General features: G+C 40.2%; 108 protein-coding genes (2 of these 108 running past the window's edge). 21 read left to right on the forward strand and 87 right to left on the reverse strand.

The genetic code is table 11. From position 1 onward, the window contains the following. From lepA to H8796_RS19810, 3 genes are all read right to left on the reverse strand, one after another. Positions 1-707: the 5' end (the start) of a translation elongation factor 4 gene (lepA, locus tag H8796_RS19800; protein WP_004295604.1), read on the reverse strand. The gene continues 1,075 nt to the left of window position 1, outside the view; only the first 707 of its 1,782 coding nucleotides appear in the window; its start codon is at positions 705-707; its stop codon lies beyond the left edge, outside the window. A 128-nt stretch (positions 708-835) separates the two neighbouring features. Next, positions 836-1,036 carry a winged helix-turn-helix domain-containing protein gene (locus H8796_RS19805; protein ID WP_004295603.1) on the reverse strand — a complete coding sequence of 67 codons (201 nt, stop codon included), beginning with the start codon at positions 1,034-1,036 and terminating at the stop codon, positions 836-838. 153 nt (positions 1,037-1,189) lie between these two features. Continuing rightward, positions 1,190-1,648 (reverse strand): C-GCAxxG-C-C family protein, encoded by a 459-nt coding sequence (locus H8796_RS19810; protein ID WP_004295601.1) that lies wholly within the window; start codon positions 1,646-1,648, stop codon positions 1,190-1,192. A gap of 92 nt (positions 1,649-1,740) precedes the next feature. Between H8796_RS19810 and H8796_RS19815 the strand changes: the two genes are divergently transcribed. After that, positions 1,741-2,007, forward strand: a complete 267-nt coding sequence (locus H8796_RS19815; RefSeq protein ID WP_004295600.1) for a hypothetical protein — start codon at positions 1,741-1,743, stop codon at positions 2,005-2,007. Between the two features lie 11 nt (positions 2,008-2,018). Then, positions 2,019-2,426: a secondary thiamine-phosphate synthase enzyme YjbQ gene (locus tag H8796_RS19820; RefSeq protein WP_004317958.1), complete on the forward strand. Its 408-nt coding sequence runs from the start codon at positions 2,019-2,021 to the stop codon at positions 2,424-2,426. Here H8796_RS19820 and H8796_RS19825 read toward each other — a convergent pair. From H8796_RS19825 to dnaB, 6 genes are all read right to left on the reverse strand, one after another. Continuing rightward, a complete protein-coding gene (locus H8796_RS19825) occupies positions 2,421-3,182 on the reverse strand; it encodes an exodeoxyribonuclease III (RefSeq protein ID WP_004303567.1) in 762 nt (253 codons plus the stop codon). The genes H8796_RS19820 and H8796_RS19825 overlap by 6 nt on opposite strands. 29 nt (positions 3,183-3,211) lie before the next feature. Beyond that, complete coding sequence (locus tag H8796_RS19830; RefSeq protein ID WP_004295597.1) at positions 3,212-4,465, reverse strand: Nramp family divalent metal transporter; 1,254 nt, start codon at positions 4,463-4,465, stop codon at positions 3,212-3,214. A gap of 201 nt (positions 4,466-4,666) precedes the next feature. Beyond that, positions 4,667-4,912, reverse strand: a complete 246-nt coding sequence (locus H8796_RS19835) for a TIGR03905 family TSCPD domain-containing protein (protein WP_004295596.1) — start codon at positions 4,910-4,912, stop codon at positions 4,667-4,669. Positions 4,913-4,921: 9 nt separating this feature from the next. Next, positions 4,922-5,656, reverse strand: coding sequence for a YebC/PmpR family DNA-binding transcriptional regulator (locus H8796_RS19840; protein WP_004295595.1), 735 nt, complete (start codon positions 5,654-5,656; stop codon positions 4,922-4,924). Between the two features lie 31 nt (positions 5,657-5,687). Beyond that, on the reverse strand, positions 5,688-8,150 hold the full coding sequence (pheT, locus tag H8796_RS19845; protein WP_117937216.1) for a phenylalanine--tRNA ligase subunit beta: 2,463 nt from the start codon (positions 8,148-8,150) through the stop codon (positions 5,688-5,690). A gap of 178 nt (positions 8,151-8,328) precedes the next feature. Next, a complete protein-coding gene (gene dnaB, locus H8796_RS19850) occupies positions 8,329-9,888 on the reverse strand; it encodes a replicative DNA helicase (protein ID WP_004295592.1) in 1,560 nt (519 codons plus the stop codon). A 238-nt stretch (positions 9,889-10,126) separates the two neighbouring features. Between dnaB and ispE the strand changes: the two genes are divergently transcribed. After that, positions 10,127-10,957, forward strand: a complete 831-nt coding sequence (gene ispE, locus H8796_RS19855) for a 4-(cytidine 5'-diphospho)-2-C-methyl-D-erythritol kinase (protein WP_004325756.1) — start codon at positions 10,127-10,129, stop codon at positions 10,955-10,957. Between the two features lie 32 nt (positions 10,958-10,989). On the opposite strand, the gene H8796_RS19860 is transcribed toward ispE, so the two are convergent. From H8796_RS19860 to H8796_RS19910, 11 genes are all read right to left on the reverse strand, one after another. Beyond that, complete coding sequence (locus H8796_RS19860) at positions 10,990-11,352, reverse strand: type II toxin-antitoxin system HigA family antitoxin (protein ID WP_004295590.1); 363 nt, start codon at positions 11,350-11,352, stop codon at positions 10,990-10,992. 10 nt (positions 11,353-11,362) lie between these two features. After that, the gene (locus tag H8796_RS19865; protein ID WP_004295589.1) at positions 11,363-11,662 is read right to left on the reverse strand and encodes a type II toxin-antitoxin system HigB family toxin; all 300 of its coding nucleotides are present in this window, start codon (positions 11,660-11,662) and stop codon (positions 11,363-11,365) included. Positions 11,663-11,985: 323 nt separating this feature from the next. Continuing rightward, on the reverse strand, positions 11,986-13,020 hold the full coding sequence (gene galE / locus H8796_RS19870; protein WP_004295588.1) for a UDP-glucose 4-epimerase GalE: 1,035 nt from the start codon (positions 13,018-13,020) through the stop codon (positions 11,986-11,988). Positions 13,021-13,244: 224 nt separating this feature from the next. Further along, positions 13,245-13,817, reverse strand: coding sequence for an electron transport complex subunit RsxA (gene rsxA / locus H8796_RS19875; RefSeq protein WP_004295587.1), 573 nt, complete (start codon positions 13,815-13,817; stop codon positions 13,245-13,247). Between the two features lie 96 nt (positions 13,818-13,913). Beyond that, positions 13,914-14,501 carry an RnfABCDGE type electron transport complex subunit E gene (locus tag H8796_RS19880; protein ID WP_008998541.1) on the reverse strand — a complete coding sequence of 196 codons (588 nt, stop codon included), beginning with the start codon at positions 14,499-14,501 and terminating at the stop codon, positions 13,914-13,916. A 14-nt stretch (positions 14,502-14,515) separates the two neighbouring features. Next, a complete protein-coding gene (locus tag H8796_RS19885; protein ID WP_004309218.1) occupies positions 14,516-15,262 on the reverse strand; it encodes an RnfABCDGE type electron transport complex subunit G in 747 nt (248 codons plus the stop codon). Continuing rightward, positions 15,259-16,251, reverse strand: coding sequence for an RnfABCDGE type electron transport complex subunit D (locus H8796_RS19890; RefSeq protein ID WP_004303572.1), 993 nt, complete (start codon positions 16,249-16,251; stop codon positions 15,259-15,261). Before H8796_RS19890 ends, H8796_RS19885 begins: the two co-directional genes overlap by 4 nt. A gap of 5 nt (positions 16,252-16,256) precedes the next feature. After that, positions 16,257-17,594, reverse strand: a complete 1,338-nt coding sequence (gene rsxC, locus H8796_RS19895; RefSeq protein ID WP_004295583.1) for an electron transport complex subunit RsxC — start codon at positions 17,592-17,594, stop codon at positions 16,257-16,259. A 24-nt stretch (positions 17,595-17,618) separates the two neighbouring features. Further along, positions 17,619-18,572, reverse strand: a complete 954-nt coding sequence (locus H8796_RS19900; RefSeq protein ID WP_004295582.1) for a Fe-S cluster domain-containing protein — start codon at positions 18,570-18,572, stop codon at positions 17,619-17,621. Positions 18,573-18,579: 7 nt separating this feature from the next. Then, the gene (locus tag H8796_RS19905) at positions 18,580-19,005 is read right to left on the reverse strand and encodes a SoxR reducing system RseC family protein (protein ID WP_117513073.1); all 426 of its coding nucleotides are present in this window, start codon (positions 19,003-19,005) and stop codon (positions 18,580-18,582) included. 372 nt (positions 19,006-19,377) lie between these two features. Beyond that, positions 19,378-19,518 carry a hypothetical protein gene (locus H8796_RS19910; protein WP_004295577.1) on the reverse strand — a complete coding sequence of 47 codons (141 nt, stop codon included), beginning with the start codon at positions 19,516-19,518 and terminating at the stop codon, positions 19,378-19,380. 170 nt (positions 19,519-19,688) lie between these two features. On the opposite strand from H8796_RS19910, the gene H8796_RS19915 reads away from it, so the two are divergent. Continuing rightward, complete coding sequence (locus tag H8796_RS19915) at positions 19,689-20,312, forward strand: BT4734/BF3469 family protein (protein WP_004303574.1); 624 nt, start codon at positions 19,689-19,691, stop codon at positions 20,310-20,312. A 38-nt stretch (positions 20,313-20,350) separates the two neighbouring features. Further along, positions 20,351-22,192 (forward strand): DUF3987 domain-containing protein, encoded by a 1,842-nt coding sequence (locus tag H8796_RS19920; protein WP_117937214.1) that lies wholly within the window; start codon positions 20,351-20,353, stop codon positions 22,190-22,192. Between the two features lie 181 nt (positions 22,193-22,373). On the opposite strand, the gene H8796_RS19925 is transcribed toward H8796_RS19920, so the two are convergent. After that, complete coding sequence (locus H8796_RS19925) at positions 22,374-22,592, reverse strand: DUF4248 domain-containing protein (RefSeq protein ID WP_004295574.1); 219 nt, start codon at positions 22,590-22,592, stop codon at positions 22,374-22,376. 219 nt (positions 22,593-22,811) lie between these two features. On the opposite strand from H8796_RS19925, the gene H8796_RS19930 reads away from it, so the two are divergent. The 3 genes from H8796_RS19930 to H8796_RS19940 all read left to right on the forward strand — a co-directional run bounded on the left by H8796_RS19930 (position 22,812) and on the right by H8796_RS19940 (position 24,011). Then, positions 22,812-23,300 (forward strand): DNA-binding protein, encoded by a 489-nt coding sequence (locus H8796_RS19930; protein ID WP_004303576.1) that lies wholly within the window; start codon positions 22,812-22,814, stop codon positions 23,298-23,300. Positions 23,301-23,476: 176 nt separating this feature from the next. Beyond that, positions 23,477-23,584: a smalltalk protein gene (locus tag H8796_RS19935; protein ID WP_158577288.1), complete on the forward strand. Its 108-nt coding sequence runs from the start codon at positions 23,477-23,479 to the stop codon at positions 23,582-23,584. A 4-nt stretch (positions 23,585-23,588) separates the two neighbouring features. Beyond that, complete coding sequence (locus H8796_RS19940; protein WP_117937212.1) at positions 23,589-24,011, forward strand: N-acetylmuramoyl-L-alanine amidase; 423 nt, start codon at positions 23,589-23,591, stop codon at positions 24,009-24,011. A gap of 273 nt (positions 24,012-24,284) precedes the next feature. Here H8796_RS19940 and H8796_RS19945 read toward each other — a convergent pair whose 3' ends face one another. The 21 genes from H8796_RS19945 to H8796_RS20045 all read right to left on the reverse strand — a co-directional run bounded on the left by H8796_RS19945 (position 24,285) and on the right by H8796_RS20045 (position 49,222). Beyond that, positions 24,285-24,722 carry a WbuC family cupin fold metalloprotein gene (locus H8796_RS19945; protein ID WP_117937226.1) on the reverse strand — a complete coding sequence of 146 codons (438 nt, stop codon included), beginning with the start codon at positions 24,720-24,722 and terminating at the stop codon, positions 24,285-24,287. Between the two features lie 100 nt (positions 24,723-24,822). Continuing rightward, positions 24,823-25,500 (reverse strand): PIG-L deacetylase family protein, encoded by a 678-nt coding sequence (locus H8796_RS19950; protein ID WP_117937211.1) that lies wholly within the window; start codon positions 25,498-25,500, stop codon positions 24,823-24,825. A 742-nt stretch (positions 25,501-26,242) separates the two neighbouring features. Then, a complete protein-coding gene (locus H8796_RS19955) occupies positions 26,243-27,106 on the reverse strand; it encodes an NAD-dependent epimerase/dehydratase family protein (protein WP_117937209.1) in 864 nt (287 codons plus the stop codon). A gap of 8 nt (positions 27,107-27,114) precedes the next feature. Next, complete coding sequence (locus tag H8796_RS19960) at positions 27,115-28,260, reverse strand: biotin carboxylase (protein ID WP_117937207.1); 1,146 nt, start codon at positions 28,258-28,260, stop codon at positions 27,115-27,117. Continuing rightward, a complete protein-coding gene (locus H8796_RS19965; RefSeq protein WP_117937224.1) occupies positions 28,253-28,858 on the reverse strand; it encodes a sugar transferase in 606 nt (201 codons plus the stop codon). The genes H8796_RS19960 and H8796_RS19965 overlap by 8 nt, the downstream gene beginning before the upstream one ends. A 366-nt stretch (positions 28,859-29,224) precedes the next feature. Next, entirely contained in the window at positions 29,225-30,382 is a 1,158-nt protein-coding gene (locus H8796_RS19970; RefSeq protein ID WP_117937206.1) for a glycosyltransferase, read from the reverse strand. A gap of 5 nt (positions 30,383-30,387) precedes the next feature. Further along, on the reverse strand, positions 30,388-31,374 hold the full coding sequence (locus H8796_RS19975; protein ID WP_117937204.1) for a glycosyltransferase family A protein: 987 nt from the start codon (positions 31,372-31,374) through the stop codon (positions 30,388-30,390). Continuing rightward, the gene (locus tag H8796_RS19980) at positions 31,371-32,081 is read right to left on the reverse strand and encodes a DapH/DapD/GlmU-related protein (protein WP_117937202.1); all 711 of its coding nucleotides are present in this window, start codon (positions 32,079-32,081) and stop codon (positions 31,371-31,373) included. The genes H8796_RS19975 and H8796_RS19980 overlap by 4 nt, the downstream gene beginning before the upstream one ends. A 3-nt stretch (positions 32,082-32,084) precedes the next feature. Next, a complete protein-coding gene (locus H8796_RS19985) occupies positions 32,085-32,900 on the reverse strand; it encodes a glycosyltransferase family 2 protein (protein ID WP_117937200.1) in 816 nt (271 codons plus the stop codon). Beyond that, positions 32,890-33,582 (reverse strand): CatB-related O-acetyltransferase, encoded by a 693-nt coding sequence (locus H8796_RS25560; RefSeq protein WP_117937198.1) that lies wholly within the window; start codon positions 33,580-33,582, stop codon positions 32,890-32,892. Before H8796_RS25560 ends, H8796_RS19985 begins: the two co-directional genes overlap by 11 nt. Before the next feature lie 11 nt (positions 33,583-33,593). Further along, complete coding sequence (locus H8796_RS19995; protein WP_117937196.1) at positions 33,594-34,733, reverse strand: glycosyltransferase; 1,140 nt, start codon at positions 34,731-34,733, stop codon at positions 33,594-33,596. A 10-nt stretch (positions 34,734-34,743) separates the two neighbouring features. Further along, a complete protein-coding gene (locus H8796_RS20000; RefSeq protein ID WP_117937195.1) occupies positions 34,744-35,817 on the reverse strand; it encodes a polysaccharide pyruvyl transferase family protein in 1,074 nt (357 codons plus the stop codon). Continuing rightward, entirely contained in the window at positions 35,814-36,779 is a 966-nt protein-coding gene (locus H8796_RS20005; protein WP_117937193.1) for a capsular polysaccharide synthesis protein, read from the reverse strand. The genes H8796_RS20000 and H8796_RS20005 overlap by 4 nt, the downstream gene beginning before the upstream one ends. Further along, positions 36,776-38,305, reverse strand: a complete 1,530-nt coding sequence (locus H8796_RS20010; protein ID WP_117937191.1) for an oligosaccharide flippase family protein — start codon at positions 38,303-38,305, stop codon at positions 36,776-36,778. The genes H8796_RS20005 and H8796_RS20010 overlap by 4 nt, the downstream gene beginning before the upstream one ends. Then, entirely contained in the window at positions 38,295-39,536 is a 1,242-nt protein-coding gene (locus H8796_RS20015) for an O-antigen ligase (RefSeq protein WP_158577287.1), read from the reverse strand. The genes H8796_RS20010 and H8796_RS20015 overlap by 11 nt, the downstream gene beginning before the upstream one ends. A 399-nt stretch (positions 39,537-39,935) precedes the next feature. After that, the gene (locus H8796_RS20020) at positions 39,936-41,258 is read right to left on the reverse strand and encodes a UDP binding domain-containing protein (RefSeq protein WP_117937187.1); all 1,323 of its coding nucleotides are present in this window, start codon (positions 41,256-41,258) and stop codon (positions 39,936-39,938) included. Between the two features lie 32 nt (positions 41,259-41,290). After that, positions 41,291-43,717, reverse strand: coding sequence for a polysaccharide biosynthesis tyrosine autokinase (locus H8796_RS20025; protein WP_004303598.1), 2,427 nt, complete (start codon positions 43,715-43,717; stop codon positions 41,291-41,293). Between the two features lie 10 nt (positions 43,718-43,727). Next, positions 43,728-44,561 carry a polysaccharide biosynthesis/export family protein gene (locus H8796_RS20030; RefSeq protein WP_004303599.1) on the reverse strand — a complete coding sequence of 278 codons (834 nt, stop codon included), beginning with the start codon at positions 44,559-44,561 and terminating at the stop codon, positions 43,728-43,730. Between the two features lie 47 nt (positions 44,562-44,608). Continuing rightward, entirely contained in the window at positions 44,609-46,537 is a 1,929-nt protein-coding gene (locus H8796_RS20035) for a nucleoside-diphosphate sugar epimerase/dehydratase (protein ID WP_117937185.1), read from the reverse strand. A 326-nt stretch (positions 46,538-46,863) separates the two neighbouring features. Then, positions 46,864-47,454: a UpxY family transcription antiterminator gene (locus H8796_RS20040; RefSeq protein ID WP_004299971.1), complete on the reverse strand. Its 591-nt coding sequence runs from the start codon at positions 47,452-47,454 to the stop codon at positions 46,864-46,866. A 259-nt stretch (positions 47,455-47,713) separates the two neighbouring features. Then, a complete protein-coding gene (locus H8796_RS20045; protein WP_117937183.1) occupies positions 47,714-49,222 on the reverse strand; it encodes a DUF3078 domain-containing protein in 1,509 nt (502 codons plus the stop codon). A gap of 189 nt (positions 49,223-49,411) precedes the next feature. On the opposite strand from H8796_RS20045, the gene H8796_RS20050 reads away from it, so the two are divergent. From H8796_RS20050 to H8796_RS20065, 4 genes are all read left to right on the forward strand, one after another. Continuing rightward, the gene (locus tag H8796_RS20050) at positions 49,412-51,037 is read left to right on the forward strand and encodes a CTP synthase (RefSeq protein ID WP_008998573.1); all 1,626 of its coding nucleotides are present in this window, start codon (positions 49,412-49,414) and stop codon (positions 51,035-51,037) included. A gap of 58 nt (positions 51,038-51,095) precedes the next feature. After that, complete coding sequence (gene yidC, locus H8796_RS20055) at positions 51,096-52,949, forward strand: membrane protein insertase YidC (RefSeq protein ID WP_117937181.1); 1,854 nt, start codon at positions 51,096-51,098, stop codon at positions 52,947-52,949. An 83-nt stretch (positions 52,950-53,032) separates the two neighbouring features. Then, positions 53,033-54,364, forward strand: coding sequence for a multidrug efflux MATE transporter BexA (gene bexA, locus H8796_RS20060; protein ID WP_117937179.1), 1,332 nt, complete (start codon positions 53,033-53,035; stop codon positions 54,362-54,364). Between the two features lie 48 nt (positions 54,365-54,412). Next, positions 54,413-56,515, forward strand: coding sequence for a S9 family peptidase (locus H8796_RS20065; RefSeq protein ID WP_117937177.1), 2,103 nt, complete (start codon positions 54,413-54,415; stop codon positions 56,513-56,515). A gap of 97 nt (positions 56,516-56,612) precedes the next feature. On the opposite strand, the gene H8796_RS20070 is transcribed toward H8796_RS20065, so the two are convergent. The 4 genes from H8796_RS20070 to H8796_RS20085 form a co-directional block, all read right to left on the reverse strand. Beyond that, on the reverse strand, positions 56,613-57,119 hold the full coding sequence (locus H8796_RS20070; RefSeq protein WP_117937176.1) for a flavin reductase family protein: 507 nt from the start codon (positions 57,117-57,119) through the stop codon (positions 56,613-56,615). A 24-nt stretch (positions 57,120-57,143) separates the two neighbouring features. Next, on the reverse strand, positions 57,144-58,142 hold the full coding sequence (locus tag H8796_RS20075; protein WP_117937174.1) for an MBL fold metallo-hydrolase: 999 nt from the start codon (positions 58,140-58,142) through the stop codon (positions 57,144-57,146). 154 nt (positions 58,143-58,296) lie between these two features. Next, complete coding sequence (locus H8796_RS20080) at positions 58,297-59,394, reverse strand: PspC domain-containing protein (protein WP_008998578.1); 1,098 nt, start codon at positions 59,392-59,394, stop codon at positions 58,297-58,299. A gap of 21 nt (positions 59,395-59,415) precedes the next feature. Further along, on the reverse strand, positions 59,416-59,742 hold the full coding sequence (locus H8796_RS20085) for a PadR family transcriptional regulator (protein WP_004299980.1): 327 nt from the start codon (positions 59,740-59,742) through the stop codon (positions 59,416-59,418). A 164-nt stretch (positions 59,743-59,906) separates the two neighbouring features. Here H8796_RS20085 and H8796_RS20090 point away from each other — a divergent pair, with 164 nt between their 5' ends. After that, on the forward strand, positions 59,907-60,404 hold the full coding sequence (locus H8796_RS20090) for a GNAT family N-acetyltransferase (protein ID WP_004325725.1): 498 nt from the start codon (positions 59,907-59,909) through the stop codon (positions 60,402-60,404). A 73-nt stretch (positions 60,405-60,477) separates the two neighbouring features. On the opposite strand, the gene H8796_RS20095 is transcribed toward H8796_RS20090, so the two are convergent. From H8796_RS20095 to uvrA, 3 genes are all read right to left on the reverse strand, one after another. Beyond that, positions 60,478-61,992 (reverse strand): peptide MFS transporter, encoded by a 1,515-nt coding sequence (locus H8796_RS20095; protein WP_004299982.1) that lies wholly within the window; start codon positions 61,990-61,992, stop codon positions 60,478-60,480. Positions 61,993-62,090: 98 nt separating this feature from the next. Continuing rightward, positions 62,091-62,570, reverse strand: coding sequence for a Cys-tRNA(Pro) deacylase (gene ybaK, locus H8796_RS20100; RefSeq protein WP_004309260.1), 480 nt, complete (start codon positions 62,568-62,570; stop codon positions 62,091-62,093). A 104-nt stretch (positions 62,571-62,674) separates the two neighbouring features. After that, the gene (uvrA, locus tag H8796_RS20105) at positions 62,675-65,500 is read right to left on the reverse strand and encodes an excinuclease ABC subunit UvrA (RefSeq protein WP_117937222.1); all 2,826 of its coding nucleotides are present in this window, start codon (positions 65,498-65,500) and stop codon (positions 62,675-62,677) included. A gap of 158 nt (positions 65,501-65,658) precedes the next feature. Here uvrA and H8796_RS20110 point away from each other — a divergent pair, with 158 nt between their 5' ends. Continuing rightward, complete coding sequence (locus H8796_RS20110) at positions 65,659-67,425, forward strand: LysM peptidoglycan-binding domain-containing protein (protein ID WP_117937172.1); 1,767 nt, start codon at positions 65,659-65,661, stop codon at positions 67,423-67,425. A 7-nt stretch (positions 67,426-67,432) separates the two neighbouring features. Continuing rightward, entirely contained in the window at positions 67,433-68,167 is a 735-nt protein-coding gene (locus H8796_RS20115) for a porin family protein (RefSeq protein ID WP_117937220.1), read from the forward strand. Between the two features lie 132 nt (positions 68,168-68,299). Here the strand turns inward: H8796_RS20115 and H8796_RS20120 are convergent, their stop codons facing one another. The 5 genes from H8796_RS20120 to H8796_RS20140 all read right to left on the reverse strand — a co-directional run bounded on the left by H8796_RS20120 (position 68,300) and on the right by H8796_RS20140 (position 72,190). Beyond that, complete coding sequence (locus tag H8796_RS20120; RefSeq protein WP_004299988.1) at positions 68,300-68,743, reverse strand: DUF4293 domain-containing protein; 444 nt, start codon at positions 68,741-68,743, stop codon at positions 68,300-68,302. Positions 68,744-68,851: 108 nt separating this feature from the next. Further along, positions 68,852-69,187 (reverse strand): DNA-directed RNA polymerase subunit omega, encoded by a 336-nt coding sequence (locus H8796_RS20125; protein WP_004299989.1) that lies wholly within the window; start codon positions 69,185-69,187, stop codon positions 68,852-68,854. A 14-nt stretch (positions 69,188-69,201) separates the two neighbouring features. Continuing rightward, entirely contained in the window at positions 69,202-70,005 is an 804-nt protein-coding gene (locus H8796_RS20130; protein WP_004299990.1) for an outer membrane protein assembly factor BamD, read from the reverse strand. A 330-nt stretch (positions 70,006-70,335) separates the two neighbouring features. Further along, on the reverse strand, positions 70,336-70,761 hold the full coding sequence (locus tag H8796_RS20135; protein WP_004299992.1) for an amino acid-binding protein: 426 nt from the start codon (positions 70,759-70,761) through the stop codon (positions 70,336-70,338). A gap of 130 nt (positions 70,762-70,891) precedes the next feature. Continuing rightward, on the reverse strand, positions 70,892-72,190 hold the full coding sequence (locus H8796_RS20140) for a phenylacetate--CoA ligase family protein (RefSeq protein WP_117937170.1): 1,299 nt from the start codon (positions 72,188-72,190) through the stop codon (positions 70,892-70,894). A gap of 135 nt (positions 72,191-72,325) precedes the next feature. Between H8796_RS20140 and uvrB the strand changes: the two genes are divergently transcribed. Beyond that, on the forward strand, positions 72,326-74,356 hold the full coding sequence (gene uvrB / locus H8796_RS20145; protein ID WP_004303633.1) for an excinuclease ABC subunit UvrB: 2,031 nt from the start codon (positions 72,326-72,328) through the stop codon (positions 74,354-74,356). Between the two features lie 399 nt (positions 74,357-74,755). Here the strand turns inward: uvrB and H8796_RS20150 are convergent, their stop codons facing one another. Next, on the reverse strand, positions 74,756-75,460 hold the full coding sequence (locus H8796_RS20150) for an SGNH/GDSL hydrolase family protein (protein ID WP_004303634.1): 705 nt from the start codon (positions 75,458-75,460) through the stop codon (positions 74,756-74,758). Positions 75,461-76,402: 942 nt separating this feature from the next. Here H8796_RS20150 and H8796_RS20155 point away from each other — a divergent pair. From H8796_RS20155 to H8796_RS20170, 4 genes are all read left to right on the forward strand, one after another. Continuing rightward, a complete protein-coding gene (locus tag H8796_RS20155) occupies positions 76,403-77,047 on the forward strand; it encodes a vancomycin high temperature exclusion protein (protein WP_117938049.1) in 645 nt (214 codons plus the stop codon). 42 nt (positions 77,048-77,089) lie between these two features. Beyond that, positions 77,090-77,722 (forward strand): hypothetical protein, encoded by a 633-nt coding sequence (locus H8796_RS20160; RefSeq protein WP_004309265.1) that lies wholly within the window; start codon positions 77,090-77,092, stop codon positions 77,720-77,722. Positions 77,723-77,725: 3 nt separating this feature from the next. Further along, the gene (locus tag H8796_RS20165) at positions 77,726-78,202 is read left to right on the forward strand and encodes a hypothetical protein (RefSeq protein WP_004303639.1); all 477 of its coding nucleotides are present in this window, start codon (positions 77,726-77,728) and stop codon (positions 78,200-78,202) included. A 271-nt stretch (positions 78,203-78,473) separates the two neighbouring features. Continuing rightward, a complete protein-coding gene (locus H8796_RS20170) occupies positions 78,474-78,902 on the forward strand; it encodes an Hsp20/alpha crystallin family protein (protein WP_117938047.1) in 429 nt (142 codons plus the stop codon). Positions 78,903-79,067: 165 nt separating this feature from the next. Here H8796_RS20170 and H8796_RS20175 read toward each other — a convergent pair whose 3' ends face one another. The 5 genes from H8796_RS20175 to H8796_RS20195 all read right to left on the reverse strand — a co-directional run bounded on the left by H8796_RS20175 (position 79,068) and on the right by H8796_RS20195 (position 85,042). Continuing rightward, positions 79,068-80,183: an ABC transporter permease gene (locus H8796_RS20175; RefSeq protein WP_117938046.1), complete on the reverse strand. Its 1,116-nt coding sequence runs from the start codon at positions 80,181-80,183 to the stop codon at positions 79,068-79,070. A 71-nt stretch (positions 80,184-80,254) separates the two neighbouring features. Further along, positions 80,255-81,358, reverse strand: a complete 1,104-nt coding sequence (locus H8796_RS20180) for an ABC transporter permease (protein ID WP_117938044.1) — start codon at positions 81,356-81,358, stop codon at positions 80,255-80,257. 2 nt (positions 81,359-81,360) lie between these two features. After that, positions 81,361-82,830: an ATP-binding cassette domain-containing protein gene (locus H8796_RS20185; protein WP_117938055.1), complete on the reverse strand. Its 1,470-nt coding sequence runs from the start codon at positions 82,828-82,830 to the stop codon at positions 81,361-81,363. Between the two features lie 24 nt (positions 82,831-82,854). Then, positions 82,855-83,766 carry an HlyD family secretion protein gene (locus H8796_RS20190; protein ID WP_117938051.1) on the reverse strand — a complete coding sequence of 304 codons (912 nt, stop codon included), beginning with the start codon at positions 83,764-83,766 and terminating at the stop codon, positions 82,855-82,857. A gap of 16 nt (positions 83,767-83,782) precedes the next feature. Further along, positions 83,783-85,042: a TolC family protein gene (locus tag H8796_RS20195; protein ID WP_117938042.1), complete on the reverse strand. Its 1,260-nt coding sequence runs from the start codon at positions 85,040-85,042 to the stop codon at positions 83,783-83,785. A 161-nt stretch (positions 85,043-85,203) separates the two neighbouring features. On the opposite strand from H8796_RS20195, the gene H8796_RS20200 reads away from it, so the two are divergent. Then, entirely contained in the window at positions 85,204-86,100 is an 897-nt protein-coding gene (locus H8796_RS20200) for a helix-turn-helix domain-containing protein (protein ID WP_117938053.1), read from the forward strand. Positions 86,101-86,103: 3 nt separating this feature from the next. Here the strand turns inward: H8796_RS20200 and H8796_RS20205 are convergent, their stop codons facing one another. The 27 genes from H8796_RS20205 to carB all read right to left on the reverse strand — a co-directional run. Beyond that, positions 86,104-87,150: a mannose-1-phosphate guanylyltransferase gene (locus tag H8796_RS20205; protein WP_117938040.1), complete on the reverse strand. Its 1,047-nt coding sequence runs from the start codon at positions 87,148-87,150 to the stop codon at positions 86,104-86,106. 493 nt (positions 87,151-87,643) lie between these two features. Continuing rightward, a complete protein-coding gene (locus H8796_RS20210) occupies positions 87,644-90,079 on the reverse strand; it encodes a polysaccharide biosynthesis tyrosine autokinase (RefSeq protein ID WP_117938038.1) in 2,436 nt (811 codons plus the stop codon). Positions 90,080-90,090: 11 nt separating this feature from the next. Then, positions 90,091-90,894 carry a polysaccharide biosynthesis/export family protein gene (locus tag H8796_RS20215; RefSeq protein WP_004303663.1) on the reverse strand — a complete coding sequence of 268 codons (804 nt, stop codon included), beginning with the start codon at positions 90,892-90,894 and terminating at the stop codon, positions 90,091-90,093. Positions 90,895-90,939: 45 nt separating this feature from the next. Next, the gene (locus H8796_RS20220; RefSeq protein WP_117938036.1) at positions 90,940-92,346 is read right to left on the reverse strand and encodes an undecaprenyl-phosphate glucose phosphotransferase; all 1,407 of its coding nucleotides are present in this window, start codon (positions 92,344-92,346) and stop codon (positions 90,940-90,942) included. 126 nt (positions 92,347-92,472) lie between these two features. After that, entirely contained in the window at positions 92,473-93,558 is a 1,086-nt protein-coding gene (gene gmd / locus H8796_RS20225) for a GDP-mannose 4,6-dehydratase (RefSeq protein WP_117938034.1), read from the reverse strand. Positions 93,559-93,571: 13 nt separating this feature from the next. After that, on the reverse strand, positions 93,572-94,309 hold the full coding sequence (locus H8796_RS20230; protein ID WP_117938032.1) for a WecB/TagA/CpsF family glycosyltransferase: 738 nt from the start codon (positions 94,307-94,309) through the stop codon (positions 93,572-93,574). A gap of 106 nt (positions 94,310-94,415) precedes the next feature. Beyond that, entirely contained in the window at positions 94,416-95,729 is a 1,314-nt protein-coding gene (locus H8796_RS20235) for a UDP-glucose/GDP-mannose dehydrogenase family protein (RefSeq protein WP_004314912.1), read from the reverse strand. A 25-nt stretch (positions 95,730-95,754) separates the two neighbouring features. Continuing rightward, the gene (locus H8796_RS20240; RefSeq protein ID WP_117938030.1) at positions 95,755-96,789 is read right to left on the reverse strand and encodes an NAD-dependent epimerase; all 1,035 of its coding nucleotides are present in this window, start codon (positions 96,787-96,789) and stop codon (positions 95,755-95,757) included. A gap of 204 nt (positions 96,790-96,993) precedes the next feature. Continuing rightward, positions 96,994-98,121 carry a glycosyltransferase family 4 protein gene (locus H8796_RS20245; protein ID WP_004303669.1) on the reverse strand — a complete coding sequence of 376 codons (1,128 nt, stop codon included), beginning with the start codon at positions 98,119-98,121 and terminating at the stop codon, positions 96,994-96,996. 11 nt (positions 98,122-98,132) lie between these two features. Beyond that, positions 98,133-98,678, reverse strand: coding sequence for a serine O-acetyltransferase (locus tag H8796_RS20250; RefSeq protein ID WP_004303670.1), 546 nt, complete (start codon positions 98,676-98,678; stop codon positions 98,133-98,135). Continuing rightward, positions 98,665-99,762, reverse strand: coding sequence for a glycosyltransferase (locus H8796_RS20255; RefSeq protein ID WP_117938028.1), 1,098 nt, complete (start codon positions 99,760-99,762; stop codon positions 98,665-98,667). The genes H8796_RS20250 and H8796_RS20255 overlap by 14 nt, the downstream gene beginning before the upstream one ends. A gap of 94 nt (positions 99,763-99,856) precedes the next feature. Beyond that, the gene (locus H8796_RS20260; protein WP_117938026.1) at positions 99,857-100,960 is read right to left on the reverse strand and encodes a glycoside hydrolase family 99-like domain-containing protein; all 1,104 of its coding nucleotides are present in this window, start codon (positions 100,958-100,960) and stop codon (positions 99,857-99,859) included. Positions 100,961-101,041: 81 nt separating this feature from the next. Next, positions 101,042-102,340 carry a hypothetical protein gene (locus tag H8796_RS20265; protein WP_187343865.1) on the reverse strand — a complete coding sequence of 433 codons (1,299 nt, stop codon included), beginning with the start codon at positions 102,338-102,340 and terminating at the stop codon, positions 101,042-101,044. 28 nt (positions 102,341-102,368) lie between these two features. Continuing rightward, entirely contained in the window at positions 102,369-103,505 is a 1,137-nt protein-coding gene (locus tag H8796_RS20270; RefSeq protein ID WP_187343858.1) for a polysaccharide pyruvyl transferase family protein, read from the reverse strand. Positions 103,506-103,512: 7 nt separating this feature from the next. Then, positions 103,513-104,481, reverse strand: coding sequence for a Coenzyme F420 hydrogenase/dehydrogenase, beta subunit C-terminal domain (locus tag H8796_RS20275; protein WP_187343859.1), 969 nt, complete (start codon positions 104,479-104,481; stop codon positions 103,513-103,515). Then, complete coding sequence (locus H8796_RS20280) at positions 104,465-106,015, reverse strand: oligosaccharide flippase family protein (protein WP_117971896.1); 1,551 nt, start codon at positions 106,013-106,015, stop codon at positions 104,465-104,467. The genes H8796_RS20275 and H8796_RS20280 overlap by 17 nt, the downstream gene beginning before the upstream one ends. A 78-nt stretch (positions 106,016-106,093) precedes the next feature. Further along, positions 106,094-107,167 (reverse strand): dTDP-glucose 4,6-dehydratase, encoded by a 1,074-nt coding sequence (gene rfbB / locus H8796_RS20285; RefSeq protein WP_117971894.1) that lies wholly within the window; start codon positions 107,165-107,167, stop codon positions 106,094-106,096. A gap of 7 nt (positions 107,168-107,174) precedes the next feature. After that, a complete protein-coding gene (rfbD, locus tag H8796_RS20290; RefSeq protein WP_117971893.1) occupies positions 107,175-108,041 on the reverse strand; it encodes a dTDP-4-dehydrorhamnose reductase in 867 nt (288 codons plus the stop codon). Between the two features lie 5 nt (positions 108,042-108,046). Next, the gene (rfbC, locus tag H8796_RS20295) at positions 108,047-108,616 is read right to left on the reverse strand and encodes a dTDP-4-dehydrorhamnose 3,5-epimerase (RefSeq protein ID WP_087321251.1); all 570 of its coding nucleotides are present in this window, start codon (positions 108,614-108,616) and stop codon (positions 108,047-108,049) included. A 49-nt stretch (positions 108,617-108,665) separates the two neighbouring features. Continuing rightward, positions 108,666-109,553, reverse strand: coding sequence for a glucose-1-phosphate thymidylyltransferase RfbA (rfbA, locus tag H8796_RS20300; RefSeq protein WP_004325813.1), 888 nt, complete (start codon positions 109,551-109,553; stop codon positions 108,666-108,668). A gap of 72 nt (positions 109,554-109,625) precedes the next feature. After that, positions 109,626-110,192 carry a UpxY family transcription antiterminator gene (locus H8796_RS20305; RefSeq protein ID WP_187343866.1) on the reverse strand — a complete coding sequence of 189 codons (567 nt, stop codon included), beginning with the start codon at positions 110,190-110,192 and terminating at the stop codon, positions 109,626-109,628. 351 nt (positions 110,193-110,543) lie between these two features. Beyond that, positions 110,544-111,491, reverse strand: coding sequence for a site-specific integrase (locus H8796_RS20310; RefSeq protein ID WP_004309289.1), 948 nt, complete (start codon positions 111,489-111,491; stop codon positions 110,544-110,546). A 144-nt stretch (positions 111,492-111,635) separates the two neighbouring features. Continuing rightward, positions 111,636-112,733 (reverse strand): metallophosphoesterase, encoded by a 1,098-nt coding sequence (locus H8796_RS20315; RefSeq protein ID WP_117935719.1) that lies wholly within the window; start codon positions 112,731-112,733, stop codon positions 111,636-111,638. 17 nt (positions 112,734-112,750) lie between these two features. Further along, positions 112,751-113,758, reverse strand: a complete 1,008-nt coding sequence (locus tag H8796_RS20320; RefSeq protein ID WP_233530420.1) for a lamin tail domain-containing protein — start codon at positions 113,756-113,758, stop codon at positions 112,751-112,753. Positions 113,759-113,793: 35 nt separating this feature from the next. Beyond that, a complete protein-coding gene (locus tag H8796_RS25505) occupies positions 113,794-114,195 on the reverse strand; it encodes a porin (protein WP_333493697.1) in 402 nt (133 codons plus the stop codon). Positions 114,196-114,263: 68 nt separating this feature from the next. Continuing rightward, complete coding sequence (locus tag H8796_RS25510; RefSeq protein WP_255421823.1) at positions 114,264-115,163, reverse strand: OprO/OprP family phosphate-selective porin; 900 nt, start codon at positions 115,161-115,163, stop codon at positions 114,264-114,266. A 171-nt stretch (positions 115,164-115,334) separates the two neighbouring features. Beyond that, a protein-coding gene (gene carB, locus H8796_RS20330; protein ID WP_117935723.1) for a carbamoyl-phosphate synthase (glutamine-hydrolyzing) large subunit crosses the window boundary here: on the reverse strand, positions 115,335-115,343 show its 3' end. Its footprint extends 3,219 nt past the window's final position; 9 of the gene's 3,228 nt are visible here — the last part of the coding sequence; the start codon falls outside the window, past its right edge — the gene reads right to left on this strand; its stop codon occupies positions 115,335-115,337.

The raw sequence follows: 115,343 nt of genomic DNA on the forward strand, positions 1-115,343 counted from the left end.
ACCCCTATTTCATCGGCATCATACTCTTTTCCCGTATTGAAAAACTTCACCTTGTCGCCCTTGCGAATCGTGCCGTTTTCAATCTTGAAATAAGCTATAATTCCACGGAAAGAGTTGAATACAGAGTCGAAAATCAAAGCCTGCAACGGCGCCTCTTCATTCCCTTCGGGATGAGGAATACGTTCAATCACAGCAGCCAGTATCTCTTCCACTCCCATACCCGTTTTACCGGATGCACGAATTACCTCCTCGCGCTTGCAACCCAACAGTTCAACGATTTCGTCCTCCACTTCTTCGGGATTGGCGCTCGCCATATCGCATTTATTGATAACCGGAATAATCTCAAGGTCGTGTTCAATGGCCATATACAGATTCGAGATCGTCTGCGCCTGCACTCCCTGCGAAGCATCGACAATCAGCAATGCCCCTTCACATGCAGCGATAGAACGTGACACCTCATACGAAAAGTCCACGTGTCCCGGAGTATCAATCAGGTTAAGGACATACTTCTCCCCCTGATAAGTATATTCCATCTGGATCGCATGGCTCTTGATAGTGATCCCTCTTTCTTTTTCCAGATCCATATTATCAAGCATCTGCCCTGAAGTCACCTGAATGGTGTTAGTAAACTCCAACAGACGGTCGGCCAACGTTGACTTACCGTGGTCAATATGAGCAATAATGCAAAAGTTGCGAATATTCTTCATTCTGAATTCTTATTATTTTAGCTTTTTGGTGTGCAAAGATACGTAAATGGCGGAATAAAAAAAAATGCGTTGATAACATTATGATCATGTACCAACGCATTTTTTTATTGCTTAAGTGAGTTACTCGCTTAGATCAATTTGATGAAGAGTTCACCTTCAACTTCTTCCACAGAGACTTTGTCTTCTCTCAATAACCAGCCAAGGCCGAGGAACAGATCTTTGTCAACCAATTTAGTTGCTTTTTTAAGCTGCTTGGCAGTCATTCCTTCTGTTTCGTTCAGTGCATTCCAGATAGTACCTGCAATTACACCAGCTTTTTCTTTCAACATTTGCTTTGCAATTTTAGTTAGACATGCTTAAAATCATCCGGTCAAAAAGACTTTCAGATTTTATTTCGGGGACAAAGATAGTTATTTTTATGTTATATAACACTTTATTGAGCACTTTTTTATCGTTTTTGTAATAAAAAAGCATTTTTTCTTTCATTTAGGATGCTTTTCGAGATATTCAGACCAAATTCTTGCCGCTTCTTCCACCATTTTTGCACAGGGACGCTTGCTATAATATTGAGCAGTACGCTCTTCCGGAATCGTTGAAACGGGATCTTTTTTCTTTAATCCCAACAATTCGCCACAAATCAGCGAGCCGTTACGCTTCTTAAATTCAGCCGCCAGTTCTTGCACCACCGCATAATTAGCAGCTTTTCCTTCCCGGTCTGTCGCTTCCGTAGCGCCGGTTTCCAAGCCCGCCACCAAAAACATGCCGCAGGCAGCTCCACACGTTTCACGCATTCGTCCTATCCCCCCGCCAAAGGAAGCACCCATACGCAACGCCTGTTCCTGTGTAAATCCATACATATCCGCAAAGGCCGCTACTACCGACTGTGAGCAGTTGTATCCGCTCTTAAAAAGCTCCACTGCTTTCTGTATTCTATCTTCCATAAACTATTTTGCATTTTTATTTCGCACAAAAATATAAAAAAGTATCTTTGCATCAGATAGGGCGTAAAGATTAAAATCAAAAAAAAGAAAATATGAACAAAACTATTTCATATAAAGAATCGACAGCCATTGCCATTCAAGCTATGATAAGCGCAGCCAGAAAGGATGAATATGCTGACAGGAAAAGAAAAAGTGGTTTTCCCCAAAACAGAAAGAAACGTGATGTCACTCTCAAAGATGTACGTGAATGGAACAAGAGAAGAAATTATAAAGAGGATGCAGGAATTGCCGTCAATGCAATGATGGCGTCAGCTATCAACGACCCCTATGTGGACCTGAATCCACCCTCCAAATTCTAAGAGATAAAACAATGGCTACAACATTCGATATTCAACTCCCTCATTACTCGCGTGGATTTCATTTAATCACGCGTGATATCATTTCACAACTACCAGCACTTCCCGAAAGTGGCCTACTGGTAATCTTTATCAAACACACCTCTGCCGGACTAACTATCAACGAAAATGCAGACCCGGACGTACGGCATGACTTCCAGACATTCTTTAATAAACTGGTTCCCGACGGTGCCCCCTATTTCATCCATACCCTCGAAGGCCCCGACGATATGAGCGCCCATATAAAAGCCTCCCTGATAGGAAGCTCGGTCACTATCCCCATCAAGAATCACCGCCTGAACCTGGGAACATGGCAAGGTGTCTACCTCTGCGAATTTCGCGACGGAGGAGACACCCGTAAATTGAGTATTACTATCCTATAATATTTCCAACGCCATCGGACAATGATCGGAATGTACGGCCTCATTCAGGATATACGCACGTTTCAACAGCGGACGTACCGGCTCACTAACCATGCAATAGTCAATTCTCCAACCCTTATTTTTGGCACGCGAATTAAAACGATAGCTCCACCAGGTATATTCCTGTTTTTCGGGACAAAGCGTACGGAAAGAATCCACATACCCCGCAGACAGGAAACGTGTCATCCACTCCCGTTCTTCAGGAAGGAAACCACTGTTTGTTGCATTCCGGACAGGATCATGAATGTCGATCGGCTCATGGCAGATATTATAATCGCCACAAAGAATCAAATTGGGACGGGACTTCTGCAACTCCATCACATACTTTTGAAAATCTTCCAGCCACACCATTTTAAAAGCCTGGCGTTCGTCCCCGCTCGTTCCCGAAGGGTGATAAACACTGACTACCGATAAGTCTCCGAAATCCGCCCGGATAAAACGTCCTTCATTATCATAAGCCTCCATTCCCATCCCATATTCCACATGGTCCGGTTCCTGCTTGGTAAGTATGGCCACTCCACTGTATCCTTTCTTCTGCGCCGAATACAAATAAGACTTGTAACCCAACGCTTCAAACACCTCTCCCGGATACTGGTCCGGTTGCAGTTTCGTCTCTTGCAGACAAAGAATATCAGGATTCTCCTGCGCCAGCCATTCCGGCAAACCTTTAGATACGGCGGCACGTAGTCCGTTCACATTATAAGTAATAATCTTCATCGATCTATATGTATTGATTTATATTCATTTTATGAAAACAAAAGCATGATATTCAGTACCGAAACAATAATGGCAATCGAATACAACACAAACGTGCTCCAACGACTATTGACATAATCTCCCATCACCTTTCGGGAAGACGTCAGTCCCACCTGCAAAAATACCGTGAAAGGTAATTGAATACTAAGTATCATCTGCGAAATAATCAATCCTTTGAAAGGATCTCCAATAAAGAAAATCAGCAATAAGGCAATTCCCAGAGATAAAAGGACTCCTACCTGCGAATGGCTGTCTTTGATATGATACGATTCACCGAAAATACCCGCAAAGATGGAACCTGCCGCCATTCCGCTCGTAATGGTGGATGAAATACCCGCCATCAGCAATGCCAGTGCAAATACGATGGCAGCATTACTTCCCAACAAAGGTTCGAGCAATGACTTAGCCTGTTGCAGTTCCTCTACCTGAATACCGCTTTTAAAAAAAGTAGCGGCAGCCAGAAGAATCATGGCACTGTTAATCGCCCAGCCGACAATCATTGAGAAAAGAGTATCAAACAACTCATATTTCAAGACCTTCTTAATAGAAGCATCATCTTTCTTATTATATTCGTGACTCTGAATCACCTCCGAATGAAGAAACAGATTATGAGGCATCACTACCGCTCCCAACACACTCATGATAATCAGCATACTTCCTTTCGGAAAAGAAGGAGTCACCCACCCTGCTGTCGCAGCCGGCCAGTCTATTTCCACCAGAAACAGTTCGTAGATAAACGAAAGCCCGATAACGGAGACAAATGCAATGATGGAACGCTCTATCTTTTTATACGAATTAGTGAAAAGCATGATAGAGACAAAAAGCGTAGTCAACACAGCTCCCCATATAATAGGAATATCAAAGAGCATTTCCAACGCAATGGCACCTCCCAGAATTTCCGCTAAAGAAGTAGAAATCGACGCCAATACCGCCGTACCAAGAATAGGTCGCGACACCCATTTGGGAGTGTATTTAGTGGCCGCCTCCGAAAGGCAAAGTCCGGTAACAATCCCCAGGTGGGCAACGTTGTGCTGAAGCACAATCAGCATAATAGTAGACAATGTAACCACCCAAAGTAAGGAATAGCCAAATTCGGAACCGGCGGCGAAGTTAGAAGCCCAGTTTCCCGGATCAATAAATCCTACCGTAACCAGAAGCCCCGGACCAATATATTTAAAAACATCCAGTCCACCCAGATAGCGTTTATGATCTTTGCGTTTTAAGTCTTGAAAAATATTCTTCATTTTTGCATAATAGTTTTAACCTTACAAATATACTTATAAATAACGAGTGAAGGTCAATTTTAGTTCAAAATACCGACAAGTAAGTAAACAACACCCAGATACTCCCCCCCTATGGATTCCCGCAAAAAAAAAGACCCTCGACAAAATAAATTGCCGAAGGTCTTGAAAAATATCAAATTTTACAAAAATAAAAGAAGTCGATTAATATCCCATCTCATGTAATGCACGACACAATTGGTCAGGACATGAAGTCGGTCTGCCACCACAATGCACTCCTTCAAGTTTTGCGATAACATCCGCTACCTTCATTCCTCTCACAAGGCGGGAAATACCTTGAAGGTTACCATTACATCCTCCCCAGAAAGCAACTTCTTTCACCACTCCATCTTCCACATTCAGTTCGATGTTGGTGCTGCAAGTTCCCTGGGTTCTATACACATATTCCATAACCTTGTCTTATTCTCCCTCTTCCGGCTGCATATTGGTATAAACAGTCTGCACGTCGTCAAATTCTTCCAAACGTTCGATCATCTTATCCAATGTTTCGCGCTGTTCCGGAGTCACCTCTTTCATGTCGTTCGGGATATAAGTGAAGTCTCCACCGACATCTTCAAAGCCACACTCCTCCAGGTGTTTCTGAATAGCGGCATAGCTCTTGGGATTACCATAGATAGTGATTGTTCCTTCTTCATCATCCTCTTCGTATTCATCTTCCACATCATAATCGATCAGATCCAGAATCAGTTCTTCCATATCCAATCCGTCTTTCTTCTTGAAAGTGAATACACATTTGTGGTCGAACAGGAACGCGAGAGATCCCATTGTACCGAGATTACCGCCAAACTTATTAAATACCGAACGAACGTCAGCCACCGTACGGGTTGTGTTATCTGTCAGCGTATCCACAAATACAGCAATACCGTGAGGACCGTATCCTTCGTAAGTCATGCTCTTGTAGTCGCTCTGGTCTTTACCCATTGCGTTTTTGATAGCACGTTCAATATTATCCTTCGGCATATTTTCACGCTTACAAGTAGCGATCACCGAACGCAAAGTCGGGTTATTTTCAGGTTCCGGACCGCCTGCCTTTACAGCTATCGCGATTTGTTTACCCAGTCTTGTAAATGTTTTAGCCATGTGGCCCCATCTTTTCAGTTTAGCGGCCTTTCTATATTCAAATGCTCTTCCCATTGGTTTATATTTTTAGATTGAAATTTTAAGTTTATCTAAGTTTGGCACCCAGCTTATCTTCCAAGTTCTTCACCAGTTTCGACATGATCTTATCAATCATCTTATCATTCAAAGTCTGGCTCTCATCCTGAAGCAGGAAGCTCACCGCATACGACTTCTTGCCTGCTTCCAGATTTTTACCTTCGTACACGTCGAAGAGTTCCACTTCTTTCAACAGCTTCTTCTCTGTTTCGTAAGCAATCTTTTCAATTTCGGCAAACTGCACATTCTTGTCAAGCAACAATGCCAAGTCACGTTTCACAGCAGGGAACTTGGAGATTTCCTTGTAGCTGATCTTCACAGAACGGATAGCTTTCATCAGTTCCTTCCAGTTCAAGTCGGCAAAATATACTTCATTGTCGATATCAAATGCTTTCAACAGCTTCTTAGTCACAATACCGAAGGAAGCAAGACGCTTACCACCCTTCGTATTGATAGAAAGTGCGGCAGCAAAAATATCGTCCGTCAGATTACCGACAACCAGATTGTGCAAATCCAGTCCCAGACGCTTCAATATATTTTCTACATAAGCCTTCAATTCATATACCGAACTGTTCTCATCTGCATGTGCCCATGAATTGGAAACCTTCTTACCGGTTACCCACAAGCCCAAGTGATAATCTTCCGAGTAAGGAGCCAATACCTTCTCTTCATTCTTCTTGTCAGCATCGAAATGATAGCAATTACCGAATTCGAAGAACTTCAAATCAGCATTCTTACGATTTGCATTATGAGCAATACTTTCCAGTCCACCGAACAGCAAAGTCTGACGCATAGCGTTCAAATCCGCACTCAACGGATTCAATAACATCACTAGATGGTTGGACGGATAAGTCTCCATACCATCATAATAAGCAGCACGCGTCAATGAGTTGTTCAGGATCTCATTAAATCCGCAGCCCACCAATTGCTCTGCAATCAAGTTCTGCAATTTATTCGATTTATCATGTTCACCTTTGGTAGTCAGGCTGGAGTTCAGTGTAGTCGGGATTTCAACATTATTATATCCGTAGATACGAAGAATATCTTCAATCACGTCACAATCACGCTGCACGTCTACACGATAAGGAGGAACAGCTAATGTCAGCCCTTCCACCGTTTCATTAGTGATCTTCATTTCCAGGCTGGTCACAATGCTCTTGATTGTCTCTACCGGAATTACTTTTCCTACCAAAGAATGTACTTTCTCATAAGCCAGATCAACTATAAAATCGGGTGCAGCAGTAGTGAACACGTCTTTTATTTCAGAAGAAATCGTACCGCCAGCCAGTTCTTTAACCATCAAAGCAGCCAGTTTCAAGCAATATATCACACTGTTCGGATCGATACCGCGTTCGAAACGGAAAGAAGCATCCGTATTCAAGCCATGACGGCGGGCTGTCTTACGCACCCATGTAGGATGGAAATAAGCACTTTCAATGAATACATCTGTCGTAGCTTCCGTAGAACCGGAGTCCAGTCCGCCGAATACACCGGCAATACACATGGCCTCTTCCTTGTTACAAATCATCAGGTCGCGTTCGTTCAATTTACGTTCCACCTCATCCAGCGTAACGAACGGGGTTCCTTCCGGCATTGTCTTTACAATTACTTCATTGCCTTTTATCTTTCCGGCATCGAAGCAATGCAACGGCTGACCGAAAGCATGAACGATATAATTAGTAATATCCACTACATTATTAATAGGACGCACCCCGATCAGACGCAATTTGTTTTGCAGCCATTCCGGGCTTTCCTTCACAGTGACACCTTTCACCGTAACACCGGCATAATGCGGACAAGCTTCGCTGTTTTCCACCTTCACTTCAATATTCAAGTCATGGTTTTCCACTTTAAAGCCGTCTACCGACGGACGTTGCAAAGTAGCCTGTTTGCCGTTCTGAATCAGATAAGCATACAAGTCACGAGCCACCCCATAGTGAGAGCAAGCATCCGCACGGTTAGGCGTGATGTCCACTTCAAGCACATAGTCGCTCTTGATATTATAATAATCCTTGGCAAGCGTACCCGGAACAGCGTTTTCCGGCAATACGATAATACCTGCATGATCCGTACCGATACCGATTTCGTCTTCAGCACAAATCATACCAGTAGATTCCACCCCACGGATTTTTGATTTCTTGATGGTAAAACATTCGTCACCGTCATAAAGTTTTGTACCTAAAGTAGCTACCACCACTTTCTGTCCGGCAGCCACATTCGGGGCACCACAAACAATCTGTACCGGTTCACCGTCTCCCAGATTGACAGTAGTAATATGCAAATGGTCAGAATTAGGATGTTCCGTGCAGGTCAGCACTTCACCGATCACCAGTCCTTCCAAACCACCTTTAATGGTTTGCACTTCTTCTACACCACCTGTTTCCAAGCCAATAGACGTCAACGCAGCAGCCGTTTCATCAGGCGTCAGGTCGAAGTTGACATACTCTTTCAGCCAGTTATAAGAGATATTCATATATTTAATTTTTTATTGTTTCTCAAAAAGATTTGCAAAGTTAATAAGATTTTTCGGTTGACCGAGAAGGTTAGATAAAAAAGTTTATAGTTGATAGTTACCATGCGGAATAACATACAGATAGAAGAAATGTTGCGCAGAGCATTTTCACTATCAGTTATCAACTATCAACTATTAACTAAAATGGTAACGGTCCATCTCCCGGTGCTCCGAATGGATTCTCCGTCTGCGGTGCAAAATCAGGTGCGGGAGGAGGTATGGAACCAGCATTACCTGTATTCATTTTCGATCCTAACATAGCTCCTGCAGGCTCACCCGGCATCGGGATCACCATATCGTCCTCCGGATTAGAGAAACGGGTAAACTCACCCTTAAAGCGGAGCAACACCTCGCCTACCGCACCGTTACGATGCTTGGCGATTACAATTTCCGCCATACCGCGCAAGTCATTACCACGATCATCCTGAAATATCTTATAGTATTCCGGACGATGAATAAAGCACACCATATCGGCATCCTGCTCGATGGCTCCCGATTCACGAAGGTCACTCAACTGCGGTCGTTTACCGTCAATACCTTCACGACTTTCCACACCACGATTCAACTGTGACAGTGCGATAATCGGAATACTCAACTCCTTCGCCAATCCTTTCAACGAACGGGAAATGGTACTAACCTCTTCCTGACGGCTACCAAACGCCATCCCACTCGCATTCATCAACTGAAGGTAGTCAATGATGATGATTCGCACCCCATGTTCGCGTACCAGACGACGCGCTTTGGTTCGAAGTTCAAACACAGACAGAGACGGCGTATCATCCACGTAAAGCGGTGCATCCATCAGATTCTTCAGTTTATAGTCCAGTTGTTGCCATTCATAATTTGCCAACTGCCCGCTTTTGATTTTCTCGCTCGGAATCTCGCAGACATTCGCAATCAAACGGTTCACCAGCTGAACGTTACTCATTTCAAGAGAGAACAACGCCACCGGGTTCCGGTAATCCACCGCAATATTCTTAGCCATTGAAAGAACGAAAGCAGTCTTACCCATAGCAGGACGGGCAGCTATAATAATAAGGTCGGAATTCTGCCAACCCGAAGTCATCTTATCAAGTTTCGTGAAACCACTCTCCAGACCACTCAAACCATCGGTTCGAGCCGCAGCTTTCTGAATTAGTTTATAGGCTTCGTCAATCACCGGATTGATCTGCGTATAATCTTTTTTCATATTCTGCTGTGAGATCTCAAAAAGCTTACCTTCCGCTTCCTGCATCAAGTCGTCCACGTCCAGGGTCTCGTCAAACGCTTTACTCTGGATATTGCTCGTAAACGTTATCAACTCACGCGCCAGCGATTTCTGTGCAATAATACGGGCATGGTATTCAATATGTGCGGATGAAGCCACTTTACTACTCAATTGAGTAATATAGAAGGGACCTCCCACCTCTTCCAAGTCTCCGCGTTTACTAAGTTGTTCCTTTACAGTCAGAATATCCACCGGTTTCTGGTTCACCGCAAGGTCGACGATAGCAGAATAAATCAACTGATGCCGGCGTTCGTAAAATGATTCGGGACGAAGAATTTCACTCACCAATGAATAAGCGTCCTTTTCAATCATTAAAGCTCCCAAAACTGCTTCTTCCAGTTCAGGCGCCTGCGGCTGAATACGACCATAATCATTTACCGGTTGTATTTTAGTAGACTTTGAATTGCGGGTATTTCTTTTCTGTTCGGCCATCGAGATATTTACTATTTTACGATTTACTATTTATTATTTTACGACTGGACAGACTCTATTATCACATTTATCACGGAATTCTTCCAGTCGAGACGACAAAGATAGAATATAATCACGAAGAATGAATAAGGAAAAATGAAGATTTTAGTAACTTTGCTCCCGATTCACATTATCCAGCTATGATTAATTGTAATGTGAAGCACTGTAAATAGTAAATAGTAAAATAGTAAATAGAAATATGATTGCTTTTCCCAATATCAAAATAAACCTGGGACTTTCCATCACGGAAAAACGCCCGGACGGATACCACAATCTGGAAACAGTTTTCTATCCGGTGGCTCTGGAAGACGCACTGGAAATCCGTACCTCCCCTAACGCTGACCGAAAATTCACTCTCCACCAACATGGAATGGAAATAGCCGGTAACCCTGAAGACAATCTGGTAGTAAAAGCCTATTTATTGATGGATAAGGAATTTCATCTCCCTCCTGTCGAAATCCACTTATACAAGCACATCCCTTCAGGAGCCGGACTGGGAGGAGGATCATCGGATGCCGCTTTCATGCTAAAGTTGCTCAACGATCATTATCAGCTGGGAGTATCCGAAGAACAATTGGAAGTATACGCTGCCACTTTGGGAGCAGACTGCGCTTTCTTTATCAAAAACAGACCGATATTTGCCGAGGGAATTGGAAACATCTTCTCCCCGGTCGAACTTTCATTAAACGGCTACCAAATCATGATTATAAAACCGAATGTTTTTGTTTCCACCCGGGAAGCCTTTTCAAACATTCATCCCCATCGTCCGAAATATCCGGTTAGGGAGGCAATCCAGCGTCCTGTACAAGAATGGAAGGATACGTTAATCAATGATTTCGAAGCAAGTGTATTCCCGCAACATCCCGTCATTGGAGAAATCAAAGAAGAACTCTATCATCAAGGAGCAATCTACGCATCCATGAGCGGCTCCGGCTCATCCGTATTCGGGCTGTTTGCTCCCGGATTCGTCTTACCGGAAATTGATTGGGGAACTGACGTATTCTGCTTCAAAGGTACATTAAACAAATAAATCTCACTAACAATTATGTTTTGACTATTTTTTCAAAATCCCAACATGGCAGCGGGGTGTATATTGAGTACCCGGCAAAGCAAGCGAGCTATTTTTAAAGTAGGTTCCGAGCGACCCGAAATATAATCATTCACGCGTGAAGGGCTAACCCCTATTTCACTGGCAAGCTGTTTTTGTGTCATTCCCTTTTCTTCAAGGGACAATTCTATCAATTCTGCTACGGTTGGTTTTTCTATAGGAAAATGTTCCTTCTCATACGCAATCACTATATCAGACATAACAGAAAGCTCCACCATGCTCTTGTCATTTGCAGGAGTGCTGTCGTCCACCAAAGGCAGAAGTTCTTCGACTCTTGCCAATGCAAATTCGTATTGTTCTTTCGTTATTTTAGTCATATCTATTATATTATATAGTTGAACAATCTATTTTATCATACTCTTTATGAGTTCCCACCCAACGGACAAAAATGTATCCCACCGTAAATTTAACAACCACTACCAGCCGATAGTTGTTCCCTCTGATATTAAAAACATAGTGTTGATTGCCCACATAATCAGTCGATAGAAAATCCGCTTTTATATCAGACAAATTCCGCCATTCTGCTTTTTCCGCTATATCATACCAACGTTCTAAAGCAACACGTGAATCTTCACACCCTTTCGTCTCGTAGAAATCTTTCAATTTCTTATGTGATACTACTCTCATATCTTATTCATTTGATACAAAATTACAAAATAATTTTGGATAACAAAAGAATTAATGCTAAATATTTTATAAAACAGAACATCCATGCTGGGCGTACCAAAAAACGGTACCACGACTCACGTCGTAGTACCGTCACAACACAAACACAAAATAAAACACGACAAAACTACTATGCAATCTTTCCTGTCTATGCCGGGGAGGCATAAGTACTATCTACGTATATTCGCATACTCATAAACAGCTTCAGGTCGATTAGCATCAATTAAACAAATCGCATGCACGATTTGTTTAAACTTTTATGTTATTTAAAACAAGTTTCTCTTTTATTGAATCCCTCTTTCACGGAGTTTCAGCTGCCAGTTCCATGCAGAGCGTAAAGTATCTTCTAAAGTTTCTACGGCTTTCCAACCCAGCTCTTTATTAGCAAAATCCGGGTTAGCCCAAACTTTTTCAATGTCACCTGCACGACGTCCGACAATCTGATAATTCAATTTTACGCCAGTGGCTTTTTCAAAGCCATTTATTAATTCCAATACAGAAACACCACGTCCTGTACCAATATTAAATACTTCTACTTTTTCTTTTTGTTTCTTTTCCAAGATACGACGGATAGCAATCACGTGTGCTTTAGCCAAGTCAACGACATTGATAAAGTCACGGATACAAGAACCGTCCGGTGTATCATAATCGTCACCAAACACGCTAAGTTTCTCACGGATACCGATGGCTGTCTGGGTCAGATATGGAATCAGGTTTTGAGGAACCCCGTTAGGCAGTTCACCCAGCAATGCAGTAGGATGCGCGCCAATCGGGTTGAAATAGCGCAACATGATCGCATTGATCGGAGCACCTGAAGCTACCGTATCACGAATAATCTCTTCATTGATCTGTTTGGTATTTCCATAAGGTGATTCCGCTTTCTTGATCGGAGCTTTTTCCGTTACCGGCAGCTCGTCCGGCTGACCGTATACTGTACAAGAAGAAGAGAACACAATACCTTCTACTCCATGTTTTGGCATCAGTTCGAGAAGGTTAATCAAAGAAACCAGGTTATTACGGTAGTAAAGCAACGGTTTTTGTACCGACTCTCCTACTGCTTTGCTAGCTGCAAAGTGAATGATTGCCTTAATTCCTTTATATTTTGCAAATACTGCATCCAGACCGGCAAAGTCCAAACAGTCCAGCTTTTCAAAAACTGGGCGAATACCGGAAACTTTCTCTATATTGTCAACAACGTCGGCACTTGAATTTGATAAATTATCGATGATGATTACTTCATATCCACTGTTTTGTAGTTCTACAACAGTATGAGACCCAATGTATCCTGTCCCGCCTGTTACTAAAATTCTTTCTTTCATATACTTTATAAAAAATGGTTAGTTTCTCGGCTTATTATTGTTTGAGTTACAAATGTATGGAAATAAAATGGAATTGCAATAATCTGCCACAAATTTATTTGCTGAAAAGTAATTAAGGTACGATTTGGTAGCATTTAGGTATAAAAAAGAATTGGAAACTCTAACCTGTATGTCGCCACACAGCAGAGCTTCCAATCCTCTATTTAATTATCAACTGTAAATCCTTACACCACGCCGGAGAATCCCATGAATGCCATAGCAAGCAAACCGGCGGTAATCAAAGCAATCGGAGTTCCTTGCATTCCTTTCGGAATTTTCACAAGGCTCATCTGTTCGCGCAATCCGGCAAAAAGCACCAGTGCCAGACCGAAGCCGATAGCCGTAGAAAACGCGTATACAACACCTGTCAGCAGGTCATAGTCTTTCTGAATCACCAGGATAGCGACACCAAGAATACAACAGTTCGTTGTAATCAGCGGCAAGAACACACCCAAAGCCTGATACAGGGCCGGAGATACCTTTTTCAGGATGATTTCCACCATCTGCACCAATCCGGCAATCACCAGGATGAATGTAATCGTCTGTAAGTATCCCAGTCCGAAAACATCCAATACAAACTTCTGAATCAGGAAGGTGACGATGGTAGCGATGGTCAACACGAAAGCAACCGCAGCGCTCATACCCATCGCAGTTTCCACCTTCTTGGATACGCCCAGGAACGGACAGATACCCAGGAACTGCGACAACACGATGTTGTTTACAAAGATTGCCGAAATAAATATCAATATATATTCCATAGTTGTTAAATTGAAAATTGAGAATTAAAAATTAAAAAATCAGAGAATGTGAAAATGAAATTAAGAATATGGTTCATATCTATTATTTCTCAATTCTCAATTTTCAGTTCTCAATTTATTAATTATTGCAATGAGGTATCCCAAAGCGATGAAAGCACCCGGAGCCAATACGAATACCAACATTCCATATTCTTCCGGCATGATGGTCAAATCGAAGATTTTACCGGTTCCCAAAAACTCGCGGACAGCACCCAGTAAAGTCAGGGCGATGGTAAAGCCAAGCCCCATACCGATACCGTCGAACATAGAAGCAACTGCGTTATTCTTGGCAGCGAAGGCTTCGGCACGTCCCAGTACAATACAGTTCACTACAATCAACGGAATGAAAAGACCGAGTGTAGCATACAGTCCCGGCACGTAAGCCTGCATCACCATTTGAAGCAAGGTCACGAAAGACGCAATCACCACAATAAACGATGGGATACGCACCATGTCCGGAATCAGGTTCTTTATTAAAGAGATCACCACATTCGAGCAGATCAATACGAACATGGTAGCCAGTCCCATACCCATACCATTGATAGCCGATGATGTAGTACCCAATGTAGGACACATACCGAGCAGGAGTACAAACGTAGGATTCTCTTTGATAATCCCGTTCATCATTACTTTAAAGTTATTCATATCTGTCTCCTTTCTTATTTAGCACTGACTGAATCAGTTAGTTCAACTTTGATCGTAGCTCCCGTAGCAGCGTCAGCAGCATCTGCGTCCGCGCCTTTCGCTTTTTGAGAAGCACCGGTTACACCATTCACTTCCCCGCCTTCGGCCTTATAGGCTTGATAAGCAGCATTCACGGCATTCAAGAAAGCGCGTGAAGTAATGGTAGAAGCTGTGATGGCATCCACCGCTCCCCCATCTTTGCTGACGGTCAACGGAGCTTCACCCGGATTCATACCCAAAATAGATTTCGTACTCTCTTCGTGAGATACTGCCTTTTCTCCTTTCGCAGGATCATACGCTCCGAACCATTTGTCGGCTTTAGAGCCCAATCCCGGAGTTTCCGTGTGAGCCAACAGAGAGTAGTTATAGATTTTCCCTTCGGCATTAAAGCCTACCAACACTTTCAGTTCACCGCCAAATCCCATTGATTTAGCTTCGACAGCGGTTCCTACAAGTTCTTCACCGTTCTTAGCCGGATAAACGATAAAGTCAACATTCTTCTTTCCGTCTTTCTCGCTGAAGATCGTATCGCTTTCCGCTACCGGATTATTGGTAAATTCGGGAAGAACCTTTTTCAAGGCCTCGTTCAGTGTCTTCGCGTTCGCTTCGGCAATGGGGCCTTTTGTCAGTTCATTTACATAAGCCAGCAACGCAACGGAAATAGCAGTCACTCCCGTAAGTACCAGCAACATATTCTTTAAAGATGATTCTAACTTTTTCATTTCTTCTTCGCTACCTCCCCAAAGCGTTTTGGTTTACAATAGGTGTTAATCAGCGGAGTGAACGCATTCATAATCAGGATGGCGAACGACATACCTTCGGGATAGGCGCCGAACAGACGGATAACTACCGTCAGCAGACCGATACATACACCATAGATCAGCATCCCTTTCTTACTCATCGGAGAAGTCACATAGTCGGTTGCCATAAAGACAGCACCCAGCATCAGACCACCGGAAAGCAACTGCAATACCGGAGAAACGTATTTTTCCGGATCTGCCAGGTGCATGATGCCTGCAAAGACAAACACAGTAGCCAGGATAGACACAGGAATATGCCAGGTAATGATTTTCTTCCAGAGCATATAAACGAGTCCGATCAGCAGAGCCAGTGCACTCACTTCACCCAAGCATCCGCCATTCTGTCCGATCAGCAAGGTCAATGCGTCCGGAATCTGGCTTAAAGCGGCAGTGTCACCGTAAATGGCTTGCTTCATCAAGGCCAGCGGAGTGGCACCGGTGGTAGCATCCGTATAAGCGGTCAACTGTCCGACTACCGGCCAGCTGGTCATCTGCACCGGGAAAGAAAGCAGCAGGAATACGCGGCCTGCCAATGCCGGGTTGAAAGGATTGCAGCCCAATCCGCCGAAAGACATTTTGCCTACACCGATAGCAAACAGTGCACCGAGGATGATAATCCAGATAGGCAAGTTAGACGGTAAATTAAATGCCAGCAACACACCTGTGATGATGGCAGAGCCGTCGCAGATGGTGGTGGTCGGTTTCTTCATTAAATATTTTCCGATCGCCCATTCGAAGAACAAACAAGCCGCAACGGAAGTAGCCGTGACAATCAGGGCACCCAGTCCGAAGAAATAGAGAGACACCAGAAAAGCCGGAATCAGTGCAATCAGCACGCCATACATATTTTTCTGTACGCTGTCTCCGCCATGAACGTGGGGCGATAGTGATACGATTAATTTATTTTCCATATTCGTTATTTTTTAGCTTGACGTGCACGAATCATAGCTCCCACTTTGCCTTTACCCAGACGACAATAGTCGAGCAGCGGACGGTTGGCAGGACAAGTGAACTGGCAAGAGCCGCACTCGATGCAATCCATGATTCTTTCTTTTTCCATTGTTTCAAAATCTCCGTTTTCAGACAAGGCTCCGAGCAAGTACGGTTCCAGTCCCATCGGACAGGCACTCACGCACTTCGCGCAACGGATGCAGGTTTGAGCTTCACCGCGTTTGGCTTCCTTCCGGTTCATAATCAGGATGCCGGAACTGCCCTTCGCAGTAGGAACCTCGATATTTACGAGCGCCTTACCCATCATCGGACCGCCACCGATCACCTTACCCGTATCTTCGGGCAGACCACCGCAAGCGTCAATCAACTGTTTCATCGGTGTACCGATACGGGCCAGGAAGTTGGACGGCTTCGCAACCGACTTTCCCGTCACGGTAATCACCCGTTCAAACAACGGTTTATTCTTCTGCACAGCTTCATAAACAGCAAACGCCGTTCCCACGTTCTGCACGACTGCTCCCGTAGAGATAGGCAACGCACCGCTCGCCACCTGACGTTTGGTGATCGCATCGATCAGCTGCTTTTCACCTCCTTGCGGATATTTCACCTTCAAGGGAACGACTTCGATGCCTGCATAACTGGAAGCTACTTTGGTCATCAGTTCGATAGCATCGGGCTTATTATTTTCGATTCCGATAAATGCCTTGTTCACTTTCACTGCTTTCATCAGGATGGAAACACCTACCATGATTTCTTCCGCGTGTTCCAGCATCAGCTGATGGTCGGCAGTCAAATAAGGTTCACATTCTACGGCATTGATAATCACACATTCAGCTTTAAAAGAAGGAGGAGGACAAAGTTTCACCTGTGTAGGGAAACAAGCACCACCCAGACCAACGATTCCGGCATCGGCAATTTTCTTCACGATCTCTTCTGCCGGAAGTTCACATTCCTTCACCAGTGTGGCGCTACGGTCGATTGTTTCTTCCCATTCGTCGCCTTCCACATCGATAAAGATAGCAGGTTTCGCATAACCGCTGGCATCGACAATAGTATCAATCTTCGCCACTTTACCACTGACCGAAGAGTGAATTGCCGCCGAAACAAAGCCGGCAGGTTCAGCAATTTTAGTGCCTACCTTTACCACATCCCCTTTCGCTACAACCGGTTTTGCAGGCGCACCAATGTGCTGCCCCAGCAAAATAACAGCCTTTGCAGGAACTTCCGCTGTGATAATAGGTTGATGTGCCGACAATTTATTTTCGTGTGGATGAACTCCACCAATTGAAAATGTCTTTAACATACAGTTCTGTATTTTATTCTGTTATTATTCTGTTACTTTCGGAGCTTCTGTAGCCTTTTCAGCAGGAGTTTCCACTTTTGCCGCCGGTGCAGGAGTTTCCACCGCTTCTTTAGAAACAGCAGCCGGTTTTGGAGCAGCCGGAGCTTCTTCTTTCGGTTTCCTCGGCGGGAAATTCAATTCGATAATGGTATTCTGCGGACAGACTTCCACACATTTCCGGCAAGATTTGCACTTGTGCGGATCGATGTAAGCCAAGTTATTCTCCAACGTGATAGCTTCGAACGGACAAGTCTTCACGCATTTGCCACAGCCGATACAACTCACCGTACAAGCCTTGCGCGCCACAGCTCCCTTGTCTTTATTCACACAAGAGATATACACACGGCGTGATTTCTTTCCTTGCGGACGGATTTCGATGATCGCCTTCGGACAAGCCTTCACACAGGCACCGCAAGCGGTACATTTCGCTTCATCCACTTCCGGAAGTCCTGTTTCAGGATTCATGTGGATGGCATCGAACTGGCAGGCAGCCACACAGTCACCACACCCCAGACATCCGTAACTACAACCCGTTTCCCCACCATAGAGCGAAGCGGCAATAGCGCAACTCTTCGCACCGTCGTACTGATTAATACGCGGACGATTCATACACGTTCCGTTACATCTTACCACTGCTACCATCGGTTCAGCTTCTCCGGCTGCAAGCCCTAGGATATCAGCAATTTGTGCCATGACAGGCTGTCCGCCTACGGGGCAGAATTTACCATCCAGCGAACCGGCTTTGACGCAAGCGTCGGCAAAGCCGCTACAACCGGGATAGCCACATCCACCACAATTAGCCTGGGGAAGCACTTCTCCCACCTGGGCAATCCGCGGGTCTTCATACACGGCAAATTTCTTGGAAGCCACATAAAGAATAGCGGCCAGCACGAGCGCTATAGCTCCCAATGAAATCACTGCAATCAGAATCAAATTCATAATGTTTTTAGTTATTTATTGGTTTTATAGTAAATGAAAATTGTTGTTTGAGTCGCGTTTTGTTAAGCCATAAAACGAAATAATAAGGTATAAGGACAGCCAGAGAAAGAAGAGCTGCATACAGTTCATTCTCTATCAATGCCATCAAAAGAAACAACGAAAATATAAGAAGTACGAAAGGAAATACGAAAGCCAACAATACCGCCATCATGCCCATCGACGTTTCGCCGACCACCATCACCTTCTCTCCCACCTGATAGGAAGAAGCTGCGGTATCTATGATATCTATGATTTTGTCCTTACTATCCGCCGAGGAACAATGCCCCTTTGCGCTACATGCCGCACAAGCCGATGTCTGGACAATCCTCACCGACAGATGAGAACCCTGTATGTTTTCCACAATACCTAGATGCTTTATAGTATTATTCGTCATTTTGCAAACTCCGCATTACAAATCGCGGCAAATTTAATCATTATTTGTGAACTACGAAGCATTCCTCAAACTTTTTCTACCTAATAAAATGTTATTTTTTGTGTTTTCGTTATCGCACACGGAAAAGGTATGGCTACCATTTGATATTTCCCAAGAATGACAAATAGACATCCTAAACAAAAAAATCCCGGCCGTTTTTATTTATTCAGCCGGGATTTTCTATCAATTATTTCACGGATTACTCCACTATCCTCTTCTTGTAGTAGCGCAGATACATTCTCACCAACGTATTCAAAATCAGTTCAATCTCCTCTTCGTTGTAGGCATTCAAACAGAGATTCATTACTTTTATATAATCGTTCAATGGGAGATTTAGCCCTTTTTTATGCCATTCAAAACATCATGTCCCATACCCAGGGTCTCGCATACATACTCATTTTTCAATTTCGCACGTTTAAGCAACTCATTAATATAAGCTCCCAAATCACTGCAACAAACCGTTTTCTTTTTCATCTTTGTTTTTTGTTGTTAAATACACACTTTAATAATTAAATATTTTAACTTTTATCCTCACATATCAGGGTAGAGTCTATTTTGTTATTACTACCTTCATGCCGTGTTTTTGAAACACCCTCATATTTTTTGCAAAAATAAACATTTTAACTTATAACAAAAAGAAAATGATGTCAAACAACTACAGAATGTCCTATTTTATGCCACCTATCGCTCCCATCAAAGACAAACAAGGCCGACTGATGACTCCTCCCACGCTTATCCCCTTCTGCGAAGTCTCCATCGAACAAGTTTTCCAAATGATTACTTGCAATGAGAATCTCAAAACCCTGACCGCACAAGTACGGAATGCCACAGATATACGAGCCGCCAAAGCATCATTGCTTCCGTATGTGACCCCTTGCGGCACATTCACCCGCCGTAGCTGTAAGGATTTCGTCTCCCCGTCTCATCTGGTGATAGTAGATGTGGACGGTCTCCACTCTTATCAGGAAGCAGTAGAAATGCGACGTATGCTCTATGACGATCCTCTCCTACAACCTGTACTCACCTTTATCAGCCCCAGCGGACTGGGTGTAAAGGCATTTGTTCCTTGCCATTATTCCTCCACGACAAATGATACAAAAAATATCACAGAAAACATGAGTTGGGCGATGCGGTACGTAGAGACGGCATACAATACGGTAACAGCGGTTTCTTCCGAAACGAAATCCAAAGTAGATTTCTCCGGCAAAGACCTCGTGAGATCCTGTTTCCTTAGTTACGACCCGGAAGCATTGTTCAGAACCAAGTAAACGAGAATAATTAAACATTATTTTATAAAAATCAAAACATGACCGATATTGAATCTTTATGCCGTCTCACCGAAGCAGTCGAAGCGGCAGGAGCGGACATTGCTCCCACTTATCTTGAATACGTACAATTGTCATTCGCCATCGCAACGGATTGCGGTGAAGCAGGACGTGACTTTTTCCATCGCCTGTGCCGGGTGTCTCCCAAGTATCAGCGCGAACATGCCGAACGGGTATTCTCCAACGCACTCCACACCCAACGTGGAGAAGTGCACTTGGGCACCGCTTTCCACCTGGCCGAAGCGACGGGAGTAAGCATCTGCATAGAAGAAATGCCCAAACATCCCACAGGTACAAAAGGTACAGCAGGTACAGCACGCAAATTTCCCCCACACACGGGCGCGTATAATAAGGTAGGGAATGACAATATCTCCGAAGAAAGAGAAGGGGAAGAAGAACTATTGCCGGGCAGTGAACCGCAACATCAATTGCCCACTTTTCCGAAAAACAACTGGCCGGAATTTTTGCAACGTATCATAAAAGCCGGGAGCAGCCCAATACAACACGACATCATGTTATTGGGAGCGCTCACTGCCCTGGGTGCTTGTATGTCGCGCCACGTGCGATGCCTATATGGCGGCAAATACCATCACCCCAGCCTCCAATGTTTCGTAGTGGCTCCTTCGGCTTCCGGCAAAGGTATCCTTTCCTACATCCGCTTACTCGTGGAACCTATCCACGACGAGATCCGCAAAGAAGTGACCATACAGATGAAAGCATACAAAAAAGAGAAAGCCGAGTACGATGCAATGGGAAAAGAACGAACCAAAAAGGAGGCTCCACAAATGCCCCCTAACAGGATGTTCCTCATTTCGGGCAACAACACCGGTACGGGTATCCTACAAAACATCATGGACTCCGACGGAACCGGACTTATCTGCGAAGCGGAAGCGGACACCCTTTCCACCGCCATCGGATCGGACCACGGTCATTGGAGCGATACCCTGCGCAAAGCGTTCGACCACGACCGCTTGTCCTACAACCGCCGCACCGACCAGGAATACCGGGAAGTGAAGAAAAGCTATCTTTCCGTCCTGATTTCGGGTACGCCGTCGCAGGTGCAAACTTTCATTCCGACGGCAGAAGACGGATCATACTCCCGCCAATTATATTATTACATGTGCGGAATCAGTAAATGGATCAGCCAATTTATGGACAACGAGATAGATTGGGAGGAGATATTCACCGCTATGGGACTGGAATGGAAAGAAAAGTTGAGCGTGATAAAAACACACGGCATTCATACCCTGCAACTTACGGATGAACAAAAAGAAGAAATCGACACCGTCTTTTCCGACTTGTTTGAACGCTCCAGTGTAGCTAATGGAAGGGAAATGTATAGTTTTGTGGCACGTCTGGCCGTCAATCTATGCAGAATCATGTCGGAAGTAGCCGTATTGCGTGCCCTCGAAAGCCCGCAGCCCTACGACTTCAAGACCTCTCCCACCTCTCCTTTCACACCGGACAAGGAGATTCCTGCGGACAACCGCAAAGATGACATCATCACTCGTTGGGATGTATCCATTTCACAGGAAGACTTTCATGCTGTGCTTAGTCTTGCGGAACCTCTCTACTGTCATGCCACGCATATTCTATCGTTCCTCCCCAGTACAGAAGTCAGCCATCGTCCTAATGCCGATCGTGATTATCTTTTCCAGAAACTGGGTGATGAATTTACTCGTACCCAGTTACTGGAAGAAGCAGTTGCCATGGGAATTAAAGAAAACACAGCCCTCACTTGGCTGAAACGGCTCACCAAACACGGAAAATTAATCAGTATGGACGGTAAAGGGTTGTATGCGCGTGCGTGTGTGTATGAGTGAACCGGAAAAAGTGTACCTACTGTACCCGTTTTACTTACGGATACGGTAGTCATTTCAATTACCGCATCCGTTTTGACTGATACAATCGTTTTTCTTTCATAAAGCATCGCTTTAGGAGGTGTAAAGCTAAGCTTTAGACATCGTAAAGCGGTGCTTTATACACCATAAAGCGACGCTTTATTTAAGGCTCTCCTAAAGCATCCACAATGACTCTCACCTCCAACGGTGTGAATGAGCGTCGCTTTGATTCGTAGCCTAAGTCGTACAGGCGTTGCAGAAGTCCGGGACACAAAGAGATCCATTTCTTCATTTTTCGATAGGCAGCGATGTCAGTTAGTTGTGGAGAATAGAGTTGCGCCAGTTCCATGCGCCCGTAAGCACGTATTTTAAATTCACTCATGATGGATATATTTCTGATTTACTGTTACAAAAATAACAAAAAACGACTATATAACCAACGTTTTTCCATTGAATAACCGACTATAATGACAAATAACCGACCGCTACCAGACACAACCGTGCACAGCTGATTTCCGGGAGATCCGGAGTAGTATTTTTGTATCGTCGAAAGGGAAAAGAAGCCCCGGACAATATGTTTAACCCTTTAATTTATTGTTTTATGATTCGTTACAAAATTTATCAGAACCAGCAGAAGAAAGGCTTGAATGCGGGTAAGTGGTTCGCCCGTGCAGTAAGCGACGAGACGTTTGATTTGGCAAAGCTTGCCGAACATATGTCGAAGCACAATTCACCGTATTCCGGTGGTGTCATCAAAGGTGTGCTTTCGGATATGGTAGATTGCATCAAGGAATTGTTGCTAGACGGCAAGTGTGTGAAAATTGATGATCTTGCCATTTTTGGTGTGGGTATTCGTAGTAAGGCAGCCGATACGCTGGAAGAGTTCTCGTTGGAGAAGAATATTAGCGGCATGCGTTTGAAAGCCCGTGCCACCGGTAATCTGTCGACCAATAATCTGAAACTCGACAGCCAGTTGAAGCAGCAGGCGGAATATCAGAAACCGACAACTGCCGGAGGAGGTTCTGATTCGGGTGACAACCCTGATCCGAAACCGGATGGAGGTGGCGAAGCGCCTGACCCGGCTGCCTAAAAGATTCACCACAGACTACACAGATTTCCACAGATTATATTGAATTGGTAGTTGTTAAAGTAGTCGATTATTTATCTGTGTGAGTCTGTGTAGATCTGTGCTAAATCCATGGCAAACCTACGGTAAATCTGTGGTAAAAGAAAACTATTATTAATTTATTTAAAACCTGTTATTGTATGAGTAAATCATCATCTTCCCGCTCAGTATGGAGCTTAGTTCTCAAAATCATTATCACTGTAGCCACCGCCATCGGAGGTGTGTTCGGAATACAAAGTTGCATGTAACCCCATGCGGACTATTACATTAATTATCATTCATTGCAGTGCCACGCCGGAAGGAAAGTCCCTTTCGGCGGAGGCTTGCCGACAGGATCATATCTTGCACCGTGGTTTCCGTGATATTGGCTATCATTTTTACATTACTCGTGATGGGGAGATCCACCGGGGACGTGCGTTAGAAAAAATCGGGGCACACTGCCGTAATCATAATGCCCATTCGGTTGGTGTTTGTTATGAGGGAGGGCTGGATGCGAACGGAAAACCGAAAGATACGCGTACACTGGAACAAAAAGGAGCTTTGCTTGCTTTGTTGAGGGAGTTGAAAAGGCAGTTTCCGAAAGCACTGGTCGTGGGACACCGGGACTTAAATCCGATGAAAGGATGTCCGTGTTTTGATGCGGTGAATGAATATGCAGAAATAGCATCCTTTTAGGTTTCCACCACTAGCTTATTGTATAAAAAATATCAACGATCTTCACAGACAGTTGGTATTTTTGGAAATCATATTAGTGTTAACACTAATATGAAGAGCGAGATTAGGACAATACCACTATATTGCTCCTAATCTACTAAATGTAGGGATTCATGTTTGTCACATGAATCTAGGGACCTACATTTTTCCATTTCACTGTAAATGTTCAATTTTAACATAACGTATTGAAAGTACTTTCAGTACTTCCTATTCATTTCATCTGTTTTTCATCGTTTAACGAACATAAGCTCCATCTTTAGCCTCAAAAATGACAGATGGTTCAATCACTTCCACAGTATGCCATACCCCCTTTGGTACCTGACAACCATATTTGGTTTCTGTGGGATTGAGATGGATACGCTGTACTTCTCGATACTCAACCTTACGAGCTACATCTTGAGCGTCCATACCTTGTGTAAGTTCCTCCACACCATTCTCATACAGAATTACTTCCTCATAGATTACTTCGTCCAACTTACCACACAGGCAGATTACTGTTTCGGTAGTATTCTCATGTTGATGAATAGGGACAACTGTACCTGGAAGTAAAGCATTGAGCATTCTCTGGCTCGTGTCATTTGGTGAAGTGCGTAAATCGAAGTTTTGGCGTAAACGTGGGCTCTCTTTAGCCTCTACAAAGAGAACTTCAAGCAATTGTTTATTTATTTCCATACTATACATTCAATTATTGAGCATCCTCTTTGCTCTTCTAGGAACAAAGAGGTAAAAGCAAAATGCCCATAGACCTTTCATAAACTCCATAAACTACACATTAATATCTTCTCAATACAACTTGAAATGCTTCAGCATACTTACATCCCCATTGACTGCCTCGCATTGCTGCTAATCCCTCAATATATTCATTGCTACGAGGATGAGGGTAAGGCCGCATAACACCACGGTACATTGCCAACGCCTTGCACTTTGCTTTCACGCCTTCCATACCCACCTCAACATAACAGTTAGGACGGAATAAATTCATGGCATCATTGATAGCCCATTCACTACATGAAGGAACTTCCATATACCAAAATTCTTTCACTGGCTTCACACTTGGCTGACGTTGGAACAAACGGATAGCCTCCTGACAAGCCATTGAAGTCTGCAAATGATCATTGTTGGTATCAGCTGGATGATGAGTAATAATAATATCTGGTTCACTTTCACGGATTGCTTTCTCAATGAACTGCACCAGCTTCAAATGAGGCACAGTATTCATCTCAATATTTGGGAAGGTTGCCTCATACTTCTTATGTATACCCAAGAAACCAGCAGATGCATTCAAGTCATCATCCAATTCCTTGTCTTCGGGACGAAATGCACGAGCCTTTGCCTCCGTACACATTATTGCCACGTCAACCGTATTGCCATTATGCGACCACCTCCACATGGATGCACCTGCCCCGAGAACTTCGTCATCGGGATGTGCTACTACTAATAAATATTTCATTGCATTTGTCTTTATTTGTAAGCAGTCACTTTAGACCCGTTACAAGCCTAAAGCATTTATTTTTATAGTTATTTAACATATTGTTTACTTATCGACTTTATACAATAGCAACCAGTAGCTGCCATTTATGGGGGAAGGAGATATACAAGTTCATCCGTATTCTTTATCCGACGGAAGACGTCGCACAGATACTGTTGTAGATTGAGTTTATGATTGCAGATGTTGACAAACACCGATTACAGGCAGGCAAAACACCTTTCCACTTCCGGGTCCCAGTAACGCCTCTTTATCTCCCTACCCTCGTAGAAAAGCATGTCTACGATCCAGATAATCCTCCCTGCACCATTCGATACCTGCCTAAGTTTATACAACGACCTTCGCATGTGGAGCAGACAGACCACACGGACAATCAGCTCGCACACGTCATAGCACTTATACAGTGATACCCCATCAGGATAAAGGTATATCTTGCGCGTCACATCCTCAAGGCATTTCTGCTCCGCCTCCCTAGTGCAGCGACCACGGTTATGGAAGACGAACTGGGGAAACCTACGTAACGGAGAGTAGTGGCAGAATATACAGCGCTTGAAGTAGTGCTCTTTCGGCTCCACATCCTCACCAATCTCAATGATGTATCAGGCAGAGAATCCGGTTTCAGGATTATCACATCCCTACAGGATTCGGAATTCACCGCCTCACAGTCCGCATCCTCGGTCTGCTGCTCCCCATGACGATACATTCTTTATTTATCATTTTCTGTTTGTTCAACAGAATCTCTGAAACTAACCACACAATATTGATAATTAAAGTAGTCCGAGAGTTTCTGGGTGTAGTTGTCGTTTCCCAATCCTCTGCGAATCTTTCGCGTCATCTTCACGGCAATCCAGATGATAGGATTGAATATAGAAGGAGTGTGTAATACCCTGCCGTGAGCCATTGCTATTGCTTGAATCAAGTCACAAGTCGAGACCAACTCTTTATTCTGCGGAGTCAACACACCATCAAGCTCTGTGTCAATCACCATGCGGATGAATTCGCAGAGGTTGTCGATATAAATCATGCTCTTCTTGTTCGGATAATTTGGAAAGAATGGAACTTTCAACGCAAGCTTTACTACGGTGTTATAATTGCCTTTACAACCTTTACCATAAACAAACGGAGGACGGACATAAGACACTTTGAACGTTTTATCTTCAAGTTCTCGCAATCCCAAGTCACCTTGATACTTGCTATCGCCATAGAAACTGGTTGGTTTCTCACAGTCACGACTCTTCAGGTCATCACAGAAATCACCGTAAACATTCATCGAACTGAAGTGAATAAAGTGCTTCACACCATGTTCCTTCGCCCATTTGCCGAGAGTAATCGGCAGGTCGCAGTTGATGGCATAGAACTTCGGACGCATCTCTTCGGTTATATTGTTGATGTGAGCCAAACCTGCCAGATTCACTACAGTCTCGTACTGGCTGAAATCCGCTTCTGTCTTCCAGCGACCATCTCTTGAAGACACAATACCAGTCTTATACTCCGTAGAAAAGATGTCGAGCCAAGCCTTTATCTTGATTCCAATATAGCTATCGTCGCCGATTATCAGAACTCTTCTCATTTTGAAAACTACTTAAATTGCTCCCAATTTTTTATCACCGCATCCCATGGGGCACGATCTTCTTTATCATAAATATACACGCACTTTGCATCCTTGAAGTCGCGTAGCCATTCTGCCAAGCTCACCATTCCACCATCAACTCGCTTGCCAAAGTCAATCACTTCGCTCATTGAGGTGAACGGCTCAAACTCTTTCCTGTCAGCAGGGGCGATGTAGCCATTCTCCATGCCTTTCACCCAGAGATAGTCTAGCGGCATTCCAGCAAACTTACAGGTCGGATTCCAGGCCGAAGCACGGAAGTTGGTTTCCATAAAATAGTACGTTCCGTCCTTATCTATCAGGAACTCCACCTCAAATATTCCTTCATAGCCAATCTCCTCAAACATCGCTTGCAACTTCTCCTCCATCTCCTTATCCTCGAACATACACACATCATGGTAAGGCGAATAGTAACCCTGAATCAGATACTTCCATTTCATCTGGGTGATAATCTGTATATCCTTTCCATGATTAATTGTATATCCTTCCAAAGCCATCTCATTTTGCTTGTCCACAAAGTGTTGAATCATAATCAACGGACTTGCTATTTGCTTGATGGCATCCTTCAACTCCTGTTCGTTCCAGCAAACAAAAACGTCGTTCTTCCAGTTGCCTGAGTTTGGCGAAATATCCTTCGTGATAATTGGATACCACAGACCTTCCGGCAACGGGTCTTCCTTGCTAATCACGTAACTATCCAGCACATTAAATCCATGCTTCTTTGCCAACTGCTGAATCTCGTACTTATCCATGAACTCATTGATGCGACCAGCTCGGCCGGCATTGTAAGTAATGAACTTGTCCTTCCACTCGTCGTAATGCAAGTCAAAGTATCCCACCGATTTGTCATCTGAGAACACAATGTACGGTTTTTTGCCCGTCTCGACAGCCACATTGCCATACGTGTTCATCAGCAATTCATATCCCTCCTCTACCAAGCCAACACGGTGAAGTTTTGAGATATACTTACTGAGGCAAGCCGTCTCGTAACGACGTTTCACCGAAATATACACTGGATTGATACCATTCTCACCGAAGGCACGAATCATATTCAGCGGATTGTAATGCTCCAAGGCAAATACAATGCATAGATGTCCATTATAACTGTTATTCATTGTTCTTCTTGTATTTACTTTCGTCTTTATAAACACCGTCACCTGTCAAGACCACTTTGATTATACCAAAGAAAATCTTGACATCGAGCCACAGGCTCTGCTGCTCTACATAGTCAGCATCAAACTCCATCTGCAAATCACGCTCTGCAGCACGGTCATACACATCGATGGTGCAGAACATGCCAGGAGCCACATCATATCGCTTGAGGAAGCGAGCATCATCCTTGTATGGCTCAAACTCAAAATCCAAAATTGGTCTCGGTCCGATTATCGCCATCTGTCCAATAATGACGTTGAACATCTGTGGCAATTCATCAAGACTTGTCCTCCGAAGGACAGCACCGACCCTAGTAATTCTGCTATCACTAGCCGAAGTTGCCACACCTCCCTTTTCAAAAGCGTGATTACACATTGTTCTAAACTTGCAAATCCTGAACTCCTTCATTCCCTTGCCAAGACGTTCTTGACGGAACAACACAGGACCAGGACTATCCATTTTGATAGCAATAGCAATAATCAACATCGGCAACCCACACACTGCCAAACCTAAGATTGATAGCGTGATACCGATAAGTGGTTTAAAAAAGCTTCTATACATGAGCATAATTTTAATTCTTGATTCGAACTTATCAACTTTTAGCCATTTTTTAACCGTTCTTCCTATTCCAACCGATAACACTCAAATTAGAGCATCCACCTTTGGAAAGACACTTAGAGTGCCCTAAACTGAGTATAGTTAAATAATTCGATTGAATTTAACATTGGCTTGTAGCCAAAAGATGTTATCAGAAACCATATTAGCATAATTCGTTAGCGTCTAAAAATGACATATAGTCTTTTAGAAAGCCGTTTTTGACGTTTTTCGTTAAAGTATGTCATAATCAAATTTGTTTTTTAATTTATTAATGCCGATGCCGTTAATGGCGTCAGTTTTGGACGCTTACCTTTATTCGACTAACTACAATTATTTACGTAAATGAACAGTCAGACGATTTCTATCTTCCAAGAAAAACTTTTTGACGTACTCCGAATCAAAGTTATTCTTCACTTTTGCATATACATTCTCGGACAACTGCTTATACTCATCTTTGCCAAGTGCGTATGCCATAAGCATTGCTGCATATAATGAATCAGCAGATTTGACATCACAGACAAAGCCTGTTTTTCTATCTTCTATTAAATCAATCATCCCATTGATGCGAGTTACAATAGATGGTATACCAAGGGCTCCGGCCTCAAGGATTGTATTTGGAAATCCCTCACGATAACTTGGAATAACAAAATAATCTGCAGAAGCATGATACTTCTCCGGATTGCTAACACCACCTGTGAATACAACATTGTTCATGGAACGTGCCTTTGCCAACAACGACTGGTTCAACGAATCTATTTCGTCAGGGGCTCCCACCACAAACAAGAACGTATCGCTCTTGTCTAACCGCATGAAAGCTTCCAGAAGTTCGTTCACTCCCTTCTGAGGAACTATTCTACCAACAAAGCAAAAGACCTTTGTGCTCTCGCCAATGCCATACTGTGTATGTATCTCTTTTCGCCATTCCGCCTTCTTCTCTATATTGAACCGTGACATGTTCACTCCCTGAGCACTACCTTTACCCAGCACATTTCCTTTCCAATCAGGGAAAAGTCCTTCTCTGATTGCCAACTTTTGATTGAGCAGACTGTCAGGTTGCACATTAGTAGAAAGCATACAAGTGAACCTCTCCAAGAATTTAAAGAACTTGTGCTTCCATCCTACATAATCAGGATAAGGCATGCCCCACTGACAGAATATACGAACTGGAGTTCTAGCTAAGAAACCTGCCATGGCTGCATAAAGGCTAGCATTTGATGACGCGTACTGTATTACATCAAAGCGTTCCCTTCTAAATATTTTAAATAGTCTATATGTGCATTTCAGAACCTCGATGGGATTGACGGCCCCACGATTCATCTCTACTGGGATGTATGTCAGGGGAGCTATCTTGTTATCGCTAAAATCGTCACACGGCTGACAGATGATATAACCATTATAGCCATAGTCTGATACATATGTCAGCATCGGCACCATAATCTTAGCCGTGCCAGGTCGTGTGGTAATTCCGCAAATTTTAATCGTCTTCATATCTATTAGTTCTTCATTCGTTTAATGCGCAACTGTAACAATTTTGCTGTCACTCTTAGCCCAAAGAGTTTCTTTGCTATTGCCACCTTCTTTACTTTAGGATCTTTGGTATAGTTCAACAGATAGCTGTACTGCTTTAGATATTGATACTTATTCTCTGCAAGCTCTCTATCAAGATAGTCCAGATAACCAAGGATTATACTATATTCGTAGGCAAGGAAAGAGTAAAGACAAAACTTTGCTTCTTGCGTAATCTTTCGAAATTCAATCTTAGCAATCTCTGTCTCTAAAATATCTATCAAACTATCTATGTTGCGTTGTCCTATGTTGTGTGTAATTGAGCCAGCGACTCCTTGCCTGTAGGCATATACATATTCGTTGACGAAAAGGCTACTCTGCGAAGCTTCCAGTAGATTGATAAACCATGGTATATCTTCCGAAAGCTGGCCTCTCTTGAAATTCACTTTGTTCTCAATCAATACGTGCTTTTTTATCATCTTAGTACAAGCACTCATCACAATTGAACTTGTCTTAGTCAGCAGGCAAATTGTTTCGCTGTTGCTGTGTGGCTTTGCCAGTTCATCAACGTACTTCGCCCACGGCTTGCACGTATTACTGTCTGAATAATAGTAGCTGCAATTGAAGCCAATAAAGTCAACCTCTGGAAACTCCTTTGCTTTTGCAACTAGATGCTCCAGATTGTCTTTACCCAGCCAAAAATCATCACCATCCACAAACACGACATACTCACCTGTTGCATATTCCAATCCATAGTTTCTGGCATCCGACAGTCCGCCATTCAGCTTGTGTAGTGCTTTTACGCGACTGTCTTTCTTTGCCCATTCGTCACACTTGGCCGGACAGTTGTCTGGTGAGCCGTCATCAACAAGCATCACTTCTATATCAGAGTACGTCTGGCACAGTATGCTTTCTACACATTGATCAATGTATTGCTCAACTTTGTAAATAGGAATTATAAAAGAAACCTTCATTCTATACCTGCTGCTTTCAAAAAATCTTCAAAATCTTTATACTTAGCTTTATGACTATTCTTGTAATGTTCATAAGCTGGTCCCAATTGAAATTTTATTATTTCTGCTAATTCGGGATAAACCTCAATTTTGTCACCATCAATAAACAGGACAAATTCTTCTCTAAAGTCCGTAAGGACAGGCCTCCTGTCAAATCGTTCCTGAATACTCTTGGCATAAGCCATCGCTTCGCTTATACACTTATTCTTTCGCTTCTCATAGTATTCATCTAATCCGATTATGGGTTTACATGGAACTCCGCCAGCAATACAGTTTGAAGGTACATCCTTTGTCACAATACTACCAGCAGCAATGAATACATTATCTCCTATAGTCACACCTTTTAGAACCGTACAATTAATACCAAACCTGACATTATCACCTATAATTACATGTCCAGATGATGGTATGAAATCCTTATATAAGTTCCGAAAGATGCCAGAAACAAAATCATGAGTTACTAATGTGAAATTCCTATTGATTGCCACATTATTCCCAATTCTTATCAAGGAAGGTCGAGTTACATCAATATTAATCGTTGTTGTATTATATACAACCAAATTATCTCCAATCTCAATTCCCTTGTTCTTTAACCATTTTATATATGCTTTCGCACCTAAATGTTTGGCTATCTCACGATATGCGACCTCGTATATTTTTGACAGCATAATTTATCCTTTATTTGATATTTTATATTTGCGCAAGGTTCTATGAATTTGATTTTTAAAGGCTATTAAATACCATCGATAGAGGTGTAGATATACAACAAGAGTATTATTGTACTTCTTTTTAAAAGAAAGCAAACGGTCTTTGCTTTCTTTTTTTAATGACAATGTTCCAGAAACTCCTCCGTCTGTCATATTGGTTACGACAGCGCTAAAACCATAAAAATCTATTCCTGCCTTATAAGCGCGGTTGAACCAGTCTATGTCGGCACTAATCTGGAAACGATCATCATAATAGCCTACCTTCTCATAAATACTTTTCGGAACAATTGTGGCTGGATGAGTCAGTCCCATACTATCATGTCGGTAGGCTCTTGCCAAGTCTTCAGATGATATAGTTTTGGAAACGAACAACAATGTACCATCAACAGAGATATAGTTCATTCTGCCAATAAGGATTGTATTCTTAGCCTGCTGTGTGTTTTGTTGTTGGTCAACTTCCCATATCTTTGTCAAAGCGTCTGGCTCCATATAGTCGTCGCTATTCACTATCCATACATATTTGCCTGAAGCCCATTTGCATCCTTTATTAAATGCATCATATATACCCTTGTCCGGCTCGGACCTCCATTTCATGTGTCCGTTAAACAATGGTTCATATTTTTGTATAATACTAAGAGTAGTATCTTTTGATACACCATCAACAATCAAATATTCATAATCTGTAAATTGTTGACTAAGGACAGATTTTATAGTTCGTTCAATAGTTTTCTCACTATTATAACAAACAGTAACAATCGTTATAAACGGATTAATGCTCATTACAATGTTTTATATTACAATAAACTTCAATATCTTTGAATTCTTGAGAATGTTCTTTTATCCATCTGATCGGTTTGTCCCACCATGGATTAGAAAGTAGCTTTTCAATTTGTTGCTCGTTAAATCTATACTTAATGACTTTCGCAGGAACGCCACCTACTATTGCATATGGTGGCACATCTTTTGTCACAACCGCTCCCGCTGCTATAATAGCCCCATGTCCGATAGTAACGCCCCCCAATATAGTTGCACGAGATCCAATCCATACATCATTTCCGACAATGACTCCATAACTGTCAACTGTCAAATACTCTTCAAAGCAGTTCTTGTCAACAAATGAATCGAGGCATTGTTTAGCGGTGCTAAAAAATACTGGAGACGTGGACACGAAAGTGTGAGATGGATGTGTAGCTAAAAGAACTTTTACCGACTCTCCGATGCTACAGAACGCACCAATCCTGCAATGCTCTAATTTACAGCCTTCCTGTATGTAGGTAAAAGAACCTACCTCACTGTCCTTGATGTTTGTGTTGCGGTGAATCCAGACATTTGTGCCAAGCTTTGTAGCAGGATTGAACAGTACACCCGATGACAGGCGAACATTATTATGCTTGTAGGCTATTCGTTTGATTTGTCGCCAACAACCTACAAGGAATCTGCGGAATATATTGTCTGTTGTCATGATGTTGAGTGTCAAAACCTGTTACATAACTCCTTCAAGAAGTTCTTGAGACCATACTTACGAATAACAGAGAGACCTGACTCCAACGATGCTGTGTAAAGGTATGTTACACCACTGACTCCATATTTCTGCTCCGTACAGTCAGTATCGTACAAGAATATCTCTTCCCCCTCAACTCTGTCTATAACTCCCATCTCGACTGGCCTGTAGGTCAAGGCAAAGGATTTTACCTTTGGCAGTTTTACTTTTTGCGAAGTAAGCCAGAAACGTCTTTTCTGTCTGTTCCCTTTAGTGCCATTAATATCTACGCAACATTCTTCCTCTGAAAGGCCAAGAGATTTATATATGGCTTTATTCTCAAAGAAACCATCATAGCACACAGCTTCTTCGGCTGAGTCTGGAAAGGAGAAGTCGGTTTTCTTTCCTTGTTGGAGTGTTGTCTGGAAAATATAACTGACATCTTCAGAAGAGTGTTCGCCCTGTTCTGTATAATTGGTTGTCAATGAAACATAAGGATGGAGGAAATATTTGTCGGTCTCGATGCAGTACCGGGTGTGATATTTCAACCACGATTTACTCCAACAGCAGATAATTTCTGGTAGATGTGGTTCAGACGTGAACTCCTGATGTTCAAGATACCACGCATGAAACTCGTTCCACTGAGGTTTCATCCACACTTCTCCCCACGACATGGCACAATTCATAAAGTAGCCATCATATTCGTTCTTTACTGGGATGAATGAAGTACGAGTGAGATAGTTACAGCTAAAACTGTATAAGCTTATCCCGCACACTTCTTTACTATCCATATACTTGTCGGATGCTTGTCGGGTATAGGTATAGAAGCATGGCGATACGACAAGATCGTCTTCAAGAATAATCAATGTATCAAATTTTTCAAACCACTCTCCTAAACTCATCATATGATTGCGCAGGCCCAAGTTCTTCTCATGCTTTCGGACAATCCTTTCGCCGTGTGGCCAATGATAGTCATCAGCGAACTTCTCGACAGCATCTGTTTTGCTCTTGTCTATACTAATAATCAGCGTTGGTCTTTCGTCACCATATTCCGCATTTTCCAAAGACTTTAGCAATCGAGTCAATGAGTCTATCCTGTTGTATGTGACAGCTATTATAGCTATTTTGTTCATTGCAGTTCTATTATATCGATTTCAAATACCTCAATGTCCTGTTTCTCAAATTTTGCAATCTCAGGTCAACCGCGACATAGTCAATGGAATCTGTGATTACAGGTATTGGAGAATATGGTGCAAGAAACCGGTTGGATAGGCCACAGTTATCTAAAAGAGTTTTTGCTCTCGCAGCATTTACCTTAAAAGACACATAAAATTCTTTATGAAAGATGATTGAAAATGCCAGTCCATGAAACGAGGAAGAAAGAACATATTCAGCGTTTCTAATGAGGTTCACGAAATCATCTGGACCTACAGTTTGCACATCAGAATGATTAGTGATACATTTAGAGTTCCCATCAATATATTTTACATCCAGCCCCTTAGACTGCGCAAATTGCTGAATGACAGTATAATCAAAACATCCATTCAGTGCATATACAAGTAAATATTTTCTGCCATCGAATTTTTGCAGCTTTATTATTTTATTCCAATCATTGATGGTCAGAAGGAGAGTCGGATCGAGTGTAAGATAAACGTCCTTGAAGCCCAGTTTCTCAACATATTCCTTCAAATCGCCCTCGCGAACAGACATTTGAGAGAAATGTCCTATATAGTCTTTCAAAAGTGCATCATCTTCTGAATTGTGAGGAAGAATTCCCATGCTTGCAGAAAAAGCCACGTGTCTTGATGCCTTGAATTGATTACACGCGAAATAAACAGGATTATACTTATTCAGACCAGGCTGCTTTCTCCATATTTGGTCACTACCATAAACTATAACATCAAAACATTCACAGACAGGCTTTGATTGAGGTGATATATATCTGTTTATGAATGAAGTGAAAACTTTTCTTCTTTCACAGTTAGCTTTAAAGTTAACAATGGAGTTCCGCAAATAGAATATCGAATCTTTGACTGTAGGCATTGTAAAAAAACGATGAAACGAAAATATGGAATATTGCTCTTGGTGATATTTCGGCCAATAATCAACAAAATAAGGAGTGTGTCCTAAACTTGACAAAATGTATGACGTTGCCAAAGCTTGTAGGCACCCTCCAAAATTGTAAGGTTTATGGAACGTAACTATGCCCACTTTCATAATTTATACTTATCGATTAATTCCCCATGGAAAGTTGTCTTTCCATAAACCTCATTTTGGTATACAACTTTCTGGGTCAGTTTAAAAGCTCCGGTATCACTCGTCATCTCTGCCCATTTATTTGCGTCAAACGGATTGTTCATTGCCAGATATAAATCATAGAGATGTGAATTATTATAATGAATATTGTCGATTACTTGCTTTATGCGAGGTACAGTATCGTAGCCAATTTTAATAATAAAATTCTGGATGAAATAGTCAATTGTTCCTATGTGCTCTTTATAATATGCACACATTCCATCAAAAGCAAACTTGGTAACGATATTACCTTTCTTACCGTACATGAAGAAACCACTCCACATACATCCTGAAACAACTTGCCCAATCATATACTCTTTGTACACATGATCAAGTTTAATAGACCAAAACTCGGCATTGGTGTTTATAAACTGATAGAAGTTTTTGCATGTCCATACCGAGGAATCTATCCACAAACCACCCTGAAAGTACAAAAGAGCTTCGCGCAGGATGTCGGAGAACTGTGTAATAGTAAGATAACCACAATTCAATCTCTCCAATACATGCTCTGGTATCGTGACATAATCTTTATAGTTGTCCTGAGTTATCAAGTGAATCTTGTAACCCTGCGGAATATTTTCATTCAAGCTCTTGAAACATTTCTTGCATAGCTCCGGCATATTGTTGTAACCTTGCCACCAACAAACCCAGATATTTTTACTGTCATCTTCTAAACAAATGTTATTATTTGAATTGTATTGATCTATCTGGTCTGACAAGAAGTTCTCAAGATATTCATACACAATATTGATATACTTATCTCTATCCTTCTGCCAATTTCTCCACATTTGCTTATAGTAGAAATGCCTCAAACTAAAAAAAAGCCCGAAATCTTTAATTGCCAAACGCAGTTTCTTAAACTCATCTATACAATAATCAATCATAAGTTATATATTTTTTGTTTTATCTTGCTTTTTACCGTCTGCCTTTCTGCTTTCGTCATTCCCAACAGCCAAACAGACACACACATCATCAGGCAGGAAATGAAGAAACAAATAATCATATTACTCAACGAGTCTTCTGTCACAATGTGATACAGCAATGGGAGTGATGCCGCAAAAAGTGTCACTAAAACCGATGGAATAAAGATGCCTCTTACGACATCAATCATTTTTATATTGACCAACGCGCAGGACATTTCTATTCTAACCAGAGCTGCTATGAAACCAATAACTACATGCACTACAAATACTGAATATGCATCAAATCCTAACTTCAGAAAAATGTAGGATACTGGCAAGATTAATATAAGCAGTCCGCTGACTATTATCTGATACCTCTTTATGTTGCCTGTAGCTTGTATTGCCTTGCCGAAAGGGTTTGATACAGCATCGTACATTGTGGTTAGGAGTATCAAACGCATAAACAACGTAGTACACTCCGGTACTTCTACCAGCCATAACGAAAGGAGATAATCCGCCTCTATCATAATAGGTAATGACATGAAAAGAAGTAGAAAGTAAGAGTACTTGGAACTTGTAAACATCAGTTTACGCAAATAATCTACATCTCCCTTTGCATACGACTTTATAATTTGCGGGTCGATGGCAAGTTGGAAATTTCCGACAAACTGTGTTACAACTCCTTGAATTTGAACAGCAATTCCTCTTGCGGCATTCACAGATGGTGCAAAAAACATTCCTAACAAGACATTCAGTCCCTGAGTAAAGCCAATGTTGGCAAAACCTCCGAACATAGCCCAGCCTGTGAAACTATATATACTCCTTACTTTCGCCCATCTGATCTTCCAAACAACCGTTGTTTCTTTGAATTTGTATTTGCAATACAGATAATAAAGCAGTGGGATTGTTATCTGTACGATAGCAATTAACCCTGCGTAAACAATAAGTTTATCATAAGTTATTATATAAATAATATATGATATAGCAAGCTTTGAAAAGACCTCATATATGGAAATATAGGCAAACGCCTCCATCTTTTCGTGAGCTATAATAAGAGCGTTGTATGGGAAGCTTATAAAACTTACTACAAATGCAATAACTGAAAATTGGAATACTATCTGCGCTGCTCCTATTCGCTCGGCAGGTATTGCCAGCTTGTTGTTAACGAACCAACTACCAAAACTTTCAGCTAGGATAACCACTAGCACTGCAAGTGCAATGTAAATAATGACACAAGTGGAGAATGTTGACTTTAGCTCTTTAGTGTCGTTATTTCCCAAGTCGAAAGTAATAAAACGCTGTGTTGCTGAAACAAGACCAGCTCGTAGCACAGAGAACATAGCAACAAACCCTCCAACTACATTGTATATGCCAAAGTCTTCAACCCCTAACGAATCGAGAATTACTCTTGATGTATATAGACCTACAATAAGAGTAATAAACATCCGCACATAAAGCAGAATGGTATTTTTGGCTATTCGTTTATTGCTGGCTGAGTTATCTGACATAAGCCTTTAATTCTTTTGCATTCGTCCTAAGCAAAGCTGTATTATATCCAAGATATATAAAAAAGGACGGGAAAAGAATATAGGAATATGAAAACTGCAGGGAGACGATACCCAAGCATAACATCATAAAACTGAACATCTTGGTCTCCCCCCCATGTTGTAGACTTTTCAGAAACCGGAACGCTAAAATGCATAATATAAGTCCACCTCCAATTATACCAAAAGAAACCAAGAGTTCCAATTCAAGATTATGAGTATAACCACCTGTAGGTGTGAATAATCTATCGCTACCAAAGCCATATCCCAATAAAGTATTATCATTTCTAATAGCGTCCCATACATTCCCGTAAAACTCATCTCTATATGACGATTCTGACAAATTTGTCATTTGGTCCTCCAATATACTCCGGAAGACTCGGGTACTGAAACCAAACTGTTCCGCATAAAACGACAGGAAAAACATAATCGGAGTTAAAAAATAATAGAATAAAAAACAAAATATTATAACTATTAATTTTTTAAACACATTCTTTTTCTTGTGTGTGTTAAAGACAATCAGATATATGAGTATATAGAATGCTAAAACTATAATTGGTCCACGTGCTCCCATTGACAACAGCAAGAATGTACCTATTATGAACATTACCAAATCGCAGATATCGCGTCTCTTAATTGCATTATGGAAAAGGAAGAAAAGCGAGAATAGAAAACCGTAAGCCGTTTCCATCTGCTCTCCTAACGTATCGTCGAATGACTCTCCCATTTCTACAAAACCAAGCAAAAGACACGCTTGCCAGAATATCTGTGCCCAAAATCCAATTCTTGCAACTAGTAATAGAACATCCTTATCTCTATCATAAGACATGCATAAACCAACGAAAAAAAACGGCACGACATTCAAAAGAAACTTTTGGGCATTTTCTTCTACAAAATTTAACGAACTTGGATAAAGTGCAGGAGATAAGAGGAAGAATGTAACAAGAAAGAGATAAAACAATATATCCTTAACCGTTATTGACCTCTTTGCAATGTTACTTGCCATCAAAAAACCAATTACATATAAAGTAGGAGTAATTATGATTGTATATTCTCCCAAACCCGCTATGATGAAAAACGGAGAAATGAGTTTATATGACAATGGTACAAGAGCAGCAAAGAATATGAAGAACAAACCTTTCTGATCTTTAGATAAATTTGTAAATTGCTTGAAAATATTAAGTGATCCAATCATAAGTCTCATTCAAGTATATAGAGTGCAATTTCATTTGCACACCTCTTATAGCTTTGTGGAAGCAGGTGGCATCCATCCTTGGTTAACTTTCGTAACATCAAATTACCATCATAATGCAAAAAACGCGTCTATGTAAACAATGTTTCATTCTTTTGCTGTCAATTGGGTGCATTTTACAATTTTGAAGATGCCATCAATCATATTGCCACGTCATTAGGCATTGACGAAAAGGTTCTTCATTTCGCAAATGCAAAAGAATACCCATGGAATATTATACTAACTACCTCCAATCCATACTGTCCTGTGCAGAGAAAAGTTCCTACGGTAAGCGAGTAACGACGAAATTAAAAATGCCAACAAAATGATTGAATCTATAATAAAGTATATTTCTGATGTAAATTAGTCTCTCTTGAAAATATCTCTTGTATAAACCTTATCTTTCACATCGTCAAGATAGGAATCGTAGCGATTGGCTATGATAGCATGACTGTGTTTTTTGAAATCTTCCAGATTGTTGATTACTTTGCTTCCGAAGAATGTTGTGCCGTCTCCGAGGGTTGGCTCATAGATGATTACAGTAGCCCCCTTCGCCTTAATGCGCTTCATTACGCCCTGAATTGAACTCTGACGAAAATTATCGCTGTTTGACTTCATTGTCAAACGGAAGACACCAATTGTGCATTCTTTCATTCCGGCCTCAAACTCATTCTTACCTGAATAACTGTACCACCCAGCCATCTTTAGCACTTGGTCTGCAATATAGTCCTTGCGGGTCTTGTTCGATTCAACGATTGCAGACATCATGTTCTGGGGAACATCCTGATAGTTGGCAAGAAGTTGTTTGGTGTCTTTCGGCAGGCAGTAACCGCCATAACCGAATGAAGGATTGTTATAATGTGTCCCAATACGAGGGTCAAGTCCTACGCCCTCAATGATGGCTTTACTGTCCAACCCCTTTATTTCAGCGTATGTGTCAAGTTCATTGAAGTAGCTGACACGGAGAGCCAGGTAGGTGTTGGCGAAAAGCTTGACTGCTTCCGCCTCTTTTATGCCCATGAAGAGCGTATCGATGTTTTCTTTGACAGCCCCTTCCTGCAAGAGAGCGGCAAATGTCTTGGCAGCTTCCTGTAACATAGTGACATCCGTGACGGAACGGATCGTGCTGTTTTCTTCCGCAAACTCCGGACGGTCGATGATCTTCGGATAACCTACGATGATACGGCTCGGATAAAGGTTGTCATAAAGAGCCTTGCTTTCACGAAGGAACTCCGGTGAGAACAGCAGGTTGAACTTCTTGACTCCTTTCTGGGCATATTTTACATAAAGGTTACGGGTATAGCCCACCGGAATTGTCGATTTGATGACCATTACAGCATCGGGATTCACTTCAAGCACAAGATCGATAACTTCCTCCACACGACTCGTATCGAAGTAATTCTTCACAGGATCGTAGTTTGTAGGAGCGGCTATTACCACAAAGTCGGCATCAGCATAGGCTGACCTCCCGTCCAAAGTGGCAACAAGATCAAGCGGCTTTTCAGCCAGATACTTCTCGATATAATCATCCTGGATAGGGGAAACCTTGTTGTTCAGTTTCTCCACCTTTTCCGGGATTACATCCACGGCAGTTACATGATGATGTTGTGATAGCAGTGTCGCTATGCTCAGTCCCACATAGCCAGTTCCGGCTACTGCGACCCGAATCTCTTTGAAATCACGCATATTATGTTTGATTTGGTTTTATCAATAACAGTTTATTTACCCTCCCGACTTGTATGTTTCTCTCCATAACCATAGCCATAACCGTAACGCTTGCCATAGCCATAATACTTGCCGTATTTACCATAACCATAATAATAGCCGTACTTCTTTTTCTGAAGATCCAAGCCGTTAATGGCGATACAGAGGTTAGGCAGTTTGTTGTTTTCCATAAGCTCATTGATCAAAGTAAACTCTGCCTTACGGGTATAATCGGCACGGCATACGTATACCGACAAATCAGCAGTACGCCCTATCAGCAAGGTATCAGTTACCATACCCACGGGGGCCGTATCCAGAATCACATAGTCAAAATTAGCCTTCAACGTTTCGATAGCTTTTTCCAAGCCGTCACGGGCCAATAATTCCGTTGGATTGGGAGGAACTGATCCGCCCGGAAGAATAAACAGATTCTTGTTTATATCGGAAGGCTGTACCAAATCCATCAGATTCTTTGTCGGATTGGTCAGAAACTGGGTAATACCATGTTCCTTTCGGGAAATATTAAAAACCTTATTCAAGCCAGGCTTGCGAATGTCAAGACCAACTATCACAACTTTTTTACCTAATAAAGAAAGACTGATGGCCAAATTGGATGATACGAAAGACTTACCTTCACCACTGATGGTAGAAGTCACCAGAATCACATTCTTGCCATTTTCAAGCATAAACTGAAGATTGGTACGTACATTACGGAATGTCTCACTCATCAGGTTATTCTGATTCTCAAATACAGCTATAGAACCGGACTTTTCATCCGCCAACGGGATATCGCCAATAACAGGAAGAGAAGTTAGTTTTTCAACATCAGCACGGCCCTCAATCTTGAATTTGGTCAAGCCAATCAGATAAATGATACCTACCGGAAATCCTACTCCTAATACCAAGGCGGCAAGATAGATCATCATCCTCTTAGGAGAAACCGGATTGTCGTCTGCTAACGCTTCATCAATAATCTTGGCATTGTTTGCTGTAGCTGCCAAAGTGATGGCATTCTCTTCACGTTTTTGAAGTAACATCAAATAAAGACCGGCCTTAATTTCCTGCTGCCGGGCGATACTTACGAACTGACGTTCCTGGGTCGGAGCGTCATTAATACGACGGGAATAGCGGTTCGCTTCACGGGCAAGGTCTTCTTTGGTTATCTGCAATCCTTTCAATGTAGCATCCAGCGTAGCCTGTACATTGCTCCGCATCGCACGGATGCTAGTATCCAAATTTATGATCGTCGGATTATTCTCGGTTGATGTACGGAGCAAGCGCTTTCTTTCAACCAACATCTCATTATATCTGTCTATTGCACCAGCTGATGCTGCATCCTGTAATCCAATATTACTTGGCAAGACCTCATATTCATTACCTTGCATATAGCGTTGCAAATCCATCACCAAATTGATTTGAGTCTGGTTTTCCACACGCTTCTTTTCATATTCAGCATTACCGGTTAAGGCTATTTGCGCCTCACTGCTCAAATCTGTAATTCCGGCGCTACGCTTGAAGTTCTCCAAGTCTTGTTCGGTACTTCCAAGTTCCTTGGAAATAATGCCGATACGTTCGTCGATGAATTCTGCGGTTTTTTGGGCTACCTCATTCTTGTCATTATTGGCATTGATATTGTACATCTCAAGGAGTTTGTTGATGAAGTCCTTGCCACGCCGGGTATTTGAGTTCTTTAACGAAAGAACAGCTACAGAAGTAGTTTTTGATGTAGGGGCTATCGACAAGGACTGGATATATCCTTTGGCCACAGACATCGGCCGGTTTATAAAAGCTTTTATATGACGCTCTTTACTTTCCTCCTTAGCCTGATTGGTCGTCAATGTATCCTTGCTTTCAAAAAAGGCGACCGTCCCCTCATCGGTCGGAAAAACAGCAGGTAATTGATCGAATTGTTTCCGATACTCTTTGTCTTTCACTGTTATCAACGCATCCATCCCACCATTGGGAAATAAAGTCATCTCCACTTCCATTGGTGCAGACAGTTTTTCCGCCTCCTGTGGAGTCAAGCTCACCACTACGGGCGAGGTACGGTAAAGTTCCCTATTAGGAAACTCATCTTCATCCTTATAAGTCACAAACAGTCCCAGATTGTTGACCACTTCACGGGCAAGAGACTTTGATTTCAGCACCTCGATTTCATTGTCTACATTGTTCGACGAGGAAACGAAACCGTCCAGTCCCATCTTTTCCAGTTCGGAGGACATGCTCGCACCACCGCCTTTCTTGTCATCCTTGATCAAGACTGTAGCGGATATATTATAGACAGGAGTGGCCAGACGCAGGTAACCCCATGCGCAGGCGATACAGATTATTACAGAAACCACAAACCAGGGCCAGTGGATCAGGTAACGGAAAAGGATTTCCTGAATATTCACCAGCTCTTCCGGTTGCTCACCCCGGTTCTCTCTTTTTTCCTCAATCATATCTATATTACTATTTGAAGATTGTTACTAATAAACTTGCCAATGATACCAGAATAGAAGTAGCGGAGAACCACAAGCTGGTACTATTACCTATATCAGAGTTACGAGCTTTTGCTTTATTAGGAGTCACATAGACTATATCATTCTGCTGTAACCAATAATAAGGAGAAAGAATTGTCTCCGCCTTGTTTAAATCCAATGTCACAATTTCCTGTTTGCCATCAGCACCTTCACGAATCAGTTTTACATTGTCACGAACTCCCCAGACCGTCATGTCACCGGCCATGGCAAGAGCTTCCAACAAGTTGACTTTCTCGTTGTTGATAGTAAATGTACCTGGACGGGCAACCTCACCTAATACAGAAATTTTATAGTTTACCATACGGACAGTAACTATCGGAGTCTCCTTTATGTAAGGTTTCAGTTTGTCTATTATCAGTTGTTCAGCTTCTCTTTTCGTCAATCCACCCACTTTCAATTCACCCAGAACAGGAAAATTGATCTTGCCTTCATTATCAACCAAATAAGGTTGTAAGACAGGCTGGGTAGTCAATTGGGTGCTGGCAGTAGCCGCATTAGCAGGAGTTGCCACCGTCAAGTTGAACGGAACTGCAAGTTCCGGACTAGTACATGAGACTACGATAGTAAGTAAGTCTTTAGGCATTATCTTGGCATCATATAAATTTTCCTGTTGATTGGTGTCCTTTACAACTCCCGCATCCTGCAAATAAGGTACTTTCTTATAGGACTGGCAGGAAGCAAACAGAAATACCGCTATCAGACAGGAAAACAAACTTCCATACAAGCTTCGTACATTCAAATGCGTGCGCAATGATTTATTCATATTAAATGATAATTTATTTATAGAATCTTTTGTTGATTATTCCCTATTTATTCTTTATCCAGTACTTCAAATCGCGGAGAATTTTTTGATTTGAACTCCGGAACTATTTTCTTCATCAACCGCACGGTATCCATGATCTTTACCGCACGCGACAACCTTTCAAACTCTGCATAAGTATCAAAAATATCAGCATATTCATACCGACGAACTTTGGCGATCATGATTTTCTTATTCTCTGTCGGAATCGTATTTTCTTTATCGCTCAATACCTCTTCATAAAGCTTCTCACCCGGACGTAATCCCGTGAATTCTATTTTGATGTCTTCACCCGGACGATAGCCAGCCAATTCGATCATACGAGTCGCTAGATCAACGATCTTGACTGCTTTTCCCATCTCAAAAACAAAGATCTCATTGCCCTCACCCATTGTGGCGGCCTCCATTACCAAACGGCAAGCTTCGGGAATGGTCATGAAGAAACGAATAATATCAGGGTGAGTAACAGTCACCGGCCCACCATTCTCTATCTGTTCTTTAAAACGAGGAATGACAGAACCGTTACTACCCAATACATTACCAAAGCGGGTGGTGATAAATTTGGTATGACCTTTCACTTTTCCTTCACGGATAGCACATCCCAGACTTTGAACATAGATTTCAGCTAAACGCTTGGAACAGCCCATTACATTAGTAGGATTTACAGCTTTATCCGTAGACACCATAATCATCTTTTCAGCACCATATTCCACAGCCATATCAGCCACCTGACGAGAACCGGTCACATTAACAAGTACAGCCTCACAAGGATTTTCTTCCATCAAAGGCACATGTTTATAAGCAGCAGCATGAAAGACGATTTGAGGATGATACAATTCGAATACCATACGAACACGTTCCTTCACACGCACATCACCAATCACCGGAACAAAATCTATATTTGGATATTTTTTCTCAAACTCAAGACGGACATTATGCAAAGGTGTTTCTGCAGAGTCGAACATGATAAGTTTCTGAATTCCCATCTGCACTAATTGACGGCAAAGTTCACTACCAATACTGCCTGCCGCACCAGTCACCAACACCACTTTTCCCCTGAATTCTTCTGCAACCTGACGAAGGTTGATATTAATTTCGGCACGACCCAACAAATCCTCAATCTTAATAGGACGTACCCACTGATGAAAGTTTCCATCAGAATCCGCTTCACTGATAGTAGGAGCTATCAATGTTTTAAGTTCATTGTTTTTACAATATTCCAAAAGTCGTTTTTCTTCCAGGCGGGTATCTTCATAACGGGCAAACAGAATCCCCTTAATTCCGCGCTTCCGCATGATATAATCAACATCCGATTCATTTTCAAAGTAATAAACGGGAAGATCTGCCAATCGGCGTCGGCTGTTATTTTTACCATATACATAAAAACCGGTTACTTTATAATGTGCACTATCCCTAAGACGTAACTTCAAGGCTACACTCTCTTCATTAGTACCATAAATAAGAATACGTGTGTTCTTTTTATTCACCCAATCCAATAAAAAATCATAGACGATTATCAATGATACACGGAAGGTTGTCAAGATCACTAAAGTCAATAAACCATCAAATAGAAGATAGGATATTTTATAATTATATGGCAATTGGGTCTCATATATAACTCCAAAAGAAATAATGACCAAACAGGTAATTTTAAATAAAACGGCACACATGATACGCCAAAGTTCACGTGCCTGTGAGAAACGAATTGTATTACGATAAGTATGGAATAATAAAGAGCCCGCAACACTTGCCACCAAAGAAACGCAAGCAAACTTACAAAGCATCCAGTCGGTCATTGGAACATGCGCCATATAATGAATTACCGCATAAGCGACCAACGAACATAATACAGAAATTGCCGTGTCAATACCTAAAATAACCCAATAACTGAAATAATTTTTGCGGGCATATTGCACTATGCCCTTCAATGTTTTTTCCATTATAGTATAAATGAATAAAATAATATTTCGAAATTTGATTTATCTGATTGATTATGATCAGTACAAGGACTATGACTACGATTTCCATGTTGGTGTAGCCCAACAGAGAATCCCTTCATCTTTCGATACGGACATACATTTCTACACTATATCTTTTGTAAAGATATAATTCATAATACTTTATGGATTTTTATTTTTGAGAGAGGTCATCGATAAATATATCCACTGTTTGGTTACCGATGTCAGATAGACTGCCTGCTATTTTACAGACTTTCATTACATTTTTGCAGTAAAATCCCCATACCCCTATAAAATAGATTGATTACTCAATCACGTAAATCCCCATTTTCAGATACCGGCTCTACACACCCAGCCGGTATATCTACACATGCACACCCTAACATTGTCAATCGAACAGCAACTTTCGATTTCCCATTCACATGTACTAATTCCCCTTCCAATCCTGCCAATGGTCCCTTGATTACCCGTATTTTCTCTCCCGGAGCCAATGGCGATGTACTCATGCTAATCGTCTCATCCGAGTAATCGAGCATAAACTTAAATCGCAACATTTGTTGATCAGGAATAACAGCCGGAGTACTCTCCCCACGTAATACCATGTAACGGCTGATAGAAGATAAAGTCAGGACTTCTTTTTGTTCTTGCAGATCAACGTGAACGAAAATCATCATCGGAAGCAGTACCCGGTCGACAATTTTACGGCGGTCGCTCCATTGATGGACTTCTTGTTGAATTGGAAGGAAATTTTCGATCCCCATTTTCGTAAGCCGCTCACCCGTTTTTTTCTCGTGACAAATACGTACGATTGCCACCAACCAACGTTTTGAGCGCGCTACGCTGCTGCCAATCACATCTGTTGGCAGAAGATTTCGATCGTCATTTTTCTTAATGATCATGTATTTTTACCCCTCATTTTTCCATACCCCTTAGGCAATGGATTGAATTCGGTGACAAAGATAGATAAAATTATAAATAGTAAACAAGAAAAAACGCTTTCTTTTTTTACATACAAATAGAAATATACAGTTAAGACTATCTTGGACGTGAAAAATCCGCTATCACATTGGTTCTATTTTACCACCCATATTTTGTACAACATCCCTAAACAAATCAGGCGCGGAAATTCCGCGCCTGATTTCTATTCTTTCGATTTACTTACCACTTATAATTGATACCGAAGCTAAGCAATTCTTTCAACTGGAAGAAGCTGTCTCCTTCAGTCGGTTTCGAGCTGTCGTCAAAACGGGTATGTATATAGAGCTTAGTAGAAAGATAACGGTTCAATACGAAGTTGAATGTATTTTCCCATTCTACACGTGCCCAATGATAGTTGGTCAGATAATTGAGACGAGACTCTAAAGTTACTGCAGAAATAATGGTCCAGTTCAATGTAGATTGCAACTGGGAACCAAAGTCGTTTTTAGAGCATTTTCCTTTGTCTAAGCCAAACTTTGTTTCGTCTACTTCAGAATTACCGATATAACGCAAATTATAAGTCAACGGCGCCATAAACACAGAAAGATTAAATTTCTTCTTACTCAATTTATAATCCATACCGACACTGACCGCCAAATCTGCCGGAGACATGAAAGATGAAACCAATTCTTCGCTGTTAGCTTTATATCCATTGAAAAACTGTGTCTTAAACTCGGACGAAATGGTATAATACCAATTCTTGAAAGCTCTCAAACCTAATTTATTATACAAACGAAATTGGTCTGTATTGAACAGATATTTATGGTATTCATCTGACGGAGTGGAAGTCATACCTACTTTAGCTTCCAGCTGGTTCTCAAACAGCACCTTTTCATTGTCATTATAGTTGGCAAAAACCTGGAAAGTGGCTAATCCGGAGAAGTTACTTTCACCTCCCTTATACCAGTTATCCGAAAGGTGGTTCTGGCTAATCTGCAACGATCCGTTACCTCCGGTCACCCACCAGTTCGGCCGACTAATCTTCATATTGGCTTTCCCTACATTATCATCCATATTTTCCGGTTGAAACAGATGAATAACGTTTGCTTTGGGAGATATTTTCGGCTTCACATCGTGACGGAATACATCACGACTCATGATGCGGTCTTCTGTAGTGACAACCAAGTTCGGACGTTCCAAATAAAGATCCATCAATGCACTGTTCACTATTTTCTCGGCACGCTGGGTTTTGGTAAATGCCAGGGTATCATAAGGCAGAAGTTCCGCTGTCAGTTGGGGAGTGGTGTCCCATTGCATAGGCTTCCATTCCAATTTCGAATATTGTGCCATCGGAGCATAATAATATGCCAATGGTGTGAACAGACGAAAATAATCGGGATCAGACGGAATATAACGTGGCGGCACAGACAGATCGTTCAAATAATCTAATTGCGCGACATACTTATTATATAAATAAGAAACGGTATCCAGTTTCGGAGTCGGCCCCGACATATTCAGTTTGAGCATCAAATATTTCTGAAGCTCCGCCGAAAGCGTATCTGCTTTCACGACTCTGGCTTTTGCCACAACTGTTGAAGATTTAACCGTTTTGGCAGGTTTAATCGCTTCAGGAGCAGGCTGCAGAGAGTCAGTCGGAAGTGGAGAGGGATCGACAGATTCCTGTGCAAAAAGCGATAACGATAAGATTGACAGAATAAACGCTGAACATAAAGTAGTAATTCTCATCATATTTGTCTATGGTTTAGAGTGCAAAGCTACATTATTTTGTTCAGAAATCATAGGATTCTTTCAAAATTGCATTTTTTAATAAAATTGTGGAGACGAAAGACTGTAATCTTCCTCTTTTTTTTATAATTTTGCGGTTTTTAAGTTCGTAAGAATACTACTAAGTAAACAATTATTAAAACAGTTATAGCTGTGGGAGAAACAAAGTATATTTTCGTCACCGGTGGTGTTGCCTCTTCTTTAGGAAAAGGGATCATCTCATCATCCATCGGTAAGTTGCTGCAAGCAAGAGGTTATAATGTAACCATCCAGAAGTTTGACCCGTATATCAACATCGACCCGGGAACATTGAATCCTTATGAGCACGGAGAGTGCTATGTAACCGTAGACGGACACGAAGCCGACCTCGACCTGGGACACTATGAGAGATTCCTGGGAATACAAACGACAAAGGCGAACAACATTACTACGGGACGTATCTACAAGAGCGTCATTGACAAGGAACGTCGTGGAGACTATCTGGGTAAAACTATCCAAGTGATTCCTCACATCACAGACGAGATCAAACGGAATGTTAAACTGCTTGGTAATAAATACAAGTTTGATTTTGTGATTACTGAAATCGGTGGTACGGTAGGTGACATCGAATCACTCCCCTACCTCGAAAGTATCCGTCAGTTGAAATGGGAACTCGGCAAGAACGCTCTTTGCGTACACTTGACCTATGTTCCTTATCTTGCTGCTGCCGGAGAATTGAAAACAAAACCGACGCAACATTCTGTAAAGGAACTCCAAAGTGTGGGTATTCAGCCGGATGTACTGGTACTGCGTGCCGAGCATCCGCTAAGTGACGGACTGCGTAAGAAAGTGGCACAATTCTGTAATGTAGACGATAAAGCCGTTGTGCAGTCTATCGACGCGGAAACAATTTACGAAGTACCTATCCTGATGCAGGCGCAAGGACTGGACAGCACTATCCTCGAAAAGATGGGACTGCCGGTAGGAGAAACTCCGGGACTCGGCCCATGGCGTAAATTCCTGGAACGTCGTCACGCTGCAGAGACAAAAGAACCGATCAATATTGCACTGGTTGGAAAATACGATTTGCAGGACGCTTACAAGTCTATCCGTGAAGCTTTATCGCAAGCGGGTACTTACAATGACCGCAAAGTGGAAGTTCATTTCGTAAACAGCGAGAAACTGACAGATGAGAATGTAGCTGAAGCTTTGAAAGGTATGGCGGGCGTAATGATTGGTCCGGGATTCGGTCAACGGGGTATCGACGGCAAATTTGTCGCTATCAAATATACACGTACACATGACATCCCGACTTTCGGTATTTGTCTGGGTATGCAATGTATCGCTATCGAGTTTGCTCGCAATGTACTGGGATACACTGACGCCAACTCACGAGAAATGGATGAAAAAACTCCGCACAACGTGATTGATATCATGGAAGAACAGAAGGCAATCACCAACATGGGTGGTACGATGCGTCTGGGTGCTTACGAATGTGTATTGCAGAAAGGTTCGAAAGCATATCAGGCTTACGGACAGGAACATATTCAGGAACGTCACCGCCATCGCTATGAGTTCAACAATGATTATAAAGACCGATATGAAGCTGCCGGCATGAAATGTGTAGGTATCAACCCGGAATCGGATCTGGTAGAAATCGTTGAAATCCCGACTTTGAAATGGTTTGTCGGTACACAATTCCATCCGGAATATGGTAGTACGGTACTGAACCCTCATCCGTTGTTCGTTGCATTTGTGAAAGCTGCCATCGAAAACGAAAAAGCAACGGTGAACGGCTAACGATACGTGGTAAACAACCGGTAGTTTGTAATTTATATAATTTGTAATTAAAATAAGAATGGATAAAAACACCATCACAGGTCTCGTTCTGATAGGTATATTATTGGTAGGATTCAGTTATTTGAGCCGCCCAAGCGAGGAACAGATAGCTGCACAAAAGAGGTATTATGACTCTATTGCCGTAGTACAGCAGCAGGAGGAAGCGCTGAAGGCTAAAACGGAAGCTGCACTGGCTAACAGCCAAAAAGAGGTGGCATCAGCTGCCGATTCTTCTGCTTTATTTTTCAATGCCTTGCAGGGAACCGACTCTAAAATCAGTATCCAGAATAATGTAGTGGAAATCACTTTCACAACTAAAGGCGGACGTGTCTATTCAGCCATGCTGAAAGATTATATGGCACAGGACAAAAAGACGCCGGTCATATTGTTCGACGGTGACGATGCTTCGATGAACTTCAACTTCTACAACAAAGCAGGAGCCATCCAGACTAAAGATTATTTCTTTGAAGCTGTGAACAAGACAGATAGTAGTGTGACAATGCGTCTGGCTGCGGATAATGCAAGCTATATCGATTTCATCTATACGCTGAAACCGGATAGCTACCTGATGAACTTTGAAATTAAAGCGACAGGCATGGAAGACAAGTTGGCTAGTACTAAGTATGTGGACATCGACTGGTCACAACGTGCCCGCCAACTGGAAAAAGGATTCACTTATGAGAATCGTCTGTCGGAACTGACTTATAAAGTAACAGGTGACAATGTAGACAATTTGTCTGCTGCCAAAGATGATAGTCAGGATTTGCCGGGACGCATTGACTGGGTAGCTTTCAAGAATCAGTTCTTCTCGTCTGTATTTATCGCTGAACAGGATTTCGACAAGGTTTCCGTTAAATCAAAAATGGAACAACAGGGAAGCGGATATATCAAAGATTATTCTGCTGAAATGAATACTTTCTTTGATCCGTCAGGCAAGGAACCGACAGAGATGTACTTCTACTTCGGTCCGAACCACTTCAAGACGTTGAAAGCGCTGGATAAAGGACGTGACGAGAAATGGGAGCTTCACCGACTGGTTTACCTGGGTTGGCCGCTGATTCGCTGGATTAACCAGTTTATCACGATCAACGTATTCGACTGGTTGTCCGGTTGGGGATTGAGCATGGGTATCGTTCTGTTGATTCTAACCATCATGGTGAAAGTCGTGGTTTATCCGGCTACCTGGAAAACGTACATGTCTTCTGCCAAGATGCGTGTATTGAAACCGAAAATCGACGAAATCAGCAAGAAATATCCGAAGCAGGAAGATGCAATGAAGAAACAGCAGGAGGTGATGAGCCTTTACAGCCAGTACGGGGTAAGCCCGATGGGCGGCTGTCTGCCGATGTTATTGCAGTTCCCTATCCTGATGGCTTTGTTTATGTTCGTGCCGAGTGCTATCGAGCTGCGTCAACAGAGTTTCTTGTGGGCGGACGACCTTTCTACTTATGACGCTATCATTACATTCCCGTTCCATATTCCGTTCCTGGGTAACCATCTTAGCTTGTTCTGCTTGTTGATGACGGTGACCAATATCCTGAACACAAAGTATACAATGTCTATGCAGGATACCGGAGCGCAGCCACAAATGGCAGCTATGAAATGGATGATGTATCTGATGCCGATTATGTTCTTGTTCGTCTTGAACGATTATCCGTCAGGTTTGAACTATTACTATTTCGTGTCAACGCTGATTAGTGTGGGTACTATGATTCTGCTTCGTAAAACGACTGACGAGGTCAAATTATTGTCTATTCTTGAAGCGAAAAAGAAAGACCCGAAACAAATGAAAAAGACCGGATTTGCTGCTCGCCTGGAGGCGATGCAAAAGCAACAAGAGCAATTGCAGCAGCAAAGACAGAATAAAAAATAAGGAGTAATTCCCGAAATCTATTCTAAGAAAGCCGGACACCTATTTTGGTCGCCCGGCTTTCTTTCTCTAAAAAATAAAATAGGATGAAAACTAAATATTCGTATAAACAAATCTGGACGATTGCCTACCCTATCCTAATCAGTCTGATTATGGAGCAGATGATCGGTATGACGGACACGGCCTTTCTGGGACGTGTAGGGGAAATCGAGCTGGGTGCTTCTGCTATTGCAGGCGTATATTACCTTGCCATTTTTATGATGGCATTCGGTTTCAGCATCGGTGCACAGATATTAATAGCCCGTCGCAACGGAGAAGGAAACTACAAGGAAATCGGCCCGATTTTCTATCAGGGCATTTATTTCCTGCTTGTAATTGCTGTGGTCTTATTTACTCTCTCCATCGTATTCTCACCCCATATCCTTAAAAATATTATTTCGTCTCCTCATATTTATGATGCAGCTGAAAGTTATATTCATTGGCGTGTATATGGGTTCTTCTTCTCCTTTGTCATGGTGATGTTCCGCGCTTTCTTTGTAGGCACGACACAAACCAAAACATTGACGTTGAACTCGATAGTGATGGTACTTTCGAACGTAGTGTTCAACTATATCTTGATCTTCGGTAAATTCGGTTTCCCGCAACTGGGAATTGCCGGTGCTGCCATCGGTTCTTCACTGTCTGAAATGGTATCGGTGATTTTCTTTATTATCTATACGTGGAAACGGATTGACTGCAAGAAGTATGCATTGAATATACTGCCTAAATTCCAAGGGAAAACATTGAAACGAATACTGAACGTCTCCGTATGGACTATGATTCAGAACTTTGTTTCCTTATCTACCTGGTTTATGTTCTTTCTGTTCGTGGAACATTTGGGAGAACGTTCTCTGGCAATCGCCAACATTATCCGTAACGTGTCGGGTATCCCGTTCATGATTGCGATGGCATTTGCAGCTACTTGTGGCTCACTGGTAAGTAACCTGATCGGTGCAGGCGAACAGGATTGTGTACGGGGAACTATCAGGCAGCACATTCGGATCGGATATCTGTTTGTATTGCCGATTCTGGTTTTCTTCTGCCTGTTCCCGGATCTGATTCTTCGTATCTATACGGATATGCCGGATTTAAGGGCTGCATCCGTGTCTTCACTATGGGTATTGTGTTCTGCTTACCTGGTGTTGGTACCTGCCAATGTTTATTTCCAGTCGGTATCAGGTACGGGAAATACTCGAACAGCACTGGCTATGGAACTTTGTGTGTTGGTTATTTATGTGGCATATTCTGCATATTTTATCCTGCACCTGCGAATGGATATCGCATTTGCCTGGACAACGGAATGTGTGTACGGTACTTTTATACTGATGTTCTGCTACTGGTATATGAAGAAAGGAAACTGGCAGAAAAAGAAGATTTAAATCCTTTTTTCACTATCTTCGCAAGAAAATAAACATTTTATAAAATATATGAGACAAGCTAATTTAATTATGATGTCGGCAGCAATGTTGTTAGCTGCCTGCGGAGGAACCAAAGACGCAGGCAAGACAGATCAGGTGCTTATCGAGAAATCGGATATTAAGATCGAAGGGAAGCGCATGACTCCCGAAGCACTTTGGGCTATGGGACGTATCGGCGGATTCGCTGTATCGCCCGACGGAAAGAAAATTGCGTATACGGTAGCGTATTACAGCGTACCGGAAAACAAGAGTAACCGCGAAGTTTTCGTGATGAACGCAGACGGAAGCGAAAACCAACAAATCACTCGTACCCCGTATCAGGAAAATGAGGTGACTTGGATTAAAGGAGGCACCAAAATTGCATTCTTAAGCAATGACAACGGAAGCAGCCAGCTTTATGAAATGAATCCGGATGGTAGCGGACGCAAGCAGCTGACCAACTACGACGGAGATATCGAAGGATATTCCATCTCACCGGATGGCAAAAAACTGCTATTTATTTCACAAGTAAAGACGAAAGAAAGCACTGCTGATAAGTATCCGGACCTGCCGAAAGCCACCGGTATCATCGTTACCGACCTGATGTACAAACATTGGGATGAATGGGTGACGACCGCTCCGCATCCTTTCATTGCCGACTTTGACGGTAACGGTATTTCCAATATCGTGGATATCCTGAACGACGAACCGTATGAAAGTCCGATGAAGCCTTGGGGTGGCATCGAACAACTTGCCTGGAATACAACCTCGGACAAAGTGGCTTATACTTGCCGCAAAAAGACGGGACTGGAATATGCGATTTCTACCAATTCGGATATTTATGTATATGACCTGAACACCAAGAAAACGGAAAATATTACTGAAGAGAACAAAGGATATGATACCAATCCGCAATACTCACCAGACGGCAAGTATATTGCCTGGCAAAGCATGGAACGTGACGGATACGAAGCTGATCTGAACCGTCTGTTCATCATGAACCTGGAAACCGGCGAGAAGCGTTTTGTGAGCAAGGCATTCGAATCGAATGTAGATGCTTTTGTCTGGGGAGCAGATGCAAAAGTGATCTATTTCACAGGTGTATGGCATGGAGAGTCACAGATTTATGCACTTGACCTGACAAATGATTCGGTAAAGGCTATTACTTCAGGAATGTACGATTACGAAGGGGTAGCTCTTTTCGGAGATAAGCTGATCGCGAAACGTCATTCAATGAGTATGGGTGATGAGATTTACACTGTGGCACTGGATGGTTCTACCACTCAACTGACACAGGAGAACAAACAAATCTATGACCAGCTGGAAATGGGTAAAGTGGAAGGTCGCTGGATGAAAACAACAGATGGCAAACAGATGTTGACATGGGTGATTTATCCTCCACAGTTTGATCCGAACAAGAAATATCCGACTTTGCTGTTCTGTGAAGGAGGTCCGCAGAGTCCGGTAAGCCAGTTCTGGTCTTATCGCTGGAACTTCCAGATTATGGCAGCTAATGATTATATCATCGTTGCTCCGAACCGTCGCGGTTTGCCGGGATTCGGTGTGGAATGGAACGAACAGATTAGCGGCGATTACGGTGGCCAGTGTATGAAGGATTACTTCACTGCTATCGATGAAATGGCAAAAGAGCCGTATGTGGACAAAGATCGTCTGGGATGCGTAGGTGCCAGCTTCGGAGGATTCTCCGTATATTGGTTGGCCGGACATCACGACAAACGGTTCAAAGCGTTCATTGCTCATGATGGTATCTTCAACATGGAAATGCAGTATCTGGAAACTGAAGAAAAATGGTTTGCCAACTGGGATATGGGAGGCGCATACTGGGAAAAACAGAATCCGGTGGCACAGCGTACATTCGCCAACTCTCCTCACCTATTCGTAGAGAAATGGGATACTCCTATTCTCTGTATTCATGGAGAAAAAGACTACCGTATTCTGGCTAATCAGGCAATGGCTGCTTTTGATGCTGCCGTGATGCGTGGTGTTCCTGCAGAGTTGCTGATTTATCCGGATGAAAACCACTGGGTATTGAAGCCACAGAATGGAGTGTTATGGCAGCGCACATTCTTTGAATGGTTGGATAAATGGGTAAAGAAAGCGCCGTCTAAATAAAAACTCATATTCCTACTAAAGTAAAAAGAAGGCTCTGTTCTCAATCTACTTGAGTTCAGAGCCTTCTCCATTACATTCAACCAAAATCCGCTAATTTTTACTTCGAATAAATATTTTCAATTTCTACAATATACATCTTATGGAAACCTCCATGAGCACCACCATACCACTTTTCTATTGATTCTTTATCCAGAAAACATTCCGGTTTGATAGCGTCAGCATAAAGTTTCTTACATTCCAGGCTCAAACGTGCCTGCTCGAACAGGACATTACCTTTTTCTGTAAATACAGGTTTCAATCCGGTTTCTTTTACTTTATCTATATTACGTCCCGACTTGGAACCACAAACAGCGTGAATCTTCTTATTTTCTTCTCCTAAGAAAGAAAGTGTCAGGTGATCGTTCTCCTCTACAAACTCGTATGTATACCGTTCGGGACGGATAAAAACGAAAGCAACCGGTTTATTCCACAACCAGCCAATGCCACCCCAACTTGCTGTCATGGTGTTAAACTTCTCTTTTGTTCCCGCCGTTACGAGCATCCACTCTTTTCCGATTGCTTCGAAAAAGTTTTCTTTCAGGTCTTTTACTTCTAATTTCTTCATCTCTTTATTCGTATCTAAGTATTCTTATTTCTGTTTCCTCAATTTCACGATCTCTCCCAAATAAGGAATTTCCACAGAGATCTTCCGTTTCTTTGCCTCTGTTGCAAAGACTTTCGGGGGATCATGCAAAGGCTCGTCAGACAAATCGAATGTGCCATAATGCATGGGGATAGTAAGTCCTGCATGCATTTCTTCGGCAGCAGTCAAAGACTCGTGAGGCGATATATGATTGGGACGCATAAACCAGCGAGGTTTATATGCCCCGATACCCAACAAAGCGTAATCCGGTGCTCCGAACAGATCGGGGATTTCACGAAAGTGGCTGGAATAACCTGTGTCACCACTGTAATAAAGGGAGATTCCATCTCCTTGCAGCATGAAGGCTCCCCACAATCGCTGGCCGCCATCGCGTACGGAACGTTTGCTCCAGTGTTGTGCCGGTAGAAAAGTAATCTTCAATCCCTCATCTTCCATTTGTTGATACCATCCGGCTTCAATCACCTTCATTTCAGGAAACCATCCCTGAATCAGTTCACCGGTTCCCAATCCACAAAAGAGTTTCATTTGTGGATTATTCTTCAATAGGCGTGCTATACTCTGCTTGTCCAGATGATCGAAATGGTCATGGCTGACAAGTAGATAATCAATCCCTGTAAATATGTCAGGATTAGCGGGAAACTCGCTCTGTCTCTTCACAAAAGGAATACTGCCGAACACAGGATCGAACATGATTCGTTTACCTGCTAATTGCAGAAAGAAAGAATTATGTCCGAGCCATATTAGGGAATCTCCTACCACCGCATCCAATGAACGGAGATAACAAACTTTCGGATCCCATTTCACCGTTTTCTTCTCCTTGCGTTGGGGATTGGGCGAAAGACGCCATTTCAGTACACTCCCCATCCCCGGACGGAAGCGATGCTGCCGATTAAAAAAACGCCCGCGCACCATCGGATTTCCTCTCCAATAAGGGTTGACTGTCGCTAAACGTTCGTTTCTCCTAAAACATATATGTTCACCCATTTTTATTTCCTGAATACGTATTTACAAACTTACTAAAAATTTCTCGATTTACGATGAATTAGAGTAAACAAAAAATGTACCCCGGACACACTATCGGGGTACATTTACTTATAAAAGAATAAATATTATCCTTTTTTAATAGAATGAGACTTCGTTAAGAGCAGTGCAAGCCATACAAAGGCAGTTGCCAGCCAAGAGCTGAAAGATTAATAATCATGATGACTGCACCCAATATCCATAGAATCAATAGCGACCATTTCAAGCCTGTTCCCATCGGTGACCAATGGAATAATTGCCGCAAGATAGTATACAAGAAAGCTCCTAACGGAATACCGATGAGGGCAACTCCGGCAATCGTACCTAGCAGTGTCATCATTGGAGATACGGAAGCAACCGGCATCCAGTCGATGGCAGGCAGCATCTCGTAAAGCAGTGCTCCTCCACTAACTGCCACGGCAATTGCTGCAAACACCAGTGCTACCAGTACAACGGCCAGTACGAACAAGACAGGGCAGCAGAGAATGACAAGAGCTACCAGAAATATTTTAAAGAGCACAGCAGCAATAGAAACAAATACATCGCCTATCTTTTGAAGAAAGGTACGAGGTTTGCCGGAATTCATATAGTTATTGACTCCGTCCGCTACGCGTTCGAAACCATCTGTCACTGTTTTACCAATATTCTCAATGGTCACTGCCTCTCCACGCATACTCAATTTTTCTGCGGCAGTACGGGCTTCCGGAATAACAAGCCATCCAATAATATAAAGTATAATCATCGGGCAATAAGGAACAAATACCAGGATAATCATCAATATACGTACCAATGTGATGTCCCAACCGAAGTAAGCTGCCAATCCTGCCGCTACACCTCCCAACAATTTATTATCCGGATCACGGAACCAGCGGCGTTGAGCAGAGGTTTGTGTACTGCCTTGATTAGCGGACGATGTTTGTTCCGTTCTTTTCTGTGAGTCCATATCCTCATCAGCAATTCCAAAGTCTTCCGGTTTGCCGACGCGGGCGATGATTTCTTCTACATCCGAAACTGTGATGACCTGTTTTCCTTCAGTTACTTTCTCTGCAAACAGTTCGGCAATACGCATTTCAATATCGTTTACGATCTCTTCCGCACCCTCCTGTTTACGAAAGTAATGCTTCAAATTAGACAGATAATTATCTAACAGTCGGTAGGCATCGTCATCTATATGATAGACAATTCCTCCTAAATTTATGGTCAATGTCTTTTTCATTTTTATTTCTTCTTTTTCGGATTATCTATTGGCTATATGATTCACTGTATCGTTAAGTTCTTTCCAGGAAATTTCCAGCTCTCCCAAAAAGACTTCTCCTTGTTCAGTGAGTTTATAGTATTTGCGGGGAGGTCCCTGGGTAGATTCTACCCACTCATAACTTAACAAGTCATCATTTTTCAGACGGGTAAGCAATGGATACAAGGTGCCTTCCACTACAATCAGTTGGGCTTCTTTCAATTTCTGAATAATATCAGAAGCATAAGCGGGCTCCTTGTGCAACAAAAGCATGATACAATATTCAAGCATGCCTTTCCTCATCTGTGATTTTACATTGTCTACTTTCATTATTCACTTCTTTTAGATGCACAAATATATGCATTACTTTAGTACCTTGCATTGCAAAGTACTATAAATTAATAATAATTAAAACATTAGAGACTCTCCACCTTATTATAAAAAGAAATAATGGCTATATTTGTGCCCGTTAAACCAAGAAATAGAAAATACGTATGTTTACAATTCGAAAAGCAACGGTAGCCGATTGCGAGCTTATTCATAAGATGGCAAAGGAGGTATTCCCCGCCACCTACAAGGAAATTTTATCTCCCGAACAACTGGATTATATGATGGACTGGATGTATGCACCTTCCAATGTGCGCAAACAAATGGAGGAAGAGGGACATGTGTACTCCATTGCTTATAAAGAGAATGAACCATGCGGATACGTTTCCATTCAACAACAGGAAAAGGATGTATTCCATCTTCAGAAGATATATGTCCTCCCCCGTTTTCAGGGTACGCATTGCGGCAGTTTTTTATTCAAGGAAGCAATCAAGTGTATCAAGGAGATACATCCGGGACCTTGTTTGATGGAGCTCAACGTAAATCGTAATAATAAGGCTTTGCAGTTTTACGAGCACATGGGAATGAGAAAGTTGCGGGAAGGTGATTTCCCGATTGGTAACGGGTATTATATGAATGATTATATAATGGGACTGGATATTTGATATACCAAAATGCCCTGGAACATTTATAATACTTGTTCCAGGGCATTTTGTTTATTTAGTCAATGACAGGATTTTATTTCGCTACACGTTCCAACCATTTTAACATGAAAATCATTGTAAACATTGAAATCGTACAAGCTACAACAAACACAGTCCATGTCATCCAAATAGGAATTGATTCATACAGGATAGCACCAATCACTAGCAACTGATTACCCAGTGCTGTCGCTCCCAGCCATCCTCCTTGCATAATACCTTGATATTTAGGAGGAGCAACCTTAGACACAAATGAAATTCCCAACGGAGAGATATACAGTTCAGCTACTGTTAAGATCAGATAGGTCAGCATCAATAAAAATGGAGTAACTTTCACTGGTGAAGTTCCAACAGCTACAATATCCTCATGCAACGGCAAATTAGCAAAATAAGATCCGACTGCCATTACAATAAATGCCAATGCAGCAATTCCCATACCGATGGCAATCTTTTTAGGAGTCGAAGGCTCTTTACCACGTCTACGCTGACTTGCAAAAATAGCCATAATCACCGGAGTCAGGAACACTACAAAAAATGGATTTAACGATTGGAAGAGCTCTGCTGAAATAGGCATACCAAACAGATTCAAGTCAGTATATTCTTTCGCAAAATAAGTCAAAGTCAGACCATTTTGATGGAATGAAAACCAAAAGAAAATAACAACACCAAATACAGCAAACAGAGCATACATACGTTGTTTTACTTCCTGTGCACTCATTTCTACAACTGTAGAAGATGCTGAAGAAGCAACGGTCTTTTTGCTGGGATCCGGGAAGTTTTTCTTATTCAACCAATAAATGGTTAAAGAAATAGCCATAGCAATAATAGCTACCCCGAATGCGTAATGGAATCCAGTAGTAAAGACATTCAAATAATCTGAAGCGAAAGCCGTATAGTCTTGTACAGGAGCAGTAGAAGCTTTGGTAACTAAGGTATGATAAGTTTCAGTAGCTTCAGGCGACAAAGTACCTGCTAATTGACCATGGCACAAAGCAGGAAGATCAGCATCATAATTATAACCGAAAGTAGATAACCACCAGTTACGCACGCCTACAGCTGCAAACGGAGCAAAAATAGCACCGATATTAATAAACATATAAAATAAAGAGAAACCGGAGTCACGCATGTTGGCATATTGAGGATTATCGTACATCTGTCCTACCAATGCCTGCAAATTTCCTTTAAATAATCCGTTTCCAAATGCAATAACAAACAAACTAGCACAAGTAATAACCAGATAGAGCATCTTGTTATCTACCGGAGTCTTAGATGGAATAGCCAATAATAAATAACCAACTGCCATTAACACAATTCCTGTGAAAATAGTTCCTTTGTAGTTCCTCGTTTTATCGGCAATAATACCTCCGACCAACGCCAAAATGTAAATAGAAAAATAAAAAGTTGAGTAAATAAATCCTGCTTCTTTTCCATTCATTCCAAACTTGGCTTGCAAGAAAAGCACAAGGATAGCCATCATAGTATAAAAGCCAAAACGCTCACCTAGATTGGCTAAAGCGGCTGCTATCAGTCCTTTAGGGTGTTTGTTAAACATAGAATATAAATTATTAAATTAATGATTTAATGGTCGATACCACATATATTTTGCAAATATATACTTTTTCTCGAGTTTTTGCACAATGATTTGTTAAACTACTCCTCAAATAAACGACAAATTTCCGCCCTGGATTCACGAATCAAATCTTCCGGAGCTATTTTTATCTGAAGTCCCCGTACACCGGCACTTACATAAATATACGGAAATTGTTGGCTGGTTTCATGAATATAAGTAGGAAAATGCTTTTTCATACCGATCGGCGAACAACCTCCCCGGATATATCCAGTAAGTGGCAGAAGTTCTTTTACGGGAATCAACTCACACTTCTTGTTACCCGAAGCTTTAGCTGCCAGTTTCAAATCAACTTCATGTTCTCCCGGAATGACACAGACAAAATATCCGCTTTTATCACCGTGCAGAACAAGCGTTTTAAATACCTGCTCGATGTTCTCTCCTAAACTTGCTGCCACATGAACAGCACTCAAGTCGTTTTCATCTACTTCGTAGGGAATTAATTCATAGGCTATCTTAGCCTTATCTAACAGCCGTGCGGCATTTGTTTTATTGATTTTCATTTTCGTTGTATTTATAAGTTCTATATCTGATAAATAAAGAATATGATATGATAAGTGCCAACTCATCGAAGATTGTCCGATAAGTTGGCACTCTATGATTTAAATTAGAGACCCAACTCTTCGCGAAGGAACTTAGGTGTATATCCTTTAGGGCTCTTCGCAACTTCTTCCGGTGTTCCGTAACTAAGGAGTTCTCCCCCGCCCTTACCACCTTCAGGGCCCATATCGATAATATAATCCGCCATTTTAATCACATCCAGATTGTGCTCGATGACGATAACAGTATTACCTTTATCTACAAGCTTATTCAATACTCCCATCAATACACGGATATCTTCAAAATGAAGTCCGGTAGTCGGTTCGTCAAGGATATAAAGAGTTTTGCCCGTATCTCTTTTCGATAGCTCCGTTGCCAATTTCACACGCTGGCTTTCTCCGCCGGAAAGAGTGGTAGAAGATTGTCCCAGTTTTATATATCCAAGTCCGACATCCTGCAAGACTTTAATCTTATTCAAGATTTGCGGCACATTTTCAAAGAATTCCACAGCACGGTTGATCGTCATGTCAAGTACATCGGCAATTGATTTTCCCTTGAAACGTACTTCCAGTGTTTCCCGGTTATAACGTTTACCGTGACAAACCTCACAAGGCACATATACATCAGGAAGAAAATTCATTTCAATCGTCTTATAACCATTTCCCGTACATGCTTCACAACGCCCACCTGCAACATTAAAGGAGAAACGTCCCGGTTTATAACCACGAATCTTAGCTTCCGGCAGACCCACAAACAGGTTACGGATATCAGAAAACACACCGGTATAAGTCGCAGGATTGGAGCGTGGCGTACGTCCCAAAGGTGATTGATCCACATCTACTACCTTATCTATATTTTCCAACCCTTCAATCGAATCATATTCCAAAGGATCTTGTAAAGAACGATAGAATTTCTGTGAAAGAATCGGCTGCAAAGTTTCATTAATCAAGGTGGATTTTCCACTTCCTGATACACCAGTTACGCAAATCAGTTTACCCAACGGAAATTCAACATCTACATTCTTCAGGTTATTCCCCTTCGCTCCTTTCAGCCATATAGATTTCCCATTTCCTTTTCTACGCTTGGCAGGGATTTCTATCTTCATCTTGCCATTCAGATATTGCGAAGTCATTGTATCTGTATTCAGCATCTCCTGCGGGGTTCCGGCGAAAACGACTTCGCCTCCGAGACGTCCGGCTTTCGGACCCATATCGATGACATAGTCGGCAGCTAACATCATATCCTTATCATGTTCCACTACAATCACGGAGTTCCCCATGTCGCGGAGTTCTTTCAACGAGTTGATAAGACGCAGATTATCACGCTGATGCAGACCGATACTCGGCTCGTCGAGAATATAAAGTACATTCACTAATTGCGAACCAATCTGTGTAGCCAAGCGGATACGCTGACTCTCACCACCGGAAAGACTAACAGAGCTACGATTCAATGCCAGATAATCCAGACCCACGTCCAGCAAGAACTTCAAACGTGTGCGAATCTCTTTCAGAATCTCCACCGATATTTTCTTCTGCTTATCGGACAGGAACTCATCCACCTTCATCAACCAGTCGTATAACTCGTTGATATCCATATTCGCCAACTCATTGATATTCTTATCATGGATACGAAAATGCAAAGCTTCTTTATTCAAACGAGCCCCTTTACATTCGGGACAAACCGTTGTTTTGGCAAATTGTTCCGCCCATTTCTGTGCTATTGCAGAAGCATCCTTTTCCTGTAACATCTGAATATACTTCACCACTCCTTCGTAAGTAACAAAGTAATCGGAGGAAGTACCGATCAGCGAACTCTTGATTTTAATCCGTTCATCAGAACCGTACAAAACTTCATCAATCGCATCGTCCGGCAACTCCTTTATCGGAGTTTTCAGTGTTGCGTCGTACTTCTCGAGCAAAGCACCAATTTGCCAGAAAATCATCGCATTCTTATATTTTCCCAAAGGTGCTATCGCTCCTTCATAAATAGAAAGTTCACGATCGGGAATCACTTTATCCACATCAATCTGATTGACTACTCCCAATCCCTTACACTTCGGACATGCTCCTTGCGGTGAATTGAATGAGAAGTTATGCGGAGCCGGTTCACGATAAGACAATCCGGTGACAGGACACATGAGCCGCTTACTATAATGACGGATACTTTCAGATTGAGCATCCAGAATCATCATCAACCCATCTCCCTGGCGCATAGCGGTTGCCACACTCTGTTTCAAGCGCCGGTCATCTTTCTCCGCTACCACTAATTTATCAATAACCACTTCTACATCGTGATTTTTATAGCGGTCGAGTTTCATGCCATGCGTGATTTCACGCACTTCTCCGTCCACCCGCACATACAGGTATCCTTTTTTACGTATTTGTTCGAAAAGTTCCCTGTAATGTCCCTTACGTGAACGAACTAGCGGAGCCAGCAGATATATTTTCTTTCCTTTATAATCTTTCAGAATCAAGTCCAGAATCTGCTCTTCGGTATATTTCACCATCTCCTCACCCGACAGATACGAATAAGCCACTCCCGCACGGGCATACAGCAAACGGAGATAATCATATATCTCCGTAGTCGTTCCTACGGTAGAACGGGGATTTTTATTCGTTGTTTTCTGTTCAATGGAGATAACCGGACTCAAACCAGTTATCTTATCGACATCCGGACGTTCCAGATTGCCCAAGAAGTTACGGGCATACGCTGAAAAAGTTTCGATATAACGACGCTGTCCTTCGGCAAAAATCGTATCGAAGGCTAAAGAAGATTTTCCACTACCGCTCAATCCGGTGATAACAGTCAAACTGTTACGGGGAATTTCGGCATCAATATCCTTTAAATTGTGCACGCGCGCACCGTACACATTAATATATTCTGTTTCCTGCATATTCATATCCTTCCATAAATGTTGCAAAATTAATGTTTCCGCCCGAAATATGCTCCTAAAAAAGCACAATATTATTTTCTTAACTCAAATCTTATGAAGATATAGGGCATTATTTGTACCTTTGTTCCTTGATTTCAAGAACCAATAGTTATAATTTGATGAAACCGATAAACCGTATATTCTTATTTTTGCTTTTTATAAGCGTTTCATATGCTATCAGTTATGCACAAGAAAACCAATCATATTTCTTGCATACCATCGAAAAAGGACAAAGTTTATACTCCATCTCCAAGATGTATAATGTCACTACATCAGACATCATACGTCTGAATCCGGGCTGTGACGAAAAGATCTATGCCGGACAGACAATCAAAATTCCTACGGGAAAAGAGAGTCAGAAGGGAGAAACATTCCATACGATTCAGGCCGGAGAAACACTATACAAACTGACAACCATGTATAATGTATCCGCCAAAGATATTTGTGAAGCAAACCCCGGTTTGAGTGCCGAAAATTTCCGTATCGGACAGGTTATCCTGATTCCACAGAAAAAAGAAGAGCAAACTGCTACTGCAACTCAAACGCCTACCGAACAGACCACCATTCAAGGTCCTGTTGTTCCGAAATGCAAGGATATGCATAAGGTAAAACGCAAAGAGACTATTTTTAGCGTGAGCCGTGAATATGGAATCAGCGAGCAGGAGTTAATTGCAGCTAACCCGGAACTGAAAAAAGGCATGAAAAAGGGACAATTCCTTTGCATCCCTTACCCGGCAGCAACGACCGTGCAACCTACACAGAAGGAAGATCCTTACGCTATTCCTCCCAGCAATAGCGAGCTTTTCCGCAAAAGTAAAGAGACTCCCCAAAAGCTGTCTACCATTAAAGCAGCCTTATTGTTGCCTTTCCAGGAAGACAAACGCATGGTGGAATACTACGAAGGTTTCCTGATGGCAGTAGACAGTCTGAAACGTACAGGTATTTCTCTTGATTTATATGTATATGATTGTGGAAAAGAGGTTTCTACATTAAATACGATTCTTGCCAAGAACGAGATGAAAAGTATGAATATCATCTTCGGTCCGATGCATCAGAATCAAATAAAGCCATTGTCCGACTTCGCAGAGAAGAACGACATACGCCTGGTGATTCCTTTCTCTCAAAAAGGAGAAGAGGTATTCAACAACCCGGCTGTTTATCAGATCAATACGCCTCAATCCTACTTATATTCAGAGGTTTATGAACACTTCACCCGTCAATTTCCCAATGCAAACGTTATCTTCATAGAACCGGCGAGCGTTGATAAGGAGAAAGCGGAATTTATCAGCGGCTTGAAACAAGAGTTGAAAAGCAAAGGCATCTCTATGAAAACTGTTGGCGAAAGCGCAACGAAAGAAACGTTGAAAGCAGCGCTCCGCAGTGATAAAGAAAACATCTTTATTCCGACATCAGGCAACAACGTCTTACTGATTAAAACACTTCCTCAACTGACGCTGTTAGTCAGAGAGAATCCTGCAGAGAATATTCATCTGTTCGGCTATCCGGAATGGCAGACCTATACCAGAGATCATCTGGAAAACTTCTTTGAGTTGGATGTATATTTCTATTCTTCATTCTATACGAATACGTTGTTCCCGGCAGCTGTGCAGTTTACCAATGCTTACCATAAATGGTATAGCAAAGATTTGGCAAGCAAATACCCTAATTACGCAATGCTGGGTTTTGACACCGGTTTCTTCTTCCTGAAAGGATTATCGCTTTATGGCTCGGAACTGGAAAACAATCTGCCTAAAATGAACCTGACTCCTATCCAGACAGGATTCAAATTCGAGCGCGTAAACAACTGGGGAGGATTTATTAATAAAAAGGTGTTCTTCATACGTTTCACTAAGAATTTTGAATTAGTAAAACTTGACTTCGAATAATACGAAAATGATAAAGATAAAACCATTTTTGATCGCAACACTCCTACTTACAGGATTTACCATTCCTGCTGTCGCTCAAATCGGAGAAGCACGAAGCAATTTATCGGTAGGTATCAATGGAGGTGTCAATTTAAACAGTGCTTCTTTTACTCCCACCATCAAGCAAAATAGCCTGATGGGAATTACCGGAGGTTTGACAGCACGTTATATATCCGAGAAGTATTTTGCCATGATTTGTGGCGCACAGGTCGAGTTGAATGTCTCACAACGGGGCTGGGACCAATTATTTGAAACAATATCACTGGACGCCAACGGATATGAAGTCACTTCAAAGGACCCTACTAAAACTTACACTCGCAAAATGACTTATATAGATATTCCTTTCCTCGCTCACCTTGCTTTCGGACGAGACAGAGGATTGCAATTCTTTGTCCATGCAGGTCCTCAAATCAGCTTTCTAATCAGTGAATCGGAAACAATAAAAGGTATTGATATGAATAGCTTATCTGATACACAGAAAGCCCTGTACGGAGTTAAGATTCAAAATAAGTTTGACTATGGTATTGCCGGTGGCGGTGGTGTAGAACTTAGAACAAAGAAAGCTGGTAGCTTCATCGTTGAAGGCCGTTATTACTTTGCCCTGTCTGATTTCTACAGCACTACTAAGAAAGATTATTTCGCCCGTGCAGCGCATGGAACCATTACCATAAAGCTCACATATTTATTTGATTTGAAGAAATAACCCCTCTTTCAAGGAGGAAGAGATTAAAACCTCTTATTTATAAACAAAATCCCATTCATAACGAACTAAAAAATCCCCACTAACTCTAAACGGATTAGCGGGGATTTCTATTTCTGGGGACTTTAGTCCTTTTTATCGCAATCTATCCGCAGCTTTTACCATCACCTCATCCCGTCCGATAGCACGGATAGCCAGTATATTCAGGATGATGGAAACAAGCGGCAAACACAATGCCCAGCCTATACGGAACATATTTTCATCATTCTTCAATGCAAAATAAAAAGCAAGGGCAGCAATGTAATAACCTACTAATAATAAGCTATTGAAAATTGTCATGCGAATCTGCAACATACGGTTCTTATATAAAAAGATAGTTGCCACAGCCACGATGGTGCTAACCATCAGAATTCCGAACAAGCCCCATGTAGACTGAATAGCACCGTTTACTTCCAATCCTAATGCCTTAAAAGGATGTTCTCCCATTGCATCAATGAAGTAGCCCATCGGCAAACACATGGCTGTAATCAGCAATCCTACAACAATCAATAAATAAACAGTTTGAATTCGTTGAATCATAAGTATTCTAAATAGTAGTTGAGTTAAACAATAATAGCCAAGCAATAAGGAGCAGGGATCATCATCCCACTTACTACTTGACTATCAAATTCTTCGTCAGAAAATAAATTACTGAAGTTTTTCTTTCTCCTTAGCCGGATTTCTATAATATATTTTCCCTTCGATGTATTCTTGCGTAGCAATCAAGTCCGGTTTCGGCAATTTCTCATAATAACGAGAAATTTCGATTTGCTCTCTATTTTCAAACACTTCTTCCAAATTGTCATTGTAAGAAGCAAACTCTGCCAGTTTCTTAGAAAGATCGTTTTTGATTTCTACACTGATCTGATTAGCACGCTTACCAATAATGGCAACTGTTTCATAAACATTACCTGTATCAGCACAGAGTTCCATCATGTCACGGGTTACTGTTGTAGCAGGAGCATTCGTTTTTTTGTAGTCCATAAATCTATTTAAATTTAGTCTTTAATTACTTTTTGTGATTCATTGAATATCTTCTCGGCTTCTTTCAAATATTTACTTTCAGGAAATTCATTCTTAAAAGCGTAATATTCATCAATCGTTTCGCGGTAACGATCCATCTTCTTGTCTTCAACGCTATAGATAGCCATTTCGTGTCTTGCACGCAGAACCAAAATGGAAAGTTCTTCACGATAATCAGTATAAGGATAATCCTTCAATGCATTTTGAGCTGTGATTACACAAGACTCATAGTTATTGCCTAAATAATTACCCAGATTATAATATAACCTTGCTGAATAAAGCTCTTTCAAAACCAGTTTATCCTGTAAAGCAAAAATCATATCCTGTGCTTCCTGCTTCTTTGTGCTGTTCGGGAAATACTCCATGAACATCTGCAATTGCTGGATAGCCTGATAAGTACTTGACTGATCCAAACGTGGTTCCGGAGTATCCAGAAATAAAGCCTTACCTGCATGGAAACGTGCCAATTCGGTAAAAGTACCACGAGGATATGTATTGAAATAGGTAATAAATGTCTGGGCTGCTGTCTGATAATCTTTCTGATTATAGTAGCTCATTCCCAACATATACAAAGATTCTTCCGCTTTATCGGTTCCTTTCAGAATGGTTATCAACTCATTCAGCAACGTAGCTGAACGATTATACTGTCCCTTCGCAAAATAGTTTTTGGCGGCTTCGTACTTGTATTCGTAATCGGTGCTTTTCAGCAATTTATTATACTCCCCACATGATGTAAGAGTAGCCGCTGCAAGCAAAGTTATAATGATATTTTTCTTCATCCTATTTAAAAATAATGCGCAAAGTTACTTATTCGCTGGGAATTTAGCAATTAATCTGTGTTTTTTAATACATAAAAGGCGTTAAACATCGACAAAAGGAGAGAAAATGACGTCGAATTACAAACGACAAACTATAAACAGCAGATTATAAACGAATCACAATAGTGACGGTATGTGTTCGGGATAGTGACGGTATCGTTGGCATATACCGTCGCTATCTTCACCGGATAGCGTCACTATATTTATAGTAAAAACGGTAAGCAATTGCGTTGTCCTTGAATTGGATAACACAACTGTTTACCGTTCATTATTCATTGCTCACTGTTATATTTACAGCTTATACAAGTCACTTGCAGCCAATAGATCGACTTTCTTTTCTTTCAATACCTCGATACACTTATCCAGGTTGCTGGGGCGAATCACTACGTTTGCAATATGATTATTGGCAAACGAATACATATATTCAATAAATACGCCCTCTTCTGATAAATATCCCAGCACTTTTGCCAAAGCACCTGGTATATTGGGACAGCTTATACCTACTACATCAGTCACATTCACTGCAAAATGATTATCTTTTAAAGCTTTGTATGCTCTATCCGGATCGGATACAATTCCACGCAAAATACCAAAATCAGCATTTTCGGCAATGCACAAGGCAGAAAGATTGATATTTTCTTTCGCCAGCACTTCAGTCACTTCCGTCAAACGGCCTGACTTATTTTCCAAAAAAATAGAAAGTTGTTTTGCTACCATATTTATTAAAGTATTAAGTAATAAGTATTAAGTATTAGGTAACAAGCATTAGGTATTAGGTAACAAGTATTACCGTAGTTCCAAGATCACCCGCATGGTCAATACTTAATACTTAATACCTAATACTTATTTACATTTTTCTGTTATCAATTACACGTTTCGCTTTACCTACGCTGCGTTCAATGCTGCGAGGCTCTACCAGTTTCACGTTGACTCCCAGTCCGAGTACGCTTTGCAAACGTCCTCCCAGTTTCTTCTTCAAAGCCAGCATTTTGTTGATCTCATCCGAATAGAATTCCGGACGTACTTCAACCTGGAGTTCCATTGTATCGGTATTGTTTTCACGACCTACTATCAACAAATAATGCGGTTCAAACTCTTCCATTTCAAGAATGACTGATTCAATCTGCGTCGGGAATACATTCACACCGCGGATAATCAACATATCATCACTACGTCCCAAAATACGATCCATACGTACCAATGTACGGCCACAGGAACATTTATCATGATGCAAGGCCGTCAAATCACGCGTACGGTAACGAAGCAACGGCATACCCTCTTTGGTTAAATGAGTAAATACCAGTTCGCCCGTTTGACCGGATTCCACCGGTTGCAATGTATTCGGGTCGATGATTTCCGGGAAGTAATGGTCTTCATTCAAGTGAGTCCCGTGCTGACATTCGCACTCGTACCCGACACCCGGTCCGGCAATCTCACTCAATCCATAAATATCGTATGCTTTGATTCCCAGCTTTTCTTCTATCTCATGACGCATATTTTCCGTCCAGGGTTCTGCACCGAAAGCACCGACTTTCAGTTGGAATTCTTCACGCGGCAAACCGGAATCTTTGATTGCATCTGCCAGATAAAGCGCATAGGAAGGAGTACAACAAAGCACTGTCGATCCGAAATCATGCATCAAGGTTATCTGTTTTTCCGTGTTACCACTGGACATCGGAATAACAGAAGCACCGATATTTTCGGCTCCTGCATGTGCTCCCAATCCGCCCGTGAACAGTCCGTATCCATAAGATACCTGAAAAATATCAGAACGCCCCGCTCCATAAGCGGTAAAAGCACGCGATATACATTCCGCCCATGTAGACAAGTCCTTACGGGTATATCCGACAACCGTCGGTTTTCCGGTTGTTCCGGAAGAAGCATGAATACGTACAATTTGGCTCATCGGCACGGCACAAAGTCCGAACGGATAATTATCTCTTAAATCATGTTTCGTGGTAAACGGCAGTTTTACAATATCATCAATACTATTGATGTTATCGGGAGTAATCCCCATTTCCTGCATCTTCTTTCGATAGAAAGGCGTGTTGTGATAAACGTAATCTACAATTTTCTTGAGTCGTATGCTTTGAATCTTGCGAAGACTTTCGCGGTCCATACACTCAATGCTCTCATTCCAAATCATGTGTTTCTGGTATTACTAGTTGTATGAATCTGTTTTTTGATATTAATATGTTGCAAAGTAAAGGATTTATTTGGAAAAATGATTTGTTATCTCGATTATTTTACCGAATATTGCTCCACTTTTTAGGATTTAACTATGAATTATGAACTAACATCAGCTTATAAACCTACCGGAGATCAGCCGGAAGCTATAGCACAACTTACTGAAGGGGTCCTTCAGGGAGTTCCCGCACAGACTTTATTGGGAGTGACCGGGTCGGGAAAAACATTTACCATTGCCAATGTGATCGCCAATATCAATAAACCCACCTTGATTTTGAGCCATAACAAAACACTGGCTGCCCAGCTCTACAGTGAGTTTAAAGGTTTTTTCCCAAACAATGCGGTAGAATATTACGTTTCTTACTATGATTATTACCAGCCGGAAGCTTATCTGCCGAACAGTGATACATATATAGAGAAAGATCTCGCCATCAATGACGAAATCGACAAGCTCCGGCTCTCTGCCACTTCCGCCCTACTCTCCGGAAGAAAAGACGTGGTAGTGGTTTCTTCCGTATCTTGTATCTACGGTATGGGAAATCCTTCGGACTTCTACAAAAATGTCATCGAAATAGAACGGGGACGGATGATGGACCGCAATGTGTTTCTACGTCGTTTGGTAGACAGTTTGTATGTCCGCAATGATATCGACTTGAACCGTGGCAATTTCCGAGTCAAGGGCGACACGGTGGATATTTATCTGGCTTATACCGACAACCTGCTCCGCGTCACCTTCTGGGGGGATGAAATTGACGGTATCGAAGAGGTAGACCCTATCACAGGAGTCACTATCGCACCATTTGACGCCTATAAGATTTATCCGGCCAACCTGTTCATGACTACCAAAGAGGCTACTCTCCGTGCTATTCATGAAATAGAGGATGATTTGACCAAGCAAGTAGCTTTCTTCGAATCTATCGGCAAGGAATACGAGGCCAAACGATTGTATGAGCGAGTAACTTACGATATGGAAATGATTCGGGAATTGGGACATTGTTCCGGAATTGAGAATTATTCCCGTTATTTCGACGGCCGTGCTGCCGGTACCCGCCCCTATTGTTTGCTCGATTTCTTTCCGGATGATTTCCTGATCGTTATCGACGAAAGCCACGTAAGCGTACCCCAAATCCGTGCAATGTACGGAGGAGACCGTGCGCGAAAAATCAATCTTGTGGAATATGGTTTTCGATTGCCTGCCGCTATGGACAACCGTCCGTTGAAATTTGAAGAGTTTCAGGAGATGGCAAAACAAGTAATCTACGTCAGTGCTACACCGGCGGATTATGAATTGATTCAGTCGGAAGGAATCGTCGTGGAACAGGTGATTCGTCCTACCGGTCTGCTCGATCCTATCATCGAAGTGCGTCCGAGTCTCAATCAGATTGACGATTTAATGGAAGAAATCCAGCTCCGTATTGAAAAGGAAGAACGCGTACTCGTCACTACACTAACCAAACGAATGGCAGAAGAACTGGCAGAATATCTTCTTAATAATAATGTGAGATGTACCTATATCCATAGTGATGTCGACACACTGGAACGTGTGAAGATTATGGATGATCTCCGTCAAGGAGTTTATGACGTACTTATCGGGGTCAACCTGCTTCGTGAGGGTCTCGACCTTCCGGAAGTGTCTCTCGTCGCTATTCTCGATGCAGACAAAGAAGGATTCCTCCGCTCCCACCGTTCGTTGACACAAACTGCGGGACGTGCCGCGCGTAATGTGAACGGTAAGGTAATCATGTATGCTGATAAGATGACGGATAGTATGAAACTGACGATTGATGAAACGAACCGTCGCCGCGAAAAGCAGCTGGCATACAATGAGGCAAACGGAATTACCCCGCAACAGATTAAAAAGGCCAGAAACTTGTCTGTATTCGGTAATGCAAAAGAGGCAGATGAGCTGTTGAAAGAAAGACATGCTTATGTAGAACCTTCTACTCCGAATATCGCAGCAGATCCGATAGTGCAGTATATGAGTAAAGCGCAGATGGAAAAGAGTATCGAGCGTACCCGCAAACTGATGCAGGAAGCAGCCAAGAAACTTGAATTTATCGAAGCCGCACAATATCGTGACGAATTATTGAAACTGGAGGACTTGATGAAAGAGAAATGGGGATAAAATTTCCCCTTTGTTCACTTATTATAGCCTGATTGCTAAGGGCTGAAACTCTTAACAAACCTGTAACTTCGCATTTAGTCTATTAATTAGTGTTATAAAAACACCAATTAAGGGCTGATAATTTGCAAAGTTACCGGAATCCCGTATCTTTGCACTGTGTTTTTCATAGTATTAGATTTAAGGTTAACAAAGGTTGGAGCAAGGCGTTGCTCCTTTTTTTATGTCTATACGTCATCTTCAATGAAAAATATAAAATTGAAAAGACATAATGTACCACTCTCTAAAGCATAAATTAAGGAGGATTGCAGATATAGACTGATCGTTCATTACGACTGAATCTATTCATGCAATCCTCCCATTTCTTATAGTTGGATTATTCCTACTTCAAGCGATGATAAATCAAAGAGCCTTCTCTATGGCATTTTTAATCAACGGTTCCATAATATCATACCCTTCGCTCGTTGGGTGAACTCCATCTTTAGTATATTGAGGATTCAAGGCCTGATTTTCGTCAACCACCATTGCCTTGTAATAATTAACAAACGGAATTTTATTTGCTCTTGCATAAGCCTCTATCCGGTCATTTAAAGATTTAATTTTCTGCGGAACATCTTTTATTTCCATTCTCCACTTAAATGCAGCAGCAGGCAATACGGAAGTCAAAATTACTTTTATTTTATTTGCTTTTGCCAGTTCCGCCATAGAAACGATGTTTCCGAATGTATAATCTTCATTATACGCTTGTGTATTTTCAGCGACATCATTTGTTCCGGCATTAATCACCACTAAAGCAGGAGAAAGATTAATCACATCTTCCCGGAACCGTAACAAGAATTGATAGGAAGTCTGCCCACTGATTCCACGGCCAATGTAACCATTTGATTTGAAAAAATCCGGATGAGTCCTTACCCATCCTTCCGTAATGGAATTTCCCATAAAAATAACCCGTTTGTCTTTCTTTGTCGCTTGTGGAAGTGCAGCATTTTCTTTTGAATAACGACGTAGATTAGCAAAATCATTTTTCTGCGCATAGCTTTCTCCTATCGAGAAACTCAAGCAAACAACAGCCAATAATATCCATTGGCCCCATCTTCTTTTATCCATGTTTATATTAAGTATTAGTAATATTATATTTCATGCAAAGATAAAAAGAAAAGCGATGCACCATACTTTGTAAGGCCATTTTTTGTGCATTTCCATGCCATAATGTGCTGATAAATGTCAAACACGAGAGATTTTTTCTGCATATTTGTTATTGTTTTCAGGTTTCCAGCAAAAATACGCCATACGCTAGGAGCTTCTAAATTCATCGGTTCTTTTCAGTTGGTTTCGGTTCTAAATAGTCATATACGTTCGCATATTAATAACCTGTCTTTGGGGAAGCAAAAGTTAGAGGCTTCATTTGCCTGAAACGAAGCCTCTGAATGTATCAAACAGAGGCTCTGCCGCATGGGTTTAGAGCCTCCATTTAGGGAATAAAAAGCGCCTTTTTGCCGAACGCATAGTGGAACACTCTCCAAAGGCAGATAACTCACTATATGACAACTGGTTACGCCTTCCTAAAAAGCCCCCTTGAACACTTACCGGTATTATTATAAATATATAAATAATAAACTATATATATTAAAATGTATAGTTCGATTTTTCTATTTTTGAATCTTTATAACGCAAATCGCATGTGCTAAAATTTATTTGTAGCTTTGCTTTTTTCGAATAAATTCAGCTATTAAATCAGTTCATAGTAATTATTAAAAAAGTTGATGAAGAAAGAAAAATGGAAGCATACGCATTTATCTGTCGTCCAAAATATCGAATAACCGTTAAGGCGAAGGTACTTTTTCTTAATCTATGTTATATAACATGCGTTTTTTCTTGGATTATTTGCTAATTTCACAACAGTCCGTATCTTTGCATTGTGTTTTTCATAGTATTAGATTTAAGGTTAACAAAGGTTGGAGCAAGGCGTTGCTCCTTTTTTTATGTCTATATGCTTGATTTCCTAAAAAAGAATGGTATTTTTGTAAAGTCACAATTATTATCCGAAACATGAAACGCAAACTACTTTATACCACTCTAATAATAGCTATTCTGTGTGTAATCAGCATACTTGTATGTAACAGGACGATCAAGAAACACACAGTCTCCAAACTATATACGGAAGTAAATACTATCCCCTCCAACAATGTAGGATTACTTCTCGGAACTTCTCCCAAGTTGAAAAGTGGAAATAACAATTTATATTTCGATTATCGAATTCTTGCAACAGTAGAGTTATATAAAGCCGGAAAAATTAAATATATCCTCATCAGCGGCGATAACCGTAAAGAGGATTACAATGAACCGGAAGAAATGAAGAAAGCACTCATACAAAAAGGTATTCCTGAAAAATCCATTTATTTAGATTATGCCGGATTCCGGACTCTCGACTCTGTTGTACGTGCCAAAGAAGTGTTTGGACAAAATCGTCTGACCATCATCTCCCAACGTTTCCATAACGAACGAGCGATCTATCTTGCAGAGAAAAATGGAATAGACGCCATCGGGTACAACGCCCCAAATGTAAATGCTTATGCCGGACTGAAAACTAACATCCGGGAATTACTTGCAAGAGTCAAAATGTTTATAGATTTAGGTATAGATAAACAACCTCATTTCTTGGGGGAGAAAATCATTATTGGAAACAATAAATGACTAAATACAAAATGCCATGAATAAACACAAAAGATAAAACCTATGAGACATCAACAAAATAAGAAAAAAACAGCCTGGAAGAAAAGTCGCACCTTTGGTGACATTAAAGGAGGAAGAATGCGAATCAAATTAAAGGATAATATAGTGAAAAGAGAACACTCTTTATTAAAACCAACTGAATTTGATAAATGCCCCATTTATATAATGGAAAATCCGTCCAGGGATTTCTATTTTCCAATAACAATAGACCATATTGAAAGTGTATTGAATCAATTACCCGAAAAAGATGTATCATGTATAACACACATATGGCTACGCAAGCCTAATTCTAAAGTAAATTGCCAAAGTTATTTTACTACGGGTAGTGGAGTATATGCCATCATACTGTATCCATTTCCCAAAAACAACAAAATATCCATAGGAAAGAGCAAACCCAGTCACAAACTACTAACATGGTATAAAGGCTATGCATCTGAACCTGTAAAAGAACGAGATAACTGGTATATTGAATTCACAGAAGAAAATGCAAGAAGATATTATCTTGAACGTTTATTAATGCATGAAATCGGACATTGTGTCAATGTATGGTTAGTTTATAATAAAGCAGCAAACTACAAATCAGAAAATAGTGCAGATAATTATGCTTTGAATAATAAACTTGAAATAACTTATTAAATTATGGAACAACAAATTCAACTCAACGATCACAATAAGCAGGAATACCCTCCTATGCATACAGCAGAGCATTTACTCAATGCAACCATGGTGAAAACCTTTGGCTGCCCACGTTCTCGCAATGCCCACATCGAAAGAAAAAAAAGCAAATGTGACTATATACTTTCGTCATGTCCGACAGCGGAACAAATCCAGTCTATTGAAGATAGAGTGAACGAGGTAATCAGTCAGAACCTACCTGTGACTGTTGAGTTTATGACTCATGAACAGGCCAAAGATATTGTAGATTTAAGTAAGCTACCTGCCGATGCAAGCGAAACTCTTCGCATTGTCCGCATTGGAGATTATGATGCCTGCGCCTGCATCGGATTGCATGTATCCCATACTTCTGAAGTGGGTACCTTCAAAATCATTAGTTATGATTATGACGAAGAAAGGCAAACACTAAGAATAAGGTTCAAACTGATCGAGAAGAAGTAAACAGGTTATCAAATTAATATCTATCTTATATAAAATAAATAAAAACAGGATACATTTTGTCATTTATATTGCAAAAATGACATTATAAAAATGACAAATAGACAATTTTAGTCTCTAAAATCTCTTGGCATAAGGTTTGCATTTATAGAAGCGAACAACGGTTCGAGAGCGGACGATGGAAGGCGGGATAACCGATACCATCGGAAGTGAAAATGCCGAAGTTCTAAATTTATTAATTGAATGTTTAACTTAAAGATAGGAGACTAAAATTATGATGCCTGTTAGAAGAACTCAAAGTTGGTTACCAAGTATCTTTAATGATTTCTTTGATAACGATTGGATGGTAAAAGCAAATGCTACTGCACCTGCAATTAATGTTTTGGAAACAGAAAAAGAATACAAAGTGGAATTGGCTGCTCCGGGTATGACGAAGGATGATTTCAATGTTCGCATTGATGAAGATAACAACCTCGTTATCAGCATGGAGAAGAAGACTGAAAACAAGGAGGAAAGAAAAGACGGTCGCTATCTGCGTCGCGAATTCTCATACTCTAAGTTCCAGCAAACAATGATTCTACCAGATAATGTAGATAAAGAGAAAATTGCTGCATCCGTAGAACATGGTGTTCTAAATATCGAACTTCCGAAACTCTCTGAAGAAGAAGTAAAGAAGCCAAATAGACAAATCGAAATAAAGTAATACAGTAACCGCTTATTATTCACCGGAAATGGTGATGAAAAGTAATAAAAACAAAGGTGTTTCAAAACCTTTATAATAAAGAATAACCCTCACGCAGGCATCTGTTGTGAGGGTTATTACGTTAAAAAGAGAGTTTCGACACATCTCCATTTTTTTATGCCAGTATTAATTATTCTTCCGGTAACTAATCACAGCCCAACTATTAAACACAACAGCAAAAAGCAGTAATATTCCGAACTGTGGCAGTAAATCAAAGAAACCGCTTCCCTTTAGATATACCATTCGCATCACTTCCATGAAGTATCTCAAGGGGTTGAGCCTGGTAATCATTTGTGCCCACTCCGGCATACTGCTAATAGGAGTAAACAATCCACTCATCAATATCAAAACCAACAAACAAAACCACATGACAAATGTAGATTGCTGCATAGTTTCCGAATAATTGGAAACAACAAGCCCGAAGCCGGACATTACTAGAACAAAAAGAATTGCAAAAAAGTAAATCAACAGAAAATGCCCGACAGGCACTATGCCGTAAAGCAGCCATGCTAATATGAAACACAAAGTGAGCACCACAAAACCAATCAGCCAGTAAGGTAAAAGCTTTGCTAGAATAAAGATAAATTTCGAAACAGGAGTTACATTTATTTGTTCAATCGTCCCTATTTCTTTTTCACTAACGATATTTATCGCAGGCAAGAAACCACAAATCAAAGTCAGCAACATAACCATTAATGCAGGAACCATATAAAGCTTATAGTTCAGATTCGGATTAAACAGACCTTGTGTATCCAGGTGTATGGAAGGAAAAACACCGGAAGCAGCACCCACTTCAGGGTGTTCCGAACGTAATTCGGTGGCGTAATTATTAACGATAGAAGATAAGTAAGAACTACCAAGTCCTCCTTTCGTTCCATTCACTGCATTGGCTGCTATCAGTATATGAGAATCCTTTCCATTCATCCAGTCCCGTTCCATGTTTCTCGGAATTTCCATCACAATATCTGCTGTTCCGACTTCAATATTCCGAAGCCCTTCATCATACGAAGCCGGCACTTCTACTAAACGGAAATAAGTGGAAGCAGCTATCTTATTTACCAGACGCTGTGAAATAGCCGAATGATCATTATCCACAATATTCAACTGTATATTCTTGATTTCCAAATTCACAGCCCAAGGCATTAACAGCATAATCATGCACGGAAAAACAAGAATCAATTTCGGCATAAACGAATTGCGAAGCAACTGTTTAAACTCTTTTTCTATCAGGAACTTTATCATAAATAATTATTCAATTTACTAATATACTCATTGTCTCACAAAACAGCGCAACTGATGGGGATATTGGCATATTATTCCAATCTATACTTGAATTTCTTGATACTGATTGTAATAAGCACTGTAGCCATCAACAATAAGATACCAATTTCCTTATACACGAGTACCACCGATACCCCCTCAATCATAAGTTTCCGTACTGCCTGAATATACCAACGTGCCGGAAGTATGTCCGATATCCATTGAAGTATCAACGGCATACTTTCGATGGGGAAAATCATTCCCGATAAAAGCATTGTGGGCATCATCAACATCAATCCGGAAACCAGCATAGCAGCTACTTGCGTACGCGTCACTGATGAAATCAGCAAACCCAATGCCAATGAGACAAAGATGAATAACAAAGACACCGTTATCAACCAAAACAAACTTCCTACTACCGGTACATCCAACACAAAGACTGAAAGTAATAGAATCGTTATCAGATTGACAAATGACAGGACAAAATAGGGCACGGCCTTTGCCAGAATAATAAATAATGGTTTCACGGGCGAAACCAATAATACTTCCATCGTACCCGTCTCCTTCTCACGAACAATTGAAATAGAAGTCATCATAGCACAGATCAGCATCAGAATCAACCCCATTACTCCCGGCACAAAATTATAAGCACTTTTCATTTGCGGGTTATACAGCAATTTGATATCAGGAGTCAAACGGGCAGATGATAGATTCGGGGGCAGCATTTCTTGTCCCACCATGGAGACAATCCCGGTTGCATAGTTAACCTGCGAAGTTGACATATTCGGGTCCGTTGCATCTACAATCAGCTGTACGCGAGCATCGCCTACATAAAGTCCATCGACAAAACGTTCACTAAAAACAACCGCCATATCAACCTCTCCCTTTAAAAAAGCATCCTCCATTTCCTGTGGTGTATGAAAACGAGTAGTAACAGTAAAGTACTCACTGGCATCCAGTCGATCTATCATTTTTCGGGTCACCACATCATTAGAAGGATCAAGCACGGCTAGCCGTACATTTTTCACCTCTGTAGTGATAGCAAAGCCGAATAGAATAATTTGTACGATCGGCATTCCCAGCAGGATCAACATCGTTCGCCGGTCACGAAAAACATGGTAAAATTCTTTCTTTACAAAAGCCATAAACTGTCTCATAATCAATCTGCTTTACGCACCGCACCGCGGGCTAGTTTCTGAAAAACATCATCCATCGTTTCCGCTCCGAATTGTTGTTTCAAGCGCGTGGGTGTATCAAGGGCCTTGATTTGTCCGTCCACCATAATAGATATCCGGTTACAATATTCGGCTTCGTCCATATAGTGGGTGGTAACAAATACTGTAATCCCCTGATCGGCGGCCTGATAAATCAACTCCCAGAACTGCCTGCGTGTAGCAGGATCTACCCCACCGGTCGGCTCGTCCAGAAAAACAATCCTCGGCTCATGGAAGATTGAAACCGAAAAGGCCAATTTCTGTTTCCATCCTAAAGGGAGACTCTTCACTAAAGTATTCCGCTCGGCAGAAAATCCCAAACGGTCCAGCAGTTCTCCGGTCTTTCTTTCTATTTCCGACTCTTCCATTCCATAGATGCCAGCAAACAGACGGATATTCTCCCATACTTTCAGGTCTTCATACAAAGAAAACTTCTGGCTCATATACCCGATATGTTTTTTCACTTGTTCCGCCTCCCGGAAAATATCAAACCCAGCTACCTTTCCTATACCGGATGTAGGTTTGCTTAATCCGCAAAGCATACGCATAGCTGTTGTCTTGCCGGCACCATTAGCCCCCAGGAAACCAAATATTTCTCCCCGGTTCACTTGAAAAGAAATGTGATCTACCGCAGTAAAATTTCCAAAACACTTTGTCAACTGTTCCACTTCAATGACCGGAGCCATTTCATGTTTCACTTCTTCCCGCTCCAAAGAAGGCGGACAGAGAATCGCAGCAAATTGCTGAAGAATACGTGCAGGAGTATCAATGCCATGAATCTGTCCATGATTAATAAAGGCAATCCGGTCACATTGACGGGCTTCGTCCATAATGGGAGTGGAAACGATAATTGTAATTCCCTGCTCCCGCAAATTCCGCAGCATTTGCCAAAACTCTTTACGCGACACAGGATCTACTCCGGTGGTAGGTTCATCCAAAAATAAAATATCCGGTTTATGAATCAAGGCACAACTTAATGCCAACTTCTGCTTCATGCCACCCGACAAAGCCCCTGCCCTTCTTTTCTTAAATGGTTCTATCTGTTGATAGATATCTTTGACTAAGTCATAATTTTCCTGAATCGTCGTGTGAAACACTGTAGCGAAAAACTCCAGGTTTTCCTCCACAGAAAGGTCTTGGTAAAGAGAAAAACGTCCGGGCATATATCCCACTTTCGTACGAATCTGTTTATAGTTCGCTGCCACATCCATTCCATCGACAATCGCCGTGCCCTTATCTGCAAGCAGCAAAGTAGTCAGAATACGGAATAAGGTAGTCTTACCGGCACCATCAGGACCGATCAATCCAAAAATCTCTCCCCGTTCCACGGCAAAAGAAACCTCTTTCAATGCTTCCACCGTTCCGTAACTCTTGCTGATCTCTTTTACGACCACTATGGATTCTTTGCCATTCATTCCGTTCATTGATACCTTTCAATTTTAATTCTCACCTTTCATTTTTACTCCACCATACATGCCTATTTTCAATGCCCCATCATTTTTTACGGCGATCTTCACTGCATATACTAAATTTGCACGCTCATTTTTCGTCAAAATCGTTTTAGGAGTAAATTCCGAACGATCGGAAATCCATGTCACTACCCCCGGGTAAGCTTTCTGCTCCGAGTTGCCATAATCAGCAAATACAGTCACCTTATCTCCCAGTTTTACTTGTGACAACTGCTCGGAAGTTATGTAAGCCCTCAAATACATTCGATCGACTTCTGCCACCTTAAACAAAGGCTTGCCAATTGCCGCCAATTCACCTGCTTCCGCATACTTTGCCAATACCGTACCTTCAATAGGCGACTGGATATGACATTTAGCTAACTGATCTTCCACTTGTGCGACTTGTATTGCAACCGAATTCCCCTGTTCTGTCAGGCTGTTCGTACTATTTTGCAACGATGATTGCTGTGCAATAAGCTGCCTTTCAAGCAATTTAACTTGTGCATCCCAGTCGTCCAACTGCTTTTGGTTCGCAGCTCCTGCGGCAAGTAGATTTTCCACCCGTTTCTTTTCCCGTTCCGCCGTTACTATTTGCTGCCTTGTGGCAGCTATTTGCTTAGCAAGATCCGGACGTTGGCTCTCCACTGATTTCATACTGGCTTCCAATTGCAATTTCTTTAAATAGATTTGTACGGTATCCACCAGACCAATCTCCTCACCTGCTTTTAGCCTTGTACCCTCTTCCACCTCCAGTCGCAACAGCTTTCCGGCAGCTTCTGCAGAGACTATTACTTCTGTAGCCTCAAACGTACCGGTCGCATCATAGTTAGGTACTCCCTTACCACAAGCAGACAACATTATCAATGCTATCCCACACATTCCTATCTTTGTCATTCGTTCCATATCTGAAGAAGTTATATTAATCATTTGTAGTATATTTCAATTGATAAATTCCCATTAGCCGTTGAATTTCATGCAGTGCTTTCGACTGACGGGCCAGACTCTCATTAGTCAACTCCCGAAGCATCTCAGTTACCGTCAATGTTCCATTCGCCACTTTCGCCTCTGCCGATTTACGAATATTGGTACGCAGACGGATAATTTCATCATCATCCTGCATCTGTTTTTCCAATGATTGGATTGCCTGATCTTGTTGTGTCATTTCCAATCTTGTATTAAAGAGAAACACATCCCTGCTATTGTCCAATTGTCTCCGTTTATTTTCAATAACCTTCCGGTCATTTTTTAATGTATACAGACTTCCAAAATTCCATGACAACCGGACGCCTGCAATATAATATGGGGAAAATTCATTTTTCAGCATATTCAGTCCGGGGTTTCCATAAGCACCCTGCACAAACAGTCCGAATTGTGGAAGATGGCGCACATTCAAAGCCTTCTCCTGTACTTGTAATCCATTTCCCTGCGCATTAAACAAAGACAATTCCGGACGACGGATTTCACTGACAGACGAAATCTCACTTTGAGAAACTGGTTTCTCCAGAACCGTTTCCTGCGACAACTTCTCTCCTACTAGAAGTGAAAGCATCTTCAAATATGCAGTACGCGACGAAGTAAGCTCAACTCTTTTCTGTTTTGTGTTTAACTGCTCCACTTTCACAGCATCCAAATCAGCCTGATTGGCAATTCCATTTTCCACATACGCTGTAATCTGACGATAATTTCGCTCCAATTCATCCTGCAACAGTGCATTTTGCTTCAGTTGTTCATCCAATAGCAGAATACCAAAATAAAGATCATTAACACGACTATTCAGCGCATACATATCCACATTCAATTTTTCTTTCTCTATCTCTGCTTCCGCTACCGTTTGTTTCTTCTGCATCCGTATGCCGCCACCATCCCAGATTTTCTGTTGCAACTCCAACATTACCTGATACTGGTCTTTCGGCAATCCTTTCATATCCACCCCGGGAAGTTTCACCGGAATTTCCGTTACCTCACTCTGATAAGAAGCTTTGGCCGAAAGAGCAAATTGCGGCAAATATCCCTTTGCCACATTCTCCAGATTATATTCCTTTGTCTTCTCCACCAGCCCATATTGATGTACCAACGGATAATTTTCCTGCGTCTTTCGTTGACATTCTTCCAACGTTATCTGTGCATTCATTCCTGATACAAACAATAAAAAGGAAAAACTGAAAACTATTCTTTTCATATACACTATTCATTTGATTTCTTCGAAAGACAAAGATAGAGCTTTCAAAGACACATTCACATTCTAGGAGTTGGCAAATATGTTCCAATAGTTCGATTTATCAGAAAAACGATAATGAATATAGGGCTTTTTATTATCTTTGCCGGAAAAGAATGAAGGAAATGGAACAGAAAGGCCCTTTGGATTTAGGACTTAAAACATTGGAAGATTTAAATGTTGTCCGCCACAACGAATATCGCTTTATCTCTTCTGATTTTGGATTTGTCAATAGCTTCAGAAAAATGGAAGCCAATCTATTTGCAATCGGCCAGCCATACCGTATTAAAGAAGGACGTGCAGCATTTGTCAAAAATGGCACTGCACGGATTCTAATTAATCTGATAGAGTACACGATACAGCGAAATCATTTTGCAGTAATCACCCCCAACTCCATCGTTCAGATTACAGAAGTATCGCCCGATTTCGATATGCAGATGATAGCAATCGATCAAGCTTTCCTTCCTATATCCGGAAAAGAAGATTTATTCTCTTATCTTCTCCATCATCAACGAAATATTTTATTAGTATTATCCCCTCAAGAACTACTACAAGCGGAAAATTACTTCACTTTAATGTGGAATATATTACAAGAGACGACATTTCGCAGGGATGCTATTCGCCACCTGCTAGCCAGTCTTCTCTATTATATAGAATATGTTGCCCAAAGCAATATGTTAATGAATCCCATACAACTGACACGGCAAGAAGATATCTTCCAACGTTTCATCTCTCTTGTCAATGCATACAGTAAGAAAGAACGTAATGTCGACTTTTATGCAGACAAACTATGTCTCACTCCACGTTACCTCAATACAGTAGTTCGACAGGCTAGTCAACAAACAGTAATGGACTGGATAAACCAGTCCATTATACTAGAAGCTAAAGTATTGCTAAAACATAGCAATCTGCTTGTTTATCAAATTTCTGATGAATTGAATTTCCCTAATCCTTCTTTCTTCTCGAAGTTCTTTAAACGGATGACAGGAATGACACCACATGAATATCAATTCTCGAAATAAATTTTATTTCGAGAATTCCTTAATTCTTTGCTCTTCTTCCAACTTGCAGATCAATAATGTGTTATCTTTCTCTGCAATGATATATCCATCCAAGCCTTGAATGACTACTCGTTTTTCTTCGCTGGCATGCACAATACAATTTTTACTTTCGTACAAACGGATATCGGTTCCTACGGTTGCATTTCCAGACTTATCCTGTGGAAGCAAACCGCGAAGTGCTCCCCATGTACCCAGATCTGACCAGCCAAATGAAGCGGGAAGTACATAAATCTCCTGTGCTTTCTCCATCACTGCATAGTCGATAGAAATGCTTTCGCAAGTAGGGAATAACTTCTTGATTGTTTCATTTTCTTTCTCTGTATAGAAATCGGGGAAAATGCGATCGAAAATTTGTGCGATGCCCGGAGCATATACACGCATCACGGAAGTAATAGTACGCACATTCCATACAAAGATTCCCGCATTCCAGAAGAAATTGCCTTCTGCCAGATACTTTTCGGCAGTCTCTTTATCCGGTTTTTCCTTAAATGCATCTACGGTGTAAATTTCTTTATCTGTCTGGAGCTGATCGGCAGCAGCAATATATCCGTATCCGGTTTCCGGACGAGTTGGCCGGATACCTATCGTTACAATGGCGCTGCCATCATCTGTGAAACGAAGGGCTTTCTCCATCACTCTACGGAATTCTCCCGTATCAATGACTAATGCATCCGAAGGAGTTACTACAATGTTAGCATTCGGATGTTTTTTCTTGATCTTCCAGCAAGCAAAAGCAATGCAGGGCGCAGTATTGCGCGCACAAGGCTCCGCCAAAATATTACTTTCCGGAATTTCCGGCAACTGCTCCCGAACAATATCAATGTATTTTTCAGAAGTTACGACCCACATATTTTCTTTAGGGCAAACACCGTCGAAACGATCTGCCGTCAACTGAATCAGCGACCGGCCACATCCCATTACATCAATAAATTGTTTAGGACATTCCGGAATGCTCATCGGCCAGAAGCGGCTCCCTATGCCACCAGCCATTATTACAACATGATTATCCATACCTGTTATTCTCCTGTTAAAAAAATATTCTTTAAAATAGGTGTGCAAGTTACGCTAAAATGTCCAAAACAGCAAATAAAGATAGGAGTATTTGTAAGCTCCCGATAAAGTACCAATATTTATAATGAAGAAGTATTCAATATAAAAACGGAAGACAACAAAAGTGCTGTCTCCCGTTTTGAGTTGTATATTATCTAGTGATAATATCATTTCAAATATCAACGATCTTCACAGACAGTTGATATAATAGAAATCACATCGGATTTACACCGACATGAGGGCGTTAATCAGGAATACACCGCCGTATATTTCCTGACCACAAATGTAGGGGCTTCATGTGTGTAGCATGAAGTTAGGGACCTACATGTTCCATCTCACTTTTGTGTAAAGTATTAAAAGTACTCTATGACATTATTAACTTAAAAAAATCTTGGTCATCAATGGATTTTACCTATGCATTCTGCATTGAAATTCATTGACTGCTATATAGGATTTACTCTTCCTTGGTATGAGATTGTTCTCCATATCCATAACCGTAGCCATATCGCTTACCATAACCATAGTACTTGCCATATTTACCATAACCATAATAATAACCGTACTTTCTTCTCTTCAGATCCAAACCATTTATCACAGTACATAGGTTAGGTAATTTATCTTTTTCAGCAAGTTCGTTAATCAAAGTGTACTCGTTTTTATGAGTATAGTCTGCACGACAGACATAAACAGATAGATCAGCCACACGTCCAATCAGCAAGGTATCAGTTACCATACCAACAGGAGCGGTATCCAAAATCACATAATCAAAATTCTTCTTGAGCGTTTCAATTGCTTTATCCAATCCATCACGGGCCAGTAATTCTGTTGGATTAGGAGGAACTGTTCCACCAGGAAGAATATAGAGATTCTTACTGACATCGGAAAGCTGTACCAAATCCATCAAGTTATTTTCCGGATTAGCCAAATATTGAGTTATACCAATTTCTTTTCTCGGAATATTAAAAACTTTATTCAAACCCGGTTTACGAATATCAAGACCAACGATTACTACTTTCTTCCCTAATAAAGAAAGACTAATAGCAAGATTAGCAGAGATAAAAGATTTACCTTCACCGCTGACTGTAGAAGTAACCAAAATCACCTTCTTATCATTTTCAAGCATAAACTGAAGATTCGTTCGGATATTTCGGAAGGTTTCACTCATCAGATTATTTTGATTCTCAAATACAGCAATAGCTCCCTGTTTTTCATCAGTCAATGGGATATCACCAACAATAGGTAAACTCGTGAGCTTTTCTACATCAGAACGACCTTCAATCCTAAACTTAGTCAAATTGATTAAATAAATGACACCTACAGGAATTCCGACACCTAGAACTAAAGCAATTAAATAAATCATCTTACCTTTAGGTGATACAGGAATTTCATCAGCAATAGCATCATCAATTATTTTAGCATTGTTAGCTGTAGCAGCTAAAGTAATAGCATTCTCTTCACGTTTCTGGAGAAGCAACAGATACAATCCAGACTTGATCTCTTGCTGACGAGCAATACTCACAAACTGACGCTCCTGTCCCGGAGCCTCATTGATACGGCGAGAAAAACGACTAGCCTCACGATCCAAATCTGCTTTTGTTATCAGTAGTCCCTGTAAAGTACGGTCAAGAGTAACATCCACATTCATCTTCATCGCACGAATACTTGTATCCAGATTTATAATTGTAGGATTGTTTTCTGTAGAAGTGCGCAACAAACGTTTACGTTCTACCAACATTTCGTTATAACGATCAATTTGAGCTACGAGTCCGGCATCCTGCAGACCAATATTACCAGGAAGTACCTCATATTCATTTCCTCTCATATATCTACGCAAATCCTCTACCAAATTGATTTGCGTCTGGTTCTCTACACGTTTCTTTTCATACTCCGCATTTCCTGTCAAAGCTATTTGAGCTTCACTTGTCAAATCCGTAATACCAGCATTTCGTTTAAAAGTCTCCAAACTTTCTTCAGTACTTCCTAACTCTTTTGATATAATACCAATACGCTCATCAATAAACTCCGCTGTCTTTTGAGCAATTTCATTCTTATCATTATTCGTATTGATATTATACATTTCCAAAAGTTTATTAATAAAATCCTGCCCACGTCGTAAGCTGGAATTCTTCAATGATATAACTGCAACAGAAGTTGTTTTCGAAGTAGGCTCGATAGTCATACTTTTACAATACCATCTTGCTACACGCAAAGGATTATTTATAGTCGCTGTTATATTACAAACTTTTTTCTCCAAATCAACATCTTCAGTTCCCTTAGAAATCAAAGAATCGGGACTCATGAAAAAAGCTAATGTTCCCCTTGCGGTAGGGAAAACTGCAGGTAATTTATCAAAATGCTTTTGGAATTCATCGTCTCCCACCTTTACATTTACATCCAAACTTCCTTGTGGCTGTAAAGCCATCTCCACAATCATAGGATCATCCAATAATTCAGCCTCTTGTGGAATCAGATTAACTTGCACAGGAGATGTCTTATACATATCCTGTGCCGGAAATTCATCTTCATCTTTATAAGATATATATAAATTCAAATCTATAACAACTTCTTTCGCAATAGTCTTAGAACGAAGTACTTCAATCTCATTATCGATATTTTGAGAAGAAGAGATCAAACCATCCAAACCTAAATTTTCCAATTCTGATGCCATACCTGCTCCTCCCCCTTTTTTATCATCTTTTATCAGCACTGTAGCTGATATATTATATACCGGAGTAGCCATACGCAAATACAACCATGCCCCTAGCAAAAAGACAACAACTGTACCAACAAACCAAGGCCAATGAATCAAATATTTAAACAGAATTTCCTGAAAATCTATTTTCTCTTCATTCGCTTCCTGTTCCACATTATATACTTTTTTTTCTTTCATCTCTTAAGACGTTACTTTAAGATATTAAACAATAAACTGGCAAGTGATACCAAAATTGAAGTCGCAGAAAACCATAAACTAGTACTATTACCGATATCAGAGTTACGAGCTTTCGCCTTATTCGGAGTCACATAAATAATATCGTTCTGTTGTAACCAGTAATAAGGAGAAAGAATAGTTTCAGCCTTGTTCAAATCCAGAGTAATAATCTGTTGCTTCCCGCTTGAATCTTCACGAATGAGTCTTACATTGTCACGAAGTCCATAAACAGTCATATCACCTGCCATAGCAAGTGCCTCTAATAAATTAACCTTTTCATTAGAAATTGTAAATGTACCCGGACGAGTCACCTCACCAATCACTGATATTTTATAATTTACCATACGTACTGTTACAATTGGAGTTTCTGTAATATATGGCTTCAATTTATCGACAATCATCTGTTCCGCTTGTTTCTTTGTCAATCCTCCCAACTTCAATTCTCCCAATACAGGAAAATTAATTTTTCCTTCATTATCTACCAGATAAGGTTGCAGCATTGGTTGTGCCGTGGTAAAGGTTGAATTACTAGAGGCTATACCGCTGGGACTAGCAATTGTCAAATTGAATGGTAAAGCCAATTCCGGACTGGTGCAAGACACTACAATTGTCAACAAATCCTTTGGCATAATTTTAGCGTCATACAAATTCTCCTGTTGAGTTGCTTGTTCCACAACTTCCACATCCTGTAAATAAGGAACTTTTTTATACGATTGGCAAGCTACCAACAAAAAAGGTAACAACAACAATCCCAACTTCTTATTAAGTCTTCTCATAAATCTATTTTATTTATTTTATTACAATTAATTACCAAACTTTTATTAATACGCCTCCTTTTCTCCGTGAATTGCATTATACACTGTCTTGTACATAATATAGAGATCTAATAAAAATGTCCAATGCTCAATATACCAGATATCACGCATCACACGACCTTCCATCTGCCAAAGTTCTTTTGTCTCACCACGATAGCCTGTTACCTGTGCCCAGCCTGTTATACCCGGTTTAACAAAATGACGAACCATAAACTTGTTGATTAATTGAGAATATTCTTGAGTATGCTTTAGCATATGAGGACGTGGGCCAACAATAGACATATCGCCTTTAAACACATTAATAAATTGTGGAAGCTCATCAATGCTAGTCTTTCTTATAATCTCCCCTATCCTAGTTTTACGTGGATCATGCTCTGTAGCCTGAAGAGTATCACATTGAGTATTCACTCTCATTGAACGGAATTTATAACACCAGAATTCCTTTCCATCTTCACCGCTACGCTTCTGTTTAAAAAAGATAGGTCCCGGAGAACTCATCTTTATAGCAACTCCAACAATAATATAAATAAATGGGAAAATAGTACATAAAAATAATGTAGAACACACTATATCAAAAGTACGTTTTACTATACGGTTCTCAAGCAACTCTAAAGGTTCACGACGAATAGATAAAACAGGAACATTTCCCAACATTTCAAAATGCATCCGACGTTTCAAATAGTTGCGAACATTCGGAACACTAAAAAAACGAACTAAATGGTTCTCACAATAATTAATAATGGGAACAATTTCAGCACTACGAGCGGAAGGAAGACTACAATAAAGCTGATCTACTCGGCCCACATTCTGCTCCAAAAAGTTGTTTACCTCTTGAGGATGCCCTAAATATGAAACATCGCTTGGATAACGGTCTGAAGGAAAATCCTCAAAATATCCAAGAACACGATAACCCGAAGTGGGATCATCTGTCATTGCGTGATAAAGCTCCTGCATGTTCTCATGACTTCCAATCAATATCACTTTACGAACATTCCCTCCTTGCTTACGATAAAGTTCCAAGAAGTAACGAAAAGCCAAACGATAGCTTACTATTACCAATATCAGAACAATATAAAACAAACCAAAAAGCCGGGAATGAGAAAACTCAAAATGAAAAAGTAATAAAATACAGACTGAAAGCAATACAAAAGGAACCATGTTACGTAAAACACGGACCATGATTTGTTCAGGACGGACTACCGAACGATGAAGAATGACTCCGGAGTGCATATTACAAAGTAGATAACATAAAGTTATCAAAGCCATACCTTGAAGGATGGAACCACAATTCTCGCACCAAAAGCGGTTACCAAAAAACTGTTCAAATCCCCATAAAAGCAGGTTCAGCAAAATAAGATCCCCCCAAAGGACACAAGATTTTAGGACTTTGTTAAAACGTTGGACTTCCTGCATATGTTTTTAGTTATGATTGATATAAATTAGTCATAATACCACCTATGTGCACGACAGTGAAAAAATACCGTACCAGAATACTCTACCATATACTATTCAAAATTCTTATCTAATATGACAGCAATATTATTCTCTATTCATCGACTCTTGCATGTAGAGCCTCTTTACAAATTTCAAATCATGAGAAACCATTATTTTTATAAGTTCTTCAAAAGATGTCTTCCGAGGATTCCAACCAAGTAAAGTTCTTGCTTTTGTAGGGTCACCCAATAATTGTTCAACTTCTGCAGGGCGAAAATATTTAGGATCGACTTCCACCAAAACTTTCCCAGTGACCCCATCAATCCCCTTCTCATTTACCCCCTTGCCTTCCCAACAAAGATTAACACCTGTTTCTTTAAATGCTAACGTAGTAAATTCACGTACTGTATGATACTCTCCTGTAGCAATTACAAAATCTTCAGGTACATCATGTTGGAGAATCAACCACATACATTCTACATAATCTTTAGCATATCCCCAGTCACGAAGAGAATCAAGGTTACCCAAATAAAGTTTGTCTTGTAAACCTTGAGCAATACGTGCAGCCGCCAACGTAATTTTACGAGTTACAAAAGTTTCACCTCTCCGCTCACTTTCGTGATTGAACAGGATTCCATTTACCGCAAACATTCCATAACTTTCACGATAATTCTTGGTAATCCAAAAACCATACTGTTTAGCCACTCCATATGGAGAACGGGGATAAAAAGGTGTTGTTTCCTTTTGAGGAACTTCCTGAACCAAACCAAATAATTCAGAAGTCGAAGCCTGGTAAATTTTAGTCTTCTTTTCCATACCCAAAATACGAACCGCTTCCAACATACGAAGTGTACCAATAGCATCAGCCTCAGCTGTATATTCGGGAACATCAAAAGATACTTTTACATGACTTTGAGCTGCCAAATTATAGATCTCATCTGGTTGGACTTGCTGAATAATACGAATTAAAGAACTACTATCTGTCATATCACCATAATGGAGATTTACCAAACGGTCTTTTTTCATATCACGTACCCATTCGTCTAAATAAAGATGTTCGATACGACTTGTATTGAATGATGAAGAACGGCGAAGAATACCGTGGACCTCATAACCTTTTTCTATTAAAAATTCTGCCAGAAATGAACCATCTTGTCCTGTAATACCTGAAATTAATGCTATTTTTTTCATAAAATATTCTCTATTAATTATGATCCATAATCATTCCATTTTTCTCTTTTAAAATATTCCACAAGAATAAAACATTTCCTATAATATACCTACGCCACATTCTTTTCGGTTCTTTCAATAAACGATATGCCCATTCTAATCCGTTTCTCTGCCACCATTGAGGAGCCCGCTGCACAGTTCCTGCAAAAAAATCAAATACAGCTCCAATTGTACCTATATGACAATGAACATTAAGTTCATTCAAATGCTCATAAGCCCATTTTTCTTGCTTGGGTGCAGTCATACCAATCCAAAGCAGATCAGGATTAGCCATATTTACTGCATTAATCATTTCTCGATTTTCTTCCTCTGTAAAACTCGATTTGTAAGGAGGAGAATAAGTCTTAACTTGAATATTGGGATAGACAGTCTTCACTTTTTCACACACCAAAGACAATGTTTTCTTACTACTTCCCAAAAAGAAGCATACTCCCCCTTTCTGATTTAATTTATTCATTTCATATTGAAACAAATCCCATCCGGCTGTACGTTCTATTTTTTCACCCCGTAGAAATTTAAAAGCAAGCACCATACTGATACCATCCGGAATCAATGCTCCTCCTTTTAATAATGCTTCCTGAAAAAGCGGATCTTTCAAGGCAGTGTTATACGAATGAGCATTAATCGTATTAATCAGCAACTTGCCTTCGGGTAATGACGATAAATCCTTCTGATTCTTCAGAAGAATAATTGTTTTAAGACAAAGTTTCATATATATTAAATAAGAAATTATCTGAGTCTGAGGACTTTCGAAATGTGCTATTAAGTAAAAAAGATGATATTCGCCTCAGTTTAAAGTGGAATTAAAATGAAAAGTATTACCTTCCTATACAATAATAAGTAACCCCTTTTTCCATCATTTCTACCGGGTCATATATATTACGTCCATCAATGATTACAGGGCTATTCATTGTACGCTTCAAAACACCCCAACTTGGCAAGCGAAATTGTTTCCATTCCGTTAACAACAATAAAGCATCGGCATTTAATACTGCATCATACATATCTTTCGCATAAGTAACTCCTTCACCGACACGGCGTTTACATTCATCCATTGCTACAGGGTCAAATACCTGAACTTTACAACCTGCTTTAATTAGCTGATTAATAGTGATTAACGCTGTTGCTTCACGCATATCATCAGTTTCTGGTTTAAATGCTAATCCCCAAATTGCAATAACTTTCCCGTGAAGTTCACCATTGTAATGCTTACAAAGTTTATTAAACACAATATGTTTTTGATTTTCATTTACTTCTTCTACAGCTTTCAACACTCTCATTTCATAGCCTCTATTTTCAGCAGTCTTAACTAGAGCTTTCACATCTTTAGGGAAACAACTACCGCCATATCCACACCCAGGATATAAAAATTTACTACCAATACGTGTATCCGCTCCAATACCTTTTCGCACCATGTTCACATCTGCCCCTACTAATTCACACAAGTTCGCTATATCATTCATAAATGAAATACGTGTAGCTAACATACTATTTGCTGCATACTTTATCATTTCTGCAGAAGGTATATCCGTAAAGATTACTCGGAAATTATTCAGCATAACAGGGCGATACAAACGACTCATAAGCTCCTTCGCCTTTTCGGACTCTATTCCCACTACCACACGATCTGGTCTCATGAAATCCTGAATAGCAGCACCTTCCTTCAGAAATTCCGGATTTGAAGCTACATCAAACTCAATATCAACTCCTCTTTTCTCTAACTCTTCGTGAATAGCCTTTTTTACTTTTTGAGCTGTACCTACAGGTACGGTGGATTTGGTGACAAGCAATACATATTTGTTTATATTACGCCCTACAGTACGTGCTACTTCCAGAACATAAGTTAAGTCTGCGCTTCCATCTTCATCCGGAGGCGTTCCCACAGCACTAAAAACGATGTCTACATTATCCAAACAAGTTTTTAAATCTGTTGTAAAGTTTAGTCTACCTTCCCTGTGATTACGTAATACCATTTCATCTAACCCAGGTTCATAGATTGGAATTTGACCATCTAACAGGCTTTTGATTTTCTCTTCGTTAACATCGACACACGTTACATTTACCCCCATTTCAGCGAAGCAAGTTCCACTTACTAAGCCAACATATCCAGTTCCTACAACTGCTATATTCATAATTAAAAATTTTAGATAACAATGATTATTTTAAAGGATTTTTCTCTGACTTATACCATTGTATGAATTTTGCGACCCCATCGTGTAATGTAACCATTGGTTCATAGCCAATTTCCCTTTTCAACATGGAGGTATCAGCATTAGTCTGATACACATCTCCAGGTTGCATGGGTAAGAATATTTTTTCAGCTTCATGGCCCATGGCAGATTCTATTTCATGGATAAAATCCATCAATTTTACTGGATGTGAACATCCTATATTGTATATTTTATATGCTACTCCATTCGAGCTTTTCTGTGTTACCGGAACATGATCCAGTGTCCGTATTGTACCTTCAACAATATCATCAATATATGTAAAATCACGAATCATATTTCCATTATTGAAAACCTTTATCTGTTCTCCATTTGAAATAGCTCTAGCAAATAACATAGGAGCCATATCAGGACGTCCCCATGGACCATAAACAGTAAAGAAACGAAGTCCAGTCACAGCAAGACCATACAGTTTACTATAACTATGTGCCATCAATTCATTACTTTTTTTAGTTGCAGCATACAAACTAACTGGAGTATCCACTTTGTCTTCCTCAGAATACGGTACTTTCGAATTTAGACCATATACGGAACTAGAAGATGCAAACACCAAATGTTTCACCTCATAATGACGACAACATTCCAATACATTCAAGAAACCAGCCAAATTACTTTGTAAATAAGCATATGGATTTGTAATAGAATATCTCACTCCAGCTTGCGCAGCTAAGTTTACAACCTTTTCAAAATGTTCCCTTTCAAAAAGTTCTTCCATGGCATGCCGGTCATCAATAGACATCCGTATAAATCTACAAGTCTCATACCTAGAGCTTTGTATCGGTTGATTCCATACAAATTCATCATTCAACATGATACCCATTTCCGATAATCGGCCATATTTTAATCGGACGTCATAATAGTTGTTTATACTATCAATCCCCACTACCTCATCGCCTCTAGATGCCAATACACCCATTAATTTAGACCCAATAAAGCCTGCAGCACCTGTTACTAAAATTTTCATAAATCACAAATTGTTTAATCTATCAATTCTATCATTCTTGCTTTCATTTCAGAGTAACATGCAAATCTATATTTACATATAAAAGGCTGTCGCTCGTCTGTAATGACAGCAAGTATGTCAGTATTCAGTACAGGAGAATAATCTCTCTACTAAATATTTCACCAATAAGTATGTAGGATTTATAATACCTGACAATTATTTCAATTAACTTGTAAATTTTACATTAAATAGGAAATCATACTCTTCTTTTAGTTTCTCCAATACAATTTCATCCGTATAGTTTGATAAAACTCGATTATAAGAATTATATGAAAACTGTTCTATCAAATCATTATCTATAATGTACTTTATTTTATTTACGAAGCATTTCACATCTAATTTCTCAACAATAAGTGAATCATTTTCTATAACACTTCTATTAAATCCTTGTGAAGTCGTTATAGGAATCAATCCCCACGCCATAGCTTCAGTTAAAGCATTAGAATGGCCTTCTCGTGGCTCTTTTGACGGAAAAATATAAAAACTTTTATCTACTAAATGTTTTTTCAATTCTTTATGATTACAAGCAGGAAGAATATTTATACGAGATTCTAAGTTACTTTCTTTAATTTTATTTTTAATATAATCTGTATAGAATTGACTTTCGCTATTTCCAATAATTTCTAAATAAACATTATTATACTCTTTCGCCAACAGAATAAAAGTATTAATAACAATATCGGTATTCTTCGTTTTAGATAATCGTCCAAAATACATCAAATTAATTTTATCTTTCGGCTTTTGAGGATACTGCTGAGGGTAAAAATCACCTTGAACATAATTAGGGTAATAAAAGATTCTCTTATTGGTATCTATTTTCTTTATTAGAGAAAAATTTTCTTTCCCTTGAGAAAATATTTCGTCACTTCTCCTTATAGCTCTTTTAAAAAAGAATTTATATAGGAAATGCCCTTCTTCATAATATTTATTAGCACCTCCACCTCTCATTTCATAAATGACTTTATAATGAAGTACTTTAGCAATGGCGATTAATAAATATTCAAAATATATCATTATACCATAAAAGCCAGCAATATGAACTATAGCTCCCTTTCTTTGTCCATTTATTAAAGTCTTTGCAAACAAAAAAATATTTGAGATTATTTTAAATAACAACTCAATAGAATTAATTAATGAATGATCATTAACCCTTATATATTTAGGGATTAGAACAATATCATAATTGAGTTTTTTCAATAGAGCAAGAGTTCTTCTATTACCTACTTCCCCGCCTCCGAATGGTATTTTACTCCAATCCCCAAAATTTGCAAAAAAATAAATACGATTTTTCACTTAGTACTACACTATTTATACTTAATAATTTTAGCAGGAACCCCACCCACAATACAATTATCAGGAATGTCATCAATCACCACAGCTCCTGCAGCAATAGTTACATTACTACCAATTCTAACCGGACCAAGTATTGTCGCACCAGTTCCTACATAACAATTATCTCCCATAATAATTGTACCTTTTTCACCTGGCCTTTTTTTACCAAATAAAACTAGAGGCAATAAAGTACAATTATCTCCTCCCCTAACCATTATATCAACACGCCTAAATCCAGGATGCATTATTTGTAATCCTGCTCCCAAAGTATTTGGGAATATGCAGATATTCGTTTTTACTACATACCTTCTATACATGATAAAATAATAGCTATATTGCAAAAAATTATACCAATGTCTATTATTTAAATAATATTCGTAATAGCGTAGTAATCTTAGATATCGATGAATTATATAATTCTCACTATATGTTATTTTTTGTAGAAACGGATAACATAAAGGATTACGTTTTTTATCTTCTTTAAGATAACGTTTAAGTTCTAACCTACTCTGTATCATTGTGACTAAATGCATTAAAATAACCTTCTGCACAATGACGCATGGAGAAATTATTCTCAAAATATTCTTCTAAATGAATTCTGTTAAAATACTTTTCATCATCAAATGCTCTTTTCAAAGTATAATAAAAGTCATCTGCATCAAAACTTTTAGAAACATATCCATTAGATTCACTATTGATTACATCAGGTATTCCACCTGCTGGTGTACATATTGGTATAACGCCACAAGAGATCGCTTCCAATAATGAAATTGGGAGTCCTTCAAATAAAGATGATAACACAAAAAAATCAGCCTGTAACAGATAATCACCAACATTATTTTTTGCACCTAGCCAATATATTCCTTTTTGCGCATTATTGAGAATATGTATATTTTCTTCCGAATCATACGCTGTACCAATTAATATCAAAATACCATGATTTCCCTCATTTAAGAAACGGTTGAATGTATCTACTAACAACTTTTGATTCTTTGCCTTAGCACACCGAGCTACATGTACGAAGATCTTATCATCATCATGTATCCTTAGCTCATTCAACTCAATAGTCACTTTATCATAATCAGTTGTTTGCTGGAGTCTTGATCGCCCATTCACTATGTTTATAGCGTTATCCATATTGTATAGTTTCTTATATGAATCAAGACACAACTGCGAGATAGTCACCGGCTGCACTTTCTTTTTATAAAACCATTTATATATGAATTTTAGATTTTTATTGATTAAACATCTCTCAGCAAGATTATGTATAGTATGAAAATATCTTATACCAGGCAATAATATTGCGGGTAAAAATAATGTAATCAGATTTGCATGAGAATGTACTATATCAGGCTTTTCTTCTTTTATAATTTTCAAGATACGCCAGATTGATTTTACCCCTAATCCACTCTTACACTTTAGATTTATATATTTTATTCTAGCACTAATCTCATTCTTATAATATGAGTTTTCCAAAATTGAGTCATCATCTGTAGTACATAAGACTAATTCATTATTTCTAGATAATTCATTAGATAGGTCTATTACTAACCTTTCAGCTCCAGCAGCTGCAGTAGAATAATGTAGTTCCAATATTTTCATATTATTATATCACAAGTTATCAATAGATTAAACAAAAGGAAGTTATGCGTCAATAACATCGTTATTCTATTAAATTCCGTTTGTACAAAAAGTATCACACTCCAATAGACTCTTTTAAAGCATCCAAATACCCATGTCCAAACTTCAAATCTGGTTCTACATAATTTCCCTCTGCCCATTCATTCCAAGATCTCAAAAATAGAATTTTATGTTCGTCCTGTTTCTTTGAAATTATCTCTAATGCTGTTTTTATATGTTTTTCAAAAAGAGCAGGAGTAGAATCAGTATAAATTACTGCACGACGCCCTCCTCGTGGTGATCTATCCCAATTAGGAATGATTGATGGATATACATCTTCCCGATAATCATAAGATGTATAAAAATTAGAAATAATATCACTATATTTATATTTATCAAGAGGGGTATAATTAGGAAAAACTTGACGTAACTTATGCTGAAGTAACTTACTCCAACGTCCCTTACATTGTTCCTCCGCATGCCACAAATTTGAAGGAGCTAATGCGTCAAAACCTAAATCAAAGATCTTTTGATACCTATTAACAGCTGCATTTTGGAGCCCGACAAAATGTATTCCTGACAGTCCATTTTTTTTTGCTAAATTCTGCCATATATTAATAAAGTGTTTTGCATCAGGCAAAGCTTCGGGATCGTATATCAAAAACATAGGTTTTCCATCCACAGCGATATATCTTTTATCCTTAAACGCAGGTAATACATTATCAAAATGCTGTACAATATCCTCATCACCAGGATATTCTTGTATCATCAAATCTAAATTCTTATGTTTTTGGGCATCACTATTCCACGTCCTACGCGTCCAACTATGATTAGCCCATCCCAAACAAAATGGGAAATCAGGTTTTCCTGACGATAAAACTTCATTAAAAGGACGTTCAAGTATCTGTTTACCATTACCAAACCAATAATGCCAATACATAAATCCCTCTATCCCTGCCTCACGTGCCATATCCGCTTGCGCTTCTCTAACCTCAGGCATCCTTAAATCATAGTAGCCTAAATCCGCAGGAACTCGTGGCTGATAATGTCCTTTAAACAAGGGTTTAGCTTTTCCTACATTTGTCCACTCCGTAAAACCCTTTCCCCACCATTCGTCATTTTCCTTAATTGGATGAAATTGAGGGAGGTAAAATGCAATAACTCTTGCTTTTGTAATCATATCTTATATATTAACACTTAATAAATTTCAGTAAAATAATAATATATACATATTTCTGATAAACTAAATAGCTTACTCAAATCAATGTTCTCTGCCTATAAATATTTTCGACTCCATTAATAATAGCGTATAGAAAATAATAAAATATTTCATATAACCATATTCTCCTGTAATAGCCGAATAAGCAATGTAATAAACAGCTAATGTAATCACAAACAATGTTACATTAACATTCTTGTTCATTCTATATACACCCCTAAATAACCAAACAAATGTAATGACCCACACACACAAGCCTACTATACCACTATTACAAAGTACAACGAAAATAAGAGACTCGAAAGCTAATAAAACAGGGTGAAGATCATGAATAGACATGTAATAACCACACCATTCATATCCCTTTCCAAAAATTAAACAATCCTGTATTTCCCTGAAGCAACCATTCAGTTGCTCCATACGCATATCAATAGAAGAACCTTCCACATTCGTTTGGCGACTATCTTTAATAAAAATTGAATCTATCGTTGCTGATAATTCTGGTATATTTTCAATAATAATATAACCAATAAATCCTATAACAGCGACATATATCATCGGTTTAATTCGACGTAACATTAATAGATAAAAGAAAACAGTCAGAAACATGGCACCTATCGGAGTACGAATGCCACAAAGAAAAATACAAACAACAATAAAAAACATCAATAAATATACAAATAATGGTTTTATTTTATCTTTCAAAGAATAAAGGTATACCATTGCTAAGCCTAAAAATAGACCGAAAATCATAGGGTGAGTGAACACCGATGATATTTTGATAATAAGCCGAGCCATTTGCTCACCAAATTGAGCCTCACGCAATTCTGCATTATTAATCTGTGCCATAAAATAGACATAAGGATTTAATCCATTCAAGGTCAACAAGAAAATTCCATATATAACGATGACAATAATTACAATAATCATACAGTTTCTACTATATCTAATGATTTTAGGATCATATCTAGACACATTCCACATAACTATTGGTAATACTAAATTAGTCATCATATTTGCACGCCATGAATTCAATGCAATATCTGTTGGAACAAACTCCTGAAAAGGCATCATAATAAGCATCATAACATAGAAAAAAATAAATGGATAGAATGGACGCAAATCCAACCTAACTTTACCGTGATGTTTATAATAATCTATGACAAAAGCAATAAGAAGTAAAATATTCGCAAAATTCCAGCTCAGAGAAATCCCTAAAAAATTTATATTAAAATATGGAACCAAAAAAAAGTAAGCGAGATACAAAACCAGACCTATTCGCAACTTTACGAAAAAAGCCACAAGAATGATAATGGTTAACCAAGATTGAATAAATGCCATAGAGCGGATATTGTAATATAGGCTAAAATTAGTCCAAGCTTTTATATTTTGTAACTATTCTCTCTACTATAGCATCTGCTTCCTTTTCACCGATATCATTTATCATGGCTGTACTATCATAAATGCCATTTGCTTCAAATGCTCCTTGAAATTTATAACTATATGCTAACCCAAACAATGGTACTCCTGTATACATAGCTGCAAAATTAGCATGCATACGTGTACCAATAAAAAACTTCATTTGAGATATAATAAACTTTATTTGGGGCGAAATCAAATCTTGATCAATAAGTATAATATTGCTCTTATCATGCAATTTAGAATAGACATCACGTGCAGCTTCCAAATCGTCATTTGCAACTTCTACTTTCTGATAATTATATGAATGAGGTATTAAATAAATCGCAATATTCTTCTGTTGGAAATAAACAATAAGTTTATTTATGAGATATGGATACGTAGAGAATTGCCCTGAAAGAGTTCTAAATTTATTGCTATAAGCCAATCCGCTTATATTAATACCTATTGCATTAGCCTTAATTTCAATGTTAAAAGGTTCCGGTTTCATATAGTATGACAAATCCCTCGTTTGTTCATACTTCAATCCCATTGCCTCCAAATCAGAAGCATATTTATCATCACGAACAAAAATTTGACTAGCGTAACAAAGTATACGGTCAGCTATAACTTTATTCTTGCTCTCTCTAAATGGTCCTAATGTTTGAGGAAGAATAATAACAGGAATATTAAATTTCATTGCTAAATTGATATCAGGCAACCGATTGAGAAAAGAGGTAGTATTATAAATATCTGAAAAGCCATCTCCTCCATTAATTGCAGCAACGTACTCGACTTGCTTTATCATTCGTCCTAAATTAGTAAAAGGTAAACAAACATGCAAATATTTAAACAACAAAGCTTCTACAAAAAAAACATTAACCGTTAAACATTCCCATTTCACACCTGCTATATCAATCTTTTGAATATTAGTTCCCCTATTTTTTGATTTAAAAAGATTTTTCACAAAACGAAAATTTAGAATTTTCGTCTCCTTTGATAACAATTCTCTCTCATTCAGAAAAGAAAGTGAGCCATAGCTTAAAGCTGCTGTTCCTCTATTATTATCTCTAAAATTAAGTCCTGAAATGATAATATATGGTTTCATTGTATTTTTATTTAACAATTTTATAAACAATTCGAATTATAAGCATATGAAATCTAAGCATGAATGGAGATAATGTCATGATTTTCTTATATAATATATTATTCCCCATTTTTGATAATATATTATTAAACTTTTTTTCTAGCGATGCTTTATCTTTGGCCATTATAGTATGTCCTTGAGCTTCTATATAGTCTTCCACAGAAGAATCTATTAGCCGCAATAACGACTTATTTTTCATTTCTTCAATAAAAGCTAATCCCTTCTCTGTATTGATTAAAAACATTGTATGACCTATTTTGTCACTAATTTTATATTTTCCCAACCAAGGATCTGCTAATGATACATCCGCCTTATAGCTAATATCTTCTTTGCACATGAGGCAACGTTTGGGACGGAATAATTTTGACTGATGCATTAATCTCCAAGGATTAGTATAATTATTTTTATATATTTTTTTACCATCAAACAATTCTATTTGTATCCCACTTGGCCACCCATTTCCCCTATATTGCATATTAATCACCTGACTTTTATCAATACCCATATACCGATAACAAAGCCATGTTCCCTCAAGAGTAGTTTGTCCTGAACAACAGAATGATATAATAAAATTATTAATATTATTCCTATCCAACACGGACCGTATTCCTTGAACTTGACAAGGCATACAAGTCACTATAATACCATTTTTAATACTCGATATATTCTCCTTTAAAAAAGAGAATATATCGATATCTTGATAAACACTACCACAGATATTTATTTCATTAAAGTCATATATCAATTTTGGAATATAGCCGCACTTTTCTTTATCATAAACAAAAGTCATAGAGGTATCATATTCAGACGTTGAAAGGAGATATTTAATGATAGATGTTCCTATACCGCCCGAAGATGCTTTATAACGAATCAGGTCATCTGTTGAATATCCGATATAATAAGCTAATGCTTTATTTATATTAGAATTTTCTTTCATATCTCTTATTAAATTTATTCTTGATATATGTTATAAAAAACGTGCGTTCATCCTTAGACATTCCACTAAAAAATATAAAGATACATGTAGCTACCAATGACACTAAGGAAAGTATTATAAAACGTTCTAATCCTTGCGTCATGAAACTAATTATAATATATGGAGATATCAATGAAAATATAGAAACCAATATAACCCTTACTATAACATCCTTAAAAAATATTCGTATAGACAACCCTATAATCCTATGTAGCATTATTAAACGAACAACAAGGCAAAGAATAGAAATAAAAATAGTTGCATAATAGCAATATGCTGGCTCAAATCCCATTTTAAAAAGACCATATGAAAGCGGAAATGCCATCAAAGCTAATCCTCCCACAATTATTTGGTAATTCCGTATGTTGCCAGTGGCTAACATTGCAGTAAATAAAGTATTTGAGAGAGATTGACATAACATATATATCAAAGATAACTGTACAAAAATAACTGTATATTTTGGTGTATTTTTCAGCCAACATGCAAGAATATATTCTGTTTCGAAAAGAATGGGTATTACCATAATCAACAAAAGATAAAAAGAATAACGCGAACCAGTCATTACAAGTTTCATCATATATTCTCTATTTCCAGATGCATAAGATTTTGTTATTTGCGGATTAAGTGCCATGACAAAATTGCTTACAAACTGATTTAAAGCATTATCAACTTGTGTCGTAATTCCTCTAGCCGCATTAACTGCTACACCAAAGAATATATTTAAAAGAATATTAATTCCATAGTTAGTCAAAACGACCGATGAGGACCCAATTATATTCCAGCCAGAGAATCCTAAAATTTGTTTATAATAAAAACGTTCTTTTACCAATTTGAATTTACATTCAATAAAATTTTTCGAACAATACACCCCATAAATCATACGAATAGCTAAAGAAACCAGCAACATTAAAGCTCCATATATTATCAACTTATCAAAAGTGGATAATATCAATAGATAAACGATGAGTAATTTCAGAATAGACTCTATTAAAGTGATATAAGCAAAAGCAGCCATCCGTTCATGTGCAATTATAGTTGAATTATATGGGATGCTAATAATATTAACAACAAATGTTATTAATGAAAACTGAAACACCCAGTTAGCAGCCGTTAATCTTGATATAGGGATATTCATTTGATTATTCAAAAAATATACACCTACGCTCTCTGCAAGTACGATTATTACGAGTGCTATAATTATATGTATTAATACAGCTGTCGAGAAAATCTCCTGACTATGATTTTCATCTTTTTTTCCTAATTCATATGTAATGAAGCGTTGTGTAGACGATGTTAATGTAGCACTAATTAAAGCGAACATTCCAACAAATCCACCTACAACATTATAAATTCCAAAATCATTTATACCTAGAACTTCTAAAATCACACGTGAAGTATACAAACTTATGGCCATTGTAATGAATGTCCGAATATAAAGAAGTAATGTATTCTTCGCTATACGTTTAGAATTATTTTGTGTAATATTTTCAGTCAAAATAAAAAATTATCCGTTAATTATTAATGTTTATAGAAAACTTTAATAATTCATTTTACCAATATAAAAATGCTCTTATTAAAGAGATTTATCATCTCTATCATTGTCTTTTTGATAATCACCACTTGTCACATTATCCATCCAGTTCTGATTATCCAAATACCATCTAACAGTTTTCTCTATCCCTTCTTCAAACTGTAAACTTGGTTCCCAACCTAATTCATTCTTTAATTTATTCGAATCAATTGCATAACGCAAATCATGTCCTTTACGGTCTGTTACATAAGTAATCAAATGATCTGAAGTACCCTCCGGATTACCTAACAAACGATCAACTGTCTTTATGATTACTTTTATAAGATCAATATTCGTCCATTCATTAAAACCACCAATATTATAGGTATCAGCCGTGTTTCCGTTATGGAAAATCAAATCTATCGCCCTAGCATGGTCAACAACATACAACCAATCTCTTACATTTTCTCCCTTACCATATACAGGCAAGGGTTTGCCCTGACGGATATTATTTATAAACAATGGAATCAGTTTCTCCGGAAACTGATAAGGACCATAATTATTGGAACAGTTTGTCACAATGGTAGGCATACCATAAGTATCATGAAAAGCCCTCACAAAATGATCGCTACCTGCCTTGCTAGCTGAATAAGGACTATGGGGCTGGTATTTAGTTTCTTCCGTAAAGAAGGTGCCATCGAATTCCAAAGCGCCATAAACCTCATCTGTAGAAATATGATAAAAACGCTTACCTTCGTAACATTCAGGAAGATATTCCCAACTCAACCGGGCAGCCTGTAATAAAGAAAGGGTACCGATGACATTAGTGTGAGCAAAAGCAAATGGATCCCTAATACTACGGTCTACATGACTTTCAGCGGCCAGGTGAATAACTCCATCAATACGATACTGCTTGAAAATTTCTAGCATTTTATCAAAGTCACAGATATCAGCCTTTACAAAGGTATAATTAGGCTGATTCTCAACATCTTTCAGGTTAACCAGATTACCGGCATAAGTCAGTTTATCCAGATTGATAATATGATATTCAGGATATTTATTGACGAACAAACGTACAACGTGTGATCCGATGAAGCCTGCTCCACCTGTAATCAGTATATTCCGTGCAAAATTCATGTCTATTTTAATAAGCTGATTGTTGTTTCAATTCATTTATACATTTCTGTAGAGAGTCCTTCCAGTAGGGAACAGTGATTCCAAAAGCAGATTTCACCTTTGTTTTATCCAGTACAGAAAAATGAGGACGCTTTACCTTACTGGGAAATTCATCGCTGTGGCAAGGTTGAATATCACACACATTGCCACTCAAGTCACAGATTTCCTTCGCAAAGTCATACCATGAACACACACCTTCATTACTAAAATGGTAGATGCCTTCTTTATAGAGTTGATTCTCCTCAATCACTTGATAGATAACAGATGCTAAATCTCCGGCATAAGTGGGAGTACCAACCTGATCAAAGACTACTTTCAGGGTATCTTTATCAGCTGTGAGTTGTCGCATCGTTTTTACGAAGTTCTTCCCATAAGGGGAATAAAGCCAGGCGGTACGAAAGATAAGATAATGACAGCCGGTCTCTTGTATGCTATGCTCACCGGCCAGCTTCGTTTTACCATACACACCCAAAGGATTAGTTTCCCAATCTTCCCGACAAGGGACATTTCTGTCTCCCTGAAAAACATAATCAGTAGAGACATGTATTAAGGTAGCATCAGCTTCTTTTGCTACAACAGCCAGATTCTCCACTGCCTTATTATTCAATAAATCAGCAGTCGCGAAATCGTCTTCCGCCTTGTCTACATTGGTATAGGCAGCACAATTAACGATGACATGAATTTGGTTGTCATTGACCATTTTACGGATAGAATCACGACTGGTTATATCCAACTCTGCCACATCGGTAAAAATATATTGGTTGGAGCTGGTTGACGACACACGGCGCATCTCATTACCAAGCTGACCGTTAGCTCCTGTCACTAGAATATTCATTGAGCTTAATACAGATTTTCGTTATAATCAAATAACCAGCCGGCTTCTTCCAGACGTTCGTGATGTTGGTCTTTCCCGGAAAGGATTATTTTATCAGCAGGAACCTTCCAGTCGATTTTCAATGCGGGATCATCCCAAGCCAGGGCACCTTCACATTGGGGAGCATAGAAGTTGTCACATTTATATTGAAAAATAACCTCTTCCGTCAGGACAACAAAGCCATGGGCGAATCCACGCGGAATAAAGAACTGACGATGGTTTTCTTCAGTCAATTCCACTGATACATGCTCTCCAAATGTTGGTGAGCCTTTACGAATATCGACAGCCACATCAAGGACAGAGCCTTTAATGACACGTACCAGTTTACTCTGGGCATAAGGTGGCTTCTGAAAATGAAGGCCACGTAAAACACCATAGCTGGATTTACTTTCATTATCCTGGACAAAATCTACCTTACGGACCTTTTCTGCAAATTCACGTTGAGAGAAAGATTCGAAAAAGTAACCACGGTCATCTTTAAAAAGGCGGGGTTCAATGATGACAACGCCCTCGATAGCAGTTTTGATTATTTCCACTGTGATTAGTGTTTGTTAGTTATTTAAATTACCGGAAAGAAATATGGCATTATTCCAGTCCCAGTTCATTTATTACTTTTAAAAGGTACTGGCCATATTGGTTCTTTAGCATGGGCTTGGCCAGTTCACGCATTTTATCCGCTGTTATCCAGCCATGACGCAGGGCAATACCTTCAAGACACGCGACTTTCAATCCCTGACGCTTTTCAATCACTTCAATAAAAGTACTGGCTTCGGAAAGAGAATCGTGCGTGCCGGTATCAAGCCAGGCAAAGCCACGGCCTAATAGTTGGACCTTTAATTGGTGGTCATTGAGAAATTCCTGATTAACGGTAGTGATTTCTAACTCTCCACGGGGAGAGGGTTGTATATGTTTGGCTACATCCACCACTTTATTGGGGTAGAAATAGAGTCCCACTACAGCGTAGTTAGATTTTGGATTTGTAGGTTTCTCTTCGATGCTCAAAACATTTCCATCCTTGTCAAAGTCAGCAACTCCATAACGTTCGGGATCGGCAACCCAATAACCGAATACGGTTGCTTTCTGCTCCTCCTCGACTGTACGGACAGCCTCCTGCAACATGCGGGTAAAGCTTTGGCCATAGAAGATATTATCACCTAATACCAGGCAGACGGAATCATTGCCGATGAAGTCTTCACCGATAATAAAGGCTTGTGCCAGACCGTCCGGAGAGGGTTGTTCGGCATACTCAAACCGTACTCCATAGTCGGAGCCATCGCCTAAAAGACGTTTGAAGCCCGGAAGATCATAAGGAGTGGAAATGATCAGGATCTCACGGATTCCAGCCAACATAAGGACTGAAATCGGATAATAAATCATGGGTTTGTCAAAGACAGGAAGCAACTGCTTACTCACTCCTTTGGTGATAGGATACAGACGAGTGCCTGAACCACCGGCTAAAACGATTCCTTTCATAAAAGCTTATTTCAATTTTAGAAAATAAGTAAGTTGTTTTGAGATGGACACAAAGTAGCTTTTATTCTGTGTTTATTTAAACAGTTCCACATACCCTCTCGGCATATCCGCACAAGCACACCCCAGCATATTTAACCGGACAGCAATCTTGCTCCTGCCATCTACCGTGACAAGTTCTCCTACAAGACCAGTCAAAGGACCTTTGACAACACGTACTTTTTCACCACGTGCCAAAGGAGCGCTATTCATACAGATTGCCTCTTCGGAATAGTCGAGCATAAAACGGAAACGGGCCATTTGTTCATCAGGAATGATAGTCGGACTGCTCTCACCACGCATTACCATATACCGACTAACGGTAGAAAAGGAAAGAACCTCTTTGCGTTCTTTAGGATCAGCATGTACAAAAACCATCATGGGAAGCAACACGGATTCAACCACTTTACGGCGGTCGCTCCATTGATGTACTTCTTGCTGGACCGGTACAAAATTTTCAATCCCCATTTTGCCTAAACGTTCGGCTACCTTCTTCTCATGATGCATACGGACCAGAGCGACATACCAGCGTTTAGAGTGTGCTACGCCTTCCCCTGTCCCAATTTTAGGCCCAGCACTTAAAGTTTCTTTCGTTAGAATCATACTTTTTTACCCCTTAAGTTTCTGTTACTTCTTAGGTAACGGAAATTATAGAGTACTGGACACCTACCACAAAAAGAAGAAGAAATACGTACGAACAAGGGAGTTTAGATACATTTTGCCTGATATACAGAGATATTTGAAAAGTATAGGCAGTCGAATTCATAGAACATGAAATAGGAATGTTTCATGTCCCGATACATTTTTACTGTATATTTAAATAAAAAGAGAAAAAAAAGGAATTTTGCTTGTATGTTATTAACAATTTTGTCTATATTTGCACCGAATAATTTCCGTTACCTAAGAAGTAACAGCTGCGTATTTAGACTGGTTATCAAAGACTTAATATACTTTTCAAAGAATTCCCCTATAATTCCTAACGTAAGAATAATTCAACCGATTTACTTTGGTACGCTCATTCAATTCAAAACCTTTCAAGTAAATTTGTGTTGTCTTTATAGATTTATGCCCCAATGACTCGCTAATCATTTCGATAGGTACTCCCCTGTATTTAGCGGTAGTTGCCCAGGAATGGCGAAACGTATAAGAAGTTACGGATGAATGAATACGTAGCTTCTTGGCTAAACTCTTCAAATCATTATTAAAACGACGCAGAGTGGATTGATATTCTATATATGCCGCTTCGTCATCCCGTTTATTCTTTCCACTTAATATATAAAAAAGATAATCCGGATGCTCGGGGAGAACAGCGGAATGCGTATTACGAAGTCGGGAAACAATACATGAAGCCGATTCTAAGATTTCTATACTCATTGGAGTTCCCGTCTTGATACGGTTGTACTTCAATATATTCCCCTCCAAATTCGACTTTTCCAGATGAGCAAGATCAGCGAAAGGCATTCCGCAAAATAAAAATAACAAATTAGCGATGGCTTGCGTCCGGCGAAGTTTTTCGGACTGCGGATCTTTATAAAGCAGCGTGTGTAATTCATTTATAGGAATTGCTTTTTTCTGACGAGTATCTACTCCGGTAAAGACATCACGAAACAAGCGATGAATATAAGGAGCCTGATGAGTATCTACTCCCTTATTGTATATGCAACGTAACATTCGCATATAGGTGGAAATCGTGTTCAGCTTCAAGCGGCAGGACATCAGATAACTGCTATACCGCTTCAAGTTCTCACGAGTAATCAAACTGAATGACACACACTCTGTTCCACAAAATATGGTGAAAGAGCGAAGTGCATTCTCATAAACATGTGCTGTGGCATAACGCCCTTCCTGACGCAAACAATTTATATAATTATTTGCACATACGGTAAATCCGTCTTTTCTCATAATTTACTTTCTATATTAATTGATTAAAATAAGTTTGATATTACGAGAAATAGAACGAATTTACAACAAAGAAGGTGATTTACGGTCGTTTTCTTATAAAGTTTTTAGTAACCTATACGATTTAATACTAAATTTGGCTATTTATCAGAAAGTGATAGTGCAAGAACTTCCCCATTGGATACTGGTTTTGTTTTCCGTATTCCACAAACATTCACGAGCCGTCAACAAGCGTTGATCCACATCCATGGTAACTACAATAAAGGAAAGTAGACGTTCGTCAGAAGAAGAATACTCACCTTTCATAGGGGAGTCCACCCGGAAAACAGGTAAATCAATTGTTCCATTTACCCCATTCCAGGTATAAAATTCATTGTAATTCTTATCTCCATGAAAGTAAGCCTTAATCATAGAATGAGAATGGATAAACTGCTCCAGCTTTTCCCAATTCTTTGTGGCTTTCTTTTTGACATCAGTCACCAGACTGGTATCTGCCAACAAATTCTGAAACTTATCTACTGAATTGATCGTATGCTTACCGTTCGGATTCGTAAAATGCTTGGTATCGGCAATGGGAGGATCGTGGGTGAATAAAACAACAGGAGTAATCGTATCGGTTCCTATTTCCTGATCGAACCATTGACGCATATATGCATCAGGCCACATTCCCATAAAAACAAAACGTACCCCGTCCTTTACAAAGGAATAATGCACCTTATCCGTTTGATAATTAAAAGTCTCCGCCGTACGTTCCACCGCAGGGCGCATCATCCGGTTGAAAATACCGGCAGCACTGGATGCATCTTTTTCAGGAGATAAAACCTTGGGATAACCTATCGCATTAGAAATATCGTGATTACCCGGTACCAGATACAAAGGAGAACTTATCGATGAATCCCAATCACTGCAAAATTGACTCCATGATGTAGTAGCAGATTGAACTCCTTCTTCCATCCGATTGGCAATATCACCCGTACAAACAACAAAATCAGGAGAACCGAATTTTATTCCTGCACCCACCCCACTATCTTCCGGCAGCCGAGTTTCAGAAAGCAATTTGAAGGTTGCCAACATAGCACGACTTACCTCATCACTTCCCACTTCTTTTCCCCGAAATTCACGTTCAAGACCATAATGTACGTCTGAACAATATATAAAACGAAGAATTCTTCCTTCGTCTGCTCCGGCAGCGGTGCAGCTAAAAAGAAGAATTCCCGTAAATAATAAAAGGATTAGCTTTCTCATTCCTTACAATTATAATCTTACCATTCTATTTTTGTACTTAGTCCGGCAGTGGTGCTATTACTCTCACCTTGAGTGGCTTTCATCATATACCATTCAGCACCGTTATCCTTACGGGCATATGCCATTCCCTCTGTTTCTCCATTGTATTTAGGTGTTTCTCCCCAAACCTCTTCACCGGCATCCGTTAGATTCTTAAATACGTCTATGGCAGTTTCTTCCGGTGAAAGAAGCTCAATCTTCACAGATTTTTTAGCGGAGAGTCCACTTGTAAAGCCTGTAGAATAATCCGCTTGATCCGAAAGAAGCACTAAAAAACCATGAGACTGTATTTTAGTTCCTTCGGGAGCTATATAAACAATATCCCCATCATCTTTTTTAATCTTTACTCCGGTTATATCCAGTTCACGACCTGTACTATTATACAACTCAATATATTTGGGTTTATTACCATTCAACTCATTCAGCACCAATCCAGTATAATCAATACCGGAAGGTCCTTCAGGTTCCGTAACTTTATTAGCCGTTCCTTTAGTAGCTTTCAATACAACAGTCCATTCTCCCGTACCGTCAGGAATACGTGAATAACTTCCTCCCACTTCATGTTTACCTCCATCACCAAATTCCGCATCCTTATCAAATTTGTCTATATCTTTACCAGAGGGCATTTGCAAAGTGATAGAAACAGATTTAGTATTTGATATTCCTTGAGTAAAATCAACGCCTTTGACTTTCAGCAAATATGCTTTACCGGCAATGGTTGCACCTTCCCCAAACGTATAAATAACCTCCGAAACACCTTCTTCATCAGTTTTCACCAGTTTAACGCCATTGAGATTAATTGTTGTATTGGAAGTATTATAAATCTCAATCCAATCTTCTTCACTTGCATTCCCATCGTTTCCACAAATTTCATTCAATACCAATCCTGAATAATCAATATCAGTAGGAATTTCCGGTTCCGAGTCATCTTTACACCCAACTAAAGCCAAAGCACAAAGTGTGCTCATCAGCAAAAACTTTTTCATAATCATCTTTTTTTAGTTTATATCGTTATTCGCGTTTAAAAAGAAATCATTGTACGCAACTGAAATACATTAAAATCGATTCCTGAAGGCATTAGTTCACTTAAAGGTTTGCCTCCTTTGGTAATTTGTCCTTTAGAGTCGGCATATTTATCATTATTCATATAAATGTAATTCAGTCCAATCACCACATTACGTACAGGATACCAGTTTAGCGAAGCAGAATAGCTGGTTGCCTTACCTCCTGTAATATACGCAGCCGGATCATGGAAATCATTCATATTTATATTACTGATACGAGCCGCAACTTCCAAATTCCCCCCCTTACGACGCATTTTCATTGGACCAAATTCCGCCTCATCCGGGGAGTATTGACGGTTTTCTCCCAATATCATATAAGATGCCGTAGCATACCAACCATTAAATACTGCATTTTTCAAATCAGTCTTTTGATTATTAGCACCATAGGTATAGCGGGATATGTTGTTATAAATATATTCTCCATAAGTCAGCAACTTACGATAACGGAATCCAGTTCGAAGCCTGTAGTATAATAATGATTGACATTCGAAATCTCGGCTTGCACAAATCGGCGACGGTCTACCCTGCTCTCCGGGAAAGTCCGGAAAAGAACCGTTTTATCCTCCAGCCCTGAACCGGAAGGTGTCTGATAGTTAAAGTATCCGCCGACATGAATCGTCATATCTTCATTGTAAATAGGCGACACTGCTACACGGGTAGCCAGAGCATAACCGTCATTCCCTCTATTACGCTCTTTCTGAATGATATCCACTTCCCTACCAAATACTCCGGCGGAAGCCCACCAATGTTTTCCCCAACCAGTTCCGGCAAGTCCCAGACGGCGCCCGTCAGCAAAAGCTTCCACTGCCATCGGACGTTCCGAAGCCATCAGATATTTAGAACTTGTTGTGCGTTCCATACTCATCGGAACTTTAAAATTTCCCGCCTTTACAAAGAAATGATTATTAAATTTATAGCCCAGATACATATCTTTTATTTCCACTTCATTATAAGCGAAATCCAGATCCAGTTCTGCAAACCATTTTTTGTATAAAGTGGCTTTCACACCGAAACGTGCACGACGAAAACTCACCCCGTTACTAAAACGGAATTGATTGTCATCGTCCTCCAGATCCTTGTTCGTTTTGGATGTCAGATCATCCACATTCGATGTGGGCGAATAAACCGCTGCATCCAAATAAATTCGATTATCAAACCATAAATGAAAGTTTTCATTTTTAGAAGCAAAGTGAAGTTTTCCACTCTCAAAATAAGCCTTTACAGGTATCTTACCCGATTCATCTTCCCAACCGGAAGTCGTGTTTTGTCCCCATACTGAAGTAAATGCCAACAGACCGGCAACCAAAATCATGTTTCTTTTTCTCATATCGTATCTCTATCGTTTTGCAGGCGCAAAGTAAACGACATGGAAATACAAATGAATGACAGAGTTATTACATTTCTACAACAACAAAGGCCGCTCCCGAATAACAGGAACGGCCTTACCATTTTCATTTCAATGTGATGTCAGCCTCTTTTCAAAAAGATGACATTCTGCTTATTTATA

Origin of the sequence: Bacteroides sp. M10 (genome assembly GCF_014334015.1) — a bacterium.
Taxonomy (GTDB): domain Bacteria; phylum Bacteroidota; class Bacteroidia; order Bacteroidales; family Bacteroidaceae; genus Bacteroides; species Bacteroides intestinigallinarum.

Coding starts and splice junctions, on each gene's coding strand:
- bexA (WP_117937179.1), top strand. CDS start 53,033: ATGAAAACTAAATATTCGTATAAACAAATCTGGACGATTGCCTACCCT.
- H8796_RS19995 (WP_117937196.1), bottom strand. CDS start 34,733: ATGAACAAAATAGCTATAATAGCTGTCACATACAACAGGATAGACTCA.
- H8796_RS20310 (WP_004309289.1), bottom strand. CDS start 111,491: ATGAGAAAAGACGGATTTACCGTATGTGCAAATAATTATATAAATTGT.
- H8796_RS19960 (WP_117937207.1), bottom strand. CDS start 28,260: ATGAATAACAGTTATAATGGACATCTATGCATTGTATTTGCCTTGGAG.
- H8796_RS20220 (WP_117938036.1), bottom strand. CDS start 92,346: ATGCAGGAAGTCCAACGTTTTAACAAAGTCCTAAAATCTTGTGTCCTT.
- H8796_RS20275 (WP_187343859.1), bottom strand. CDS start 104,481: ATGAAAGAAAATTCTAATATAAATAAAGCATTAGCTTATTATATCGGA.
- H8796_RS20000 (WP_117937195.1), bottom strand. CDS start 35,817: ATGAAAGTGGGCATAGTTACGTTCCATAAACCTTACAATTTTGGAGGG.
- H8796_RS19815 (WP_004295600.1), top strand. CDS start 1,741: ATGAACAAAACTATTTCATATAAAGAATCGACAGCCATTGCCATTCAA.
- H8796_RS20180 (WP_117938044.1), bottom strand. CDS start 81,358: ATGAGACAGTTTATGGCTTTTGTAAAGAAAGAATTTTACCATGTTTTT.
- rsxC (WP_004295583.1), bottom strand. CDS start 17,594: ATGTTAAAGACATTTTCAATTGGTGGAGTTCATCCACACGAAAATAAA.
- H8796_RS20270 (WP_187343858.1), bottom strand. CDS start 103,505: ATGAAACCATATATTATCATTTCAGGACTTAATTTTAGAGATAATAAT.
- H8796_RS19820 (WP_004317958.1), top strand. CDS start 2,019: ATGGCTACAACATTCGATATTCAACTCCCTCATTACTCGCGTGGATTT.
- H8796_RS20150 (WP_004303634.1), bottom strand. CDS start 75,460: ATGGATAAAAGAAGATGGGGCCAATGGATATTATTGGCTGTTGTTTGC.
- H8796_RS20205 (WP_117938040.1), bottom strand. CDS start 87,150: ATGGATAATCATGTTGTAATAATGGCTGGTGGCATAGGGAGCCGCTTC.
- ybaK (WP_004309260.1), bottom strand. CDS start 62,570: ATGAAAATCAATAAAACAAATGCCGCACGGCTGTTAGATAAGGCTAAG.
- H8796_RS20305 (WP_187343866.1), bottom strand. CDS start 110,192: ATGATTCTAACGAAAGAAACTTTAAGTGCTGGGCCTAAAATTGGGACA.
- H8796_RS20010 (WP_117937191.1), bottom strand. CDS start 38,305: ATGTCAGATAACTCAGCCAGCAATAAACGAATAGCCAAAAATACCATT.
- H8796_RS19825 (WP_004303567.1), bottom strand. CDS start 3,182: ATGAAGATTATTACTTATAATGTGAACGGACTACGTGCCGCCGTATCT.
- H8796_RS19900 (WP_004295582.1), bottom strand. CDS start 18,572: ATGAATTTGATTCTGATTGCAGTGATTTCATTGGGAGCTATAGCGCTC.
- H8796_RS20155 (WP_117938049.1), top strand. CDS start 76,403: ATGAAACGCAAACTACTTTATACCACTCTAATAATAGCTATTCTGTGT.
- H8796_RS20030 (WP_004303599.1), bottom strand. CDS start 44,561: ATGAATAAATCATTGCGCACGCATTTGAATGTACGAAGCTTGTATGGA.
- H8796_RS20090 (WP_004325725.1), top strand. CDS start 59,907: ATGTTTACAATTCGAAAAGCAACGGTAGCCGATTGCGAGCTTATTCAT.
- H8796_RS19840 (WP_004295595.1), bottom strand. CDS start 5,656: ATGGGAAGAGCATTTGAATATAGAAAGGCCGCTAAACTGAAAAGATGG.
- H8796_RS20215 (WP_004303663.1), bottom strand. CDS start 90,894: ATGAGAAGACTTAATAAGAAGTTGGGATTGTTGTTGTTACCTTTTTTG.
- H8796_RS19975 (WP_117937204.1), bottom strand. CDS start 31,374: ATGAAGGTTTCTTTTATAATTCCTATTTACAAAGTTGAGCAATACATT.
- H8796_RS20035 (WP_117937185.1), bottom strand. CDS start 46,537: ATGGAAAAAACATTGAAGGGCATAGTGCAATATGCCCGCAAAAATTAT.
- rsxA (WP_004295587.1), bottom strand. CDS start 13,817: ATGGAATATATATTGATATTTATTTCGGCAATCTTTGTAAACAACATC.
- H8796_RS20265 (WP_187343865.1), bottom strand. CDS start 102,340: ATGGCATTTATTCAATCTTGGTTAACCATTATCATTCTTGTGGCTTTT.
- H8796_RS20085 (WP_004299980.1), bottom strand. CDS start 59,742: ATGAAAGTAGACAATGTAAAATCACAGATGAGGAAAGGCATGCTTGAA.
- H8796_RS19915 (WP_004303574.1), top strand. CDS start 19,689: ATGTCAAACAACTACAGAATGTCCTATTTTATGCCACCTATCGCTCCC.
- H8796_RS20045 (WP_117937183.1), bottom strand. CDS start 49,222: ATGATGAGAATTACTACTTTATGTTCAGCGTTTATTCTGTCAATCTTA.
- H8796_RS19920 (WP_117937214.1), top strand. CDS start 20,351: ATGACCGATATTGAATCTTTATGCCGTCTCACCGAAGCAGTCGAAGCG.
- H8796_RS19865 (WP_004295589.1), bottom strand. CDS start 11,662: ATGAGAGTAGTATCACATAAGAAATTGAAAGATTTCTACGAGACGAAA.
- H8796_RS20065 (WP_117937177.1), top strand. CDS start 54,413: ATGAGACAAGCTAATTTAATTATGATGTCGGCAGCAATGTTGTTAGCT.
- rfbA (WP_004325813.1), bottom strand. CDS start 109,553: ATGAAAGGAATCGTTTTAGCCGGTGGTTCAGGCACTCGTCTGTATCCT.
- pheT (WP_117937216.1), bottom strand. CDS start 8,150: ATGAATATCTCTTATAACTGGCTGAAAGAGTATGTCAACTTCGACCTG.
- H8796_RS20120 (WP_004299988.1), bottom strand. CDS start 68,743: ATGATTCAACGAATTCAAACTGTTTATTTATTGATTGTTGTAGGATTG.
- dnaB (WP_004295592.1), bottom strand. CDS start 9,888: ATGGCCGAACAGAAAAGAAATACCCGCAATTCAAAGTCTACTAAAATA.
- H8796_RS20320 (WP_233530420.1), bottom strand. CDS start 113,758: ATGAAAAAGTTTTTGCTGATGAGCACACTTTGTGCTTTGGCTTTAGTT.
- rfbB (WP_117971894.1), bottom strand. CDS start 107,167: ATGAATTTTGCACGGAATATACTGATTACAGGTGGAGCAGGCTTCATC.
- H8796_RS19930 (WP_004303576.1), top strand. CDS start 22,812: ATGATTCGTTACAAAATTTATCAGAACCAGCAGAAGAAAGGCTTGAAT.
- galE (WP_004295588.1), bottom strand. CDS start 13,020: ATGAAAGAAAGAATTTTAGTAACAGGCGGGACAGGATACATTGGGTCT.
- H8796_RS20070 (WP_117937176.1), bottom strand. CDS start 57,119: ATGAAGAAATTAGAAGTAAAAGACCTGAAAGAAAACTTTTTCGAAGCA.
- H8796_RS20235 (WP_004314912.1), bottom strand. CDS start 95,729: ATGAATATAGCAGTTGTAGGAACTGGATATGTTGGCTTAGTAAGTGGA.
- H8796_RS20170 (WP_117938047.1), top strand. CDS start 78,474: ATGATGCCTGTTAGAAGAACTCAAAGTTGGTTACCAAGTATCTTTAAT.
- H8796_RS20125 (WP_004299989.1), bottom strand. CDS start 69,187: ATGGACTACAAAAAAACGAATGCTCCTGCTACAACAGTAACCCGTGAC.
- gmd (WP_117938034.1), bottom strand. CDS start 93,558: ATGAAAAAAATAGCATTAATTTCAGGTATTACAGGACAAGATGGTTCA.
- H8796_RS20195 (WP_117938042.1), bottom strand. CDS start 85,042: ATGAAAAGAATAGTTTTCAGTTTTTCCTTTTTATTGTTTGTATCAGGA.
- uvrB (WP_004303633.1), top strand. CDS start 72,326: ATGAATTATGAACTAACATCAGCTTATAAACCTACCGGAGATCAGCCG.
- H8796_RS20095 (WP_004299982.1), bottom strand. CDS start 61,992: ATGTTTAACAAACACCCTAAAGGACTGATAGCAGCCGCTTTAGCCAAT.
- H8796_RS20130 (WP_004299990.1), bottom strand. CDS start 70,005: ATGAAGAAAAATATCATTATAACTTTGCTTGCAGCGGCTACTCTTACA.
- H8796_RS20135 (WP_004299992.1), bottom strand. CDS start 70,761: ATGGTAGCAAAACAACTTTCTATTTTTTTGGAAAATAAGTCAGGCCGT.
- H8796_RS20040 (WP_004299971.1), bottom strand. CDS start 47,454: ATGATCATTAAGAAAAATGACGATCGAAATCTTCTGCCAACAGATGTG.
- H8796_RS20015 (WP_158577287.1), bottom strand. CDS start 39,536: ATGATTGGATCACTTAATATTTTCAAGCAATTTACAAATTTATCTAAA.
- H8796_RS20020 (WP_117937187.1), bottom strand. CDS start 41,258: ATGCGTGATTTCAAAGAGATTCGGGTCGCAGTAGCCGGAACTGGCTAT.
- H8796_RS19910 (WP_004295577.1), bottom strand. CDS start 19,518: ATGAAAAAGAAAACGGTTTGTTGCAGTGATTTGGGAGCTTATATTAAT.
- H8796_RS20185 (WP_117938055.1), bottom strand. CDS start 82,830: ATGAATGGCAAAGAATCCATAGTGGTCGTAAAAGAGATCAGCAAGAGT.
- H8796_RS20210 (WP_117938038.1), bottom strand. CDS start 90,079: ATGAAAGAAAAAAAAGTATATAATGTGGAACAGGAAGCGAATGAAGAG.
- H8796_RS19925 (WP_004295574.1), bottom strand. CDS start 22,592: ATGAGTGAATTTAAAATACGTGCTTACGGGCGCATGGAACTGGCGCAA.
- H8796_RS20190 (WP_117938051.1), bottom strand. CDS start 83,766: ATGGAACGAATGACAAAGATAGGAATGTGTGGGATAGCATTGATAATG.
- H8796_RS20160 (WP_004309265.1), top strand. CDS start 77,090: ATGAGACATCAACAAAATAAGAAAAAAACAGCCTGGAAGAAAAGTCGC.
- H8796_RS20005 (WP_117937193.1), bottom strand. CDS start 36,779: ATGATTGATTATTGTATAGATGAGTTTAAGAAACTGCGTTTGGCAATT.
- H8796_RS20230 (WP_117938032.1), bottom strand. CDS start 94,309: ATGAAACTTTGTCTTAAAACAATTATTCTTCTGAAGAATCAGAAGGAT.
- H8796_RS20260 (WP_117938026.1), bottom strand. CDS start 100,960: ATGATTACAAAAGCAAGAGTTATTGCATTTTACCTCCCTCAATTTCAT.
- H8796_RS19985 (WP_117937200.1), bottom strand. CDS start 32,900: ATGAGCATTAATCCGTTTATAACGATTGTTACTGTTTGTTATAATAGT.
- H8796_RS20165 (WP_004303639.1), top strand. CDS start 77,726: ATGGAACAACAAATTCAACTCAACGATCACAATAAGCAGGAATACCCT.
- H8796_RS19890 (WP_004303572.1), bottom strand. CDS start 16,251: ATGGAAAATAAATTAATCGTATCACTATCGCCCCACGTTCATGGCGGA.
- H8796_RS19835 (WP_004295596.1), bottom strand. CDS start 4,912: ATGGAATATGTGTATAGAACCCAGGGAACTTGCAGCACCAACATCGAA.
- H8796_RS19955 (WP_117937209.1), bottom strand. CDS start 27,106: ATGAGAAGAGTTCTGATAATCGGCGACGATAGCTATATTGGAATCAAG.
- H8796_RS19965 (WP_117937224.1), bottom strand. CDS start 28,858: ATGTATAGAAGCTTTTTTAAACCACTTATCGGTATCACGCTATCAATC.
- H8796_RS25560 (WP_117937198.1), bottom strand. CDS start 33,582: ATGACAACAGACAATATATTCCGCAGATTCCTTGTAGGTTGTTGGCGA.
- H8796_RS19945 (WP_117937226.1), bottom strand. CDS start 24,722: ATGGAAATAAATAAACAATTGCTTGAAGTTCTCTTTGTAGAGGCTAAA.
- H8796_RS19970 (WP_117937206.1), bottom strand. CDS start 30,382: ATGAAGACGATTAAAATTTGCGGAATTACCACACGACCTGGCACGGCT.
- ispE (WP_004325756.1), top strand. CDS start 10,127: ATGATTGCTTTTCCCAATATCAAAATAAACCTGGGACTTTCCATCACG.
- H8796_RS19980 (WP_117937202.1), bottom strand. CDS start 32,081: ATGCTGTCAAAAATATACGAGGTCGCATATCGTGAGATAGCCAAACAT.
- H8796_RS20080 (WP_008998578.1), bottom strand. CDS start 59,394: ATGAAAAAGACATTGACCATAAATTTAGGAGGAATTGTCTATCATATA.
- H8796_RS19885 (WP_004309218.1), bottom strand. CDS start 15,262: ATGAAAAAGTTAGAATCATCTTTAAAGAATATGTTGCTGGTACTTACG.
- H8796_RS20140 (WP_117937170.1), bottom strand. CDS start 72,190: ATGATTTGGAATGAGAGCATTGAGTGTATGGACCGCGAAAGTCTTCGC.
- H8796_RS20075 (WP_117937174.1), bottom strand. CDS start 58,142: ATGGGTGAACATATATGTTTTAGGAGAAACGAACGTTTAGCGACAGTC.
- H8796_RS19935 (WP_158577288.1), top strand. CDS start 23,477: ATGAGTAAATCATCATCTTCCCGCTCAGTATGGAGCTTAGTTCTCAAA.
- H8796_RS19940 (WP_117937212.1), top strand. CDS start 23,589: ATGCGGACTATTACATTAATTATCATTCATTGCAGTGCCACGCCGGAA.
- yidC (WP_117937181.1), top strand. CDS start 51,096: ATGGATAAAAACACCATCACAGGTCTCGTTCTGATAGGTATATTATTG.
- H8796_RS20175 (WP_117938046.1), bottom strand. CDS start 80,183: ATGATAAAGTTCCTGATAGAAAAAGAGTTTAAACAGTTGCTTCGCAAT.
- H8796_RS25510 (WP_255421823.1), bottom strand. CDS start 115,163: ATGAGAAAAAGAAACATGATTTTGGTTGCCGGTCTGTTGGCATTTACT.
- rfbD (WP_117971893.1), bottom strand. CDS start 108,041: ATGAATATTCTAGTGACAGGAGCTAACGGTCAGCTTGGTAATGAGATG.
- H8796_RS19905 (WP_117513073.1), bottom strand. CDS start 19,005: ATGACGAATAATACTATAAAGCATCTAGGTATTGTGGAAAACATACAG.
- uvrA (WP_117937222.1), bottom strand. CDS start 65,500: ATGCAGGAAACAGAATATATTAATGTGTACGGTGCGCGCGTGCACAAT.
- H8796_RS20240 (WP_117938030.1), bottom strand. CDS start 96,789: ATGAAAATTTTAGTAACAGGTGCTGCAGGCTTTATTGGGTCTAAATTA.
- H8796_RS20115 (WP_117937220.1), top strand. CDS start 67,433: ATGATAAAGATAAAACCATTTTTGATCGCAACACTCCTACTTACAGGA.
- H8796_RS19880 (WP_008998541.1), bottom strand. CDS start 14,501: ATGAATAACTTTAAAGTAATGATGAACGGGATTATCAAAGAGAATCCT.
- H8796_RS20200 (WP_117938053.1), top strand. CDS start 85,204: ATGGAACAGAAAGGCCCTTTGGATTTAGGACTTAAAACATTGGAAGAT.
- H8796_RS19950 (WP_117937211.1), bottom strand. CDS start 25,500: ATGAAATATTTATTAGTAGTAGCACATCCCGATGACGAAGTTCTCGGG.
- H8796_RS20255 (WP_117938028.1), bottom strand. CDS start 99,762: ATGAAAATATTGGAACTACATTATTCTACTGCAGCTGCTGGAGCTGAA.
- H8796_RS19860 (WP_004295590.1), bottom strand. CDS start 11,352: ATGACTAAAATAACGAAAGAACAATACGAATTTGCATTGGCAAGAGTC.
- H8796_RS19805 (WP_004295603.1), bottom strand. CDS start 1,036: ATGTTGAAAGAAAAAGCTGGTGTAATTGCAGGTACTATCTGGAATGCA.
- H8796_RS20025 (WP_004303598.1), bottom strand. CDS start 43,717: ATGATTGAGGAAAAAAGAGAGAACCGGGGTGAGCAACCGGAAGAGCTG.
- H8796_RS20315 (WP_117935719.1), bottom strand. CDS start 112,733: ATGAGAAAGCTAATCCTTTTATTATTTACGGGAATTCTTCTTTTTAGC.
- H8796_RS19830 (WP_004295597.1), bottom strand. CDS start 4,465: ATGAAGAATATTTTTCAAGACTTAAAACGCAAAGATCATAAACGCTAT.
- H8796_RS20110 (WP_117937172.1), top strand. CDS start 65,659: ATGAAACCGATAAACCGTATATTCTTATTTTTGCTTTTTATAAGCGTT.
- H8796_RS19810 (WP_004295601.1), bottom strand. CDS start 1,648: ATGGAAGATAGAATACAGAAAGCAGTGGAGCTTTTTAAGAGCGGATAC.
- H8796_RS20250 (WP_004303670.1), bottom strand. CDS start 98,678: ATGATACAGAGTAGGTTAGAACTTAAACGTTATCTTAAAGAAGATAAA.